This window comes from Terrabacter aerolatus (genome assembly GCF_007991735.1).
In the GTDB taxonomy this organism is placed as follows: Bacteria; Actinomycetota; Actinomycetes; order Actinomycetales; family Dermatophilaceae; genus Terrabacter; species Terrabacter aerolatus.
Window position 1 is genome coordinate 1 of the sequence record NZ_BJYX01000006.1, and the last position, 115343, is coordinate 115343.

General features: G+C 70.1%; 101 protein-coding genes, 2 pseudogenes and 1 riboswitch (1 of these 104 running past the window's edge). Of the genes and pseudogenes, 51 read left to right on the forward strand and 52 right to left on the reverse strand.

All coding sequences use genetic code 11. From position 1 onward, the window contains the following. Positions 1 to 234: 234 nt before the first annotated feature. From TAE01_RS07240 to TAE01_RS07270, 7 genes are all read right to left on the reverse strand, one after another. A complete protein-coding gene (locus TAE01_RS07240; protein WP_147064928.1) occupies positions 235 to 1524 on the reverse strand; it encodes a thymidine phosphorylase in 1290 nt (429 codons plus the stop codon). 56 nt (positions 1525 to 1580) lie between these two features. Further along, on the reverse strand, positions 1581 to 2006 hold the full coding sequence (locus TAE01_RS07245) for a cytidine deaminase (protein WP_147064930.1): 426 nt from the start codon (positions 2004 to 2006) through the stop codon (positions 1581 to 1583). Continuing rightward, complete coding sequence (locus TAE01_RS07250; RefSeq protein WP_222594088.1) at positions 2007 to 3608, reverse strand: ABC transporter ATP-binding protein; 1602 nt, start codon at positions 3606 to 3608, stop codon at positions 2007 to 2009. Further along, a complete protein-coding gene (locus TAE01_RS07255) occupies positions 3605 to 4594 on the reverse strand; it encodes an ABC transporter permease (RefSeq protein WP_147064932.1) in 990 nt (329 codons plus the stop codon). Before TAE01_RS07255 ends, TAE01_RS07250 begins: the two co-directional genes overlap by 4 nt. 1 nt (position 4595) lies before the next feature. Then, positions 4596 to 5777, reverse strand: a complete 1182-nt coding sequence (locus TAE01_RS07260; protein ID WP_147064934.1) for an ABC transporter permease — start codon at positions 5775 to 5777, stop codon at positions 4596 to 4598. Between the two features lie 159 nt (positions 5778 to 5936). Beyond that, a complete protein-coding gene (locus TAE01_RS07265) occupies positions 5937 to 6995 on the reverse strand; it encodes a BMP family lipoprotein (RefSeq protein WP_246111200.1) in 1059 nt (352 codons plus the stop codon). Between the two features lie 123 nt (positions 6996 to 7118). After that, entirely contained in the window at positions 7119 to 8372 is a 1254-nt protein-coding gene (locus TAE01_RS07270; RefSeq protein WP_147064938.1) for an amidohydrolase, read from the reverse strand. A 73-nt stretch (positions 8373 to 8445) separates the two neighbouring features. Here TAE01_RS07270 and TAE01_RS07275 point away from each other — a divergent pair, with 73 nt between their 5' ends. From TAE01_RS07275 to TAE01_RS07290, 4 genes are all read left to right on the forward strand, one after another. Further along, positions 8446 to 9168 carry a (2Fe-2S)-binding protein gene (locus tag TAE01_RS07275; protein ID WP_147064939.1) on the forward strand — a complete coding sequence of 241 codons (723 nt, stop codon included), beginning with the start codon at positions 8446 to 8448 and terminating at the stop codon, positions 9166 to 9168. A 57-nt stretch (positions 9169 to 9225) separates the two neighbouring features. Beyond that, the gene (locus TAE01_RS07280) at positions 9226 to 10185 is read left to right on the forward strand and encodes a pseudouridine-5'-phosphate glycosidase (protein WP_147064941.1); all 960 of its coding nucleotides are present in this window, start codon (positions 9226 to 9228) and stop codon (positions 10183 to 10185) included. After that, positions 10182 to 11060 (forward strand): carbohydrate kinase family protein, encoded by an 879-nt coding sequence (locus tag TAE01_RS07285; RefSeq protein WP_147064943.1) that lies wholly within the window; start codon positions 10182 to 10184, stop codon positions 11058 to 11060. The genes TAE01_RS07280 and TAE01_RS07285 overlap by 4 nt, the downstream gene beginning before the upstream one ends. Before the next feature lie 174 nt (positions 11061 to 11234). After that, positions 11235 to 12122, forward strand: coding sequence for a DUF559 domain-containing protein (locus TAE01_RS07290; protein ID WP_147064945.1), 888 nt, complete (start codon positions 11235 to 11237; stop codon positions 12120 to 12122). A gap of 73 nt (positions 12123 to 12195) precedes the next feature. On the opposite strand, the gene TAE01_RS07295 is transcribed toward TAE01_RS07290, so the two are convergent. Both TAE01_RS07295 and TAE01_RS07300 read right to left on the reverse strand, forming a co-directional pair. Next, positions 12196 to 13788 carry an acyl-CoA mutase large subunit family protein gene (locus tag TAE01_RS07295; RefSeq protein WP_147064947.1) on the reverse strand — a complete coding sequence of 531 codons (1593 nt, stop codon included), beginning with the start codon at positions 13786 to 13788 and terminating at the stop codon, positions 12196 to 12198. Positions 13789 to 13963: 175 nt separating this feature from the next. After that, positions 13964 to 14479, reverse strand: coding sequence for a GbsR/MarR family transcriptional regulator (locus TAE01_RS07300; protein ID WP_147064949.1), 516 nt, complete (start codon positions 14477 to 14479; stop codon positions 13964 to 13966). A 93-nt stretch (positions 14480 to 14572) separates the two neighbouring features. Here TAE01_RS07300 and TAE01_RS07305 point away from each other — a divergent pair, with 93 nt between their 5' ends. The 4 genes from TAE01_RS07305 (at position 14573) to TAE01_RS07320 (ending at position 19859) form a co-directional block, all read left to right on the forward strand. Beyond that, the gene (locus tag TAE01_RS07305) at positions 14573 to 15475 is read left to right on the forward strand and encodes an ABC transporter ATP-binding protein (RefSeq protein ID WP_147064951.1); all 903 of its coding nucleotides are present in this window, start codon (positions 14573 to 14575) and stop codon (positions 15473 to 15475) included. Next, the gene (locus TAE01_RS07310; RefSeq protein ID WP_147064954.1) at positions 15472 to 17127 is read left to right on the forward strand and encodes an ABC transporter permease; all 1656 of its coding nucleotides are present in this window, start codon (positions 15472 to 15474) and stop codon (positions 17125 to 17127) included. The genes TAE01_RS07305 and TAE01_RS07310 overlap by 4 nt, the downstream gene beginning before the upstream one ends. A gap of 81 nt (positions 17128 to 17208) precedes the next feature. After that, the gene (locus TAE01_RS07315; RefSeq protein WP_147064956.1) at positions 17209 to 18297 is read left to right on the forward strand and encodes a mannose-1-phosphate guanylyltransferase; all 1089 of its coding nucleotides are present in this window, start codon (positions 17209 to 17211) and stop codon (positions 18295 to 18297) included. A 20-nt stretch (positions 18298 to 18317) separates the two neighbouring features. Continuing rightward, entirely contained in the window at positions 18318 to 19859 is a 1542-nt protein-coding gene (locus TAE01_RS07320) for a hypothetical protein (RefSeq protein WP_147064958.1), read from the forward strand. Positions 19860 to 19909: 50 nt separating this feature from the next. Here the strand turns inward: TAE01_RS07320 and TAE01_RS07325 are convergent, their stop codons facing one another. Further along, on the reverse strand, positions 19910 to 20878 hold the full coding sequence (locus TAE01_RS07325; protein ID WP_147064960.1) for an SDR family NAD(P)-dependent oxidoreductase: 969 nt from the start codon (positions 20876 to 20878) through the stop codon (positions 19910 to 19912). A 101-nt stretch (positions 20879 to 20979) separates the two neighbouring features. Here TAE01_RS07325 and TAE01_RS07330 point away from each other — a divergent pair, with 101 nt between their 5' ends. Beyond that, complete coding sequence (locus TAE01_RS07330; RefSeq protein WP_147064962.1) at positions 20980 to 22158, forward strand: glycosyltransferase family 4 protein; 1179 nt, start codon at positions 20980 to 20982, stop codon at positions 22156 to 22158. A gap of 24 nt (positions 22159 to 22182) precedes the next feature. Here TAE01_RS07330 and TAE01_RS07335 read toward each other — a convergent pair whose 3' ends face one another. Then, a complete protein-coding gene (locus tag TAE01_RS07335) occupies positions 22183 to 22677 on the reverse strand; it encodes a DUF4234 domain-containing protein (protein WP_222594089.1) in 495 nt (164 codons plus the stop codon). A gap of 247 nt (positions 22678 to 22924) precedes the next feature. Here TAE01_RS07335 and TAE01_RS07340 point away from each other — a divergent pair, with 247 nt between their 5' ends. The 4 genes from TAE01_RS07340 (at position 22925) to TAE01_RS07355 (ending at position 28089) form a co-directional block, all read left to right on the forward strand. Next, entirely contained in the window at positions 22925 to 23647 is a 723-nt protein-coding gene (locus tag TAE01_RS07340) for a succinate dehydrogenase cytochrome b subunit (RefSeq protein ID WP_246111201.1), read from the forward strand. 3 nt (positions 23648 to 23650) lie between these two features. Further along, complete coding sequence (locus TAE01_RS07345; RefSeq protein ID WP_246111202.1) at positions 23651 to 25681, forward strand: fumarate reductase/succinate dehydrogenase flavoprotein subunit; 2031 nt, start codon at positions 23651 to 23653, stop codon at positions 25679 to 25681. Positions 25682 to 25754: 73 nt separating this feature from the next. Then, positions 25755 to 26498, forward strand: coding sequence for a succinate dehydrogenase/fumarate reductase iron-sulfur subunit (locus TAE01_RS07350; RefSeq protein WP_147064966.1), 744 nt, complete (start codon positions 25755 to 25757; stop codon positions 26496 to 26498). A 79-nt stretch (positions 26499 to 26577) separates the two neighbouring features. Continuing rightward, positions 26578 to 28089, forward strand: coding sequence for a D-alanyl-D-alanine carboxypeptidase family protein (locus TAE01_RS07355; protein WP_147064968.1), 1512 nt, complete (start codon positions 26578 to 26580; stop codon positions 28087 to 28089). Here the strand turns inward: TAE01_RS07355 and TAE01_RS07360 are convergent. From TAE01_RS07360 to TAE01_RS07380, 5 genes are all read right to left on the reverse strand, one after another. Then, the gene (locus TAE01_RS07360; RefSeq protein ID WP_186815088.1) at positions 28086 to 29168 is read right to left on the reverse strand and encodes a YihY/virulence factor BrkB family protein; all 1083 of its coding nucleotides are present in this window, start codon (positions 29166 to 29168) and stop codon (positions 28086 to 28088) included. The two genes, TAE01_RS07355 and TAE01_RS07360, sit on opposite strands and share 4 nt — an antisense overlap. Before the next feature lie 2 nt (positions 29169 to 29170). Further along, positions 29171 to 29731 (reverse strand): 2'-5' RNA ligase family protein, encoded by a 561-nt coding sequence (locus TAE01_RS07365; protein ID WP_147064971.1) that lies wholly within the window; start codon positions 29729 to 29731, stop codon positions 29171 to 29173. Positions 29732 to 29781: 50 nt separating this feature from the next. Beyond that, entirely contained in the window at positions 29782 to 30819 is a 1038-nt protein-coding gene (gene trpS, locus TAE01_RS07370; RefSeq protein ID WP_246111204.1) for a tryptophan--tRNA ligase, read from the reverse strand. Positions 30820 to 30937: 118 nt separating this feature from the next. Further along, a complete protein-coding gene (locus tag TAE01_RS07375) occupies positions 30938 to 31735 on the reverse strand; it encodes an exodeoxyribonuclease III (protein ID WP_147064975.1) in 798 nt (265 codons plus the stop codon). Positions 31736 to 31777: 42 nt separating this feature from the next. Beyond that, positions 31778 to 32365: a hypothetical protein gene (locus TAE01_RS07380; protein ID WP_147064977.1), complete on the reverse strand. Its 588-nt coding sequence runs from the start codon at positions 32363 to 32365 to the stop codon at positions 31778 to 31780. A 53-nt stretch (positions 32366 to 32418) separates the two neighbouring features. On the opposite strand from TAE01_RS07380, the gene TAE01_RS07385 reads away from it, so the two are divergent. Next, positions 32419 to 33546, forward strand: coding sequence for an LCP family protein (locus tag TAE01_RS07385; RefSeq protein WP_147064979.1), 1128 nt, complete (start codon positions 32419 to 32421; stop codon positions 33544 to 33546). Here TAE01_RS07385 and TAE01_RS20485 read toward each other — a convergent pair. The 4 genes from TAE01_RS20485 to TAE01_RS20490 all read right to left on the reverse strand — a co-directional run bounded on the left by TAE01_RS20485 (position 33543) and on the right by TAE01_RS20490 (position 36634). Beyond that, the gene (locus TAE01_RS20485) at positions 33543 to 34142 is read right to left on the reverse strand and encodes an arsenate reductase/protein-tyrosine-phosphatase family protein (RefSeq protein ID WP_186815089.1); all 600 of its coding nucleotides are present in this window, start codon (positions 34140 to 34142) and stop codon (positions 33543 to 33545) included. The two genes, TAE01_RS07385 and TAE01_RS20485, sit on opposite strands and share 4 nt — an antisense overlap. Then, positions 34139 to 34747, reverse strand: a complete 609-nt coding sequence (locus tag TAE01_RS07395; protein ID WP_186815090.1) for a dTDP-4-dehydrorhamnose 3,5-epimerase family protein — start codon at positions 34745 to 34747, stop codon at positions 34139 to 34141. Before TAE01_RS07395 ends, TAE01_RS20485 begins: the two co-directional genes overlap by 4 nt. Continuing rightward, complete coding sequence (gene rfbA / locus TAE01_RS07400) at positions 34747 to 35625, reverse strand: glucose-1-phosphate thymidylyltransferase RfbA (protein WP_147064981.1); 879 nt, start codon at positions 35623 to 35625, stop codon at positions 34747 to 34749. The genes TAE01_RS07395 and rfbA overlap by 1 nt, the downstream gene beginning before the upstream one ends. 61 nt (positions 35626 to 35686) lie before the next feature. Beyond that, positions 35687 to 36634 (reverse strand): beta propeller repeat protein, encoded by a 948-nt coding sequence (locus TAE01_RS20490; RefSeq protein ID WP_186815091.1) that lies wholly within the window; start codon positions 36632 to 36634, stop codon positions 35687 to 35689. Positions 36635 to 36775: 141 nt separating this feature from the next. On the opposite strand from TAE01_RS20490, the gene TAE01_RS07410 reads away from it, so the two are divergent. After that, on the forward strand, positions 36776 to 38359 hold the full coding sequence (locus TAE01_RS07410; protein ID WP_147064983.1) for a tyrosine-protein kinase domain-containing protein: 1584 nt from the start codon (positions 36776 to 36778) through the stop codon (positions 38357 to 38359). A gap of 100 nt (positions 38360 to 38459) precedes the next feature. Here the strand turns inward: TAE01_RS07410 and TAE01_RS07415 are convergent, their stop codons facing one another. Together TAE01_RS07415 and TAE01_RS07420 are read right to left on the reverse strand one after the other, a co-directional pair. Beyond that, positions 38460 to 39065, reverse strand: a complete 606-nt coding sequence (locus TAE01_RS07415) for an arsenate reductase/protein-tyrosine-phosphatase family protein (protein ID WP_147064985.1) — start codon at positions 39063 to 39065, stop codon at positions 38460 to 38462. Between the two features lie 143 nt (positions 39066 to 39208). After that, on the reverse strand, positions 39209 to 40552 hold the full coding sequence (locus tag TAE01_RS07420; protein WP_147064987.1) for a UDP-glucose dehydrogenase family protein: 1344 nt from the start codon (positions 40550 to 40552) through the stop codon (positions 39209 to 39211). Positions 40553 to 40625: 73 nt separating this feature from the next. On the opposite strand from TAE01_RS07420, the gene rfbB reads away from it, so the two are divergent. From rfbB to TAE01_RS07450, 6 genes are all read left to right on the forward strand, one after another. Beyond that, positions 40626 to 41639 carry a dTDP-glucose 4,6-dehydratase gene (gene rfbB / locus TAE01_RS07425; protein WP_147064989.1) on the forward strand — a complete coding sequence of 338 codons (1014 nt, stop codon included), beginning with the start codon at positions 40626 to 40628 and terminating at the stop codon, positions 41637 to 41639. Next, positions 41636 to 42487, forward strand: a complete 852-nt coding sequence (gene rfbD, locus TAE01_RS07430; protein WP_281289271.1) for a dTDP-4-dehydrorhamnose reductase — start codon at positions 41636 to 41638, stop codon at positions 42485 to 42487. The genes rfbB and rfbD overlap by 4 nt, the downstream gene beginning before the upstream one ends. A 66-nt stretch (positions 42488 to 42553) precedes the next feature. Next, positions 42554 to 43144: an acyltransferase gene (locus TAE01_RS07435; protein WP_147064991.1), complete on the forward strand. Its 591-nt coding sequence runs from the start codon at positions 42554 to 42556 to the stop codon at positions 43142 to 43144. A gap of 30 nt (positions 43145 to 43174) precedes the next feature. Continuing rightward, a complete protein-coding gene (locus TAE01_RS07440) occupies positions 43175 to 44464 on the forward strand; it encodes a nucleotide sugar dehydrogenase (protein ID WP_147064993.1) in 1290 nt (429 codons plus the stop codon). Positions 44465 to 44493: 29 nt separating this feature from the next. Further along, complete coding sequence (locus TAE01_RS07445; RefSeq protein ID WP_147064995.1) at positions 44494 to 45579, forward strand: DegT/DnrJ/EryC1/StrS family aminotransferase; 1086 nt, start codon at positions 44494 to 44496, stop codon at positions 45577 to 45579. Further along, positions 45579 to 46598, forward strand: coding sequence for a Gfo/Idh/MocA family protein (locus tag TAE01_RS07450; protein WP_147064997.1), 1020 nt, complete (start codon positions 45579 to 45581; stop codon positions 46596 to 46598). The genes TAE01_RS07445 and TAE01_RS07450 overlap by 1 nt, the downstream gene beginning before the upstream one ends. Here TAE01_RS07450 and wecB (TAE01_RS07455) read toward each other — a convergent pair. Then, on the reverse strand, positions 46579 to 47643 hold the full coding sequence (gene wecB, locus TAE01_RS07455; RefSeq protein ID WP_147064999.1) for a non-hydrolyzing UDP-N-acetylglucosamine 2-epimerase: 1065 nt from the start codon (positions 47641 to 47643) through the stop codon (positions 46579 to 46581). The two genes, TAE01_RS07450 and wecB (TAE01_RS07455), sit on opposite strands and share 20 nt — an antisense overlap. Before the next feature lie 661 nt (positions 47644 to 48304). On the opposite strand from wecB (TAE01_RS07455), the gene TAE01_RS21170 reads away from it, so the two are divergent. From TAE01_RS21170 to TAE01_RS07480, 5 genes are all read left to right on the forward strand, one after another. Then, positions 48305 to 48493 carry a DapH/DapD/GlmU-related protein gene (locus TAE01_RS21170; protein ID WP_371860829.1) on the forward strand — a complete coding sequence of 63 codons (189 nt, stop codon included), beginning with the start codon at positions 48305 to 48307 and terminating at the stop codon, positions 48491 to 48493. Then, entirely contained in the window at positions 48490 to 49782 is a 1293-nt protein-coding gene (locus tag TAE01_RS21175; protein ID WP_147065002.1) for a lipopolysaccharide biosynthesis protein, read from the forward strand. The genes TAE01_RS21170 and TAE01_RS21175 overlap by 4 nt, the downstream gene beginning before the upstream one ends. After that, entirely contained in the window at positions 49779 to 51107 is a 1329-nt protein-coding gene (locus TAE01_RS07470) for a glycosyltransferase (RefSeq protein WP_147065004.1), read from the forward strand. The genes TAE01_RS21175 and TAE01_RS07470 overlap by 4 nt, the downstream gene beginning before the upstream one ends. Positions 51108 to 51390: 283 nt before the next feature. Continuing rightward, a complete protein-coding gene (locus TAE01_RS07475) occupies positions 51391 to 52251 on the forward strand; it encodes an O-antigen ligase family protein (protein WP_147065006.1) in 861 nt (286 codons plus the stop codon). After that, positions 52248 to 53360 (forward strand): glycosyltransferase family 4 protein, encoded by a 1113-nt coding sequence (locus TAE01_RS07480; RefSeq protein ID WP_147065008.1) that lies wholly within the window; start codon positions 52248 to 52250, stop codon positions 53358 to 53360. Before TAE01_RS07475 ends, TAE01_RS07480 begins: the two co-directional genes overlap by 4 nt. Here TAE01_RS07480 and TAE01_RS21180 read toward each other — a convergent pair. The 5 genes from TAE01_RS21180 to TAE01_RS07505 are packed head-to-tail and all read right to left on the reverse strand — an operon-like array spanning position 53352 to position 58635. Continuing rightward, the gene (locus tag TAE01_RS21180; protein ID WP_371860830.1) at positions 53352 to 54461 is read right to left on the reverse strand and encodes a glycosyltransferase family 4 protein; all 1110 of its coding nucleotides are present in this window, start codon (positions 54459 to 54461) and stop codon (positions 53352 to 53354) included. The genes TAE01_RS07480 and TAE01_RS21180 overlap by 9 nt on opposite strands. Before the next feature lie 20 nt (positions 54462 to 54481). Beyond that, positions 54482 to 55621 carry a non-hydrolyzing UDP-N-acetylglucosamine 2-epimerase gene (gene wecB / locus TAE01_RS07490; protein WP_147065012.1) on the reverse strand — a complete coding sequence of 380 codons (1140 nt, stop codon included), beginning with the start codon at positions 55619 to 55621 and terminating at the stop codon, positions 54482 to 54484. Next, positions 55621 to 56280 carry a GNAT family N-acetyltransferase gene (locus TAE01_RS21185; RefSeq protein WP_147065014.1) on the reverse strand — a complete coding sequence of 220 codons (660 nt, stop codon included), beginning with the start codon at positions 56278 to 56280 and terminating at the stop codon, positions 55621 to 55623. The genes wecB (TAE01_RS07490) and TAE01_RS21185 overlap by 1 nt, the downstream gene beginning before the upstream one ends. Beyond that, positions 56232 to 57338, reverse strand: coding sequence for a polysaccharide biosynthesis C-terminal domain-containing protein (locus TAE01_RS07500; RefSeq protein ID WP_147065016.1), 1107 nt, complete (start codon positions 57336 to 57338; stop codon positions 56232 to 56234). Before TAE01_RS07500 ends, TAE01_RS21185 begins: the two co-directional genes overlap by 49 nt. Positions 57339 to 57360: 22 nt before the next feature. Beyond that, positions 57361 to 58635, reverse strand: coding sequence for a glycosyltransferase family 4 protein (locus TAE01_RS07505; protein ID WP_147065018.1), 1275 nt, complete (start codon positions 58633 to 58635; stop codon positions 57361 to 57363). Between the two features lie 114 nt (positions 58636 to 58749). Between TAE01_RS07505 and TAE01_RS07510 the strand changes: the two genes are divergently transcribed. Further along, positions 58750 to 59910, forward strand: coding sequence for a DegT/DnrJ/EryC1/StrS family aminotransferase (locus TAE01_RS07510; protein WP_281289273.1), 1161 nt, complete (start codon positions 58750 to 58752; stop codon positions 59908 to 59910). Continuing rightward, positions 59910 to 60527, forward strand: coding sequence for a sugar transferase (locus tag TAE01_RS07515; RefSeq protein WP_147065290.1), 618 nt, complete (start codon positions 59910 to 59912; stop codon positions 60525 to 60527). The genes TAE01_RS07510 and TAE01_RS07515 overlap by 1 nt, the downstream gene beginning before the upstream one ends. Before the next feature lie 21 nt (positions 60528 to 60548). Here the strand turns inward: TAE01_RS07515 and TAE01_RS07520 are convergent, their stop codons facing one another. Next, positions 60549 to 62414 carry a nucleoside-diphosphate sugar epimerase/dehydratase gene (locus TAE01_RS07520; protein ID WP_246111206.1) on the reverse strand — a complete coding sequence of 622 codons (1866 nt, stop codon included), beginning with the start codon at positions 62412 to 62414 and terminating at the stop codon, positions 60549 to 60551. A gap of 254 nt (positions 62415 to 62668) precedes the next feature. Between TAE01_RS07520 and aqpZ the strand changes: the two genes are divergently transcribed. After that, complete coding sequence (aqpZ, locus tag TAE01_RS07525) at positions 62669 to 63493, forward strand: aquaporin Z (RefSeq protein ID WP_147065020.1); 825 nt, start codon at positions 62669 to 62671, stop codon at positions 63491 to 63493. A gap of 6 nt (positions 63494 to 63499) precedes the next feature. On the opposite strand, the gene TAE01_RS07530 is transcribed toward aqpZ, so the two are convergent. After that, positions 63500 to 63694 (reverse strand): hypothetical protein, encoded by a 195-nt coding sequence (locus tag TAE01_RS07530; RefSeq protein WP_186815094.1) that lies wholly within the window; start codon positions 63692 to 63694, stop codon positions 63500 to 63502. A 71-nt stretch (positions 63695 to 63765) separates the two neighbouring features. Beyond that, positions 63766 to 64269, reverse strand: a pseudogene (locus tag TAE01_RS21190) (DUF1800 family protein); the annotation flags it as partial. Between TAE01_RS21190 and TAE01_RS07540 the strand changes: the two are divergent. The 3 genes from TAE01_RS07540 to TAE01_RS07550 all read left to right on the forward strand — a co-directional run bounded on the left by TAE01_RS07540 (position 64270) and on the right by TAE01_RS07550 (position 66921). Then, positions 64270 to 64920 (forward strand): SatD family protein, encoded by a 651-nt coding sequence (locus tag TAE01_RS07540; RefSeq protein ID WP_246111207.1) that lies wholly within the window; start codon positions 64270 to 64272, stop codon positions 64918 to 64920. After that, positions 64917 to 65768: a hypothetical protein gene (locus TAE01_RS07545; RefSeq protein WP_147065022.1), complete on the forward strand. Its 852-nt coding sequence runs from the start codon at positions 64917 to 64919 to the stop codon at positions 65766 to 65768. The genes TAE01_RS07540 and TAE01_RS07545 overlap by 4 nt, the downstream gene beginning before the upstream one ends. Before the next feature lie 163 nt (positions 65769 to 65931). Next, positions 65932 to 66921, forward strand: coding sequence for a malate dehydrogenase (locus TAE01_RS07550; protein ID WP_147065024.1), 990 nt, complete (start codon positions 65932 to 65934; stop codon positions 66919 to 66921). A gap of 93 nt (positions 66922 to 67014) precedes the next feature. On the opposite strand, the gene TAE01_RS07555 is transcribed toward TAE01_RS07550, so the two are convergent. From TAE01_RS07555 to TAE01_RS07590, 8 genes are all read right to left on the reverse strand, one after another. After that, the gene (locus TAE01_RS07555) at positions 67015 to 67335 is read right to left on the reverse strand and encodes a DUF3017 domain-containing protein (RefSeq protein ID WP_147065026.1); all 321 of its coding nucleotides are present in this window, start codon (positions 67333 to 67335) and stop codon (positions 67015 to 67017) included. Between the two features lie 10 nt (positions 67336 to 67345). After that, entirely contained in the window at positions 67346 to 68212 is an 867-nt protein-coding gene (locus tag TAE01_RS07560; protein ID WP_147065028.1) for a bifunctional methylenetetrahydrofolate dehydrogenase/methenyltetrahydrofolate cyclohydrolase, read from the reverse strand. 34 nt (positions 68213 to 68246) lie between these two features. Next, positions 68247 to 69506, reverse strand: a complete 1260-nt coding sequence (locus TAE01_RS07565) for an NAD(P)/FAD-dependent oxidoreductase (RefSeq protein WP_147065030.1) — start codon at positions 69504 to 69506, stop codon at positions 68247 to 68249. Positions 69507 to 69657: 151 nt separating this feature from the next. Continuing rightward, positions 69658 to 71691 carry an ABC transporter ATP-binding protein gene (locus TAE01_RS07570; RefSeq protein WP_147065031.1) on the reverse strand — a complete coding sequence of 678 codons (2034 nt, stop codon included), beginning with the start codon at positions 71689 to 71691 and terminating at the stop codon, positions 69658 to 69660. Then, complete coding sequence (locus TAE01_RS07575; RefSeq protein ID WP_147065033.1) at positions 71688 to 73586, reverse strand: ABC transporter transmembrane domain-containing protein; 1899 nt, start codon at positions 73584 to 73586, stop codon at positions 71688 to 71690. Before TAE01_RS07575 ends, TAE01_RS07570 begins: the two co-directional genes overlap by 4 nt. A 169-nt stretch (positions 73587 to 73755) precedes the next feature. Beyond that, the gene (locus TAE01_RS07580; protein ID WP_147065035.1) at positions 73756 to 75366 is read right to left on the reverse strand and encodes a N,N-dimethylformamidase beta subunit family domain-containing protein; all 1611 of its coding nucleotides are present in this window, start codon (positions 75364 to 75366) and stop codon (positions 73756 to 73758) included. A gap of 48 nt (positions 75367 to 75414) precedes the next feature. Then, positions 75415 to 78486: a bifunctional FdrA/YlbE family protein gene (locus tag TAE01_RS07585; RefSeq protein ID WP_147065037.1), complete on the reverse strand. Its 3072-nt coding sequence runs from the start codon at positions 78484 to 78486 to the stop codon at positions 75415 to 75417. Continuing rightward, a complete protein-coding gene (locus tag TAE01_RS07590) occupies positions 78479 to 79393 on the reverse strand; it encodes an oxamate carbamoyltransferase subunit AllH family protein (RefSeq protein WP_147065039.1) in 915 nt (304 codons plus the stop codon). The genes TAE01_RS07585 and TAE01_RS07590 overlap by 8 nt, the downstream gene beginning before the upstream one ends. Before the next feature lie 169 nt (positions 79394 to 79562). On the opposite strand from TAE01_RS07590, the gene TAE01_RS07595 reads away from it, so the two are divergent. The 7 genes from TAE01_RS07595 (at position 79563) to TAE01_RS07625 (ending at position 88709) form a co-directional block, all read left to right on the forward strand. Then, positions 79563 to 81290, forward strand: a complete 1728-nt coding sequence (locus TAE01_RS07595; RefSeq protein WP_246111208.1) for a helix-turn-helix domain-containing protein — start codon at positions 79563 to 79565, stop codon at positions 81288 to 81290. A 323-nt stretch (positions 81291 to 81613) separates the two neighbouring features. Beyond that, a complete protein-coding gene (locus tag TAE01_RS07600; protein WP_147065041.1) occupies positions 81614 to 83110 on the forward strand; it encodes a uracil-xanthine permease family protein in 1497 nt (498 codons plus the stop codon). Positions 83111 to 83266: 156 nt separating this feature from the next. Further along, positions 83267 to 84151 carry an FAD binding domain-containing protein gene (locus TAE01_RS07605; RefSeq protein WP_147065043.1) on the forward strand — a complete coding sequence of 295 codons (885 nt, stop codon included), beginning with the start codon at positions 83267 to 83269 and terminating at the stop codon, positions 84149 to 84151. Then, positions 84144 to 84698: a (2Fe-2S)-binding protein gene (locus TAE01_RS07610; protein ID WP_147065045.1), complete on the forward strand. Its 555-nt coding sequence runs from the start codon at positions 84144 to 84146 to the stop codon at positions 84696 to 84698. Before TAE01_RS07605 ends, TAE01_RS07610 begins: the two co-directional genes overlap by 8 nt. After that, on the forward strand, positions 84695 to 87127 hold the full coding sequence (gene cutA / locus TAE01_RS07615) for an aerobic carbon-monoxide dehydrogenase large subunit (protein ID WP_147065047.1): 2433 nt from the start codon (positions 84695 to 84697) through the stop codon (positions 87125 to 87127). The genes TAE01_RS07610 and cutA overlap by 4 nt, the downstream gene beginning before the upstream one ends. Beyond that, entirely contained in the window at positions 87124 to 87783 is a 660-nt protein-coding gene (locus tag TAE01_RS07620) for an SRPBCC family protein (protein WP_147065049.1), read from the forward strand. The genes cutA and TAE01_RS07620 overlap by 4 nt, the downstream gene beginning before the upstream one ends. 2 nt (positions 87784 to 87785) lie before the next feature. Beyond that, positions 87786 to 88709, forward strand: a complete 924-nt coding sequence (locus TAE01_RS07625) for a carbon-nitrogen hydrolase family protein (protein ID WP_147065051.1) — start codon at positions 87786 to 87788, stop codon at positions 88707 to 88709. 151 nt (positions 88710 to 88860) lie between these two features. On the opposite strand, the gene TAE01_RS07630 is transcribed toward TAE01_RS07625, so the two are convergent. The 4 genes from TAE01_RS07630 to TAE01_RS07645 form a co-directional block, all read right to left on the reverse strand. Further along, positions 88861 to 89211 carry a winged helix-turn-helix domain-containing protein gene (locus TAE01_RS07630; protein ID WP_246111209.1) on the reverse strand — a complete coding sequence of 117 codons (351 nt, stop codon included), beginning with the start codon at positions 89209 to 89211 and terminating at the stop codon, positions 88861 to 88863. After that, positions 89208 to 89987: a hypothetical protein gene (locus TAE01_RS07635; RefSeq protein ID WP_147065056.1), complete on the reverse strand. Its 780-nt coding sequence runs from the start codon at positions 89985 to 89987 to the stop codon at positions 89208 to 89210. The genes TAE01_RS07630 and TAE01_RS07635 overlap by 4 nt, the downstream gene beginning before the upstream one ends. Positions 89988 to 90086: 99 nt before the next feature. Further along, entirely contained in the window at positions 90087 to 90644 is a 558-nt protein-coding gene (locus TAE01_RS07640) for an RDD family protein (protein ID WP_222594090.1), read from the reverse strand. Positions 90645 to 90655: 11 nt separating this feature from the next. After that, on the reverse strand, positions 90656 to 91582 hold the full coding sequence (locus TAE01_RS07645; protein ID WP_147065058.1) for a hypothetical protein: 927 nt from the start codon (positions 91580 to 91582) through the stop codon (positions 90656 to 90658). A 249-nt stretch (positions 91583 to 91831) separates the two neighbouring features. Between TAE01_RS07645 and TAE01_RS07650 the strand changes: the two genes are divergently transcribed. Genes TAE01_RS07650 through TAE01_RS07660 form a run of 3 tightly spaced genes read left to right on the forward strand, consistent with a single transcriptional unit; the run spans position 91832 to position 96847 of the window. Continuing rightward, positions 91832 to 93976 (forward strand): hydantoinase/oxoprolinase family protein, encoded by a 2145-nt coding sequence (locus TAE01_RS07650; protein WP_147065060.1) that lies wholly within the window; start codon positions 91832 to 91834, stop codon positions 93974 to 93976. Between the two features lies 1 nt (position 93977). Then, positions 93978 to 96008, forward strand: coding sequence for a hydantoinase B/oxoprolinase family protein (locus TAE01_RS07655; protein WP_222594091.1), 2031 nt, complete (start codon positions 93978 to 93980; stop codon positions 96006 to 96008). A 2-nt stretch (positions 96009 to 96010) separates the two neighbouring features. After that, the gene (locus TAE01_RS07660; RefSeq protein WP_147065062.1) at positions 96011 to 96847 is read left to right on the forward strand and encodes an NmrA family NAD(P)-binding protein; all 837 of its coding nucleotides are present in this window, start codon (positions 96011 to 96013) and stop codon (positions 96845 to 96847) included. 36 nt (positions 96848 to 96883) lie between these two features. Here the strand turns inward: TAE01_RS07660 and TAE01_RS07665 are convergent, their stop codons facing one another. Then, complete coding sequence (locus tag TAE01_RS07665) at positions 96884 to 97129, reverse strand: hypothetical protein (protein ID WP_147065064.1); 246 nt, start codon at positions 97127 to 97129, stop codon at positions 96884 to 96886. Between the two features lie 202 nt (positions 97130 to 97331). Between TAE01_RS07665 and arcC the strand changes: the two genes are divergently transcribed. Both arcC and bar read left to right on the forward strand, forming a co-directional pair. Then, complete coding sequence (gene arcC / locus TAE01_RS07670) at positions 97332 to 98279, forward strand: carbamate kinase (RefSeq protein WP_147065065.1); 948 nt, start codon at positions 97332 to 97334, stop codon at positions 98277 to 98279. 5 nt (positions 98280 to 98284) lie between these two features. Further along, complete coding sequence (bar, locus tag TAE01_RS07675) at positions 98285 to 99421, forward strand: barbiturase (RefSeq protein ID WP_147065068.1); 1137 nt, start codon at positions 98285 to 98287, stop codon at positions 99419 to 99421. A gap of 141 nt (positions 99422 to 99562) precedes the next feature. Here the strand turns inward: bar and purH are convergent, their stop codons facing one another. Both purH and purN read right to left on the reverse strand, forming a co-directional pair. Next, entirely contained in the window at positions 99563 to 101197 is a 1635-nt protein-coding gene (gene purH / locus TAE01_RS07680) for a bifunctional phosphoribosylaminoimidazolecarboxamide formyltransferase/IMP cyclohydrolase (protein ID WP_147065070.1), read from the reverse strand. Positions 101198 to 101271: 74 nt separating this feature from the next. Continuing rightward, positions 101272 to 101348, reverse strand: a riboswitch (ZMP/ZTP riboswitch). An 8-nt stretch (positions 101349 to 101356) separates the two neighbouring features. Then, positions 101357 to 101953, reverse strand: coding sequence for a phosphoribosylglycinamide formyltransferase (gene purN / locus TAE01_RS07685; protein WP_147065300.1), 597 nt, complete (start codon positions 101951 to 101953; stop codon positions 101357 to 101359). A gap of 142 nt (positions 101954 to 102095) precedes the next feature. Here purN and TAE01_RS07690 point away from each other — a divergent pair, with 142 nt between their 5' ends. After that, positions 102096 to 102488 (forward strand): hypothetical protein, encoded by a 393-nt coding sequence (locus TAE01_RS07690; RefSeq protein WP_147065072.1) that lies wholly within the window; start codon positions 102096 to 102098, stop codon positions 102486 to 102488. A 30-nt stretch (positions 102489 to 102518) separates the two neighbouring features. Here the strand turns inward: TAE01_RS07690 and TAE01_RS07695 are convergent, their stop codons facing one another. Next, positions 102519 to 103721, reverse strand: coding sequence for a cell division protein PerM (locus TAE01_RS07695; RefSeq protein ID WP_246111210.1), 1203 nt, complete (start codon positions 103719 to 103721; stop codon positions 102519 to 102521). A gap of 293 nt (positions 103722 to 104014) precedes the next feature. On the opposite strand from TAE01_RS07695, the gene TAE01_RS07700 reads away from it, so the two are divergent. Further along, the gene (locus TAE01_RS07700; RefSeq protein WP_147065076.1) at positions 104015 to 104719 is read left to right on the forward strand and encodes a polysaccharide deacetylase family protein; all 705 of its coding nucleotides are present in this window, start codon (positions 104015 to 104017) and stop codon (positions 104717 to 104719) included. A 150-nt stretch (positions 104720 to 104869) separates the two neighbouring features. Here the strand turns inward: TAE01_RS07700 and sucD are convergent, their stop codons facing one another. From sucD to TAE01_RS07720, 4 genes are all read right to left on the reverse strand, one after another. Continuing rightward, complete coding sequence (gene sucD / locus TAE01_RS07705) at positions 104870 to 105763, reverse strand: succinate--CoA ligase subunit alpha (protein WP_147065077.1); 894 nt, start codon at positions 105761 to 105763, stop codon at positions 104870 to 104872. Between the two features lie 32 nt (positions 105764 to 105795). Then, positions 105796 to 106980 (reverse strand): ADP-forming succinate--CoA ligase subunit beta, encoded by a 1185-nt coding sequence (gene sucC, locus TAE01_RS07710; protein ID WP_147065079.1) that lies wholly within the window; start codon positions 106978 to 106980, stop codon positions 105796 to 105798. 272 nt (positions 106981 to 107252) lie between these two features. Beyond that, the gene (locus tag TAE01_RS07715) at positions 107253 to 108188 is read right to left on the reverse strand and encodes a type IV toxin-antitoxin system AbiEi family antitoxin domain-containing protein (protein WP_147065081.1); all 936 of its coding nucleotides are present in this window, start codon (positions 108186 to 108188) and stop codon (positions 107253 to 107255) included. Between the two features lie 179 nt (positions 108189 to 108367). Beyond that, entirely contained in the window at positions 108368 to 108838 is a 471-nt protein-coding gene (locus tag TAE01_RS07720) for a cobalamin B12-binding domain-containing protein (protein WP_371860828.1), read from the reverse strand. A 79-nt stretch (positions 108839 to 108917) separates the two neighbouring features. On the opposite strand from TAE01_RS07720, the gene TAE01_RS07725 reads away from it, so the two are divergent. Both TAE01_RS07725 and TAE01_RS07730 read left to right on the forward strand, forming a co-directional pair. Further along, a complete protein-coding gene (locus tag TAE01_RS07725; RefSeq protein ID WP_246111211.1) occupies positions 108918 to 109913 on the forward strand; it encodes a lipase family alpha/beta hydrolase in 996 nt (331 codons plus the stop codon). A gap of 309 nt (positions 109914 to 110222) precedes the next feature. Further along, the gene (locus TAE01_RS07730; RefSeq protein WP_147065083.1) at positions 110223 to 111059 is read left to right on the forward strand and encodes a M23 family metallopeptidase; all 837 of its coding nucleotides are present in this window, start codon (positions 110223 to 110225) and stop codon (positions 111057 to 111059) included. Between the two features lie 215 nt (positions 111060 to 111274). Here the strand turns inward: TAE01_RS07730 and pcrA are convergent, their stop codons facing one another. After that, positions 111275 to 113764, reverse strand: coding sequence for a DNA helicase PcrA (pcrA, locus tag TAE01_RS07735; RefSeq protein ID WP_147065085.1), 2490 nt, complete (start codon positions 113762 to 113764; stop codon positions 111275 to 111277). A gap of 80 nt (positions 113765 to 113844) precedes the next feature. On the opposite strand from pcrA, the gene TAE01_RS07740 reads away from it, so the two are divergent. The 3 genes and pseudogenes from TAE01_RS07740 to TAE01_RS20850 all read left to right on the forward strand — a co-directional run. Next, complete coding sequence (locus TAE01_RS07740) at positions 113845 to 114333, forward strand: GNAT family N-acetyltransferase (RefSeq protein ID WP_246111212.1); 489 nt, start codon at positions 113845 to 113847, stop codon at positions 114331 to 114333. A gap of 72 nt (positions 114334 to 114405) precedes the next feature. Continuing rightward, positions 114406 to 115112: pseudogene (locus TAE01_RS20845) on the forward strand (wax ester/triacylglycerol synthase domain-containing protein); the annotation flags it as partial. A gap of 135 nt (positions 115113 to 115247) precedes the next feature. Beyond that, positions 115248 to 115343 carry the start of a WSD1 family O-acyltransferase gene (locus TAE01_RS20850; RefSeq protein ID WP_147065306.1) on the forward strand. It continues 438 nt past the right edge of the window, so 96 of the gene's 534 nt are visible here — the first part of the coding sequence; its start codon is at positions 115248 to 115250; the stop codon falls past the right edge of the window.

The following is a 115343-nucleotide window of genomic DNA, read 5'->3' on the forward strand; positions in this document are numbered from 1 at the left end:
CTCATCAACCCCGGGACCGGCCAACTTCGCTCGCGATCACTCGCTCCGCGGTGGCGTCCGTTCCTCCCTGTCGGGCTGACGAAGAGAACATTAACCCGGCCTCGCGGCGGAGCACAAATCCGTGGCCCTACCCGATGCGCCCGCCCTCCGAACGCCCTCCGAACGCACTCAGAACGGGCGTCCACCCCCTGCGTTCGCTCCCGCCCACAGCCGAGGGCCCAGTCGGGAGATCCGTCAGGAGATGCGGTCGATGACGATCGGGGGCAGGTCCGGACGCGATCCCTCGGGAGCGATGGTGAAGCCGCCCTCGAGCGCCTCGAGGGCCCGGGCGAAGCGCTCCGGCTCGTCGGTGTGCAGGGTCATGAGCGGCTCGCCCCCACGCACCGTGGCTCCCGGCTTGTGGTGCAGCTCGACGCCGGCCCCCGCCTGCACGGGGTCCTCCTTGCGGGCGCGGCCGGCACCGAGGCGCCAGGCGGCGACGCCCACCGCGAGTGCGTCCAGCTGCACGAGCACCCCGTCGGCCGGCGCGAGGACGTGGTGGGTCTCCTTGGCCACGGGCAGCTCGGCGTCGGGGTCTCCCCCCTGCGCGCGGATCATCCGCCGCCACACGTCCATGGCGCGACCGTCGGCGAGCACGTCGGCGGGGTCGATGTCGGAGCGACCCGCACCGGCGACCATCTCGCGCGCGAGGGCGAGGGTGAGCTCGACGACGTCGGCAGGTCCCCCTCCGGCGAGCACCTCGACGCTCTCGCGGACCTCGAGCGCGTTGCCGGCGGTCAGGCCCAGGGGCGTCTCCATGTTGGTCAGCAGCGCGACCGTGTGCACGCCCGCGTCGGTGCCGAGGCGGACCATCGTCTCGGCGAGCTCGCGGGCCTGCCCGAGCTCCTTCATGAAGGCTCCCGAGCCGACCTTGACGTCGAGCACGAGCGAACCCGTCCCCTCCGCGATCTTCTTGCTCATGATCGACGTCGCGATGAGGGGCACGCAGGAGACGGTCCCCGTGACGTCACGCAACGCATACAGCTTCTTGTCGGCTGGTGCGAGGCCCGAGCCGGCGGCGCAGATGACCGCCCCGACGTCCTCGAGCTGGTGCATCATCTGCTCGTTGGTGAGGTCGGCCCGCCACCCGGGGATCGACTCGAGCTTGTCGAGCGTGCCACCGGTGTGCCCGAGCCCGCGGCCCGACAGCTGCGGCACCGCGACGCCGCAGGCCGCGACGATCGGTGCCAGGGGGAGGGTGATCTTGTCGCCCACTCCCCCGGTCGAGTGCTTGTCGCTCGTCGGGCGCGACAGGCCCGAGAAGTCGAGGCGCTCGCCGGAGCGGATCATCGCGTCTGCCCACCGGGCGATCTCGCGGGGCTTCATCCCGTTGAGGTAGATCGCCATTGCGAGGGCCGACATCTGCTCCTCGGCGACGGCGCCGCGCGTGTAGGCGTCGATGACCCAGTCGATCTGGGCGTCGGACAGCTCGGCCCGGTCGCGCTTGGCGGAAATGACGTCTACGGCATCGAAGGCTTCACTCACGGGACCATCATGTCCCAGCGCCGAGGTCGCCTGACGCCGACCATCGCGACACGCGTTCAGCCCTCGGCGTGACGCAGGTTGTCGGGCCCGAATGCCTGGGGCAGGACGACCGACATGGGCAGCACGCCCTCGGGCGTCATGAGCTGGCAGTCGGGGCCACCGTTCTCCCACAGCAGCTGGCGACAGCGACCGCACGGCATGAGCGCCTGCCCGTCCCCGCCGACGCAGAAGACCGCGGTGAGGCGGCCTCCTCCCGTGGCGTGCAGCTCGGAGACCATGCCGCACTCGGCGCACAGCGTCACGCCGTAGGCGGCGTTCTCGACGTTGCACCCCGCGACGACCCGGCCGTCGTCGACGAGACCGGCCACCCCGACCCGGAACCGCGAGTACGGCGCGTAGGCGCGCTCCATGAGCTCGACCGCGCGCAGCCGGAGGGACTCCCAGTCGACGTCGGTCCGGGGTGTCTCGTCGGACGGAGACACCTAGTGGTCTCCCGCCATGAGCCGCCCGATCTCCGTGCGCTCGGCGTCCTTGCCCGGCATCTCGGCCACGACCTTGCCGCCGTGGATGACGGCGATCCGGTCGGCGAGCGACAGGACCTCGTCGAGCTCGGCCGAGACGAGCAGGACGGCTGCGCCCGTGTCGCGAGCGGCGACGATGCGCCGGTGGATGAACTCGATGGAGCCGACGTCGACACCACGGGTGGGCTGGGCCGCCATGAGCAGCTTGGGCCCGAAGCTCATCTCGCGCGCGACGACGACCTTCTGCTTGTTGCCGCCGGACAGCGAGCCGGCCGGCGCCGAGACGCCCGCCGCACGGATGTCGAACTCGGTGAAGAGCGCCTCGGCGTTCTGGCGCACCGCGTCGAAGTCGCGGACGAACCCGTTGGCGAACGGCTTCTCGGAGAACCGGTTGAGCACGAGGTTGTCGGCCAGCGAGTACGACGCCACGAGACCATGTCGCTCCCGGTCCTCCGGGATGTGGCCGATGCCGGCGACGTGGGTCTCGTGCGGGTTGGCCTTGGTGATGTCCTTGCCGAGCAGGTCGATGCGTCCGGACTGAGGAGGACGCATACCGGCGATGGCCTCGACGAGCTCGCGCTGGCCGTTGCCCTCGACGCCGGCGACCCCGACGATCTCGCCGGCCCGGACGTCGAGCGAGAAGCCGTCCACCGCACGGAGCTGGCGGTCGTCGAGCACGACGAGGTCGCGGATCGACAGGACGTCCTCGCCCGGCGTCGCCTCGTCCTTGTCGACGCGGAGGACGACGTCGCGACCCACCATCATCGTGGCGAGCCCCCGCGCGTCGGTGTCGGCCGTGGCGACCTCGCCGACGACCGCACCCTGGCGCAGCACGTAGACACGGTCGGCCGCGGCGAGGACCTCTCGGAGCTTGTGGGTGATGAAGACGATGGAGGTGCCGCCCGCGGCGAGCTCCTTCATGACCTTCAGCAGCTCGTCGGTCTCCTGCGGCGTCAGCACCGCGGTCGGCTCGTCGAGGATCAGCAGGTCGACGCTGCGCGAGAGCGCCTTGAGGATCTCGACCCGCTGCTGGGTGCCGACGGGAAGGTCCTCGACCTCGGCGTCGGGGTCGACCCGCAGGCCGTGCTTCTCGGACAGCTCCCGCACGAGCCGGCGTGCGCCGTCGATGTCGAGGACACCGCGACTCGTCGTCTCGTTGCCGAGGATCATGTTCTCGGCGACCGTCATGACGGGGACGAGCTGGAAGTGCTGGTGCACCATGCCGATGCCGCGACGGATCGCGTCCCTCGGGTCCTTGATCGGGCTGGCGTCGCCCTTGATCGTGATCGTGCCGCGGTCGGGCTTGATGAGGCCGAAGATCTGCTTGACGAGCGTCGACTTGCCCGCGCCGTTCTCCCCCAGGAGGGCGACGATCTCGCCGCGCTCGACGTGGAGGCTGATGTCGCGGTTGGCGTGGACGGTGCCGTACGACTTGGACAGGCCGTCGAGCTCGAGCAGCCGCTCCCTCTGGGCCTGCGGCACGGAACGGGACGTGGCCGACCCCGTCTCGGGCGCGGCGGCCGTCGAGCCGCCCGTTGCTGTCTCCGGTGCTGGCTGGCTCACGAGCCCTCTCCCTTCACGAACGGCTGACCGACGGCTCCCGGCGCGCGGACGCGGCCGGCGGCGACCGCCAGCACGACGAGCGTCAGCAGGTAGGGCAGCAGGGTGATGAACTGCTGCGGGATGTTGACGACGCCCTGCAGCTGCGAGGCGAGCGCGTTGGTGAACCCGAAGAACAGGGCCGCGGCGAAGACGCGCAGCGGGCGCCAGCCGCCGAAGATGAGGATGGCGAGGGCGAGGAAGCCTCGGCCCGCGGTCATCCCGCGCTCGAAGCCGCCCGTGGCCTCCATCGAGAGGTAGGCGCCCGCCGCGCCGGCGAAGATGCCGCCGATGGTGACGTTGACGAGTCGCATCCGGATGACGTCGATGCCCGCGGTGTCGGCCGCCGAGGGGTACTCGCCGATCGATCGGGTGCGCAGGCCCCAGCGGGTGCGGAACAGCGCGAAGTGCACGACGGGCACCGACACCAGGGCGAAGAGCGCGATCGGGCCGGACTGGAAGAAGACGTCGCCGATGAGCGGGATGTTCGACAGGATCGGGACGTTCCACTGCGGCATGTTCGCCGAGAGGACCTTGCCCGGACGGTAGAAGAAGGACGTGAGGCCGGTCGCGACGATGTTGATGACGACACCGGCGATGATCTGGTCCATCAGCCCCTTGACCGTCGTCAGCGCGAGGAACGCGCCCATGACGATGCCGGCGAGCATGCCGACGAGGACACCGACGACGAGCGAGCCACTGGCCGAGGCCGAGAAGAACGCGGCGAACGCCGCGACGAGCATCTGGCCCTCGATGCCGATGTTGACGACGCCGGACCGTTCACCGACGACACCCGTCAGGGCGCCGAGCACCAGTGGAACGGCGAAGAACCACGCGCCGCTGAACATCGAGGTCGCGACGTTGGAGTTGATGCCGTAGAAGACGTAGGCGGCGACGAGGACGACGACCGTGGCGCCGACGGTGATCTGGTTGCGCTTGACCCACTCCATGTCAGGACCCCCAGCTGCTCGCCAGCGCGGACGACTTGGCGGTGTGGCGACGGAAGATGAGCTTCGCGATGATCGGGAGCGACACGAGCAGCAGCGTGATCGCCAGCAGCATGTCGACGATCTCGGGCTGGATGCCGGTGTTGAACATCAGCGTCGACGACCCGGCGCGCAGGGCACCGACGAGCAGGGCCGCCGGGATCGTGCCGAGCGGGCTCGACCGGGCCAGGAGCGCGATCGTGATGCCGTCGAACCCGAGCGAGCCGGCGATGCCGTCCTGGTAGCGGTAGGGGTCGATCTCGAGGTACTCGATCGAGCCCGACAGACCGGCGAGGGCACCGGCGACCGCCATGGCCAGCACGATCATGCCGCCGAGCTTGATGCCGGCGTACGAGGCGGCGTGGCGGTTGCGGCCGATCGTCTCGAACTGGAAGCCGAGCGTCGTGCGGCGCAGCATCCACGCGACGAGGATCGCGAGCACGAGCGCGATCGGCAGGCCGATCGGGACGAAGCCCAGCGCCTGGAACTTGGCGCCGTCGGGAGCCGGGTAGGAGGAGGGGTAGGACTGCGAGGGGTCCTTGAGCGGGCCGTTGACGAGGTAGTCGATCAGGCCCGCTGCGATCGAGTTGAGCATGATCGTCGAGATGACCTCGTGCACGCCGCGCGTGGCCTTGAGGGCACCCGCGATCGAGGCCCACATGGCGCCGCCGAGGATGCCGGCGACCATCGCGATGACGGCGATGAGGAAGCCGGGGGCCTCACGGACCGCGTGGGCGGCCGCCGCCGCGCAGATCGCGCCGGACATGAGCTGGCCCTGGGCGCCGATGTTGAACAGGCCGACCCGCAGCGGGATGACGACGGCGAGGCCGCAGAGGATGAGCGGCACCATCTTCTCGAAGGTGGCCTGCAGCCCGTCGGCCGTCCCGAAGGAGTACGTGAACAGGCTCTGGTAGGCGTACGTCGGGTTGACACCCTGGGCCCGGATCAGGACCGCGCCGATGGCGAGGGCCGCGATGACGGCCACGATCGGCACGATGATGGACTGCTCGCGCACGAGCAGGCCGAGGACGCCGGTCGGGGGCGGGGGCGCCCCTCGCTCGGCCAGCACGGGCGGCGGTGCGGTCTCCGTGGCGACGGCGCCCTCCACGGGCGTGCCGTCCGACGGCTCATCTCTGGGATCGGCCATCTCGGACCTCTCGACTCCTTGTCTGGACCGGGTTCACGCTCGTCGCCCGGTGGTTCTGCGCACAACGGCGTCGAGCGGGCGCCCCGGTGGAGCACCCGCTCGACGTCATCATGAAGGGACTCTAGTGCGGATCGGATCCGCCCCAGAAACGAAACTCGGTCAGGCCTTGTAGCCCGTGGCGAGCGAGCCGTCCTCGAGCTTCTTGACGACATCCGCGACCTTCGTCTTCACGTCGGCCGGGACCTTGCTGTCGAAGTCGTGGAACGGCGCGATGCCCGCGGTGCCGAAGAAGTTGCCCGGCTTGATCGTGTTGCCCTTGATCTGCTTGAGCAGCTCGCCGATGCCGTCCTTCTCGTGCTTCTCGGCAGAGGTGACGAGGCAGGGGTGCGCGGCCGGCAGGGTGTCCCACTGGTCGAGGTCGACACCGATGCAGAAGATCTTGTCGCCGGCACCGTTGGTCTTCGCGGTCTCCTGGAGAGCGCCGTTGCCGGTGCCGCCACCGGCGCCGAAGATGAAGTCGGAGCCCTGGGCGAGCATCTTCTTGGCCTCGCCGGCGCCCCACACCGGGTCGTTGAAGGCGTTCTGGCCGGCCGGGTGGTAGACCTTAGAGACCGAGACGCCCGGGTTGGCGGCCTTGGCGCCGTTCTCGTAGCCGGCGGCGTAGGCCTGGGTCGGCGGGATCTCCTGGCCGAGGACGACACCGATCTTGTTCGTCTTCGTCATGAGACCGGCGAGGTAGCCCGCGGCGTAGCCGGCCTGGTCCTCGTGGAAGATCAGACCGGTGACGTTCGGGACGACCGGGTCGGCCTGGAACTGGTCGAAGCCGATGAACTTCGTCGTGGGGAACTGCTTGCCGGCCGCACGCGTGGCGTCGGCCATGAGGAAGCCGACCGTGACGATGACGTCGTACTTCGCGTCGGTGAACTGCTTGATGTTCTTGGCGTAGTCCTTGGGGTCCGTCGTCTCGACGTACTTCGTCTGGGCACCGAGCTCGCCCTTGACCTGCTCGACGCCCTCCCAGGCCGCCTGGTTGAACCCCTTGTCGTCGACCTTGCCCACGTCGGTCACGAGGCCGACGCAGAACACCTGGGCGCTCGAGCAGTCGCCAGAGGCCGCCGAGTTGGTGCCACCGCCAGAGCCGGTGGCGGGACCCGACGTCCCACCGCAGCCCGCGAGTGCGGCGACCAGACCGGCCGCGACGACCGCACTCAACTTCACATGTGAACGCAAGGCGCTCTCCTTCAGTCCGTCGGGCCGACGACGACATCGGCCCAGATAGCACGGAACTGTAGACCCCGGCACGACAAGATCTGAGCGCCTCGGGGCAACTGACGGGAAGTGTTACCGATCCGCGACCGCCCCCAGAGCGGTCACCCCCGTGAGCGTCGGAGTGCCCGCCAGCTGGGCCGCCGAGGCGAAGACGACGCCGGCCAGGGTGCGGGCCCCGACGGCGATCGCGGCCTCCTCGACGACGAGGTCCCCGCGGTGCAGGTCGTACGTCGTGCCGCCCGGTGCACGGGTGCCCAGACGGGCCATCGCGCCGGGCACGTGGGTGAGGTACCACGCGAAGTCCTCACCACCGAGGGACTGCGGCGTGGGCGCGACGAACGCTCCGGTGCCGGTCACCGCCGCCGTGAAGGCGTCGATGCAGCCGGCATCGTTGACGACGGGCGGCACGCCCTTGGTGATGGTCACGTCGGCCTGGACGGCATACGGCTTGACGACCTCGTGGACGACGGACTCGAGCAGCCGCTCGACGCCCTCCCAGATGCCGGCGTCGAGCATGCGCAGCGTGCCGCCCACCTTGCCCGACGACGGGATGACGTTGTGCGCGCCGCCCGAGTGGATGGAGCCCCAGACGAGGGCAGCGCCCGCGCGGGGGTCGAGACGACGTGACAGCACGGCCGGGACGTCGGTCACGACCTTGGCCAGCGCGTACGTGAGGTCCTGGGTCAGGTGCGGGCGCGAGGTGTGCCCACCCCGGCCCGAGAGGGTGACCTCGACCTGGTTGGCCGCAGCGGTGATGGCGCCGACCCGCAGCCCCACCTGGCCGGCGTCGAGGCTGGGGTCGCAGTGCAGCGCGAAGATGCGGTCGACCCCGACGAGTCCGTCCTGGGCCACGACGTCCTCGGCACCGCCCGGCATGAGCTCCTCGGCGGGCTGGAAGACGAGGCGCGCACCGACTCCCGCGGCCACGAGCCGCTGCTCCGACTCCTTGAGCGCGAGCGCCGCACCCAGCAGCGCCGTCGTGTGCACGTCGTGACCGCACGAGTGGCTGACCCCGTCGGTCCGGGAGGCGAAGTCGAGGCCCGTCTGCTCGCGGATCGGCAGTGCGTCGAGGTCGGCACGGAGCGCGATCCGGTGGGCGGGCTCGGCCGCGCCGAGGTCGGCGACGAGCCCGGTGCCGCGCAGCCGCCGCACCCGGATGCCGGCGCGCTCGAGGCGCTCGGCGACGAGCGCCGTGGTACGCACCTCGCCTCGCCCGAGCTCGGGATGCGTGTGCAGGTCGCGGCGGATCGAGACGAGCTCCGCGGCGTGCTGCTCGACGGTTCGAGTGATGGCGTCGAAGGGCAGCGGTGCGGAGCGGTCGGTCACGAGAACGGGAGTCTAGCGAGAGGATGGCCGGGCCCCTCCGCCACGGGGCGCGAACGAGCGGAAGGAGTGGGACGTGGAACCGGATACGCGAGCGACCGAGCCGACCAGGCCGACCGGGCCGACCGGGCCCACGGGGCCGACCGGGTCCGCGGACGTCGCGACGATCGTCGGTCTCGTCGACCGGGCGCTGCCGTTCACGACGCTGACCTGCCGGGCCTCCCCCGCCACGGTGTGGTGGCGAGACGTGCTGGCTCACGTGCGGGCCGGCGCGGACCCCCTCGAGCCGTGGCGCTCTGCCCTGCGCAGCCAGATGGGACACCGCCACGACGCGCCCGTGCCGCCGCACGTGCCCGCGGCCTTCGTGCTCCAGTGGGCGTGCGAGGTCGCCGCGACACCGATCGCGTATGCCGCGACGCTCGGTCCCTGGCTCCTCGTGCCCTCTCCCGCGGGGCTGGGACTCGAGCTGGCCCCGGGGCTCAACCCGGTGCGGGTCGTGCTCGACCCCGACGCGACCTCCTTGGCCGTGGACGAGGACCCCGCGGGACGGGTGCGACGCGGCCACGCGGCCTACCTCGCGCTCGTCTCGGAGGTGGTGACGGCATACGCGCCCGACGTGCGCATGGGATCGCGGCAGCGGTGGGGCGTCGTGGACGACATGTGGCGCACGGCGCTGCGGCTCGCCCGCGGGGCGGCCGGCGAGAGCGTCGGGCCCGAGCCGACCCGCGTGTCGTGCTGCTTCATCTACGCGCTGCCGGGGATGCGGGAGTGCGCCGCCTGCCCGCGCGGTCGCCGGTGATGCCGGCCGTGATGTCGGCCGTGATGTCGGCGGCGGTGCAGAACTAGGGTGTCGGCCATGCTGCAGCACCTGCCCGGGCCTGACCTGCTCGTCGTCCACGAGGAGGTGCGTGAGGCCCTCGACGCCGGCGTGGGTGTCGTCGCCCTCGAGAGCACGATCCTCGCCCACGGGCTCCCCCACCCCGACAACATCGAGATCGGCGCGCGGATCGAGGACGCGGTCCGCGCGGGCGGCTCGGTGCCCGCGACGATCGCCGTGCTCGACGGTGTCGTGCACATCGGCCTCGGGCGTGCCGAGGTCGAGCGCATCTGCACCGATCCCGACATCGCCAAGCTGTCGGTGCGCGACGTGGGCGTCGCTGCCGCACTGGGGTTCTCGGGCGCGACCACGGTGGCGTCGACGTCGGCCCTCGCCCACCTGGCCGGGATCCGCGTCTTCGCGACCGGAGGGCTCGGCGGCGTGCACCGCGGCGCGTCCGAGACCTTCGACGTGTCCGCCGACCTCGGGGTCATCGCGTCCACGCCGGTGCTCGTCGTGTGCGCCGGGGTGAAGTCGATCCTCGACGTGGCCGGAACGCTCGAGACGCTCGAGACCCTGTCGGTGCCGGTGCTCGGCTACCGCACGGACGCGTTCCCCGGCTTCTACCTCTCGGACTCCGGCCAGCGCGTGCCCTGGCGGGTCGAGTCGGCGGCGGACGCGGCGCGCGTCGTCCTGGCGCGACACCGCCTCGGCACCGACGCCGCCGGAGTGGTCCTCGCCAACCCGCTGCCCGCCGACCGGCAGGTCGAGCGCGGCCTGCACGACCGGCTCGTCGCCGAGGGGCTCGCCCTGCTCGAGCGCGAGGGCGTGCACGGCAAGGACGTCACGCCGCGGCTGCTCGAGTACTTCCACGACCACTCCGGCGGCGAGTCCCTGCGCGCCAACGTCGAGCTCGTCCTGTCCAACGCGCGCCTCGCCGGCGAGGTGGCAGCCGAGGTCGCGGCCCAGTCGGTCGGCGCGGGCGCGGCCCTCGCATGACGGCGCGACCGGTCGTCGTCGTGGGGGACGTCGGGCTCGACGTCATCACCCGCCCCTCCGGCGACATCCGCTGGCACTCCGACACCCCGTCCGCCGTCGCCCTCGTGCCCGGCGGCGCGGGCGGCAACTCCGCCTCGTGGCTCGCCGGCCTCGGCGCCGAGGTGACGCTCGTCGCCCGGGTCGGCGACGACGCGGCCGGGGCCACGTGCCGCGGCGAGCTCGAGGCCGCCGGGGTCACGTGCGCCTTCGCCGTCGACCCCTCCCTGCCGACCTGCATGGTGGTCATCCTGCTCGACGCCCACGGTGACCGGACGATGTTCCCCGACCGCGGCGCCAACAAGGCGTTCTCCGTCGCCGACGTCGACCTCGCCTCGCTCGGCCTGCCCGACGAGCCCCGGCCCCACTTGCACCTGTCGGGCTACGTGCTCTTCGACGCCGGGTCGCGAGCCGCCGGGCTCGAGTCGCTGCGACAGGCCCGCTCGCTCGGGTGGACGACGTCGGTCGACCCGCAGTCACCGGCCCTCATCGAGCGCGAGGGGGTGGCGGCGTTCCTCGGCTGGGTGGACGGTGTCGACCTGCTGCTGCCGAACGAGAACGAGGTCGCGGCCTTCGGGGGCCTGGATGCCGTGCTCGGTCACGCCCACGAGATCGTCGCGACCTACGGCGCCGCCGGGGCGAGGTGGGTCGGCACCGGCATCGACGAGACCGCCGAGGCGCCGGTCGTCGAGAACGTCGACGCCACCGGGTGCGGCGACGCCTTCAACGCCGGGATGCTCTCGGCCTGGCTCCGTGGCGCGGACCGGTCAGAGGCCCTGCGTGCCGGGGTCGCGGCCGGCAGTGCGGCGGCGGCACGCGTGGGCGCCCGACCCGGCTGAACGGCATACGCCCCCGGCGGGCGGTGGCTCCCGACCGGGCCGACGGACCGCCACGAACGGGCGTATGCCGCGTGCTCCGTGCGTGACGTCGGGCCGGGTTGGCGGGTCGTGGCGGTCCGTCGGTCCTGTGGATGACCGCGGCGAGCGGCTGCGGCGTCCGGGCAGCCTGTGGCCATGGATGTCACGACGGTGCTGGCCCAGTGCGGCGGCAGCGCCAGATGGTCACAGCTGCGCCCGATGGTGCGCCGCCGACAGCTTCGGCGCGCTCTCGCGGATGGGAGCATCGTCCGTCTGGGCCGGGGGCGCTACGGCTTGTCGAGCCTCCTCGCCGCACGCGCCACTGCGGAGTCCCTCAGTGCCGCGGCGTCACACCTGACGGCTGCGTTGCACTGGGGATGGGCGGTCAAGCACGAGCCGGACCTCGCCCACGTGACGCTGCCGCGAGGGCGCAAGCTGCGAGACTCGGCGCGCACCGGAGTGCAGCGCCACTGGCGAGACCTGTCGGCTGACGAAGTTGTCGACGGCTGGGTGACCAGTCCCGAACGGACCGTCATCGACTGCTGCCTCGACCTGCCGTTCGACGAAGCCATCGCGGTGGCCGACTCCTCGTGGCTCAACGGTCTGTCACCGCTCGTCGTCCGAGATCTGGCGCTGCGCCTGCCGCCACGGTCTCGGCGCAAGGTCGGCCGGGTGCTCCAGCACGTGGATCGCGGGGCCGCCAACCCGTTCGAGTCGGTGCTGCGCGCCCTGTGCCTTCGGGTGGGAGGACTCAGCGTCGTCACCCAGCACGTCGTGAAGGGCCGCGGCTTCTTCGCCCAGGTGGACCTCGCCGACAAGGCGTTACGCATCGTGATCGAGGCCGAGGGTTTCGAGAACCACGGCACCCGACCGGCCCTGAAGCGCGACTGCCGGCGCTACACGGGGCTGGGGGCGCGCGGTTGGGTGGTGCTCCGATTCACTTGGGATGAGGTGATGTTCGAGCCCGACTATGTGCTGGCCGCACTGCGTGAGACCGTCGACGTGCGCCGACCGACCGCCACGAGTCTGTCGACCGCGTCGTAACCGTGCTCGGCGCCCAGCCGCGGCAAGACTCGTGGCGGTCCGTCGGGCCGGGCACACGGCATACGGGCTCGGGTCAGAAGGTCTCGCGGGGCTGGTAGGTGCCCCAGACCTCGCGGAGGGCGTGCGCGACCTCGCCGCCCGTGGCGCGGGCCGCGAGCGCCTCCTTCATCGGGTAGAGCACGTTGTCGGTCCCGCGGGCGGCGTCCTGGAGCTTCGTGAGCGCCGCCTTCACGGCGTCGTTGTCACGGTCGGCGCGCAGCGCCTCGAGCCGCGCCCGCTGGTCGGCCTCGATCGTCGGGTCGACGCGGAGCGGCTCGTAGTGGTCCTCCTGGTCGAGCACGAAGCGGTTGACCCCGACGACGGTGCGCTCGCCGTTGTCGATCTCGAGCTGGACGCGGTAGGCGGAGCGCTCGATCTCGCCCTTCTGGAAGCCCTGCTCGATCGCCGCGACCGCACCGCCCTTGTCCTCGACGGCCTGGATGAGCGCGAGCGCCGCCTCCTCGATCTCGTCGGTCATCGACTCGACGACGTACGAACCGGCAAAGGGGTCAACGGTCTTCGTCACGTCGGTCTCGTAGGCGATGACCTGCTGCGTGCGCAGTGCGAGGCGCGCGGCCTTCTCGGTCGGCAGGGCGATGGCCTCGTCGAAGGAGTTGGTGTGGAGCGACTGCGTGCCACCGAGCACCGCGCCGAGACCCTGGAGCGCGACGCGGACGAGGTTGACCTCGGGCTGCTGGGCGGTCAGCTGCACGCCGGCCGTCTGCGTGTGGAAACGGAGCATCATCGACTTCGGGTTCTGGGCGCCGAACTCCTCCTTCATGATCCGCGCCCAGATGCGGCGAGCGGCGCGGAACTTCGCGACCTCCTCGATGAGCGTCGTCCGCGCGACGAAGAAGAAGGAGAGGCGCGGGGCGAAGTCGTCGACGTGCAGGCCGGCGGCCTGCGCGGCGCGGACGTACTCGACGGCGTTGGCGATGGTGAAGGCGATCTCCTGCACGGGCGTCGCCCCGGCCTCGGCCATGTGGTAGCCGGAGATGGAGATGGTGTTCCAGCGCGGCATCTCCTGGTGGCAGTAGGCGAAGATGTCGGCGATGAGACGCAGGGACTCGCGTGGCGGGTAGATGTAGGTGCCGCGGGCGATGTACTCCTTGAGCACGTCGTTCTGGATCGTGCCCGTCAGCTGGTCGCCGGCCACGCCCTGCTCCTCGGCGACGAGCTGGTAGAGCAGCAGCAGCGTCGAGCCGGGGGCGTTGATCGTCATCGACGTCGAGATCTTGTCGAGGGGCAGCCCGTCGAAGAGCGTGCGCATGTCGTCGAGGCTGTCGATGGCGACGCCGACCTTGCCGACCTCGCCGTGCGCGATCGACTCGTCGGAGTCGTAGCCCATCTGCGTCGGCAGGTCGAAGGCGACGGAGAGGCCGCCCGTGCCGGCCTTGACGAGCTGATGGTAGCGCTGGTTGCTCTCCTTGGCCGTGCCGAACCCGGCATACTGCCGCATCGTCCACGGGCGACCGGTGTACATCGACGGGTAGACGCCGCGCGTGAAGGGGTAGCTGCCGGGGGCTCCGAGCTTGGCGTCGGCGTCGAAGCCGGCCAGGGCCGACGCGTCGTAGACGGGCTCGATGGGCAGGTCGGACTCGGAGCGCGCACCAGTGCTGTCAGCCATGCCGCCGAGCGTATCGGCGCGGGGCTCCCCTGCTGCCGCCCGGCCACCGATCGTTGCCGATGTCACGTCACCGAGGGCGTATGCCGTCAGCCCGGGCCCCGACCACACGTGGCCTTTCGAGCGTGGCGAGGCGGCCGCACGGGTCCGTTCGACGGTTGACGGGCGGGAGGAGGGATCAGGCGTCGGCGGGCCAGGCTCGGGTCAGCTCGGCCTTGCGCTCGCCCCACTCCCCCTCGAGCGCCCCGAGCCGCTCGCCGAGGAACTCGAGGAACGCCACGGACAGCTGGAGTCGCCGCCCCGCCGCGGTCTCGAGGCCGCCGACGGCGGGCACCCCGGCGCGCAGACTCGTCTCGATCTGGGCGAGCACCCGGTCGCGCGAGAGCATGGCACCGTGCCAGGCGTCGGCCTGGACGACGTAGACGTCGCGGCGCGACCCCCGCTCGCGCTCCTTGCCGATGAGGTACGTCTGAGTCAGGTAGCGCACCGCCCCGGAGACCGCTGCCGGGCTGACGTCGAGGGCCTCGGTGAGCTCCGCCGCTGTCATGCGCCCGTCGTCGTCCGCGAGCAGCTGCGCGAAGACGCGGGAGGCCAGTCGCGGCATACCGGCGTCGGTGAGGGTGTCGCCGAAGCGCTCGACGTAGGCGGACACCGCCCGGTCGTCCCGCGTCGCCCTCGGTCGCGCTGCCGTCACCACGTCTCCTCCGTCGCCTGCGTCGTTCGTGTCGACCCTGTCGCTACCGTCATATCATTCAGTAAACCGTGAATCTTGTGTACCGTCGAATACATGACATCCGCGATCCAGGTGCAGTCGCTGCACAAGAGCTTCGGACGCACGGTCGCTCTCGACGGGCTCGACCTCGACGTCGAGACCGGGGAGATCCACGGCATCCTCGGCCCCAACGGCGCGGGCAAGTCGACGACGCTGCGGATCCTGCTCGGCCTGCTGCGCGCCGACGGGGGCAGCGCCTCACTCCTCGGCGGCGACCCGTGGCGCGAGGTCGAGTCGCTCCACCGGCGCCTCGCCTACGTGCCCGGCGACGTCGCGCTCTGGCCCAACCTGACCGGCGGCGAGGTCATCGACGTCCTGGCCCGGCTGCGGGGAGGCGTCGACGAGAAGCGACGGGCCTCGATGGTCGAACGGTTCGACCTCGACCCGACGAAGAAGGGCCGGTCCTACTCCAAGGGCAACCGCCAGAAGGTCGCCCTCGTCGCGGCCCTGTCGTCCGACGTGGAGCTGCTCCTGCTCGACGAACCGACGTCGGGCCTGGACCCGCTCATGGAGGCGGTCTTCCGCGACGTCGTCCGGGAGTTCCGGGATGCCGGCGGCACCGTCCTGCTCTCGAGCCACATCCTCTCCGAGGTCGAGCAGCTCTGCGACCGGGTCAGCATCATCCGCGAGGGCCGCAACGTCGAGTCGGGCACCCTGACCCAGCTGCGCCACCTCTCCCGGACGACTGTCAGCGCGACCCTCGCCCACCCCGTCGACGCGGCCCGGGTCGCCGGGCTGCCCGGCGTCGCCGACGTCGCGGTGTCCGGCGGCCACGTCACGTGCACCGTCGGCAGCGACGACCTCGGACGGCTCCTCGAGGTGCTCGGCTCGCACGGCATCACCGCCCTGACCAGCGCTCCCCCGACGCTCGAGGAGCTCTTCATGGAGCAGTACCGCTCGACCCCGGTGACGACATGACCACCCTGACCGCGCCGGCGCACCCGCCCGCCGGCTCGACCTCCCGCCTCGCCGGCTCGGGCCTGACCGGCACGACGTCGCTGCTGCGCCTCGCGGCGCGCCGCGACCGGGTGCTCGTGCCGGTCAGCGCCGCGGGCCTCGCGGCCTTCGTCGCCCTGTCGGCGCAGGCGACGTTCGAGCTCTTCCCGGACCTCAGGACGCCACAGGCCTCGATGGCCCCGACGTTGTCCAACCCGGCGCTCGTCGCCATGTACGGCCCCATCTCGAGCCTCGGTATCGACTCGATCGCGACGTTCAAGTCCGTCCTGCTCGGAGGGGTCTTCCTTGCCCTGCTCGCCTACGTCGTCGTCCGCCGCCACACGCGCACCGAGGAGGAGGCCGGTCGGCTGGAGCTGCTCGGCGCCGGCGTCGTCGGCCGCCGCGCCGCGCTGACCGCCGCCGTCCTGCTCGGGACCGTCGCCGTGGTGCTCACCGTCGTCCTCACGGTCGGGTGGTCGATCGCCGTCGGGCTCGACCCCGCGGGTTCGGTCGCCCTCGGCGTCACCTGGCTCGTCATCGGCCTCGCCTGGGTCGGCGTCACCGCCGTGGCCGCCCAGCTGACCTCCAGCACCCGCGGCACGGCCGGCTGGTCCCTCGGAGCCCTCGCCGTCGCGTTCCTCGTCCGCGCCGTCGGCGACACCGCGTCGACCGACAGCCCCGCGCGGTTCCTGTCCTGGATCACGCCGCTCGGCTGGGGCGTCAAGGTCTCTCCGTTCGGCGAGAACCGTTACTGGGTGGTGGTGCTGGGCCTCGTGCTCTACGCCGTGCTCGTCGTCGCCGCCTACGCCCTGCTCGACCGACGAGACCTCGGCGCCGGAGTGCTGCCCAGCCGGGCCGGCGCCGAACGCAGCACCATCGCCTCGCCGGGCGCCCTGACGCTACGGCTCGCCCGCGGCACCCTCGTCGGCTGGCTCGTCGCCTACGTCGTGCTCGGCGTCGTCCTCGGGTCCATCGCCGGCAGCGTCGAGACGTTCGTCGACTCACCTCAGGTCGCCGACATGCTCAGGGCGATGGGTGGCGCTGCCGGGTCCGTCACCGACCTCTTCTTCTCCACCGAACTGCACTTCGCCGCGATCGGAGCCTCGGCCCTCGCCATCGCGCTCGTGACCCGGATGCACACCGAGGAGGTGTCCGGACGGCTCGAGGCCGTTCTGGCGACACCCGTGCGACGCACCACGTGGGCGCTCGGGCACCTCGGTGTCGCCGTCCTCGGCTCCGCCGTGGTCATGGTCGTCAGTGCCGTGGTGGCGGGCCTCGTGCACGGCAGCGACGCGGGCGACGTCAGCGGGACGGTCACGCGCCTCACCGGCGCCGGCCTCTCGACCCTGCCGGCCGTGTGGGTCGCCCTGGCCGTCGCGATGCTCCTCTACGGAGCCCTGCCGCGCTTCACCGGCCTGGCCTGGGCCGTCCTCATCGTCTTCCTCCTGCTCGGTGAGTTCGGCCAGCTGCTCGACCTGCCCGGCTGGCTCGTCGACCTCTCCCCCTTCACCCACCTCCCCGCCCTGCCCGGCGGGGCGCTCGAGTGGGCCCCGCTGGCCACGCTCACCTGCCTCGCGACCGCCGTCGGGGGCGTCGGTCTCGCGGCGCTGCGGCGGCGCGACGTCGCGGCCTGACGGCATCCGTTCCGTCACGGGGCTGCCCGAGTCCTCGCACTTGCGCCGGGGCGAGCCCCTCGCCTCGGTACGGTGTGGCCCATGACAGGCATACCGGGCTTCTGGGCCGTGATCCCCGCCGGCGGTTCAGGCACCCGGCTCTGGCCCATCTCCCGGCGCCACTCCCCCAAGTTCCTGCACGACCTCACGGGCTCCGGCCAGTCACTGCTGCGCGCGACGTGGGACCGGCTCGAGCCCCTCGTCGGCGACCGGATCCTCGTCGTGACGGGCGTCGCCCACGAGGACGCGGTGCGCCGGCAGCTGCCGATGCTCGGCTACGACGCCGTGATCGGCGAGCCCTCCCCGCGGGACTCGATGCCGGCCATCGGCCTCGCCGCCGCGGTCCTCGAGCGCCGGGACCCCGAGGCCGTGCTCGGCTCGTTCGCCGCCGACCATGTCATCACCGAGCCCGACAACTTCCGCAGGGCGGTCGCCGAGGCCGTCGTGCTCGCCCGGCGTGGCGAGCTCGTGACGATCGGCATCGACCCGACGGCTCCCGCCACGGGCTACGGCTACATCCGGTTGGGCGAGCCGCTCGTCGTCGCGGGCGCCCCGAACGCCCACCGCGTCGACGAGTTCGTCGAGAAGCCCGACCTGGAGACGGCCACCCGCTACGTCGACAGCGGTCGGTACCGGTGGAACGCGGGCATGTTCGTGGTCGGCGCCACGACCCTGCTCGAGCTGCTGGCCGAGAACCATGCCGAGATGGTCGACGCGCTGCGCACCATCGCCGCCGACCCACGACGCATGTCGGACCTCTGGCCCTCCCTGCACAAGATCGCGATCGACCACGCCGTCGCCGAGCCCGCGGCTGCCGCCGGCCGCGTCGCCGTGGTGCCCGCGTCCCTCGGCTGGGACGACGTCGGCGACTTCGCCTCGTTGACCCGTCTGGTCACGGAGTCGAGCTCGCTGCCCGGCATCACGGCGATCGGGCCGGAGGACGACATCATCAGCATCGACTCGCACGCCACCGTTGCCGCGGGCGGGCGGCTGGTCGCCCTCATCGGCGTCGAGGACCTCGTCGTCATCGACACCCAGGACGCCCTGCTCATCACCCGGCCCGACCGTGCGCAAGAGGTCAAGCAGGTCGTCGAGACACTCACGGCCCAGGGCCGCATCGAGCTGACCTGATGGTGCGCGCCGGGACGGACGTGGTGGCTCGAACCGCCCGGACGGCCACCGTGCCGGCTGTCGTCACCGTCGTCCTCGCCTGGGCTCTCGCGCTCCCGCGGCTCGTGCCGAACACCTTCGGTGACCACGGGACGTTCGTGTCGGTCGCCGAGCGGCTGTTCGCGGGCGACCGCCTCTACGTCGACGTCTGGGACAACAAGGACCCGCTCTTCTACTACGTCCTCGCGCTGGGACGGCTCGTCTCCCCGCTCGCCGACGTGGCCGTGGAAGTGCTCTGGGTCCTCGTGGCCGGCCTGTCGGTCGCCGTGATCGCCACCGCCGCCGGGGCGAGTCGCACGCTCGCGCTCGTCGCCGGGTTCGCCGGGACCCCGCTCCTGCTCACCGGTCCGGCCTACGAGACGGGCATGACCCACCTGCCCGGACTGGCGCTGCTGCTGGCCGCCACCTCCTGCGCCGTGCGCTCCAGATGGCTCGCCGCTGGAGTCCTCGTCGGGCTGCTCCTGCTCACCAAGCTCATCCTCACGCCGGTCGCCGCGGCGGGGCTGCTCGTCGTCGCCCTGCATCGACGGCGCGAGGGCGGGCTCGCCGGTCTCCTGCGCGCGTTCGCCGGCTCGCTCGCCCTGCTCGCCCTGGGAGTCGGGGCGATGTGGCTCCGCGGGGAGCTGCCGGGCTGGCTCGACAACTTCCGCCTCAATGCCGACTATGCCGACGGCGACCTCGCGGCCTCCCAGTACGGGTCCGTCGTCGGACACCTGCTCCGCGCCTTCCCGGACGACGGGCGCGGGGCCGGGGCCGTCACCATCGCCGCCCTCGTCGTCGTCCTCGTCGCCGTCCCCCGCTCCTGGACGCGGCCGGGGTCAACGGATACCCAGGAGGCGGCCGGGATCTCGGCGACGTCCGAGTCCGGCTCCGAGCCGGAGGCGGCCGCCCGCCCTCGCACCGTGGCTCCCGCGGTCCTCTGGGACCTCGTGGTGGTCGCACTCCTCGTCGGCGTCGTCGTCATCGCGGTCACGGCGACCTTCCCCCACCACGCTCAGACCCTCTCTGCCGCAGGGGGCTTCGCTCTCGCGCTCGTGGCGACGCGCTTGTCCGGCACCGTCGTGAGGTGGCGGGCGCCGCTCCTGCTGCTGCTCGCCGGCTACCTCACTGCCGGCGCCCTCCACCCGTACGTCACCTTCACCGCGGCCCGCGGCATGAGCACCAGTCTCCAGTCGCTGCAGCGGAACTCTCCGGAGAGCGCCGTCCTCGACTCACGCCCCGGGGTGAGGACCTATGCCCGCGCCGGGACGAACGACGTCAACGCCCACGCCGTGGGACTCCACGGCGTCGAGCTCGTGTGCCCGCGCTTCCACCAGTACTCGCTCGACAGTGCCGCCATCCTCGACCAGACCGCGGCCTGCCTCCCCCGCGCGGACGCCCTCATCGTCGACGACAGCGTGCGGATCCAGGCGCAGGAACCCGAGTGGAACGCCTACGTGGCCCGCGTCCGCGCGCTCGTGGCCTCCGGCTACGACTGCGTGCGCGCGACCGGCTCGCAGGTGTGCTTCCGCCGCGCACCCTGACCGGACCGGAGCCCGTGATCACCTCGCGCCACGTATGCCGTGTCGTCGGCTCAGGCGCCCGCCGGGGGCTGCCCGGTCGCGTCCCGGACGAACTCCCAGAGCTGCTCGACCTGTGCGGGGGTCTCGACGCCGACGGGCGCGTAGTGCGTCGACCGCCGGCGACGGTCGTGCCAGAAGCCACCGGTGCCGATCGCGTCGCCGGTGGCCGTGAGCCACACGGCGGTGTCGGCTCCCGAGTCGGCGTCCCGCAGCAGGGGCCCGGTCAGCGCGGCGAAGCGGGGCAGCGAGTCGGTGACACCCGGGGTGTCGGCCCAGCCCGGGTGCATCGAGTGGACGCGGATGCCGTCGGCCGCGAGATCGCGTGCCCACAGCTCGGTCAGGACGAGCTGCATGCGCTTCGTCCGGGCGTACGCCGTGACGCCCGAGTAGTCGCCCCGGGCGTATTCGGGGTCGTCGACGTCGAGGCGCTGACCGTAGGCGCCCCCGGACGTCACGAGCACGACGCGCCCCGAGGCGAGGCTCTCGCGCAGGCCGTAGGTCAGCACGTGCGGCCCGAGCACGTGGGTGGCGAGGGTCAGCTCGTGCCCCTCCGGTGTCGTCCTCCGCTTCTGCGGCATGACGCCCGCGTTGTGCACGACGGCGTGCAGCCGCGGCACGTCCCGTGAGAGCTCGCGGGCGAACTCGGCCGTTCCGGCGAGGTCGCTGACGTCCGCGACGTGGGTCGTCACCTCGGCCCGCGGCCGCTCGTCGAGCAGCCGGGTCCGGGCGTCGTCGAGGCGTCCGGCGTCGCGGCCCGTGATGTGCACGGCCGCCCCCAGGCGGGCCAACCCGCGGGCCGTCGCGAGTCCGAGCCCCCCGCTCGCGCCGGTCACGAGCACGTGCTGTCCCGTCAGGGCGCCGGGCGCGGGGTCGTGCGGCCACCAGGCCCGTCGCACGGCCGGCCCGATCTTCGTGTAGCCCAGGACCAGGGACTTGTCCATGACCCAGTCGAGGGCCGCGGCCGCTTCGTGGAGCACCATGTGCCCACCCTAGGTGGGCCGCACGAGGACGTCACCAAGCCGTCACCCGCCGCACCCCGGGACGTCGCCCGGGGCGGCGCGGCTCTCGGGACCGTGGGGCTGTGCGCGTCGCCATCGTCACCGAGTCCTTCCTCCCGGCCGTCAACGGCGTCACGACGAGCGTGTGTCGCGTCGTCGAGGAGCTGCACCGTCGCGGCGACGAGGTCGTCGTCGTCGCACCCCGCACGAGGGTCGAGGGCCCGGCCTCCTTCGACGGTGCCCCCGTGCACCGCGTGGCCTCGGTCCCCGTGCGCCAGTTCGACGTCGGACTGCCGACACCGGAGATCGAGCGCGTCCTCGTCGGCTTCGCGCCCGACGTGGTGCACGTCGCCAGCCCGTTCGTCCTCGGGGCGCGGGGCCTGGCCACGGCCCGCCGGCTGGAGCTGCCGACGGTCGCCGTCTTCCAGACCGACGTGGCCGCCTACGTGCGCCAGCACACGCCCGGCCCCGCCGGGGCCGCCACGGCAGCGGCGACGTGGCGCTGGATCCGTCGCCTGCACACGTGGGCCGACCTGACCCTCGCCCCGTCGTCGAGCGCCCGGGCCGACCTCGAGGCCCAGGGGGTGCCCCGGGTGGAGCAGTGGGGCCGCGGCGTCGACGCCACCCTCTTCAACCCGGCCTGGCGGCTCGACGCCCTGACCCGGTCGCTGCGTCGCGAGCTCGCACCCGATGGCGAACGCCTCGTCGGCTACGTCGGCCGGCTCGCCCCGGAGAAGGAGGTCGAGCGTCTCGCCGAGCTCGCCGACCTTCCCCGGACACGGCTCGTGGTCGTCGGGGACGGCCCGTCACGCGCCGCGGTCGGTGCTGCGCTCGCCGAGGCCGTGGCCGCCTCACCGGGACGACCCACCCGACCCCCTGTCTTCCTCGGGTCGCGCGCCGGGGACGACCTCGCCCGGGCCTACGCCTGCCTCGACCTCTTCGTCCACACCGGCACCGCCGAGACCTTCGGGCAGACCCTCCAGGAGGCCGGCGCGACCGGACTGCCGGTCGTCGCGCCCCGCCGCGGCGGCCCGGTCGACCTCGTGACCGACGCCGACAACGGCTACCTCTTCGACCCCGACCTGCCGGGTGACCTCCGGGCGCAGGTATGCCGCGTGCTCGGCTCCCCCGACCACGCGGCAGACCTCGGGCGGCGAGGTCACGAGCGCGTCCGCTCCCGGTCGTGGTCGGTCCTGACCGAGGACCTCGCCCGGCACTACGGCCGCGTCGTCCGGGAACGGCAGCCGGCTCGCGCGGCCTGAGCCGGCGCCGCTCCGAACCGGGCTCTAGCCGACCGCCCCGACCGAACGCCAGTAGGCGTTGAGGGCGCCGTTGGTCTTGACGAACCACACGATCGGACCGATGACGATGAAGGTCCCGAGCAGCGTCCACAGCCCGGTCACCGCCGAGACCGGCGCCTGCTGGCCGCGACGCTCGTAGAGGCGGGCCACCTCGGCCGGGGTGAGGAACGACAGCACGATCCCGAAGAAGAGGGCGATGACGAGCGCGAGCCCGCCGCCCAGCCCCTCGCCGGTGTGGCGCTTCATCTCCTCGTGCGTCTGGAAGTACCAGACGAGCGGGTAGATGCCGAGGGTGACGACGGTCAGCAGGATGCAGGTGCCGGTCGACCGGACCTTGCCGACCGGACCGCTCGCGAGCGGGGCGAGGGGGCCGGGCTGCTGCCACGCCGCCACGGGACCGGCCGTTCCGGGGGTGGAGAGGGCCGGCGGGGGCGGCGGCCACGCCTCGGCGGTCCGGGGTTCGGTGGGGTGCTCGGTCACGGTCGTCTCCCTGTGTCTGCGCCCCGGGTCCCTGTCCCGGGGTCGCGCAGAATCTAGGGGTCGCCGTCCGGACGTGGCCGGCGTTTCGTCATTTCCGCCCCGGCCACGGCAGGTCGGCGGCGCCGCTCCCGGCCGGCGGGACGGCATACGCCCCGCGTGTCGAGGGTTGTTGTTGAGATTGTCACAACGGGCGCCATACCAGTGGGTAGGAAGTCAGGTGCGGAAACCGCGGCGATAGGGTGCGGACGTGGCCACCAACACTCTCCCAGCGACGGGAACTCCTCGACCTGCGTCGGCACGCCGCACCACCGTGTTCATGAAGCTGCTCATGGCCCTCTCGGGTGCGCTCTTCGTGTTCTACGTGCTGCTGCACATGTACGGCAACCTCAAGATCTTCGGCGGCGTCGCGGCGTTCGACGAGTACGCCCTGCACCTGCGCACCATCCTGATGCCGATCCTGCCCTTCGGCGGGTTCCTCTGGCTCTTCCGCGTGCTGCTCGTCGTGGCGCTCGTCGCCCACGCCTACTCCGCCTTCTACCTGTGGAGCCGGGCCCGGGGCGCGCGCACCACGCGCTACGTGGCCAAGCAGGCCGCCCAGGCGACCATCCGGAGCCGGATGATGCGCTGGGGCGGCGTCGCGCTGCTGCTCTTCCTCGTGTGGCACCTGCTGCAGTTCACGATCCTCAAGATCAACGTCGGCCCCGACGCCGTCGGCGACAGCGCCGGCAAGCTCGTCATCTCGAGCTTCCAGGTCTGGTGGGTCGTCCTCATCTACGTGCTGGCGCTCGTCGCCCTCGGCATGCACCTGTGGCACGGCGTGTGGAGCGCCTCGCAGACGCTCGGCTGGACCAACAGCGCGAAGTCGCGCCGGACCGCCAAGGTCACCGCCACCGTCATCGCGCTGGTGACGTCCGTGGGCTTCGTGCTGCCGCCGCTCGCCATCCTGTTCGGAATCGTCAAGGGGAACTGATCCATGACCGACACCCAGACGGCCAGCACCGTCGCGCCCGAGGCGCCCGCACCCGCTCGTGAGGCGGCGCCCGGCGTCGTCCACGGTCTCTACACCGAGGGCGAGCCGATCGCCGACACGAAGGCCCCGAAGGGTCCCATCGAGGCCCGCTGGAACAAGCGCAAGTTCGACGCCGCGCTCGTCAACCCGGCCAACCGCCGCAAGCTCACCGTCATCATCGTCGGCACCGGCCTGGCCGGTGGCGCCGCGGCGGCCACGCTCGGCGAGGCCGGCTACAACGTGAAGTCCTTCTGCTACCAGGACTCCCCGCGTCGCGCGCACTCGATCGCCGCGCAGGGTGGCATCAACGCCGCGAAGAACTACAAGGAGGACGGCGACTCGACGTTCCGCCTCTTCTACGACACCGTCAAGGGCGGCGACTACCGCTCGCGCGAGTCGAACGTCTACCGCCTCGCCGAGGTCAGCGCCAACATCATCGACCAGTGCGTCGCGCAGGGCGTGCCCTTCGCCCGCGAGTACGGCGGCCTGCTCGACAACCGCTCCTTCGGTGGCGTGCAGGTCTCGCGCACCTTCTACGCGCGCGGCCAGACGGGCCAGCAGCTGCTCATCGGGGCCTACCAGGCGCTCGAGCGCCAGGTCGCGGCGGGCACCGTCGAGATGTTCAGCCGCCACGAGATGCTCGAGGTCGTCGTCGCCGACGGCAAGGCACGCGGCATCATCGCCCGTGACCTCGTCACCGGAGAGATCGAGACGCACCTGGCCGACGCCGTCGTGCTCGCCAGCGGTGGCTACGGCAACGTCTTCTTCCTGTCGACCAACGCGATGGGCAGCAACGTCACCGCCACGTGGCGCGCGCACCGCAAGGGCGCGCACTTCGCGAACCCCTGCTACACGCAGATCCACCCGACGTGCATCCCCGTCGCCGGCGAGCACCAGAGCAAGCTGACGCTCATGTCCGAGTCGCTGCGCAACGACGGCCGCATCTGGGTGCCGAAGAACGCCGCGGACTGCGAGAAGGACCCGCGCGAGATCCCCGAGGAGGACCGCGACTACTACCTCGAGCGGATCTACCCCTCGTTCGGCAACCTCGTCCCGCGCGACATCGCCAGCCGCCAGGCCAAGAACGTCTGCGACGAGGGTCGCGGCGTCGGCCCCAAGGTCGGCGACTTCCGCCGCGGCGTCTACCTCGACTTCACCGACGCCCTCAAGCGCATGAGCGCCGAGGCCGTCGCGGAGAAGTACGGCAACCTGCTCGACATGTACCAGCGGATCACGGGTGAGAACCCCTACGAGGTGCCGATGCGCATCTACCCCGCGGTGCACTACACGATGGGCGGCCTCTGGGTCGACTACGACCTCCAGTCGAGCATCCCTGGACTCTTCGTGTCCGGCGAGGCGAACTTCTCCGACCACGGGGCCAACCGCCTCGGTGCGTCCGCCCTCATGCAGGGCCTGGCCGACGGCTACTTCGTCCTGCCGAACACGATCCGCGACTACCTCGCCAAGGGGCCCTTCCCCAAGCTCGAGGAGTCCAACGAGGCCGTCGTCGAGGCCCGCGCCTCGGTCGACGCGCGCGTCCAGAAGCTGCTCTCCATCAACGGAGACCGCTCGGTCGACTCCTTCCACAAGGAGCTCGGCAACATCATGTGGGAGTACTGCGGCATGGAGCGCTCCGAGGAGGGGCTGCTCAAGGCCATCGACCTCATCCGCGGCCTGCGCGACGAGTTCTGGCGCAACGTCAAGGTGCTCGGCAGCGCCGACACGCTCAACCAGAGCCTCGAGAAGGCCGGCCGCGTCGCCGACTTCCTCGAGCTCGGTGAGCTCATGTGCATCGACGCGCTGCACCGCCGCGAGTCCTGCGGCGGTCACTTCCGCGCCGAGTCCCAGACCGAGGACGGCGAGGCGCTGCGTCACGACGACGAGTACGCCTACGTCGCCGCGTGGGAGTGGGGCGGACAGGACGGCGCGCCGATCCTGCACAAGGAAGACCTGGTCTACGAATTCGTCGAGATGAAGCAGCGGAGCTACAAGTGAGTGGGACCGGAATGAAGACCACCCCACAAAGTTCTACGTTCGTACCTCACTCCGATACTTTGCGAGGACCCCGATGAACCTGACCCTCAAGATCTGGCGCCAGGCCGGCCCCCAGGCCAAGGGCGAGATGGTGACCTACCCGGTCTCCGACATCTCCGAGGACATGAGCTTCCTCGAGATGCTCGACGTCCTCAACGAGCAGCTCAACGCGCGTGGCGAGGAGCCGATCGCCTTCGACTCCGACTGTCGCGAGGGCATCTGCGGCATGTGCGGCCTCATGATCTCGGGCAAGGCCCACGGCCCCGAGGTCACGACGACGTGCCAGCTGCACATGCGCAGCTTCTCCGACGGCGACGAGATCACCATCGAGCCGTGGCGCGCCGACGCGTTCCCGGTCATCAAGGACCTCGTCGTCGACCGCAGCAGCTTCGACCGCATCATCCAGGCCGGCGGCTTCATCAGCGCCAACACGGGCTCGGCCCCCGAGGCGCACTCGGTGCCGGTGCCCAAGCCCAAGGCCGACCGCGCCTTCATGGCGGCGGCCTGCATCGGTTGCGGCGCGTGCGTGGCGGCCTGTCCCAACGCGTCGGGCATGCTCTTCATGGGCGCCAAGATCACGCACCTCGGCGAGCTCCCCCAGGGTCAGCCGGAGCGCGACGCCCGCGTCGTCAGCATGGTGAGCCAGCACGACCACGAGGGCTTCGGCGGCTGCACCAACGTCGGCGCCTGCTCCTCGGCCTGTCCCAAGGAGATCCCGCTCGACGTCATCAACCAGCTCAACAAGGACCTGCGCGGCGCGCTGATGCGCGGGGAGTGACCCTCCCCCCGCGACGCGCCGAGCGTTCGAGCACCGACTGACCGCCCCGGGCCTCCGGGGCGGTTAGTCTTTGCCCGCGATGACGCCTCCTACGCCCCTGCGACCTCGCCCGTGGACGACTCCGGCCGCAGGCGCGTCGCTCGGTGCCGTCGCGCTGGGGATCGTCCTCACGACGGCGTATGCCGTCCCGGCGGCGAGCGCTGTCACCCTCCCCCGCGCCGAGGTGGCCGCACCAGCGGTGGCGCCGGCCTGCGCGCCCTGGCAGACGCAACAGGCCGTCCCCGCCGGGGCGGCGCTGACCCCACGCGTCTTCCCGAGCGACGAGCCCGGCGCCCCTGCTCCGGCCGCCGGTCAGCCCGCTCGGGGGTCGAGCACGCACCGGACCGCCAAGCCCTCCCTCGTGTGCCGCAACGCACCGCCGGCGCCGTTCCCCCATGCCGCCTGGCAGCCCGACACGGTCGTCGGTGGCGCACGCCTCGCCGAGACCGGGGTCATCGTCGACCGGCCGCTCTCGGTGCCGGCGCCCCCGGCGGTCTACGACGTCTCCTACGTCGTCGCCGACCTCGACAGCGGGGAGATCCTCGCCGCCAAGTCGCCCCACGCGTGGCTGCGACCGGCGAGCACGCTCAAGACCCTGACCGCCCTGACCCTCATGCCCCGGCTCGACCCGAAGCAGGTCGTCGTGGCGGGCACGGACGCCCAGGAGGCGGCGGGATCGCGCGTCGGTCTCCTCGCCGGCAACCGCTACCCCGTGTCGAGCCTCTTCGAGGCCATGCTGATGTTCTCGGCCAACGACGCGGTCTACGCGCTCGCCGACGCCGCCGGTGGCTACGACGCGACGGTCGCCCTGATGAACGAGAAGGCCGACGAGGTCGGGGCGCACGACACCCTCACCGTCGATCCCAGCGGACTCGACGACGGGGCGCAGCGCTCGAGCGCCTACGACCTCGCCATCATCGGGCGCGACGCCATGCGGCTGCCCGACTTCCGCGCCACGATCATCAAGCGCGACGCCGTCTTCCCCGGTGGCAAGGACGCGCGGGGCAAGGTGTGGCCCGCCTTCCACATCTACAACATCAACGAGCTGCTCGCGCACTACCCGGGCGCCATCGGCGTCAAGCCCGGCCGCACCGACCGTGCCCAGCACACCTTCATCGGTGCGGCCACCCGGGGCGGCCGCACGCTCATCGTCAGCCAGATGGGCAGCATCACGGGCTCGTGGAAGCCCACCGCGGCCCTGCTCGACTGGGGCTTCGCCAACGCCGACCGCGTGACCCCGGTCGGTCGGCTCGTCGACCCCGGCGAGGCCGTGGCGCCGTCTGCGGCCCCCACGGTGCCCGCGCTGCCGACCGACGGCTCGACCGGCACTGGCTCGGGCGACGACCCTGGGTCGTCGGCCGGCACCGGCACGCCCGTCCCGATCGCTGCGTCATCGAGCGACCTGACGTCGCTGGACCGGCCGATGTCGCTCGTCGTGCCCGCCGCCGCGGGAGTCGCCGTGACGACCGCGGTCGTCCTCCTCGTGCTCACCCTGCGCCGACGCCGCGCAAGCCGGGGCTCAGGGCGGCGGGGGATGCGCCGTCCTGCCTAGTGGCGTCTGACCTTCCCGACGCCCCGGACCGCCGAGACGGCGAACGCACCGAGAACCGCACCCGCCGCCAGGCTCGCCCGGTCCATGGCGCGAGACGCGTCCCGGCCGGCCCCGGTCGAAGCCTCTGGAACGACGTGGGTTACCTGACTCCCCGCGTGCGCCGGAGTGCCGGTCTCCGTCCGAACGGGCTCCGCGGCATACCGCACCAGGTCGGCGTCCGGTCTGCCGAGGCTGGACTCGTTGGCCGTCCATGCCGCCGAGAGCAGGATGACCTTGGACATGAGATTGAGCCAGAAGAGCAGGCCGACCGCGACGGCAACCGCCCCGAGCAACGGGTTGGAGGTCGCGTGGCTCACGAGGAAGCCACCGAAGAGCTTGAGCACGGTGAGGATCACGGCCCCGAGCACGGCGCCCTGCCGCACGTCCTGCAGGGGAAGGGGGACACCGGACAGCATCCTCAGGAGCACGACGAGGATGAGGGTGTCGAAGACCACGCCCGCGAGCAGTCCGAGCAGGCCGACGAGGAAGCCGTTGCCCCCGAGGCCGATCCAGCCGGCGACGCGCTCGGCGAGCCCGCCGATGGCGCTTGTGAGGATCGCCGAGACCGCGATCGCGAGCCCGAGCGTCAGGAGGACGAAGACATCACGTGCCTTGGTGCGCACCATGTTGTCGGTGGACGCCTCGAGCCCGAACACGCCGCGGATGCCGGTCCGGAGGGCACCCACCCAGCCGAGGCCTGCCAGCAGGAGAGTGACGAAGGAGACGATGCCGGTGATCGTGAGGGTCAGACTGGCCGGCGCCCGGACGCTGATGATGCCCTCCGGGTGGCTGGCCGTCTTGACCATGCCGGGGAGGGTGGCGTTGAGCGACTCGGCGATGGTCTCGACGAGGTCGGGGCGCCCACGGAGCACGAAGCCGAAGACCGCGAACGCGAGGGCGAGGGCCGGGAAGATCGAGAAGAACGCGAAGTACCCGACACCGGCGGCGAGCAGGTCGCCGTTGGCCTCGCCGTAGCGCGTCCAGGCGCGGTACCCACGCGTCGACCTGAGCCGATCCAGAACGGTCTGGATGACGGACACCGTCAGCCGCCGCCGAGGTGGAACTCGCGCTCGGGACGCCAGACACCGTCGTCGCCCAGCTCGTAGACGTGGTAGGCGTCGACCGCGAAGGCCACCGAGTAGTCGGCAAGCTCACCGAACGCGCGGTCGAGAGACTCGGACGGGACGTTGTGCGCCACCGTCACGTGCGGGTGGTAGTAGAAGTCGAGGTCGCGCTGCACCGGACCGGAGCGGAGCGCCCGCTCGAGGGATTCGCAGTTCGAGACCCCGCGAGCCACCTGGATGAAGACGACGTCCGAGAGCGGGCGGAAGGTGCCCGTCCCTCGCAGGACGACGTCGAAGGCGGAGTGTTTGTCGGCGACCTCCCCGCAGTGGCTGAGGAAGGCGGCATACGCCTCCGCGTCGACCTCGGTCGGCGGCAGCAAGGTGATGTGGGCCGGGATCTGCCATGCCTGGGGGTCGCCGAAGTCGGCACGACGGCGCTGGAGGTAGGCACCGTGTGGGGCCGGGATCGGGATCGAGACGCCGATCGTCGTCGGGCGCGCAACACTCACGCCCCGACCGTATCGAATCCGGTGCTTCATCGAGTCCCTGGGGGCGGCCGCAGCTGGGGCGCCCACCTCCGGGTCGGTGCTCAGCGGCCCGGACGTCGCAGCAGACCGACCTTGTCGTAGACCCGGCGAATGGTGGCCTCGGCCACCTCGCGGGCGCGGTCGGCTCCGTCGGCCAGGACGCGGTCGAGCTCGGCCTCGTCGGACATGAGCTCGAGAGTGCGGTCCCGGAACGGCGTCACGCGCTCGACGACGACGTCGGCGACATCCTTCTTCAGGTCGCCGTAGCCCCGGCCGGCGTACTGACGCTCGAGGTCGCCGACCGTGGTACCGCTCAGCGCGGCGTGGATCGAGAGGAGGTTTGAGATGCCCGGCTTCGAGTCCTCGTCGAAGCGGATCTCGCGCTCGGTGTCGGTCACGGCCGAACGGATCTTCTTGGCGATGCGCGACGGCTCGTCGAGCAGGCTCACGAGGCCGGTGTCGGTGGCCGCGGACTTGCTCATCTTCGCCGTGGGCTCCTGGAGGTCCTGGATCTTCGCCGTGGCCTTCATGATGTGGGGCGAGGGCACGACGAGCGTGTCTCCGAAGCGCTGGTTGAAGCGGCCGGCGAGGTCGCGCGAGAGCTCGAGGTGCTGGCGCTGGTCCTCACCGACCGGCACGACGTCGGCGTCGTAGACGAGGATGTCGGCGGCCTGGAGCACCGGGTAGGTGAAGAGACCGACGTTGGTGTTGGTCCCCTTGGCCGACTTGTCCTTGAACTGCGTCATGCGGTTCGCCTCTCCGAAGGCGGTGAGGCAGCTGAGGACCCAGCTGAGCTCGGTGTGCTGGGAGATGTGGCTCTGGACGAAGAGGACCGACCGTTCGGGGTCGACGCCGCCGGCGATGAACTGCGCGGCGGTCAGGCGCGTTCGGCGTCGCAGCAGCTCGGGGTCGGTCGCCACGGTGAGGGCGTGCAGGTCGGCGACGAAGTAGAACGCGTCGTGCGTCTCCTGCAGGCGCACCCACTCCACGAGGGCCCCGATGTAGTTGCCGAGGTGCAGCGAGTCGCTCGTCGGCTGCATGCCCGAGAGGCTTCGGGGCGTGCGCGTCGGGGTCGTGGGGGTCTCGGGCGTCGTGGGCATGCGTGCATTCTGGCCCATCACCTGCTTCGTGCCCCAACCGGGCGAGTTCCCGCCGACCCGCCGGAGCGGCCGCTCGGGGCCGGCCGGCCGGAGCGGCAGCTCGGATGGCGCGCCCGGGTCAGAGGTCGTAGTCGACGACGACCGGCGCGTGGTCGCTCCACCGCTCGGCGTACGTCGCGGCACGACCGACGTGGGCCGCGAGGGCGTGGGCCGCCAGGGGGGCCGTGGCGAGCTGATAGTCGATGCGCCACCCGGCGTCGTTGTCGAACGCCTTGCCGCGCCAGGACCACCACGTGTAGGGCCCGGGCCCCTCACCGGCGAGCATCCGGTGCACGTCGACCCACGTGCCGCCGGCGAGCCATCCGTCGAGGTGGGCACGCTCCGACGGCAGGAAGCCGGCCTTGGTCAGGTTGCCCTTCCAGTTCTTGAGATCGGCCTCGCGGTGGGCGACGTTGAGGTCCCCGGTGACCACCATGAGCCGGCCGTCACGGGTCGCCCGTGACATCCGGGTGGTCATGGCCTCGAGGAAGGAGTGCTTCTCGTCCTGCCGCGGAGTGTCGGCCTCGCCCGTGGGGACGTATGCCGACACGACCGTGAGGACGCCGCGTGCAGTGACGATGTCGGCCTCGACCCATCTGCCGGCCTCCGAGAAGGATCCGTCCAGGCCGACTCGGCGGGCGAGCTGTGGGTCCCGGGTCGCCACGGCCACCCCGGCCCTGCCCTTGGACGCCCCCTCCGTGTGCGCCACCGACCAGTGCCCGTATCCGGCTTCGGCGAGCACCTTGGCGAGCTGGGCCTCTTCGGCGCGCACCTCCTGGAGGCAGATCACGTCGGGCCGGGCCTCGACCAGCCAGTTGGCCATCCCACGTCGGGCCGCCGCCCGGATGCCGTTGACGTTGACGGTCACGATGCGCATGGTGTGATTCTGGCGTGACGGAACAGGCGCCGGACGGACAGGTCAGGCGATGGCACGGACGACGACGAACCAGGCCAGGACCGGCGCGCCGACGGCGAGGGTGATGGCGATCACCCTCAGACCCGCCGCGTGGGCGTAGACCTTGGCCAGGGTCGCGGCACCGATGCCGAGGACGAAGACGGGGACCGACCAGCCGGCGAGCAGGGCATTCAGGTCGATGATCTCCGGGCTCTTCGTGACGTTGGCGATGGTCGCGGCCTTGCCTGCCGGACTCCACGGCGCGGGTAGAGGCACCTGAGCGAGCAGCAGCATCGCCACGCCGAGCAGATCGGTCCGGAGGTGGGTGCGGCGGCGTTCGGCGAGCTGCCGGCGGCTGCGCGCCTGCGCCCGGATCGTGGCGGGCGCCGGTGCCAGGGCACGAGGGAGCACGAAGAGCAGGCCGGGAAGCCCGATGAGCCCGGCGAGCAGTGCCGCGTAGAGCTGGGGCTGCCCGTCCGACGCGAAGTCGAGGACGGTCACGATCGGCTCGGCGGACCGGGTCAGCGCCCACACGTACGCGAGGAAACCGATGGTGGCGGCCACGGCGAGGGGTGCATCCCCGATGCGACGGCGCACCCCTTCCTGCGGCATGGCCGACAGTGTAGGCGCCCGAAAGCGACGATCCGGACATCTACACTGGCGCCGTGGACAACTCCGGGCGACGCGCGACCGACCTCTTCGACGACGACGCCGGTGCCGAGGCGCCGACGTACCGTGACCACGTATCGCCCACCCGTGACGAGCTCGACGGCCTCGGACTCGGCGCCGGTCGCACCGAGGGAGACCTCGGACGGCAGGACCCTTCGGGGCGCCGCCGGGAGAAGAAGCGCAACCGCACGGTGCTCGTGGCCGCGCTCGTCCTCCTGCTCGTGCCCGTGCTGGCCGTGGGCGGGTACCTCGCCTATCTCAATCATCTCGTCTCCGACAACGTCAAACAGGAGCTCCTGCTCCCCGACACCAACAACGGGCCGACTGACAAGAACGGTGCCGCCGTCGCCCAGCCGACCGGAACCGGCACGAACTACCTCATCATCGGCAACGACGCCGGGCCCGACCGCGTGGGCGCCCGCTCCGACGTCATGGTGCTCGTCCACGTGCCCGAGGACCACTCCCGGGTCACACTGGTCCATTTCCCGCGAGACCTCTACGTCTCGATCCCGGGCAGGGGCAAGAACAAGCTGAACGCGGCGTACGCGTTCGGCGGGGCGCCACTGCTCGTCACCACGATGCAGAACATGCTCGGCATCCGCGTCGACCACGTGGCCGTGCTCGGTTTCGAGGGCTTCAAGGCGATGACCGACGCCGTCGGAGGCGTCGACGTCAGGGTGGAGGAGCCGAGCAAGAGCAACGGCTACGACTTCAAGGTCGGCACGATGCACATGACGGGCGACATGGGCCTTGCCTTCGTCCGCGAGCGTCACCAGCTGAGCCAGGGCGACATCTCCCGCGGTCTGCGGCAGCTCGCCTTCATCAAGGCGCTCATGCTCAAGACCCTCAACAAGGACGTCCTGCTCAACCCGGTCCGCCTCAGTCAGTTCGTCGACGCGGCGACGTCCAACCTCACCGTCGACCAGAAGCTCGATGTCGGCACGATGCGCTCGGAGGCGCTGGCGATGCGCGGGCTGCGCAGCAAGGACATCCGCTTCATCACGGCGCCGTTCACCGGTTTCGGCACGAGTCCGGACGGCGCCTCCATCGACATCGTCGACGATGCCAAGATGGCCGACCTCGGCCAGGCCATCCGCACGGACTCGCTGGACTCCTACAGCTAGGGTCCGGGGTGCGGGTCGGAGCCCGTCGTCAGGGCTCCGACGACGGACGGCAGCTGCGACTCGATCTCGGTCGACATGAGGTGGTAGGCCTCGGAGCTGCGCCCATATGGGTCGGATATGTCCGATTCAGCAGCCGCTCGTGCCGGGTGCAGCCCGCGGCGGCCGCGGGCGACGTCGACGACGACCGAGGCCCACGGCGTGTCGGGACCTGCCTGGGCCGCCTCCGGCGAACCGGCGAGGTCGGCGTCGTGGACGAGGTCCGCGAGCTCCCCGAGGGTGAAGGTCTTGCGCAGCGCCCTCGGGTGCAGGGCCACGGCGTCGGCGCGGTGCTTCTGCGTCGCGGTGATGACGAGGTCGGCGCGGTCGAGCATCGCGGGCACGAGCTGGCGGGAGGCGAAACCGGTCGTGTCGGCTCCCACGGCGTCGAGGAGGGCCACCGAGCCGGGCTCGATGTCGGCGCCGACGAGGGCCCGCGTGCCGGCGCTCTCGACGACGACGTCCTGGCCGGAAAGGAGCTGGCGGAGACGTCGCTCGAGGTAGGGCGACCGGCAGACGTTGCCGGTGCAGATGACGAGGAGGTTCCCGATCGGCCTCAAGGGCGCTCCCCCGACAGGGATCGCCGGTAGGCCTGGCAGGCCTCGTAGGTCGGCAGGAGACCGCTGGCGGCGGCGTCGGCCAGCGACGGGGCCTCGGTGTCCTTCGGCGAGAGCAGCGGCTCGATCCCGTCCGGCAGGGTCAGGGCCAGCTCGGGATCGAGCGGGTTGATGCCGTGCTCGGCCGTCGGGTTGTAGGCGGCGGAGCAGAGGTAGTGGGCGGCGGTGTCGTCCTCGAGGGCGCAGAAGGCGTGCCCCAGCCCCTCCGAGAGGTAGACGGCCTGGCGCTCGCGGGAGTCGAGCAGCACCGACTCCCACTGGCCGAAGGTCGGCGAGCCGACGCGGATGTCGACGACGAAGTCGAGCAGCGAGCCGCTGATGGCGGTGACGTACTTGGCCTGCCCCACCGGCACGTCGGCGAAGTGGACGCCGCGCAACGTGCCCCGCGACGACACCGACACGTTGGTCTGGACCACGTCGAGACGGTGGCCCACGACCTCGGCCAGACGGTCACCCCGGAAGGACTCGAGGAAGACACCCCGGTCGTCGGGGAAGATCCGCGGCGTCACCACCCAGGCACCCTCGATCGAGAGCGGACGGATGTCCATCAGATCCCCTCCCGGGCCTCGGCGAGCAGGGCGTGCAGGTAGAGGCCGTAGCCGCTCTTGGCCTGGGCGTCGGCGTGCACGCGCAGGCCGTCGTCGTCGATCCAGCCGTTGCGCCAGGCGACCTCCTCGACGCAGCCGATCTTCTGGCCCTGCCGGGCCTCGACGACGTGGACGTACTGGCTGGCCTCCATGAGACCGGTGAAGGTGCCGGTGTCGAACCACGCGGTGCCACGCGGCAGCGGGGTCACGGTCAGGGTGCCGCGGCGGAGGTACTCGTCGTTGACGGCGGTGATCTCGAGCTCGCCGCGCTCGCTCGGGGTGAGGTTGCGGGCGATCTCGACGACGTCGTTGTCGTAGAAGTAGAGCCCGGGCACGGCGTAGCTGGACTTGGGCTGCTTCGGCTTCTCCTCGATCGACAGGACGGTGCCGTCCTGGTCGAACTCGACGACGCCGTATGCCGTGGGGTCGGCGACGCGGTAGGCGAAGACGTGGCCACCACGCACGTGCGTGTTGTCGCGCAGGCGCGTGCCGAGACCGGGGCCGAAGAAGATGTTGTCGCCGAGGACGAGGGCCACCTCGTCGTCGCCGATGAAGTCGGCACCCAGCACGAAGGCCTGGGCGAGCCCGTCGGGACTCGGCTGGACGGCATACGTGATCGACATGCCCCACTGCGAGCCGTCGGCGAGGAGGCGCTGGAACTGCTCGGAGTCGGCCGGCGTCGTGATCACGAGGACCTCACGGATGCCCGCCATCATCAGCGTCGACAAGGGGTAGTAGACCATCGGCTTGTCGTAGACGGGCATGAGCTGCTTGCTGATGCCGCGCGTGATGGGGTGGAGGCGCGTGCCCGAGCCGCCGGCGAGGATGATTCCCTTCATGGTCGCCCAGCCTAGGGGGACTTCACGGGGCGGGCGTCATGCGGGCCGCTGACGGGACGGCTCACGCGGTCTCGCTCCAGCTCTTGAGGTCGCTCCCGGACCGCCACGTCGCGTCGGCGACCGCGAGCCACCCGGCGTCGGCGACGACGCTGAGCGACACCCGGCCCTCGGCGCCCTCGAGCAGGGTCGTGACGCAGGCGACCCGACTCGCCCCGCTGTCGGCCACCTTGGCGACCTCGACGCCGGCGCAGCCCTCGACGACCCGGGCGACGTAGACGGTCGAGCTGCCCTGCTCGTCGCGGGCCGCGACCGCCACGGTGCCCTGGACGTCAGCCAGGGCGGTCCAGCTCGAGCCGCCGTCGGCGGAGCGCACGAGGCGTCCGTCGGCGCAGGCCGCGACGGCCCGCGTCGCGCTGACGCGGGCGAGGTCGATGACGGGGGTCGCGCCGCACGGTCGGGCGTCGGGGCGCTTCGGGGTGATGACGAGGGCGGGCTGGTCACCGCCGGGCACGCGCGACCACCCGCCGTCGATGGTGCGCGGCCCACGCCAGGTCCGGCCGTCGTCGTCGGTGGCGTACTCCCCCGCCGAGCAGCTCTTGGGGGCGCCGATGACGAAGCCGCGGGTGGCGGCCACGGGCTGGACGCGGCCGAGCGCCGCAGCGCCTGCCGACCGCTTGGTCCACGTCTTGCCGCCGTCGTCGGTGACGGTGAGGGCGGAGCCGCCCTGGGCGCACGTGCCGAGCAGGGCGCGCCAGGCGCGCTGGCCGTCGACGGCGGCGATCGCCTCGGTGAGGGGACGGGCCTGCGTCGCGGTGTCCGTGGGGGCCGCCGTCGCGGACGGCTTGGCGGTCGAGGTGGCGGCAGGGACCGGGGTCGAGGCCGGGGCGGAGGCCTCGGCGGACCCGGGACGGAAGGCGAGGGCTACCAGGAGGGCGTCCACGACGAGCAGGGCCAGCAGCCCCACGAGCGCCAATCGACCCAACGACTTGTCCGACATCCACCGAATCACGATCGTCACTCTACGGACCCGCCGGACCGAAACAGCGCATCCCGGACGCTCGGCACTAGGATGCGCAAGAGTGTTGTGTCGGAATTGTCCGACCACAGAGCCACGTGACCAGGGCGCGGCCGGCGAGAAGAGACGAAGACAGTGGAACTGCAGGACTACCTGAACGTCATCCGGAAGCGATGGATGATCATCGCAGCGGTGACGCTCGTGACCCTCGGACTGGCCGCCGCCTACACGGCCCTCTCGCCCCGCACGTACTCATCGTCGACGCGGTTCTTCGTGCAGACGACGAGCGACGACACGACGTCTTCCCTGGCACAGGGCAACACGTTCACCCAAGCTCGCGTCAAGACCTATGCCCAGATCCTCACGGACCCGACCGTGCTGCAGCCCGTCATCGATTCAGTCCGACTGAGCAGCACCACCGACCAGCTGGCCGGTCGAGTCACGTCATCCATCCCTCTCGACACCGGTCTGATCGACGTGACAGTCACGGACTCGAGCCCGCAGCGCGCGCAACAGATCGCCAAAGCCATTGGGGAGGTCTTTCCTCCTTACGTCGCCAAGATCGAGACGCGATCCGGCAAGACGTCCCCCGTTCAACTTTCGGTGACGCGGCCTGCCACCTTCGAGCCGGCACCCGTCAGCCCCAAGCCCACGCGCAACCTCGCGCTCGGCCTCGTGCTCGGCCTGCTCCTCGGCTTCGGCATGGCCCTGCTGCGCGACGTGCTCGACAAGTCGGTCAAGTCCCAGCGCGACCTCGAGACGGTCACCGATCGCACCATCCTCGGCGGCATCGCCTACGACACGGACGCCTCGGTCCACCCGCTCATCGTGCAGGTCGACCCGCGGTCGCAGCGCGCCGAGGCCTTCCGCTCGCTGCGCACCAACCTGCAGTTCATCGACGTCTCCAACCCACCGAAGTCGATCGTCGTCACCTCCTCCCTGCCGGGCGAGGGCAAGTCGACGACGACGGCCAACCTGGCGATCAGCCTCGCCGAGACGGGCCTCAAGGTCGTCGTCATCGAGGGCGACCTGCGCCGGCCGCGACTGCTCGACTACCTCGGCTTCGAGGGCTCGGTCGGCCTGACGGACGTGCTCGTGGGCCGCGTCGAGGTCGACGACGTGCTCCAGCCCTTCGGTCGCACCGGCCTGCGCCTGCTCGGCGCCGGGCCGATCCCGCCCAACCCGAGCGAGCTGCTCGGCTCGGCCAATATGGAGCAGCTGATCGAGGACCTGACGGAGCGTTTCGACTACGTCCTCATCGACGCTCCGCCGTTGCTGCCGGTCACCGACGCCGCGGTGCTCAGCACCATCGTCGACGGCGCTCTCGTCGTCGTCGGGGCCGGAGTGGTCCAGCGCGAGCACGTGCGCCGCGCCATCGACTCCCTCGACGCGGTCAACGGGTCGGTGCTCGGTCTCATCCTCAACCGCGTCAAGGCCAAGGAGGGCGGGGCCGGCTACGGCACCTACGAGTACGACTACCGCCCCGAGAGCGAGCGGCAGCGTGCCAAGGGCCGGTCGATGCCCCCGCAGCGGCGCCCCATCGCGAACGAGGACGACATGGGCCCGGTCAACCCGCGGATGTCCGCTCCCGGGAGCAGGCCGGGCGCAGTGGGCCCGGAGACGCCGGAGCAGCAGTCCAACGGTCATGCCACAGCGCACTACGCGGGCGATCCGGCCCAGCGCGCCGACTTCCCCGCAGGAGACTCGATCTTCCGCTGATCCGACGCTCAAGCTGTCGGCTCGGAGTTCGACCACCCGTGCACGCACCAGGCCCACTCACGAGATCGTGAGGGGGCCTGGTGCTTCTCCTCGAGGTCGCTCAGCCGATCCGGTCGGCGCGTGAGGAGCCGGCGACGGAGCCCAGCGCGGCCACGATGACGGAGAGGAAGTCCTCGATGCGGTCGTAGGCCTCGTCGTGGGTGCGCTCCGAGCCACGGTAGGGGTCGACGACGTCGACCTCGTCCGGGTCGCCAGGGGCGATGGTGCCTCGTGTGGCGGCGGCCTCGGCGACGACCTGGGGCAGCCATGGCCGCGAGGGCACGATGGGCCGCCACGTCTGGGATGCGCGACAGAGGTCGGCGAAGTCACCGAGGGCGAAGATACGACGCATGGCCGCGGGGTGCAGGCGCGCGACGTCGCCGCGCTGGGCGCGCGTCAGGGTGAGCACCATCTCCGCCTCGTCGACCAGGCGCGGCGTCACCGCTCGTGCGGCGAAGCCGGTGACGTCGGCTCCGAGACGACGCAACCTCTGGCACGTGTCGGCCTCGATGTCGGAGCCGACCAGGGCCCCCGTTCCGGCGCTGCCTATCGGTATCCCAGGGTCGGGCAGGAGCTGCCGCATCCGCCGCTCCGCGTAGGGCGACCGGCAGATGTTGCCGGTGCAGACGAACAGGATGCCGCGGTCGGGAGGGGTGTCGCCGAGCATTGGAACCCCCAAGTTCTCTCGGCGTGAACAGGTGAACCCTGATCCTACGTGTGGCCCCTGGGGCGTATGTACAGGATTGGTAAAGTTGGCGGCTTTGTCTCAGGGAATATGCAGTTCGCCCGGAGCTGCAGGCTCCAGGGCGCCTACCAGACGGCGCCGGATCGGCGTCCCATGCCGCGGTAGTCCCAGCCGGCGTCGGCCCACGCACGCGGGTCGAGCACGTTGCGGCCGTCGATGATCCGCGGCGTCGCGACGAGCGACCTCGCGGCGGTCGGGTCGAGCTTCACGTAGTCCTTCCACGCCGTGAGCAGCATGACGAGGTCTGCGCCTGCGAGGGCCTCTTCGGCGGAGTCGACGATGTGCAGGTCGGGCCGCAGGCCGCGCACGGCGTCGGCGCCGGCAGGGTCGGTGGCCACCACGTTGGCGCCGCGGCCCCAGAGCCGACCGGCGATGTCGAGGGCGGGCGAGTCGCGCACGTCGTCGCTGTCCGGCTTGAAGGTCAGTCCGAGCACGGCCACCTTGACCCCGACCAGGCGCCCGCCCGCCATCTGGGCGGCGAGCTCGACGGCGTGGTCGCGCCGGCGCATGTTGATCGAGTCGACCTCACGGAGGAACGTCAGGGACTGGTCGACCCCGAGCTCCCCGGCGCGGGCCATGAAGGCGCGGATGTCCTTGGGCAGGCACCCTCCCCCGAAGCCGATGCCGGCCTGGAGGAACTTCGAGCCGATGCGGTCGTCGTGACCGATGGCCTCGGCCAGGCGCGAGACGTCGGCGCCGGACGCGTCGCAAAGCTCGGCCATCGAGTTGATGAACGAGATCTTCGTGGCGAGGAACGAGTTCGCGGCCACCTTGACGAGCTCGGCGGTCGGGTAGTTGACGAGCAGACGCGGGATCCCGGCCTCGATGATCGGGGCATAGACCTCGTCGACGACGGTCCGCCCGACCTCACCCTGCTCGCGGTCGTCGGGCAGCCCGTAGACGACGCGGTCGGGGCGCTGGGTGTCCTGGACGGCATACCCCTCCCGGAGGAACTCCGGGTTCCACACGACGACGGCGTCCACGCCGGCCTCGGCGAGGCGCTCGGCGATGGCGCCGGCCGTGCCGACGGGCACCGTCGACTTGCCGACGACGACGATCGGGCCGTCCGGGTGCGGGGTCGCGTTCGCGATGATGTCGTCGACGGCCGACCAGACGTAGGACATGTCGGCCGCGTAGCTGCCGCCCCGCTGGGGCGTGCCGACGGCGATGAAGTGGACACGGGCGCCGGCCAGGGCGGTCTTGTCGGTCGTGAAGCGCAGCGACCCGCTGTCGACTCCCTGGCGCAGCAGGGGCTCGAGGCCTGGCTCGTGGAAGGACGGGATGCCCGCGGCGAGCTTGTCGACCTTGACCGGGTCGACGTCCAGGCCGACGACGTCGTGGCCGAAGTCGGCCATGCACGCGGCGTGCACCGCTCCGAGGTATCCGCATCCGATGACCGAGATCTTCACGCGGGGAGCATAGCGACCGCAGGCGAACGGTCAGTGGCCTGCGACGGCGGCCCGGTTCGTTATCCTCGGGGCCATGCGAGTACTGGTCACCGGCGGCGCCGGCTTCATCGGGTCGAACTTCGTCCTCCGTGCGCGGGAGACGCGCCCCGACTGGACGCTGACGGTCATCGACTCGATGACGTATGCCGCCAACCGACACTCGCTGGCGCCCGTCCTGTCCGAGCTGGGCGGCGACGGCTCGGTCCGTCTCGTCGAAGGCTCGGTCGCCGACGCGTCGCTCGTCGACGGCCTCGTCGCCGACCACGACGTCGTCGTGCACTTCGCCGCCGAGTCGCACAACGACAACAGCCTCGACAGCCCGTGGCCGTTCGTCGAGAGCAACGTCGTCGGCACGTTCACGCTCCTCGAGGCGATCCGCAAGCACGGCAAGCGCCTGCACCACATCTCGACCGACGAGGTCTACGGCGACCTCGAGCTCGATGACCCGGAGCGGTTCACCGAGCGCACGCCGGTCAACCCGTCGTCGCCGTACTCGGCCACCAAGGCGGGCGCCGACCTGCTCGTGCGGGCCTGGATCCGCTCGTTCGGCATCGACGCCACGGTCTCGAACTGCTCGAACAACTACGGCCCCCGCCAGCACGTCGAGAAGTTCATCCCGCGCCAGGTCACCAACATCCTCGACGGCATCAAGCCCAAGCTCTACGGCTCGGGCCTCAACGTGCGCGACTGGATCCACGTCGATGACCACAACGACGCCGTCATCGCGATTGTCGAGCAGGGCCGCCTCGGCGAGACCTACCTCATCGGCGCCGACGGCGAGCGCAACAACCTCGAGATCGTGCGCATGCTGCTCGAGATCATGGGCAAGCCCGCCGACTGGTTCGACCACGTCGACGACCGACCCGGCCACGACCTGCGCTACGCCATCGACTCCTCCAAGCTGCGCGCCGAGACCGACTGGCGCCCCCGCTACGGCGACGTCCGCGCCGGCCTCGAGGCGACGGTGGAGTGGTACACCGCCAACCGGGCCTGGTGGGAGGCCGCCAAGGTCGAGTCCGAGCGCACCTACGCCCGACTCGGCCGGTGAGCACCTCCTCCCCCGGTCGCGCCCTCGTCACCGGGGCGGGCGGCATGCTCGCCCACGACCTCGTGCCAGCCCTGCGTGACGCCGGCTGGGTCGTGACGGCCCTGGGACGCCTCGACCTCGACGTGACCGACCCCGCCCAGTGCATCGCTGCGGTCGACGGTCACGACCTCGTCCTCAACACCGCCGCCTACACGGCCGTCGACGACGCTGAGACCGACGAGGCCGCAGCCTTCGCCGTCAACGCGGTCGGCGCCGCCAACCTCGCTCGGGCCTGCTCCCGCGCCGGCGCCCGGATGGTGCACGTCTCGACCGACTACGTCTTCGACGGCACCGCCACCGAGCCGTATGCCGTCGACCACCCCGTCGCGCCCCGCTCGGCGTACGGCCGCACCAAGGCGGCCGGCGAGTGGGCCGTCCGCGCCCTGTGCCCGGAGTCCTGGGTCGTGCGCACGGCATGGCTCTACGGCGCCGGCGGCCCCAACTTCGTGTCCACGATGCTGCGCCTCGCCGGAGAGCGCGAGACGCTCTCCGTCGTCGACGACCAGATCGGTCAGCCGACCTGGACCGTCGACCTGGCCGACCTGCTGGTGCGTCTCGTCGCGAGCGACACGGCATACGGCATCCACCACGGCACGTCGAGCGGGCAGACGACGTGGTTCGGCTTCGCCCGAGCCATCTTCGGGCTCAACGGCCTCGACCCCGAGCGCGTCCTCCCGACGACGACCGAGGCGTTCCCCCGGCCGGCCCCGCGCCCGGCGTGGAGCGTGCTCTCGCACCACAGTCTGGAGCAGGCGGAGGTCGCCACGATCCGCGACTGGTCCGAAGGGATTGCGGCCTTCAGCGCCTAATGTCTGGTTCGTGACGGTGTGCCCGTAGACTCGCGGTGCCACTCTCCGAAAAGATGAGGTTTCTGGATGTTTGTCCACGACAGCGCTGAGGTCGCTGCCGACGCAAGAATCGGTCAGGGTTCGAAGATCTGGCACCTCGCGCAGGTGCGTGAGCAGGCGTCGTTGGGCGCCAACTGCATCATCGGTCGGGGCGCCTACGTCGGCGCCGGCGTCACGATGGGTGACAACTGCAAGGTGCAGAACTACGCCCTGGTCTACGAGCCCGCCGTGATCGGTGACGGCGTGTTCATCGGTCCGGCCGTGGTCTTCACCAACGACCACTTCCCCCGCGCAGTCGATCCCGACGGAGATCTGAAGTCCGGCGACGACTGGGAGGCCGTGGGCGTCACCGTCCGCCGTGGCGCATCCGTCGGTGCTCGCGCCGTGTGCGTGGCCCCCGTGACCATCGGCCAGTGGGCCATGGTCGCAGCCGGCGCCGTCGTCACCAAGGACGTGCCTGACTTCGCCCTCGTCGCCGGCGTCCCTGCACGGCGCATCCGCTGGGTCGGACGGGCCGGAGTCCCGCTCGAGCTGCAGGCAGAGGGCGTGTGGCGATGCCCCCAGACCGGTGAGACCTACGTCGAGCGCGACGACCGGCTCACCCTCAACAGCAACTGACCCGAACCTGAGATCCAGAGGACACCACACGTGAAGATCACCACCGTCGGACTCGGCAAGATCGGACTGCCGCTCGCGGTCCAGTTCGCGGCCATGGGTCACGAGGTGCAGGGCGCCGACGTGAACCCATCCACCGTCCAGCTCGTCAACGCCGGCACCGAGCCCTTCCCCGGTGAGGACCACCTGGCCGAGAAGCTGGCACAGGTGGTGTCCGAGGGTCGACTCGTCGCGACCACGGACACGACCCAGGCGGTCAGCCAGAGTGAAGCCGTCGTCGTGGTCGTGCCGCTCTTCGTCGACGGGGACGGCGTCCCGGACTTCGGCTGGATGGACTCCGCCACGCGTGACATCGCGAAGGGCCTTCGCCCAGGCACCCTCGTCGCTTTCGAGACCACCCTCCCGGTCGGCACCACGCGCAGTCGATGGAAGCCGATGCTCGAGGAGGGATCCGGTCTCACTGAGGGCGTCGACTTCCACCTGGTCTTCTCCCCCGAGCGCGTCCTGACCGGACGCGTCTTCGCTGATCTCCGCAAGTACCCGAAGCTGGTCGGCGGCCTCTCCCCCGCCGGCGCCAAGGCGGCCGTCGCCTTCTACGAGGCCGTCCTGGACTTCGACGACCGACCCGACCTCGAGCGCGGCAACGGCGTCTGGGACCTCGGTTCGGCTGAGGCCGCCGAGATGGCCAAGCTCGCCGAGACCACCTACCGCGACGTCAACATCGGACTGGCCAACCAGTTCGCGGTCTATGCGCAGAAGGCCGGCATCGACGTCTACCAGGTGATCGAGGCCTCCAACTCGCAGCCCTACAGCCACATCCACCGTCCTGGCATCGCTGTGGGCGGGCACTGCATCCCGGTCTATCCACGCCTCTACCTCTGGAACGACAACGACGCGACTGTCGTGCGCGCCGCCCGGGAGGCCAACGCGGCGATGCCGGCGTACGCCGTCGGCCTCGCGCGGGGATCCTTCGGTGACCTGACCGGTGCCCGCGTCGCCGTGCTCGGCGCGAGCTATCGCGGTGGCGTGAAGGAGACCGCCTTCTCCGGTGTCTTCGGGACCGTTCAAGCCCTCCTCGACGAGGGAGCGACCGTCACGGTGCATGACCCGATGTACAGCGACGAGGAGCTCGCCGCGCTGGGCTTCGTGCCTCACGAGCTGGGGTCGGCGGTCGACGCCGCCGTCCTGCACACGGACCACTTTGAGTACCGCACGCTGACGGCCGACGCCCTGCCGGGCGCCCGGGTCATCGTCGACGGCCGCAACATCCTCGACTCCGCAGCATTTCCCGACGCCGATGTGCTCACCATCGGCCGGGCCTGACTCAGCAATCACACGACAGGGAACACAACATGGACTTCATTCCGCCGGCCAAGCCGCTCATCGGTGACGAGGAGCGTGCAGCCGTCGATCGCGTGATGCGCTCGGGCATGATCGCCCAGGGCCCTGAGGTGGCCGCCTTCGAGCAGGAGTTCGCCGAGCACTTCGGGCTGGGCCGCTCCTGCGTCGCCGTGAACTCGGGCACCTCGGGTCAGCACCTGGGGCTGCTGTCGTGCGGCGTCGGCCCCGGCGACGAGGTCATCGTCCCGTCATTCACCTTCGCGGCGACCGCGAACTCGGTCGCGCTCACCGGGGCAACCCCGGTCTTCGCCGACATCGATGCCGACGACTTCTGCCTCTCGCCCGAGGCGGTCGAGGCTGCGATCACCGACCGCACCGTAGGCGTCATGCCGGTCCACCTCTACGGACATCCGGCCAAGATGGACCGGATCGTGGACATCGCTCAGCGCCACGGCATCCAGGTCTTCGAGGACGCGGCACAGGCCCACGGCGCTTCGTTGCACGGCACGCCCGTCGGGGCCTTCGGCTCCTTCGCGATGTTCTCGCTGTACCCCACCAAGAACATGACCTCCGGCGAGGGTGGGATGGTCTCAGCTGCCAACCCTGATGTGGAGCGTCTGATGCGCCTCTACCGCAACCAGGGCATGGAGAAGCAGTACCACAACGAGGTCGTCGGCCTGAACAACCGGATGACCGACATCCACGCAGCGATCGGCCGCGTCCAGCTGACAAAGGTCGACGCCTGGAACGAGGCACGGCGCCGGAACGCAGCCTTCCTCACCGAGCACCTCGAGGGAGTCATCACCCCCACCGTCGCAGACGGAGCGGTCCACGTCTTCCACCAGTACACGGTGCGTGTCCAGGACGACCGTGATGGCATGTCGCAGGCTCTGCGCGATGAGCACAACGTCGGCTCTGGCATGTTCTACCCGGTGCCGAACCACCGCCTCGCGCCGTTCAGTGTTGACGTGGACCTCCCGGAGACCGAGAAGGCTGCCGCCGAGTGCCTCTCGCTGCCCGTGCACCCGTCCCTCTCATCCGAGGACCTGGAGCGGATCGTGACCGGCGTCAACGCACTGGCGAAGGCGGGCGTCTGATGGCGAACCTCAGGGCAGGGCTCATCGGCCTCGGGATGATGGGACGCCACCACGCTCGGGTGCTCTCGTCACTCGAGGGGGTTGATCTCGTCGCGGTCGCAGACCCCGGTGGCGACCCTCACGGTGCGGCCGCCGGCCGGACCGTGCTCAACGGCGTCGAGGACCTCGTTCGAGCCGGCATCGACTACTGCGTCGTGGCCGTGCCGACCGTCTATCACCAGGAAGTCGGTCTGGCGCTCGCTGCGGCCGGCGTCCACGCCCTCATCGAGAAGCCTCTGGCGCCCGACGTCGCCTCCGCCCAGCTCCTCGCAGACGCTTTCGAGGCCGCTGGCCTGGTGGGCGCCGTCGGCCACATTGAGCGCTACAACCCTGCCCTCCAGAGTGCCCGTGCGCGCATCGAAGGGGGCGAGCTCGGACGCGTCTACCAGGTGACGACGAGGCGTCAGGGCCCGTTCCCAGCGCGCATTGCGGACGTCGGCGTAGTTAAGGACCTTGCCACCCACGATATTGATTTGACGGCTTGGGTTACGCAGCAAAAATATATCCGGATCGGAGCACAAACGACGTTTAGAAGCGGGCGCGAGCACGAAGATCTTGTTGCGGCAACAGGCCTTCTTGTCGACGGAACTGTCACGAATCACCTCGTGAACTGGCTGTCGCCACTCAAGGAGCGGGTGACTACTATCACCGGGGAACGGGGAACCTTTGTGGCCGACACACTAACCGCCGACCTCACGTTCTATGCAAATGGCTCGGTGAGGGTGCTGCGAGACGAAATAGCGCAGTTCCGTGGCGTTTCAGAGGGTGACGTGACTCGATATGCCATCAGCAAACCTGAACCTTTACGCACTGAACACGAAAACTATCGGGACGCCCTGAATGACAAGAAATCCGACATCGTAACCATGCGAGATGGAGTCGACATCGTTCGCGTAGCGGATGCCTGCCTTGCGTCCGCCACTATGGGCAGACTCCTTCACCTGTCAGGGAACGACGAAGTCAACTGGTCGCACGCCTAAACTCCTCGAGAGCCTCAATAACCCGAGTCGCGGCATGACCATCTCCGTATGGGGTGGCATAGGTGGGCTGTGGCTTCGGGCCACTAAGAGCAACTGCAATATCGTCTGGGTCAGGACATAGGGTGTTCCACCCCAGATCAACGGTCTCAGTCCACTCAGTCTCTGTCCGAATTGTAACGCACGGCGTTCCGAGCAGAAAAGCCTCCTTCTGCAACCCCCCCGAATCCGTAAGAACCGCAGAGGCCCCAGCAACGGCGTCCACCATCTGAGGGTATTCAAGCGGAGGGATTAGGTGGACCGCCCCCGACTCCAAAACCAGGCCGAAATCTTTCGCTTTTGAGATCAACCGGGGGTGAGCCGTAAGGATCACGGGCAACGGCAGCCTACTGAGACTTCCGAGAATCTCAGACAGTCGCGAAGGATCGTTCGTATTTTCGGCGCGATGGATTGTTGAAACAATATACTCCCCATGCGCTCGCTTCAGCTCCTCGCTCAGGACCGGTTCCTTCTCGGCGAACGACAAACAGACGTCTGTCATGACATCACCAGTTACGACGGACCGGTCGCCCAGGCCCTCTGCAACCAAATTATTTAAGGCTACCTGCGTCGGAGCCAAGCACAAGTCGGCAGCATGATCAGTCAGGACGCGATTATGCTCCTCAGGCATACGGCGATTGAAGGATCTTAAGCCCGCCTCCAAGTGCGCCAAAGGTAGTTCGATCTTAACTGATGCCAAAGCTGCAGCAAGGGTCGAGTTGGTGTCTCCATAGACGAGGACCCAATCAGGCCGACGAGCCTCCAAAACCGGCTCGATCGCTGCAAGCATTGCTCCCGTTTGCCAACCATGCGTACCCGAACCCACGCCGAGATTCGCATCCGGTGGCGCTATATCCAAGTCGCGAAAAAACACATCCGACATACGCTCGTCATAATGCTGGCCCGTATGAACAATAATATGATCGTGCCCCCTGGCCGCCAGCACCCGTGAAACTGGAGCCAGTTTGACAAACTGGGGCCTCGCACCGACTACGCTCAATACTTTCACCACACGAGTCTAGTGCACGCCGGAACCCAACGGAACGAGGGTACACAAGCCTGCTTACCGGCACCGTGGGGAGGCATCGAAGCAACTCCATCCCACCAAAGGCCACCGCGCACGAGGGTCATCAGCAGAGTGTGGTGGCCGACTGACCCCTGTTCACGCCGTGAGCCGCAACGATCCTCCGTGACGTGGCGGACGACCGTTGGATGCCTGAGACGCTATAATCCAACTCGTCAAAGGGAACCGCAGAGGGTCCACACCGACCATGTCAACCGGCAGTGGGGAAATGAATAGACATCTGAAGTCCGCGGCCAAGTTCGGCGTTAGGCCGTTGAAAATGTTTTTATCATGCTTCTTCGACCCTCGCTCAATGACGGGGGTTTATTTCGACGGTGCCTTTATTGGCTACCGGCGGATGATCACCGCGCTATGGCAGCAAAAGATCTTGGGATTCAACCGGCGCACTCCTTGGCCAGTCTCGCCATCCACAACAGTGAGCAATATTGACAATCTTCACATGCACCCGGAAGATATGACCAGAAATCTCAGTTCCCCAGGATGCTATTTTCAGAACTTTGACGCTGACATATCGGTTGGCCGTCGCACCTTCATTGCGCCTAATGTAGGGCTTATCACCGCGAACCACATACCAGGGTCTCCCGAAATGCATGCAGCAGGGGAACCGATAATCATTGGTGATGACTGCTGGATAGGGATGAACTCCGTTATTCTTCCTGGTGTGATCCTGGGTTCACGTACGACAGTAGGGGCTGGGTCAGTTGTCACTAAGTCGTTCCCCGAGGGCAACTGCATAGTCGCGGGAAACCCGGCGAAGATTATAAAGCAGTTATGAACGGAGAACAGAACGCCAGGCGACTCAGACAGCTTCTTCTTAGACCGAACGCCAAGCGCGCCGGGGTCCTTTTGTCGGGCGCAGTTGTCGCACAAATCGTACCAATTGTCGCCTCTCCTCTACTTACCCGATTATATACCCCCTCCACATATGGTGCGCTGGCGACATTTGGAGCAATCTCAGCTATAGTCACGGCGGTCGCCACAGGCAGGTATCACATGGCCACCACACTACCGGTGGCAGACTCTGACGCTCGCGCAATTACGTCCCTCTCACTACGACTCTCAATTACTTTCTGCGGCCTTCTAACCATTACCGCCCTCGCATGGTTTCTTTTTCTGCCGATCCCACAAGCGCTACGACCACTTGGCATTTGGATGGTAGCGATACCTCTTGCAGGTCTCCTCGGGAGTATATACGAGACCTTAACGATATTCTCTTTAAGGCATGATGCCACCAAGGTTATAGCCAAGACATCCGCGGCACGGAGCGTCACCGGGGCAGGCGCCCAAGCAATTCTAGGCGTCGCCGGAGCGGGTATTCACGGTCTCATCGGCGGCACTCTAATCTCTCTTCTCACCGGAAATTACCCACTGTGGAGGAAGTTTAGAGATCAAGGTGCGCCGACCTCCGCTGGAGCCTTGATTACGGTAGCGCGCCGCTACTCTGCGTTTCCACGATTCGAACTCTGGTCAAATTTGTCCAACATTTTGGGCCTGAATATAACCATACTTGGCATCGGAGCACTATATTCACATAGTTCGCTTGGTCAATACTCGTTATCATACCGGATGCTCACTTTGCCTGCCGCCCTTATAGGAATGACAGCTTCTCAGGTCTATCTTCGCGAACTTTCCTTACGCCGCTCGGCGGGAGGGAGTGGCGATCGAATCTTCCGTAGCACGCTCCTTTACTTGTCGACGCTATCGGTAGCGCCGTTTATAATCTTATGGGTCTTTGCGCCAGACATTTTTCAATTCGTATTCGGTCCCGAGTGGCGCGAAGCGGGCGATTTTACTAGAGCGATGATGCCGGTCATTTGGATGCGATTTATTATGAGCCCACTCTCTACGACGTTTCTCGTTTATGAGCGTCAGCGGGCTCTCTTGATTTGGCAACTAGTCATTCTAGTTACGACGCTTGCGAGCTTTGTCGCCGCGAACGTCTTTACATGGCCAGCTCTTAGGTTCGCGGCGTTCAATGCTTGGGCTTTGGCCGCAGTCTACGCCGGCCTTCTTGCCCACGTGTACCGCCTCACTCAAGACTCTGAAAGAAGCCGGACCCCATGACGGTATCGACTCCTGAAAAGCCCCATCCCTCCGTACTCCTCATCACCGATCACTTTCCACCGAGTAACTCCATTGCGGCCGCAAGGCTGGGAGCCTTTGCCCGTGATCTCCAAGCCTTAGGCTGGGCAGTGAGCGTCGTGACGCCCAAGGCGTGGGGACCCGAACCGGAAATCGAACACTGCAGCGTTCATGTTCTCCGGAGGGAAGGGTCGGTCAGCTCCTTTGTACGCAACCCTGGATCCACTGGACCGCATGCCCCTGTCCCAACCCGCCAGTCCGGGTCAGGACAGGGTCATTCGAGCCTTCTTCGCCGAGTCCGGCAGCTAGCTGGCAGAGCCCATCGGTCATTCATTGCGATTCCGGACCCCGAGGTATTCCGCTGGACGACAAGCACCCGTCGCATCATGCATGAAATTCACACCAAACCTGATGTCATCCTTGCCAGCGGGCCCCCATTTTCAACTTTCCTCTTCGCAAAGAGGCTCTCAAGAAGGTGGGAGGTTCCATGGGTCGCGGACTACCGAGACCTCTGGACTCTGAGCGGGTACTACGCCCTTCCGGAATGGCGTAAGAGACTCGATCGGCAAATCGAGCGCCGAGTGTGGCGGTCCGCGTCAGCTCTACTTACCGTCTCTGAGCCGCTCGCGCGGGACCTCGAACATGAGACAGCAATACCTGTGTACGTGGTCATGAACGGGTATGATTCTCAAGATGAGGTATCCGTTGTAAGTCCAACACACCTACCGCTGCGCATCCTTTACACGGGGGAGATCTATGAAGGGAAACGCGACCCACGTCCACTTTTTGAGGCTCTATCGGCTCTAAATTTAGGGCCCAAAGATGTTGAAATTGTGTTCATAGGGAGCACGGTGGCGGCCGTGGCCGATTCTGCACAAAGCTGTGGCGTGAGGCATCTGGTATCCACCATGCCGCGTGTCAGCCGCGCGGAGGCAGCTAGGTTGCAGCAGGAAAGTGACGTGCTACTACTGTTGATGTGGAACGATCCACGGGAAAAGGGCGTCTACTCCGGCAAGATATTTGAGTACGTTCAGGCTAGGCGGCCAGTTTTGATGCTCGGCTACGAGTTTGGGGTGGCAGCAGAGCTCATTCGTGAGCGAGAGTTGGGCTTTGTATCTAACAATCCGAAGGAGTTGCAAGAAATAGTTAAGTCGTGGATGTCAGTCAAGCTTCGAAATGGGAGGATTCCGCCAAATCCATTGCAGTCGCTAACGGGCCTGTCACGTCGTGAACAAAACGAAAAGTTGTCAAACATTCTTAAGGAGGTCGCAGTTGCTAAGGGAGAACCGCCTCAGGCACATAGCTGAAAACGCTCAAATAGTGCCACGGCGGCCCCTTAGCTTTCCACAGTTTGCGGCCCTGGTCTACGTTTCGAGCGTTCCTTTCGACGGACTGGACGTGGGCGGACGCTCATTACCCTTCTTGTTGGGTCTAGTCTACTTGTCGCTATCTTTCATTGAACGGCTCTCAAGCCGACAACCTGCTCAAGGGCCGGGGCTACGTCAGACGCTTCCATCTTTCATCTTCTTGTTCTTATGTTCTGTTTCATACTTTTGGAGCGTCGACCCAGAGCTGACACTTGCGCGAGTTGTGACGCTCGCAACTGTTCTCGTCACCTCCTGGTTTCTTTCGGGCGACATCATTCATCTCGAGGATAAAGTTCCAATGGCCTTTCTGGCCGGAACAGTGTTAGCGAGCGCTTTCGTGCTGCTTGCGCCGGCAGCAAGTGACTCGCGTCGTACGGCTAACGGCAATGCTAACGACGTGGCAATGGCAATCGTCATGGGCTTGGGGTGCGCCCTTTACCTACTTCTAAAAGGCCGTCGCCGAAACAAAATCGTTGCCGTGGCATCTCTCCCCCTCTTACTAACAGCTGGCATCGCGACCGGTTCAAGAACGGCCGTATTCGGCGCGGCAGGTATCGTGCTCGTCGTGACATTCGTAGCGATTGGCCAGAGACGATGGGGCCAGCTCGCGGGCGTTATTTCAGCCATTCTGGTGCTAATTCTAGTTGTTGATTCCTTACCCAAGGCCCTAATCCCCGAGCGTCTATCATCGATCGGGGAAGCACTGCAATCGGGAAATCTAAGCAATCGTACGATAATTTGGGACGCCATCCTTGAACGCGGTTGGGATATGGTTGGCGTTGGTGCGGGTGCAAGTCCATCCTACTTAGGTGGCCAACTAGGCTTTTCCACCGTTGCGCATAACGTGTTCTTAGGTGTGCTCCTAGAGACTGGCGCGCTTGGCCTGATGGTATTTGGCTGGCTCCTCGCGCGCCTAGCTTTGGATGCGCGCAATTCGAGGTTCAGCTCACTGATTCTGTTCTTGGCCCCGGCCGTCGCGGCGGGCTCGCTGGCTCTCACTCTGGAAGCGCGCCGTATGTTGTGGCTTGTTATTGCCTTGTCTTGGAGTCAAATCTATGCGGATCGACGTGAAGCCCGACTATGAAGCTGAAACCAGTTGTTGCGCTATATGCTCCGGTCAATGTAATTGGAGGAATTGCCACTTGGGCCAGGTTGGTGATCGAAGTCCTCGGCGAAGACTTCACTTTTGTCGTGGTTGACACCGCCCAGCATTACATGGACCTTGGTCAAACCAGTTTCTCGCGTAGGCTCATTTTTGGCACCAGGGATGCTGCCACTCGCATCTTTGAGACACTTAACCTCGTTTCGCGTAAAACCCGCCCGAACGTTGCCTACATTGCGGCGGCCCCGAGCTTAGGCTTTTGGGTTCGCGATATGCTCTTGATCCACGTCTTGGCATCTTTTCGCGTCCCCATAATCGTCCACCTTCACGGCGGCGACACCGTAGGGTTTTTCGGGAGGGGACGAGTGTCGCGGTGGTATGCACGATTGTCTTTATCCCGGGCTTCCAAGGTCGTGTCCATTACGCCTGACATCTATGCGGAACTAGTGGATGTACTTGGCGATGAGCGGTCTGCCTATATACCCAATATGCTTGCTACTACGGACGTGGCAGTTCGAAGACCGGCGCCTTCACGGAAGGACGGGTGTCGGAGCATGGTCGTGCATGTGGGTTGGCAGTCGATCGCAAAGGGCAGCCTTGACGTCGTCGAAGTTGCGAGATTAATGCCTCATTTCGATTTCGTGCTTGTTGGCGGGGTGCCCGTAGACTTTGCAGGCCGCTTGGATCGTGCTGTAGGCGATGTGGATAACGTCCTGATCGCAGGACCAATGACTCCGACAGATCTCGACAGACTTTACGAACTGGCAGACGTGCTCTTGTTTCCGTCAATCTCCGAGGGCTTCCCGATGGTTGTTCTAGAGGCCATGTCTCACGGCTTACCCGTAGTGGCTACGGATGTGGGCGCGATCAGGGAAATGATCGGTGCCAACTCTGCGGACGCTGCCGGTTTGGTGGTCTCGAGAGATGATTCGACATTTATTCAGTCTTTGGTTAAGGCAGTGGAACGAGCCGTACTAGACGAGTCCTTCGCTTCCGCGGCGCGAGCTTCAGGACCTCAACGGGTTGCACGCCTTTATTCAGTCGAATCTGTCATGCCTCGGCTCCGACGTGTAATCAAGGATCTATGCTGAAGATTTTCCAGTCGCGTAACTACGATATACCTCAATTGTTTCAAGGGCCACGCGGGAAGGCTCGTATCGGATCGCCTTGCTTCTGCGCCCTGCTGCCTGCGAATCATCATAAAGCGCCAACCCTTGTGTAAGGGGGCCGGCTAGATCGGAAGCTAGAGGAGTTACGACGCAACCTGGCGCTTGGTGAAGCATATTGGGGATATCGCCCACACCTCGAGCCACAACTGCCGTCCCTGAGGCTAATGCTTCGGCAACCGCCATAGGGGCGTTTTCTTGGATGGACGGGTGAACGAGAACGGCTGCGCTCCTGAGCAAAGATGCCATTTCAAGGGTGGACATCTTTCCTGCAAAGTGCACTGCCGACAGCACGCCCAGCTCTCTTGCAAGCTCAACGCAATATTTACCGTATTCCGAGTCTACGCCCGAACCGGCGAATACTATCTGGGCCCCCGAATAGTCTGCCTTGATTTGGCGAAGTGCTTTGATTGAGTCGTGCACTCGTTTTAGCGGGTTGATAATGCCGGATTGAACCAGCAGTGATGGGTCGCGAGTAACTACAGGGTCGCCTGCGCAAAAGAAGTCTTCATGCAATGCGTTGGGGATATGGTGCGAGTTCGCTCCGAGTCGCAGCGCAAGCTGGTGCTGCCGCTGAGATATCGAAATCACTCGGCGCGCCGCTAGGCGGGGAAGCCCCTCTAGGAGTCCCGTAGCGACTGTCCTGGGGAGACGAGATGTCCCGGAGGAGTTTGCCCATGTGTCTCGCTCTGCCATGCCATGAACGGTCAGGACCGACTTGCGAAGTCGAATGGCTACTGAGGCGAGGCCTTGGACATGGACAATGTCCGCCGACTCCCTGGACGCCAGGTCGTAGAGCTCGCCATGCAGATCCGTTCGCCACCCCTTAAACCCACTTCTTTGTGGGACATATATCGCTTCACCGAAGGAATGCGAGACAACAGTTCTGGAATCCGAAGTGCTGTATGCCACGACTGATATCTCGATTTGTGGAGAAACCTTTGCGATGCCGTGAATAAGATTCACGGTCGCAGCCTCCACTCCACCACTTGGCGTGCCGATGTCTTGGGGAAACGGGCCAACCATTGTGATTCGCACTTTGTGCCTCAATCCCCGGCGTAGGGGCGGATTCCCGCCCACACGTGGTGGCGGCGCGCAGTCGATACTAGAAATCGAACGACTCGATGCGACGTATCCTGAATGAAGTAGTCGTTCGGTATGCGTCGTGTGGGCTCGGTTTTGCTTAGATCTCCTGTCGCAAGTTCGATAGCCTCAATGAGGTTGTCCGGAGATAGGCCGGCCATCATGATCCCCCCGGTGTCCAGGGCTTCGGGTCGTTCAATCGATTCGCGAAGTGTGACTGCAGGGAAATCAAGCAATGTCGACTCCTCGGCTATGGTTCCCGAATCCGAGAGGACGCATGCGGCGTGGAGTTGAAGGTGGTTGTAGTCGTGAAAGCCGAACGGCTCGTGGAAATCAACTCCATCTGGCTCATCCCAGTTGGGCAAGGCTTCCAGGCGTTTTCGCGTTCGAGGATGGGTGGACACCAGGATCGGAAGATCGAACTTGTCCCTGACAGCGATCAAACACTGCAAAAGCATGCCCAGCCGCTCCGGAGAGTCCACGTTCTCCTCGCGGTGGGCGCTGACGAGGAAGTAGCCTCCAGAGGCTAGTTGTAGGCGTTCTAGGGCGTCGGACGATCGGATCTCCGCTTCGTACGCAGCGAGCACCTCGCGCATCGGTGAACCCGTGAGAAGGATTCGTCGAGGGTGCAGGCCCTCTGACAACAGGTTGCGGCGAGCGTGCTCGGTGTAGACCAAATTGAAGTCCGCCACGTGGTCAACGAGCCGGCGGTTGGTCTCCTCAGGGACGTTCTCGTCGAAGCATCGGTTGCCGGCCTCCATGTGGTAGACGGGGATTCGCATCCTCTTGGCCATGACCGCAGCGATACAGCTGTTCGTGTCGCCAAGGACCAGCAGCGCGTCGGGTCGCTCGTCGAGGAGCACTTGCTCGGTCTTGATCAGCGTGTCCCCCAACACGCGTCCCAACGAGCTGGTGTCGACGCCGAGCATGTGATCGGGTTGACGAAGCCCGAGGTCTCTGAAGAAGACCTCGTTGAGTGTGAAGTCGTAATTCTGTCCCGTGTGAACGAGGATGTGCTCCACAGACTCGTCTAGGCGCTTGATCACCTGTGACAGCCGGATCAGTTCCGGCCTCGTCCCTACGATGGTCATGACCTTCAGCATCAGGCTCGTACCAGCTCTTTCACATAACGGTTCATTTGGCGCCCCTGCGTGGTCGTGTAAGACCCCCGCAACTCCCACCCCTGATGTGAGTAGAAGGCGTTGACGCGCTCGTTGCCGAGTGCGTCGGTGTCCAGGAAGGCATGCTTCGCTCCGCGCTCGTGCGCCGAGAGTTCCCATCCTTGCAGGAGGCGCACGCCCTGCCCGGATCCCTGAAGGTCGGGAGAGAGGCAGATCGAGCTGAGTAGCGCTCCTTGCCCCGTTGAGTCCGCTCCCCCGCGATAGGCCACGGCTCTCAAGAGGCGAGGTGCCGCAGAAGGTCGGGTGACCACGGTCCTCGCAGCCGCAGCGGCGAACCCGTGCCACCGCCGTCGAAGAAGACGACTGTAGAACCCACGCGGCTCGGTCGTGCCAACCACACAACCTAGCGGGCGCCCCGTGGCGTCGCGGAGGACGACAGCAACCGCAGTCGGGTCCTCCACGTGACCGCGGTAGAACTGCCGGAGGAAAGGTTCGCCCAATTGTGTGAGGAAGAATCCGGGAAACGCTTCACGGTGCAGGCGGGCCACCTCCGCCACGTCATCCGACGTGAGAACGTCCAGACGTGTCTCGGTCACGCATCCACCTGCAGGTGCACTTTCTCCCAGTAGGTGTCCGGCCACTCAGGATTGAAGAGCTCGTTTGACCAGAACTGCGTCAGTACTTCGGTGTCTCCGATGTTCGTGATGTTGTGGAGCCACATCGTGGGCATGTCGACGATCACAGGCTTGGAACCGTCGACTTCGAACGTGATCACCTCGTCGGTGAAGAGGCGACGGAGAGAGATGGCGGCACGGCCGGAGAGGACGACAAAGCGCTCGACCTTGCGCAAATGGAAGTGGTCTCCCCGGGTGGCGCCAGGGATCGTCGTCGACACGAAGGTTTGTCCTTGGCTGCTGTGGGTTCGCACGGTCTCAACCAACTTGCCGCGAGCATCCTCATTCGACGTGAGCCCGATCGGGTAGTGCGTCGGGAACAGAGCGGCCCGAAGGGTGTTGAAGAGGTCGAGCTCAAGGTCGTCGGCGATCGGAGGAACATCTCCGGTGGCGTAGGTTGCGCGCTGCGACGAAAGGGTGTCGAAGACTCCCTTGACCGTGGTCATGGTGCCTTGGGGTCGCAGAACCGAACTCGTGGAGGTCAGCGCCTCGATGAGGGAGGCAGCGGCTCCCTGCACGTGCAGCAGCTCGACTTCGCGATCTGAGATCTCGGGAATCTCACCTTCGACCACCGCTTGCACGAAGGTCGCGACGAAGGAGTTGTACTTCGGTCGGCCGTGTTCGCCGAAGAGATTGGGGAGCAAGACGTCCACGAAACGGACGCGGGTCTCCTTGGCGAAGTCGGAGAGAATCTTCGCAGCTCGTTCCTTGCCGTCGCCGTACGGCGTTCCGTTGCCGGCTTGGATCGAGTTGGCGAAGATGATGCGTGGAGTGGCGCCCGACTCGCGCAGCCCGTCAGCCAGCTCGTGCGCCAGGTTGATGTTGCCATTTCGAACTTCGTCATCACTGCCGGCCCTGTTTACTCCAGCCATGTGGATGACGGCGTCGGCGTCAGACAGCACTTCGGCGAGTCGGTCCCAGTTCGAGCGGTCGACGACATCCACCTGGTGCTGTGTCAGCGCCTGCAGGCGGACTCTGGTATGCCAGCCGAGGAAACCGCCCGCTCCAGTCAGAATGATCTTCATGTGCCAACTCCCTGGTTTGTGTTCATCTCTGAGTGGTGCTGTGGATCAGATTCCCGGCCGACACTCGCGGACCCGACTCGGCCGCGTCCGTGAGGAGCGCCTCGACACGAGCCACTCCCTCTCGGACTGAGAACGTGCTGTCGTAAAACGCGCGTGCGCGGTCCCCCAAGGGCGCCAGCCCAGGCCTGCCCAAACCCAGGGCGGCCAGAATCGCCGCCGCGATTGACCCGACGTCCCCTGGTCGCGCGAGGAAGCCAGCCCCCGACGCCGAGACCACCCCCGCCACGTCGCCCTCCGCAGCGACGATCAGGGGCTTACCTGCCGCGAGGGTTGCCTGGGTCTTGCTCGGCATGGTCAGGTGCGACAACGCGTGCGATCGAAGGCCCACGAAGTTCACGTCCGCGGTCGCCATCAAGTCAGTCATCTCGTCTTGCGTCACTCGACCGATGAAACGCACGTTGGACAGGCCTTCGGCCTGAGCCCGCAAAGCTGCCTCGGTCACCCCTGAGCCCGCCATCAGGCACACGAAACGAGGGTCGGAGATCTGCCGGCATGCCTCGATCAAGGACTCCAAGCCCTGCGCTTCACCCATGGCTCCGGCGTAGAGAAGCACGATGGCGTCGTCATCGATGCCGAAGGTCTTCCGCATGCTGGTGCCACCTGGTCTGAAGATGCCCTCATCCGCCCACATCGGCACGTAGTGGAGTTTGTGCCGCGGCACACCCCGCCCTTCGAGCGTCTCCCCGACGCTCGGAGAGATGTACGCCACCGAAGAGGCTGAGCCATACATCGAACGACACCAACGTTCGAGGCCGGCGGCGAGAACTCGACCAGCGCGACCCTCTGATGCGAAGCCGCCTGCAAAGAGGGTGTCTGGCCAGAGGTCGAGCACGTGCACGACCGACGGAACGCCGAAGGCATGGCGTGCCACGAGCTGCGCTCCGGCGACCGTGATGGGCGAGTAGTTGACCCACAGGGCATCCAGCCCCCGAAGGGCTGCCCCACCGCTGACCATCGCTGAGACGCCGAAGGAGCCGTAGTTCATCATGCGCTTCAACGTCGACGCATCGTGGCTCGCGTACAAGGCGACTCGATGAACGTCGACCCCATCTACACGTTCGGTGGTGTGGCGTCGGACGCGGTAGCCCTCGGAGACCTGGCCAGTGGGGTAGTTGGGGAAGCCGGTGAGCACCTGGACGTCGTGTCCGCGAGCCGCAAGTCCTCGCGCCAGGACGCCGGGCAGAGCCGCGGGACCCGGCTCGGGGTCGAACCACTGGGTGAGGAGCCCAATGCGCAAGGCCTCACTCCGTCCCCGATGGTGCTCGCGTGCTGACTCGGAGCAGAAACCCGCCCCGACTCGGCATATCCTACAGAAGTTCGCATAAGCCGTAGTAACCGTGAAGAGGACGTCGTGGTAGCAATCGAAGAGTTCCTGCCGTTCGCGCTACCGGACATCGGCGACGAGGAGATTGCTGCTGTCGTCTCCTCCATGCGCTCCGGGTGGCTGACCACCGGTCCCAGTGCGGCGGCCTTCGAGCGCGAGTTCGCGGACTTCGTCGGTGGCGATGTGGAGGCCGTGTGCGTCAACTCGGCAACCGCTGGGCTGCACCTTGCGCTCGAGGCGTTGGGCATCGGACCTGGCGACGAGGTCATCGTCCCGACCTGGACCTTCACTGCCACGGCGGAGGTCGTCCGATACCTGGGCGCTCACCCAGTCATCGTCGATGTGGAAGAGGACACCTTCAACGTCGACTTCGACGCCGCCAAGCGCGCGGTCACGGACCGCACCAAGGCCATCATCCCCGTCCACTTCGCGGGTCTGGCTGTCGACCCATACGCCATCCGCCGGTTCGCCGACGAACACGACCTGCTCGTCGTTGAGGACGCCGCTCATGCTCTCCCCTGTGTGGGCGCCGGCACGATGGTGGGCGCCGGCGAATCGGATGCCGTCGTCTTCAGCTTCTATGCGACCAAGACGATCACCACGGGCGAAGGCGGCATGGTGGTGACCCGGAACAAGGACGTCGCCGCGCGTCTGCGCACGATGCGCCTCCACGGCATCAACCGCAACGTGTTTGATCGTTATCGAAGCACCAAGCCCTCCTGGCACTACGAGGTCGTCGCGCCTGGCTACAAGTACAACCTGACTGATCCCGCAGCAGCGATGGGGCGCGTACAGCTGGGCCGAGCGCGGTCCATGCGGGACCGACGTGCCGAGCTCGCGGCGCGATACGACGCCGCTCTTGCGGACCTCCCGGTCAAGCTGCCCACTCACGCCGGAGCGGAGGACCTACATGCATGGCACCTCTACGTCATCCGTCTGCAGGAGAGCTCCCGGGTCGACCGCAACCAGTTCATCGAGGAGATGGCCCGGCTCGGAGTGGGAACCAGCGTTCATTTCATCCCGCTGCATCAGCATCCCTACTGGCGAGACGCCTACGAGCTTCGCGACCGGGACTTCCCGGTGGCGTCGCAGAACTTCACGACGTCGCTCAGCCTGCCGCTCTTCTCCTCGATGACTGATGCCCAGAGTGACCGCGTCATTGCCGCCGTACGCACCGTGCTCGCGTGATGCTCACCAAACAAGGCTCGTCCGCGCTCAGCAAACGTGCTCTTGACGTCACTGCCTCGGTCTTGGGCCTGGTCTTGACCTCACCCGCTCTGGGTGTGATCTGCGCGGCCATCAAACTGGACTCCCCTGGGCCGGTGCTCTTTCGGCAGGACAGGGTGGGAAGGGGCGGACGCACCTTTCGGATCCACAAGTTCCGCACCATGCGAGCGAGCCATGATGGACGCTTGGTCAGCGGCACGGGTGATGTCCGCGTCACGCGCGTAGGACGGGTGCTACGCAAGAGCAAGCTGGACGAACTTCCCCAGCTGCTCGACGTACTTCGTGGGGACATGAGCTTGGTCGGGCCAAGGCCCGAGGTGCCGGTCTATGTAGCGCAGTGGCCTCCGGAGATGCGCGACCTGATCCTCTCGGTTCGGCCTGGGATCACCGACCCTGCGAGCATCGAGTTTCGCAACGAGGCGGACGAGCTGGCCGCAGCTCCGGACCCCGAGACCTACTACGTGCAGGAGTTGCTGCCTCGAAAGACGGCCGCCTACGCGCAGTACGTCAGGACGCGCTCGTTCACCAAGGATCTTGTCGTTCTCGGTCAGACTCTGCGTGCGGTCATCTCCGGATGACCACCCGCATGGCCGGGCGAATCACGTGGTCATCGCTCCACTCCGCAAACCACTCTGGGTGGAGAAGGCTTCCCTCTGCATGACCTCCAGCGCCTCATCTGCTCTTTGCATCGGATGGTCCAGAACGAGAGACGGGGCCATCTGTGGAACGCCGACGCTGTCCACGAGAGGGTGGTCTGTCTTGCGACGTTCCTCCGTCGGCGAGAACAACTCCTCGCCCAACTTCTCGCCGGGGCGTAGGCCTGTGAAGACGACATCGATGTCGCGGCGGCCACTCATCCGGATGAGGGTCTCGGCTACCTCGAGAATCTTGACCTGTTCCCCCATCTCGAGCACCATCACCTCGCCGTCGACGCCGATGGATGCCGCCTCGAGCACGAGCTGGCAGGCTTCCGGGATGAGCATGAAGTAGCGGCGTACGTCCGGGTGGGTCACCGTGATCGGACCGCCCATCTCGATCTGCGCGGTGAACGCGTGCACAACTGAACCGCGAGAACCCAGGACGTTGCCGAAGCGTACCGACACGTAGCGCCCGCTGGCCCTTCCCGCGAAGTCGGCAGTGAGACGCTCGGCGAGGCGCTTGCTGTAGCCGAGGACGCACGTCGGGTTGGCGGCCTTGTCGGTGGAGATGTTGACGAAGGTGGAGACGCCCACGGCCTCGGCAGCGGTGAGGACGTTGAGGGTGCCGATGACGTTGCTCTTCCACGCCTCGAGTGGATGCGCCTCGAGCAGGGGAAGGTGCTTGAGCGCGGCGGCGTGGAAGACGACCTCGGGGCAAGCGCGCTCGAAAGCCTCGGCGAGCGCCTCCGGGTCACGGATGTCGGCCAGAATGAGGTCGTCCGAGTCGAGCAGGCCGTGACCGGACAGGCTCATCTCCGTGCCCTGAAGTCCTGACTCATCGCGGTCGAGCATGAAGAGGCGCGAGGGACCGAAGCGTGCGATCTGCCGGCACAGCTCAGAGCCGATGGACCCACCGGCCCCGGTGACCAGGACGCGGCGTCCGGAGATCTGCTCGGCGATCGCGGTCGTGTCGAGCTCGATAGGACGGCGGCCCAGCAGGTCGGCGACGTCGAGGTCACGCAGGTCGTTGGGCGTCGGGCGCCCGCCCATGATGTCCTTCAGGGGCGGCAGGCTCACGACGTCGAGGCCGGCATCGGCCGCTCGAGCAGCGAGGTCACGCAGGGTCGGCGCCTCCGCGTTGGGCAGGGCCAGGACGAGCGTGTCAGCCTTGAAGCGCTCCGCGATCGCCGCGATGTCATCACGCGTGCCACGGACGCGCAGGCCCTCGAGCCGCAGGCGGTGCTTCGAGGGGTCGTCGTCGAGGAGAGCCACCGCCACGAAGGAGCCCGCGCCGTCATACTTCATGCTGCGCAGGAGGCGACGACCGGCCTCGCCCGCGCCGAAGACGATGGCACGTCGCTCGGCGGCCGTCTGCATCGCCTTGTGGGACCGCACAGTGCGGACGACGAAGCGGAGGGCGAACATCGTGGCAATCGCGAGGGCCCCTGCAGTGAGCGGGACGCCGCGCGGGATCACGGGGGGCGACACGACGAGCGACCAAAGGAAGAGCAGGGCCGTCACGATTGCCGTGGAGGTGGTCAGCTCGACGATCTCCTCGAAGGAGCCAAGGACGTGGCTGATCGAGTAGGGACCGACGAGGTAACCAGCGAGCATCTGGCCGACCATCGCCGCGAAGGCGAACATCGCAGTGCCTCGCAGGAAGTTCTCGTCGAGCGCGAAGTCGAGGCGGATCCACAATGCGGCGAACAGCATCACAAACCACATGAGGGCGTCGACCGCAGCCCAGCCAAGTCTGATCCAACGAGCCCTGCGTAACTGCGCTGTCACCCTGTACCCACCACGATTCCCTGACGTCCCTGAGCGCACGTGTCCTGCGCGATTTCGCGGCGGCGAAGACGACGCCCTAGGCCCACCAACGGCACCCCGGTGTCATACCGGTCAAATCACGCGCACCTGAAGGATAGCCGTGAATTGGTAAAGAGCCTGACATGTCTGGCACGTGGACGAGTCGCAGGAGTCGGAGCCTCGCTCAACTCGGGCGGCACTCCAACTCCACTACGCTGCGAGCACCGGGGGACTCCCGGGTGGTTCGGCCTCGACGACCCCACTGGAGGAGCCCGATGTACACCCCCAAGATGAGTTCGCGCCTCGCGGTCGAGGCCCTCGGGACCTTCTGGCTGGTCTTCATCGGCTGCGGGTCGGCCATCTTCAACGCGAAGTTCGCCGTGCAGGCCCTCGACGGCCAGTCGGTCCAGCTGGGCATCGGCCACCTCGGCGTCGCCATCGCCTTTGGCCTCGCCGTCACAACCATGGCGTATGCCGTGGGACACGTCTCGGGAGCCCACTTCAACCCGGCCGTCACCATCGGCATCGCCGTCGCGAAGCGCTTCGAGTGGCGCGACGTCCCGGCCTACGTCGGCGCGCAGCTGGTCGGTGGCCTCCTGGCAGGAGGGGCGCTCGCGGGCCTGCTGTCCTCGACCGGTCGGCCGGTGACGGGCAACCTCGCGGCCAACGGCTTCGGCGACCACTCCCCCGGCGGCTTCGCCCTCGGCGGCGTGCTCATCGTCGAGGCCCTCGTGACGGCCTTCTTCGTCTACATCATCCTCGGCGCGACCAAGGACGACGCCCCCAGGGGTTTCGCGCCGCTCGCCATCGGCTTCGGGCTGCTGCTGGCGCACCTCGTCGCCATCCCGATCAGCAACGCCTCGATCAACCCGGCCCGGTCGACCGCCGTCGCCTTCTTCAACGGCAACGGGGCCGTCGGACAGCTCTGGGTCTTCTGGGTCGCGCCGGTCGTCGGCGGCCTCATCGCCGGCTCGACCTTCGCCTGGATCACCGGCGAGCGCCGCGACGACATGGACATCAGCGGCTCGACCGACATGGTCGACAACGCGGCGGTCGACGCCGAGGGACGCCCGATCCTCGACGTCGACTCCACCGACTGAGCCGGTTCAGGCCTTCGCGGCGAACATCCCCAACCGGTCGGCCGCGAGCAGCGGGAACACCGTCGACGACGACAGCTTCGCCCGCTGCTCGAGGGCCTCGGCGAGGATCGTGCGGTAGTCGGTCGTGCCCGCGAGGTCGCCGTTGTCGAGGTTGGCGGCGGCCAGGCCCGGCCAGCGGCCGTAGACCTTGCCTCCGCGCACGCCGCCGCCCATGAGAGGGCCCGCGCCACGTGCGACTCGAGCAGGTCCATCATGACGGTCCACTGGTCGCCGCCCTCGAGCTTCTCGCGGACCTCCCACGTCTTCCACGCCAGTCGCGGCCAGCGCTTGAGCACGGCGTCCATGGTCGCGTCCGGGACCTTCGTCAGCGGCGCCAGCTGAGCGTCGAGCCAGGCCGTCGTCCCGGTGGCGCGGACCTCGGCGACGAGTGCCGGGGTCGGGCCGAACGTGGCGCGGCGGAGCAGGTGCAGCACGGGATCGGTCGTCGTGGCGGCCACCATCGCGCTCGGCGCCGACGTCGTCGCGGCCGAGGCTCGCGTCCCCGAGGCCACGGCGAGCGCGGCCCCGCCGCCGAGCGCGGAGAGCACGCGTCGCCGCGCCGGCGAGGCTCCGGGCAGTGAACCGGGAAGGTGCGCGTCCATGCTCCCGACGGTACGGACCGGTTGGGGCCGAGGGGCCGAATCGGACATTTCAGTCATCGGGGCCGTCGCGACCCCGTCAGCAGCAGATCTGAAGCAAGAGTCTTCAATCGACGCATATGAAGTTATGATCTTCATATGACTCAACGTGAGAGCACGGCTTCACCGGTGGCGCTCATCGGCGACATCGTCGAGTCCCGGACCCACCGGCAACGCCAGGCGTTGCACGACGCCTTCGAAGCCGCCATCGCCCGCGCCAACACGCAGGTGCCGATCGAGGACCCTGCCGTCATCACCGTGGGAGACGAGTTCCAGGGCGTCTACCCCACGCTCGGCGCGGCCCTGCGGGCGAGCTTCGTCGTGCGAGCCGAGCTCTTCCCCCGGGCCGACATGCGCTTCGGCCTCGGGCGCGGGGCGGTCTCGACGCTGGACCCCGTGCGCGGCATCCACGACGGCCCGGCCTACTGGGCTGCTCGCGAGGCCATCACGACCGCGGAGGACCGAGCGCAGCGAGCGCAGACGCGGACGTCGCGGACGGCATACCTCGCCCCTGACGAGCCCGAGGCCACGGTGGCAGCGGTCCGCGCAGCCCTCGATTGTCTGGACTTCATGGTTGGCTCCATGTCGACCACCTCACGCGAGATCCTCGGAGGACTCATGCACGGCCTCGCCCAGCACGACGTCGCAGACCGGGTCGGCATCAGCCCGTCCGCGGTGTCGCAGCGCGTGCGCCGCGACGGCATCGGGGTCGCGCTCGAGGCGATGGCGACGCTCGGGGGCCTGCCGTGACCTGGCTGTCCGTCGTCCTCGTCGGCCTCGGCGTCGGCGACATCGTCCGGTCGACCTCGTGGCGGCCGGGCCGCGTCGTCGGGCACGTCGTCGCGCCCGTCGTCATCCTGGCGCTCGCCCTGCTCGCCGGGCTGAGCTCCTGGGCCGACCTGCTCGCCCTCGTCCTCGCCGCCGCCGCGGGGGCGGCCTGGGCCGAGCTGTCCCGGCGCACCCAGATGACGGGGCGTGCCGCGCTCGCGGCGCTCGCGGTCTTCGCCGGCACGGTCGTCGGCCTCCTCGCCTTCTCCGGGGCCGCGTCCCACCCCGGCGGGGTGCTGGCCACGTGGCTGGCGTGGGCCGACCTGCCCGGTCACGGTCCGCTCCCGGTCGGGCGCGTGCTGCTGTTCACCGGGCTCGCGCTCTTCAACGTCGCGACGGCCAACATCATCGTGCGCCTCGTCCTGCTCACCATCGGCGCCCTTCGCCCCTCCGACGTCACCGACGCGAATGCCGCCGCGGCGGCCGCAGCCGCACTCGCCGGCAGCGCCACTCCCCCGGCCCAGGGCCAGCCCGCCGACCGGCTCAAGGGCGGCCGGCTGCTCGGGCCGATGGAGCGGCTCGTCATCCTCGGGCTCGGCGTCGCCGGGGAGTTCGGGGCCGCCGGTCTCGTCATCGCCGCCAAGGGGCTGCTCCGCTTCCCCGAGATCCAGGCGGCCGCCCGCGGCAACGGCGCAGCAGCCACCGGCTCCGGTCCGCACGGCTCCTATCCCGGCGGTCCGGCGGGCATCGACGACGTCACCGAGTACTTCCTCGTCGGCAGCTTCGTCAGCTGGCTCATCGCCCTGGGCTCCCTCGCCCTCACCGTCTGACACCGTCCGAGGCACCCACCGGGGCCTGCGCGTGATCGTCGTCACGCCGCCCGTCCCCACGTGCGGACGGGCCCCCGCGGAGCACGGATGCGCGTCCGGCCGAGCACACCCGCACTGGTAGCGTCGGAGCGTCCAGCGCCACACCGATGTGAAGGGCCTACCTGTGAGCACTACCCCCGTCAAGGTCGCCGTCACCGGCGCCGCCGGCCAGATCGGCTACAGCCTCCTGTTCCGCATCGCGAGCGGCGCCCTCCTCGGGCCCGACACCCCGGTGGAGCTGCGTCTGCTCGAGATCACCCCCGCGCTCAAGGCGCTCGAGGGTGTCGTCATGGAGCTCGACGACTGCGCCTTCCCGACGCTCGCCGGCGTGCAGATCGGCGACGACGCGACGAAGGTCTTCGACGGCGTCAACCACGCCCTCCTCGTCGGCGCGCGCCCCCGCGGTCCGGGCATGGAGCGCGGTGACCTCCTCGAGGCCAACGGCGGCATCTTCGCCCCCCAGGGCAAGGCCCTCAACGAGGTCGCGGCCGACGACATCCGCATCACCGTCACCGGCAACCCGGCCAACACCAACGCGCTCATCGCCATGAGCAACGCCCCCGACATCCCCACCGAGCGCTTCTCGGCCCTGACGCGCCTGGACCACAACCGCGCGATCAGCCAGCTCGCCGCCAAACTCGGCGTGCCGGTCACCGAGATCAAGAAGATGACGATCTGGGGCAACCACTCCGCCACGCAGTACCCCGACCTCTTCCACGCCGAGGTCGGCGGCCGCAACGCCGCCGAGGCCGTCGGTGACCAGGACTGGCTCGCCGGCACCTTCATCCCGACCGTCGCCAAGCGCGGCGCGGCGATCATCGAGGCGCGCGGTGCGAGCTCGGCCGCGTCGGCCGCCTCGGCCACCATCGACCACGCCCGCACGTGGGTGCAGGGCACGGCCGACGGCGACTGGGTCTCGATGGCCGTGCGCTCCGACGGCTCCTACGGCGTGCAGGAGGGTCTCATCTCCTCCTTCCCCGTCACCGTCAAGGACGGCGCGTGGAGCATCGTCCAGGGCCTCGAGATCGACGACTTCTCGCGCGGCAAGATCAACGCCTCGGTCGCCGAGCTCGCCGAGGAGCGCGACGCCGTCAAGGGTCTCGGCCTCATCTGAGCCGACCGCTCACGTCGAAGGGCGCCGTCCACCGCGAGGTGGGCGGCGCCCTCGTCGTGCAACCGGCCTGAGCCCCGGCCGACCGCAGGCGTGTCAGCGGGAGGAGCGGCTGACCTGGGTCCGGTCCGGCCCGTCGGCTCGGAGGTTGACGGTCGCCGAGGCGACGAGCACTCCGAGACCCAGGGCCAGCAGGATGGCGACGTCAAGACCTCGGGAACGCACGTTGAGCCCGCCAGCCCTCCGTGCCGGACGCGCGACGAGCCGGATCAGCGCCCCCACGAAGAAGGCGGCGGCCATGATGCGGCCACCCCACCGCACGTCGAGGAAGGCGATGACGAACACACCCGCAGCGGCCAGGCCGGCAACGAGATACCACCAGCCGAGGACGACGAAGCCGCTACCTCGCCACTGCATCGGGGCCGACTCAGACGCCCGTGGCGGTCGAGGCCGCCATCTGGGCCTCGGCTGCCTCGACGATGTTGGTGAGCAGCATCGCGCGCGTCATCGGACCCACGCCGCCGGGGTTGGGGCTGACCCAGCCGGCCACCTCGGCGACGTCGAGCGCGACGTCGCCGGCGATCTTGCCGTCCACGCGGCTGACACCGACGTCGAGCACCGCGGCACCCGGCTTGACCATGTCCTTCGTGACGATGCCGGGCACCCCCGCCGCCGCGATGACGATGTCGGCCTGGCGCACCTCGGCAGCCAGGTCCTTGGTGCCGGTGTGGCACAACGTCACGGTCGCGTTCTCGCTCTTGCGCGTCAGGATGAGGCCGAGCGGGCGGCCCACCGTCAGGCCGCGGCCGATGACGACGACCTTGGCGCCCGCGATCGGCACCTCGTGCCGGCGGAGCAGCTCGATGCAGCCCATCGGCGTGCACGGCAGCGGCGCGTGCTTTCCGAGGGCGAGCCAGCCGAGGTTCATCGGGTGCAGGCCGTCGACGTCCTTCGACGGGTCGACGCGCGAGAGCAGCGCCATCTCGTCGAGACCCGTCGGCTGCTGCACGAGGAAGCCGGTGCACGCGGCGTCGGCGTTGAGCTCGTCGATGGCGGCCTCGACCTCGGCCTGGGTAGCCGTCGCCGGCAGGTCGCGCCGCAGGCTCGTGATCCCCAGCTCCGCGCAGTCCTTGTGCTTGGCGTTGACGTACCAGTGGCTGCCCGGGTCGTCGCCGACGAGGACGGTGCCGAGTCCCGGAACGACCCCCCGCTCACGCAAGCGGGCGACCCGCTGGGTCAGCTCCACCTTGATCGCCTTGAGGGTGGCTTTGCCGTCGAGGATCTGTGCCGTCACGAGGGACATCCTGCCACCCCGGGTCGCGACACGTTCAGGTCAGGTCGCCGAGGGGCACCTTCGGGTCGGCGAGGCGGTCGCGGTCCACGACCGCGCGGTCGCGCACGAGGCGCTGCACGTCGTCGATGGTGTCCCACACGTTGACGTGCATGCCCGCGAGCACCCGGACGCCGTCACCTTCGGGCACCACCCAGAACGCCATGAACTCGTTGCTCGACGGCTCGCCGCGCAGCACGACCTCGGCGTCGCTCCCGCGGGGGACGTAGCCGGCGTACTCCAGCCCGATGTCGTACTGGTCGGAGAAGAAGAACGGGATCGGGTCGTAGGTGACGTCCTGGCCGGCCATGGATCGGCCCGCCGCCAGCCCGCCGTCGTTGGCGTTGGCCCAGTGCTCGACGCGGACGTGCGTGTCGAGCGCGGTGCTGCGCCAGCTCGCGACGTCGCCGGCGGCCCACACGCCCTCGGCCGAGGTGCGCAGCGCCTCGTCGGTCGTGATGCCGTTGGCCGTCCCGATGCCGGCGCCCTCGGCGAGGCCCGTGTTGGGGGTGATCCCGACTCCCACGACGACCGCGTCGGCGGGGACGGTGTCGCCGGACTTCGTGACGACGCCCGTCACGGACGTCTCGCCCTCGAGGCGCTCGACACCCTCGCCGAAGCGGAACTCGACGCCGTGACCGCGGTGCAGGTCGGCGAACCACCCGCCGACCTGCTCGCCCATGACCCCGAGGAGCGGGGCCGCCTGCGGCTCGATGACGGTGACGCTGCAGCCCGCCTCGCGGGCGGCCGCGGCGACCTCGAGACCGATCCAGCCGGCACCGACGACGACGATGCGGGCACCGTCCGTGAACCGGGCCTTGAGGGCCTCGGACTCCTGCATCTCGCGGAGGTAGAGCACGCCGTCGAGGTTGGCGCCGGGCACGTCGAGCGCACGGGCCGACGACCCGGTGGCGATGAGCAGCTTGTCGTACGAGAGCGACCCGCCGTCGGCGAGGGTCAGCGCGTGCTTCTCGGCGTCGAGCGAGGTGGCCGGCGTGCCGAGGCGCAGCTCGACCTTCTGCTCGGAGTACCAGTCGCGGTCGTGCGTGTAGGCGGTCTCCATCTCGTCCTCGCCCTTGAGCACCGCCTTGGACAGCGGCGGCCGCTCGTAGGGCAGGCGGTCCTCCTCGGTGACGAGGACGATCTCGCCGTCGCTGTCGGTCTCCCGGATGCCCTCGACGGCCTTGGCCGCCGCCAGACCGCCGCCGACGATGACGTATGCCGTGCGCTCCTGCTGTCCGTCCGTGTCAGTGCTCATGAGCACACCTTCACATGCGAGCAGGTGCCCGTCGAGACCTGCCACCCTCCCCGTCGAGTGGCCCCGTCGTCACACGGTCGGCGCGTGCCGTCGAGCGACGGAGGAGGGTCCGGGGCCACTCGACCCGAAGATGTCGGGTCAGGAGGTCGGGTCAGGAGGTCCAGGCTCGCCAGAGGGCGGCATACTCCCCGTCGCGGACGACGAGCTCGTCGTGGCTGCCGAGCTCGGCCACCTGCCCGTCGATGACGACCGCGATGCGGTCGGCATCGTGCGCGGTGTGCAGGCGGTGCGCGATGGCGACGACCGTGCGGCCCGTGAGCAGGGCGTTCATCGACCCCTCGAGGTGACGAGCGGTGCGCGGGTCGATGAGCGAGGTCGCCTCGTCGAGGACGATCGTGTGCGGGTCGGCGAGGATGAGACGGGCGAGCGCGATCTGCTGCGCGCGCCCCGGCGTCAGCACCTGGTGTCCCGAGCCGAGCTTGGTGTCGAGCCCGTCGGGCAGCCGCTCGACCCAGTCGAGCGCGTCGACGGCACGGAGCGCCTCGCGGACCTGCTCGTCGGACGAGCCCTCCCGCGCGAGCACGACGTTGTCGCGCACCGAGCCGATGAAGACGTGGTGCTCCTGCGTCACGAGCGCGACCTCGGTGCGCAGCGCGTCGAGGGGCAGCGACGTCAGCTCGACGCCCCCCACCGTGACCGAGCCGGTACGCGGACCGTGGATGCCGGAGAGCAGACGCCCCAGCGTCGACTTGCCCGAGCCGCTCGGCCCGACGATGGCCAGCCGCTCCCCGGTCGTGAGGTCGAGGTCGATGCCGTGCAGCACGTCGTGCCCGGGCCGGTAGGCGTAGCGCAGGTCGGTGCCGACGAGCTCGGGCCCGGTCGGCCGGTCGTCGGCCGCCTCGCGGTCGGGCGGCACCGTGGCGATGCCGAGCAGACGCGTCGTCGAGGCGATGCCCACCTGCACGCGGTCGACGGTGTGCACGAGCATGTCGAACGGGCCCCAGAGCGCCTCGGTGTAGAGGATCGCGGTCGTGATCTGTCCGAGCGTGGCCCAGCCCTGCGCATACCCGATGGCCCCGAGCAGGAGCACGAGCACACGCGGGAGGCTGAAGGCGACGTCCATGACGACGAAGAGCAGGTTGCGCAGCGTCATCGTGTAGCGCTCGGCCTGCCCCGAGACCTCGATGTCCTCGTCACCGCGGCGCAGGCGGTGGCCCGAGAGCCCGAGCGCCTCGACGGTGCGGGCGCCCTCGACCGTCTCGGTGAGCGCGGTGTTGATGCGGGAGTAGGTCCCGCCCTCGGTGAGGTAGCCCTTCGGCGCCCGCGTCAGGTAGCGGCGCACCTGGAAGAGCGCGAGTGACATGAGCACGATCGACGGGAGCGACAGCAGTGCCGAGTTGCTCAGCATGGCGACGAGCGTCAGGACGACGGTGATGCTCGCGACGATCGCCTCGGGCAGGGCCCAGCGCACGCTCTCGCTCATCGTGCCGACGTCGCGCGTGACGCGCGTGACGAGGTCGCCGGAGCTCGCGCTCTCGACGCGCGACAGGGGCAGACGCAGGATGGCGCGGACGATGTACTCGCGTGCGGTGGCGAGCACGCTCTGGCCGAGGACGGTCGAGGAGAACTTCGCGGCGAGCGTGAAGCTGCTCTGGACGACGACGAGCCCGGCGACCACGAGCGCGGCCGAGTTGGCCCCGGCCAGCGCGGCGTCGACCCGGCCGGCCCGGACGTCGGCGACGGTCGAGTCGACGAGCTCGCCGAGCAGCCGCGGGACGAGCAGCCCGGCGGTCGCGGCGAGCGCGTTGGCGACGATGACGGCGACCACGAGCAGGCACTCCTGCGAGAGGAGGTCGCGAAGGAATCGGACGACGCGCCGGTTGTCGGCGATGGGCAGACCGGTGCGGGCGTTCATCGTGTCGGCGACGAACTCCTGCGCGCGACGCTCCCGGAGCAGGTGACGGCGGCGCAGCGCGGCGATGCGCTCGACCACCGACGCCGAGTCCGGCGGGTGCAGCTCCTCCGGGACGGCGGGGGTCACGGTCGCGGCGTCCCACGTGCGTGCCGACTCGGCGGCCAGGGCCTCGGGCAGCAGGGAGGACCGGTGCGCGGAGGTGGGCTGGACCGCGCCGAGGGGGGTCGCCGGGGCTCCGGTCGTCTCGACCGAGCTGTCGGCGCGGCTCATGATGACTCCTCCGAGAGGTGCGTGAGGGCGGCCGGGTCGGGGTCTGCGCCGCGCACGACCACGGAGCGGTAGGCCGCCGAGTCCGCCAGCAGGTCGGCGTGCCGCCCGTGGGCGGTGGCCACTCCGGACTCGAGCAGGATGACCTCGTCGGCATGGTGGAGCAGCAGCGGCGACGCGGTCATGACGACCGTCGTGCGCCCGGCGCGGTGCTCGCCGAGGCGGGCGGCGATCCGGGCCTCGGTGTGCGCGTCGACGGCGGAGGTGGGCTCGACGAGGACGAGGATGTCGGCGTCCGCCGCGAGGGCGCGCATGAGGACGAGCCGCTGGCGCTGCCCACCGGACAGGCCCCGACCACGCTCCTCCAGCTCTCCCTGCCAACCGCCGGGCAACGCGTCGAAGACGTCGTCGGCCGCCGCGGTGTGGAGGGCGCGCTCGGCCTGCTCGCGGGTCAGCCGGCCCAGCGGGTCGACGGCCGAGCGCAGCGTCCCGGCGAAGACCTGTGGCGAGGTGTCGCTGACGAGGATGTGCCGGCGGACGTCGTCGAGCTCGACGCGGGACAGGTCGACCCCGCCGACGGTGACGCCCCACGGCTGGCGAGCGCGCTCCTCGTCGCGCCGGGCCTGCTCCTCGCGGGCGCGGGCCCGGGCCGAGCGCTCCCGGCGCGCCGCCCGGCCCTTGAGCTCTTCGGGGATCTCGTCGCTGACGAGCGCTCCCTCCTCGCTGGGCAGGTAGCGCCCGAGTCGGTCGGCGAGGGCGGCCGAGTCGTCGGGCACGGCCGAGACGACCATCGTCAGGACCCCGGGGCGGATGCTCGCCCCGGACTCGGCGTCGACGATGACGGCGGAGGTGTCGAGGGAGGCCGGCTCGTCCGGGTGCACCCACGGCGGACGCTGGGAGAAGACGGCGATCGCCTTGCGCGCCGAGACGACCGAGCGGGTCCACTTCTGGGCGAACTCGACGAACGTGCGCATCGGCTGGATGAGGAAGAGGCCGTAGCCGAGGAAGCTGACGAGCTGCCCGACGGACAGGCGCCCCTGCGCGACCTCACGCGTGCCGAGCCACATCAGGGCCACGACGAACCCGCCTGAGAGCAGGACGCCGACGGACTCGACGGCCGCGAGCCAGCGCCCGGCCGCGACCCCCGACTGGCGCACGCGCTGCGACTGTCCGGCGTAGTTGCCGCCGAACGTCTCCTCGCCGCCGATCCCGCGCAGGATGCGCAGGCCGCCGACGATGTCGGTCGCCATCGACGTCAGCTCCGAGTTGCGCGAGCGCTCGACGCCCTGCCATCGCTGCATCGGACGCAGCAGCGGCGTGCCGAGCAGCACGAGCAGCGGGGCCGACACGAGCACGAGCACGCCCATGCGCACCGACGTGCTCAGCACGATGGCGGCCACGACGAGGTAGGCGGCGAGCTGCGAGATCGCCCGGGTCGTGATCTCCATGAGGGCGCCGAACTGGTCGCCGTCGCTGCCCGAGACGGACAGCACCTCACCAGTGGGGGTGCGCCGCGTGAGCACGTGGCCGAGCTGCAGCGCCTTGCGCGTCACGAGCTTCGTCGTGCCGTACAGGGCGATGAGCCACTCGCGCACGATGACGGTGTGGAAGGCGATGCCGCTCGCCGCGCCGAACACCGTCACGGCCGCCAGGGCCAGCACCCACCGGGTGGTGGACGCGGAGTCGCCCGCGACGATGCCGGTGTCGATGGCCCGCCCCACCATCCAGGGGCCCACCGTCTGCGGCACCATCCAGATGAGCGCCACGAGCAGACCGACCCAGAACAGGCCGCCGTTCTGCCGCACCATCCACCAGAGGAAGGCCCGCGGCGAGCGGGTGTCGGGCGCGTCGGCGCCGCGGTCGGTGTAGGCCCGGGTCTCGGGCGGGAAGTCTCGCATGGCCTGTCCACCCTAGGTGGGTGCACCGACCGGCCCCCACCCATTTTCCCGACGATTCGCCCAGGGCGGACCGGGCTCGTCGTGGCTCGTCGTGGCTCGTCGTGGCTCGGCGTGCTGTTCGCGCTGCTCCTGCTGCTCGCCCTGGCCTGCCGGGCGCGGCGCTGTCGGCTCAGGCCGTGGCCACCGGGCCACCGGTGCCCGTGCCCGTGCTCGCCGAGGCCCCGACCGATGCGAGGTTGCCGCGGGCCGGGTGCGCGTGGCCCATCGGTCCGGCGGCCATGGCGTGGAAGAGGTTGCTCGTGACCGTCCGGGCGAAGGCGGCCGCACGCGCGTCGATGCGCGGCCTGCTCCGTGCGCCCCGCATCCCGGCGGTCCAGGCCAACGTGCCCACGGAGAAGACACCGGCGCCGCCCGCCGTGGAGTAGTACGTCATGTCCGAGTGGGTGTCGGCCTTGCGGAACTGCGGCACCGGCGAGTGCGCGACGATCTGCAGGTTGGTGGGAGTGCCCGCGATCGGGTAGGCGCGGTCGATCTCGGTGGCGACGAGACCGGCATACGTGCCCCCGCGGACCGCGCCCGTGCCGGCGAGGAGGAAGAAGCCGGGGTCGTGCACGACGAGGTCGGCCTCGGCCGGGAACGCCTCGTAGAGCATGCCGGTCAGCGAGTTCTCGGGATCGGGGTGCGGTGCCTGCCGCCACTGCGCCGTCGTCTCGGCGCTGCCCCGCTGCGGGTCGGCCGTCGCGGATTTGTAGCACGTGACGAGCCGGCCGTCGGTCGAGAGGCGGGCGCGCCAGTAGACGGCGTTGGCCCCGAGGAAGGCGAGGTTGACGCCGGCGTCCCGGGCCGCCTCGACGTGCCGGCGCATGGGGACGGTCCAGTACTCGTCGTGGCCGGGCGAGACGAGGCCGTGGGCCCCGGCGAGGAGGTCGGGCTCACGGTGCAGGTCCACCGACGTGACGTAGGCCAGGTCGAGGTCGAGGCCCTCGGCGACGAGGACGACGCCCTGCTCGTAGGCCAGGACGAGGGGCGCACCGTTGCGGTCGTAGGGCCGGTCGAACGTCACCGCGCTCGCCCGCGTCGCGAAGCTCTTGTCGGGGCCCTTGTAGAGGGAGTAGCCGCCCCACTGGTTGTACGCCTGGTGGGTGGTGACCGCCGAGACGAGCACGAGGCGACCGGCGGTCGTGCGGGAGCGGACGACCATCGGCACGTACTTCGCCCGGCCGCCGGCCTCGAGCAGCAGCAGGTAGCTGCCCTCGGGCCACCCGTCCGTCCGGATGCGCAGGGACTCGGGCCAGGTGCACCGCACGGTGTGCAGGCCGTCCGTGGCCGGTCCGGGCTGCCGGTGCGCCGGAACCGCGCCGGAGGCCCAGACCTCGCGGGCTCCCGTGCCGCCGTAGCTGCCGAGGCGGTAGGCCCGGACCGTCACGGGACCCAGGGCCGAGCTGAGGTGCAGGCCGAACGTCTCGCCGGGCAGCACGCTCACGGTGTCGGTGTAGCCGGCCAGCTCGGTCTCCGAGGCGAGGTGCGCCGGGTCGATGCGCCAGGCCGTCGTGCCCGCCCGCGCGTTCTCGGCACGGACCCAGCCGGGACCCCCGGCTGGTGCCGCGGTCGCGCCCGAGGACGCAGAGCCGCCCGAGGCGGAGGGCGTCGTCGTACCGGCCGGCCCCGAGCCCGTCGCCGCCGGCGACCCGCCGCCCGTGCACGCGCCGAGCGCCAGCGCCCCGGCCCCGGTCAGGAGGGCTCGCCTCGACGGTCCCCGGGCTCCGCTCGTCTCCCCCATGACCTGAGCCTAGGAGGAGCGCCTGAGCGAAGCCCGAAGGCCGGGACCTCAGCGCGCCGGCGTCGGCAGGCCCTCGTCACTGCGTGCCGCGAGGTCGCCGAGGGCCTGGGTGAAGCACTGCGCCGGGGGTGTCACGAGCCCCGCGCCGACCTGGCCCGTGCCCGCGACCCGCCCGGCCATGCCGGTGTTGATCTGGGGCAGGATGCCGGTCCGGGCCACCGCCGCGACGTCGATGCCGGTCGGGGTGCCGCGGAACTCGAGGATCGGCACCTGGTATGCCGTGTGCTCCCCCACCGTGATCTCGTACATCGTCTGCGTGGCCCGGAGCGCGAACGGCACGTCACCGCCGACGAACTTCACGATCGCCGGGGCCGCGGCCATCGCGAAGCCACCGATACCGGCCGTCTCGGTGATCGCCGAGTCGCCGATGTCGGGGTTGGCGTCGTCAGGACCGTAGGAGCCGAGGAAGAGTCCCTCGGGGGTGTTGGCCGGCCCGGTGAACCAGGCGTCGCCCGTGCCCGACACGCGGATGCCGAAGTCGGTGCCGTTGCGCGCCATGGTCGTCACGACCGAGGACCCCGGGATGCCATGGGCGGCAAGGGTGCTCAGCTTGCAGGCCGGCATGCCGAGGTTGAGGAAGAAGTGCTCGTTGGCACCCGAGAAGCGCACCGCCTCGGCCACGTCGGTCGAGGACGCGTCGGCCGTGATCATCGTCGGGAGCAGCTCGCGCAGCAGCATGAGCGAGCCGGCACGGTTGCGGTTGTGGCCCTCGTCGCCCATCTGGAGCATCTGGGCGATGATCGCCTTGATGTCGATCGACCCTTGCTGCTCGACGCGGGCCCGCACCGCCTGCTGGAGGATCGGGCCGAGCACGGTGTTCATCCACCGCAGCCGGTCGATGACCTCGGGCCCGTAGGCGCCGTAACGCAGCACCTTGCCGAGACCCTCGTTGAGCGAGCACCACGACGTGTTGTCGTGCACCTCGTCGCGCAGCTCGTAGACCCACATGGACGGGCTGATGACGCCGGCCATCGGTCCGACGGCGTCGCGGTGGTGGCACGGCTCGAGGGTGATGCCGTCACCCCTCTCCAGCTTGGCCTCGGCCTCCTCGGCGGTGTCGGCGAGGCCTTCGAAGAGCATGGCCCCGATGAGCGCGCCCTTGAGCGGCCCGGAGGCGCGGGCGAACTCGATCGGAGGACCCGCGTGCAGGAAGGTGCCGCGCTCCAGGCCGAGCGCCTCGTGTGCCGGTCGGACGTCGACGAGGTCGGCTCCGGCGGCGGTCATCCGGCGCAGCGCCTCGGCGTTGGCGGCTTCGCGCCGCGAGTCGGCGAGGACGCGACCGAGGTCGGCTGCGGTGCCTGCCATCGGCGGCTGCCACGCCGCCTCGGTGACCGGGACCGCCTGGGCACGAAGGGCGTCCGAGAAGAGCGACACGCCCGCCGCCGCGACGGAGACGTCGCGGCTGAGCAGTGCGTGGAGCGGCTCCCCGGCTGCGGCCGCCTGGGACCCGACCCCCGCCCAGTGGGCACTCTCCCCCGTCGAGTGGGCACTTCCACCCGTCGAGTGGGCACTTCCACCCGTCGACGGCGCGCTCACGTCGTGGCCGAGCAGGCGCAGGGCCGTGCGCGTGGCCGCGGCGTTCGACAGCTCGACGACGGCACCGGCCTCGACGAGCCGGGCGGCACTGGTCTGCAGTCCCTGCGGGTCGCCCTCGGTGCCGGTCAGGGACACGACGACGTCGAGGTGGCGACCGTCCGCCGCAGCGGTCGCGCGCGCCGACCGGATGGCGTCGGCGAGCTCGGGAGCCGGGTCGGCGTGCGCGCCGTGGCCGAGCACGAGGTCGAGCAGCAGCACGCCGCACGTCGGGTCGGCGGCCTCGGCGGCGATGCGCTCGAGGCGCAGCGACGGGTCGATCATCGGGTGGGCGCGGCCCTGGGTCATCGCGTCGTCGCCGAAGTCGATGACGACGTGCCCCGCGTCACGCAGGTCGGCGCCGAGGGCGAGCTCGGGCCGCAGCGGGATGTTGGAACGGATGCCACCGACGACCTCGCCGGCCACGAGCATGGCCTCGTCGGCGAGGGTGCCTCCGCAGAACAGACCGCGAAGCGAGCTGCCCTGCGCCGCAGTGGACTCCGTCGTCGAGGCAGGATCTGAGACCTGCTCGTCGAGGACGACGGGCCTCCACGACGGCCAGGGCTCGGGCACCTCGCGACCGGTGGCGGCCAGAACGGCCTCGACCGCGGACGTCAGGTCGGGGCGACCCGCCCCGAGCGTGGCCCAGTGGACCGGCTTGCCGAGGGTCGCGGCATACGCCTCGAGGTCGGCGAGCACCTCGGGAGCGGGCGGCTTGGAGACGACGACGATCGACGTCGTCTCGGGGTCGGCGGCGAGCGCTGCGAGCGCCTGCCGCGTCGAGCGGGCCGCGACGGCGGACGACAGGTCGCGCCCACCGACGCCGAGGCAGTGGCTGATCCCGACACCTGCGGCGTCGAGCAGGCACATGACCTGCTGCGCACCCGTGCCGGAGGCCGCGACGAGTCCGACCGAGCCCGCCTGCACGACGTTGGCGAAGCCGAGGGCCACCCCTGCGACGACGGCGGTGCCGCAGTCCGGACCCATGACGAGCACGTCGGCGGCCGCCGCGGCGTCCTTGAGGCGGACCTCGTCCTCGACGGAGACGTTGTCGGAGAAGACCATGACCGACACCCCGGCCCGGACGGCGTCGAGGGCCTCGGTGACGGCGTGCTCGCCGGGGACCGACACGAGGGCCAGGTCCGCCCCCGAGAGCCGGATCGCCCCGCCGAGGGTCCGCGCGGCAGGTGCCTCGCCTAGATCCCTGGAACCGCTTGCAGCAGAACGGGTCTGGGTGAGAGCAGACTCCAGGGCAGCCTGGCCGGCAGCGATGCCACCCTCGTCACCACGGATGGCGACGACGAGGTCGTTGGGCGCCGATGCCGGCACCTCGAACCCCATGCCACGGATGACCTCGAGGTTCAGCTCGGTCGCCATCGCGACCTGGGCGGCCTCGACGCCGGGGGCGGCGGCGACGGTGCGCGACACCTGCATCAGGGTCACGGAGTCGAGGTAGGCACCGGTTCTCAGCTCGACGTGGTCAGCCACGGTGGGCTCCTTCGTGGGGTTGTGGTCGGGTTCGGGAGGCGGACAGGTGGGCGTCGACCGCGCGCAGAGCGCCGCTGACGCCGGACAGCAGGTCGTGGCCGGAGGAGTGCCCGATGGCGAGCACCCGACCGACGAGGTAAGTGAGGTCGGTGAGGTCGGTGAGGTCGGCACGCTCGGCGCTCGCGGGCGCCCCGGACGCGACGGCGGCATCCCCCGACCCGGCCCCGACGACGAGGGTGACGAGGCGCGCGACCTCCGGCACGGCATACCCCGTCCCGGCGGCGACGAGGAGGGCGGCGGACAGGCTCGTCGTCAGCGGCAGCGCGCCGAGGACGGCCGTGCGCACCGACGAGAGGCCGCAGCGGGACTCGGGCAGGTCGATCGCGCCGAGGGTGAGGAGGACACCGCACAGCGCGTCGTCGCCGCTCGGGGTCAGACCGCGCCCGACGCCGACGAGGCCGCGGACGGCCGGGTCGACCGGTCGGCCCGCGAGCGCGGCCGCGGTGAGGTCCTGGGCGAGGTCGCCGAGGACCCCGGCGTCCGGGAGCACGCCCTCGGCGCCGGTCCTGCGCTGCGCAGGACGCACCCTGCCCGGCCGCAGCACCCGCGCGGCGACCACGTCGGCTCGCGGCAGGCGCACGCGGCCCCCTCCGACGACCACCTCGGCGCCGGGCTCCACGCCCCAGCGGACCTCGGTCGACGGGACGGCGAGCCGGATCCCGATGGGCAGCGCGACCGCGTCGGAGGCGAGCACGGCGAGGACCCGCTCGTGCGCGCCGAGGTCGAGGTAGAGGCACGTCGGGAACGCCGCCAGCACCCGGCAGCGCCGCGGCGCTCCCGCGACCTCGGCGGCGACGAGCGGCGACACGGCGCCCGGCAGCAGCGTCAGGTCGAGACCCTCGCCCATCCACACCTCCGCCGTCAGACCCGTGCGACCCGGGTGAGCCGTCAAGACCCGGGTGACCCGTGCCGCCCTGCCGTGACCCTGACCCTGACCGGAGCCGGGTCGGGCGCCCTCGGGGCCCGCGGACGCGGACCGTTGCGGTGACGCTACCGACGCTGGGTATGGTGCGCTCATGGTGAAAGTTGCCAACGATCCGCCCCTGCCCGAGGGTGACTTGCCAGCCGCGGGGCGCGTCGGCGACCCCGAGCCCGAGGTCTCGGGCATCTCCTTGCGGCTCATCGCGGGGCTCGCCGCCACGGCTCACGGAGTCGTCCGCGCCGACGCCTACCGGCTCGACGTCAGCGTCGACAGCACGACCCAGCTCCGGTCGGCCCTGCGGGACGCGGGCGCGGGCGCCCGCCTGACCCACCGTCTCGTCCTCGCCGACGCCGCGGCCCTGGCAGACCAGGACGGCGACCCGGCCACCCTCGGCGAGGTTGTGGCGCTGCTCGACACCGGCGGCGCCGCCGGTCTCGTCGTCTCGGGGCTCAGCGGCACCCCGCTCGCGGCCCTCGTGGCCGCAGCCGAGTCGACCGGCCTGCCGCTCATCGACGTGCCCCTCGACCACATCGCCACCTTCACCACCGAGGTGCTGAGCGCGATCCTCGAGCACCAGACGGCGATCCTGCGCCGGCTCGAGGACGCCGACCGCGCGCTCGTCCAGATCGTCCTCGCCGGCGGCTCCCTCGACGACCTCTGCGAGCAGGTCGTCGGCTTCCTCGACGGCGCCGCCATGGTGACCACGACCGACGGGCGCGTCATCGCGCGCGCCGGCTCGCAGCGCGAGCTCGACCACGCCTTGTCGCTCGAGTGCTTCGACCGCACCGGCCGCCTGCTCACCGAGGCCGAGCCGATGGGGCCGCGCCCCGACGGGCCGACGGCCAACCGCTCCGCCGTGCGCATCGTCGCCGGCCACCTCGACCACGGCGTGCTCATGGCGTTCTGCAGCCACCGGCACCTCACCGTCGACGACGTGCGCCTGCTCGAGCGCGCAGCCACCGTCGCCGCCCTCGCCATCACCAAGGACCAGGCGGTCTCGGCGGTCGAGAGCAAGTACCGCGCCGAGTTCCTCCGCGACGCCCTGGCCGGCCGGGCCGGCTCCCCCGCCGACGCCGTCGCCCACGCGAGCTCGCTCGGCTGGGACATCGACCGACCGATGGTCGTCGTCGTCGCCGAGACCGACGAGGACGACGACCGCTCGACCCGCGACGCCGACGAGGTGCGCTTCCTCCAGCAGCGCTTCGCCCGGGCCTGGACCCACGCCGTGGCGGTGCGTGACGCCCGTTCTCCCGTCATGGGATTCAGCCGCGAGGTCGTCGCGCTGATCGGCGTCCCGGCCGAGGCGGAGACCGAGCAGGTCATGCGCATCGTCGGCGAGTACGTCCGGGTCGTGCGCGGCGACGGTGGCGGTGGCCGCCGGTCCTTCTCCGCCGGGGTGTCGCGGCCGATCACGTCGCCGGCCGGCCTGCCCCATGCGTACGACGAGGCGCTCTCGGCCGTCACCGTCGGCCGGCAGATGCACGGCGACGGGGCCCTGACCCACGTCGACGGCCTCGGCATCTACCGCCTGCTGGCGCTCATCCCCGACGGCGCCGACCTGCGCCGTTTCGTCCACGAGTCGCTGCGCGAGCTGGCCACCGACGACTCACCCGAGTACGCCGGGCTGCGCCAGACCCTGAGCATCCTCATCGACACCAACATGAACGTCGCCGAGACCGCGCGGCTGCTCTTCTTCCACTACAACACGCTGCGCTACCGCATCGGCAAGCTCGAGAAGATCCTCGGCCCCTTCACGACCGACGCCGACCTGCGCCTGACGCTCGCCCTCGCGCTCAAGATCCACCAGATGCGCGGCATCTGACCGCGGCCCCACTCGTCGCGTATGCCGTGTCGCGCGGTTCCGGGGGAGGCCGGCACCACCGGTTCGGTCCGGCGAGTCGTGCCGGGTCCTCCGGCCGTTCACCCGTCCGAACACGGAACGCCCCCTCCGGTCCCCAGCCCCACGCCCGGCGGGGCGCGACGCCGGAGAGGGACCACACGGCATACGTCATCTCATGCCAGTGCGGCGCGGGCGGCGTGTATCAACGTTTGACGAACGCAATCCCCTGAGTGGGTAGTAGTTTTCGGCCATCCCGGAGTGGGACGTGACCCACATCACCGCATGGGGCAACCATAGGAGTCGGAATGGCTTTGGGCTTGGGCTGGAAACTGCACGGGGACGGCAAGACGATGGGCCCCGACGACGTCGTGGCTCCTTACGAACGGCTGTCGTGGGGCAAGACGGTCGGTCTCGGCGCGCAGCACGTCGTGGCGATGTTCGGGGCGACCTTCGTCTTCCCGCTGGTCATGGGTCTCAACCCCCAGCTCGCGATCATGATGAGCGGCATCGCGACGATCTGCTTCCTGCTGATCGTCAACGGAAAGGTCCCGAGCTACCTCGGCACGTCGGCGAGCTTCGTCGGTGCCGTGGCGGCCATCCGGGCGCAGGGCGGCACCTCCCAGGAGGTCACCGGCGCCATCCTCGTCGCCGGCGTCGTGCTCGCGCTCGTCGGCGTGGCGATCCACTTCGTCGGCTCGTCGGTGCTGCACAAGGTGCTGCCGCCGGTCGTGACGGGCGCCGTCGTCATGCTCATCGGCTTCAACCTCGCGCCGGTCGTCGCCAACATCTACTGGCCCCAGGACCAGTGGGTCGCGCTGCTCGTCATGACGTTCACCATCATCTGCGCGGTCGCCTTCAAGGGCTTCGCCTCGCGCATCGCGGTGTTCCTCGCGCTCATCTTCGGCTACGTCATCTCGTGGCTGTTCGACAAGATGTTCGGCCAGATCACCTCGTTCGACGCCGGTGCCGGCAAGGTCACGACGCACTTCCGCACGAACTTCGACAACCTCGCGGCCCAGCCGTGGTTCGGCCTGCCGCCGTCGACCGGCACGCTCGGCCCCGACGGCAAGGCCATGGTCGGCATCCACGCGCCGTCGTTCTCGGTCGCGGCGATCCTGCTCGTGCTCCCCGCTGTCATCGCGCTCATCGCCGAGAACACCGGTCACGTCAAGGCCGTCGCCGAGATGACCAAGACCAACCTCGACCCCTACATGGGTCGCGCCATCGCCGCCGACGGCATCGGCACGGTCATCGCGAGCTCGGTCGGTGGTTCGCCCACGACGACGTACGCCGAGAACATCGGCGTCATGGCCGCCACCCGCGTCTACTCGACGGCGGCCTACTACGTCGCCGCGATCGTCGCGATCGTCTTCGGCCTCTCCCCGAAGTTCGGGGCGCTCGTGGCCTCGGTGCCGGGTGGCGTCCTCGGCGGCATCACCGTCGTGCTCTACGGCATGATCGGCCTGCTCGGCGCGAAGATCTGGAAGGAGAACGGGGTCGACTTCGGCAACCCGATCAACCTCGTCCCGGTCGCAGCCGGCATCGTCATCGGCATCGGCAACGTGTCGCTCGTCTTCACCTCGGACTTCACGCTCGGCGGCATCGCGCTCGGCACGATCGTCGCCGTCGTCGCCTACCACGTGGCCCGCGCCCTCGCGCCGGCCGACCTGCGTGCCCGCGCCGACGCCGCAGGAGGCACGATGATCTCGCTGGGCGAACGGGAAGGGGACTACGGCGACGCCGACGGCATCGACGACCTCTACCAGGACCAGCCGGGCGGACCGGACCTGCGCCGCCGCTGACTCATCACCCAGCACCACCGCAGCACCGGCCCGTGGGCCTCCGATCTCGCATCGGGGGCCCACGGTCGTTCACGGCAGAAGTTGCCAAAAGCCCACGTGCAGCGATGCACAACGATCACTAGTCCCCACCGGGGGTCGGAAGGCAGGATCGGTTCGGTGAAGCCCGCCCCCTTCGAGCACCAAGCACCGCTCACCGTCGAGCAGGCCGTCTCCGTCCTCACCGAGGTCGGGTACGACGGCAAGGTCCTCGCCGGCGGTCAGAGCCTCATCCCCATCCTCAACATGCGCCTCGCCTCGCCGGGCCATCTCGTGGACATCAACCGCGTCGCCGGGCTCGACACCGTCGAGGTGACGCCGGACTCGGTCCGGGTGGGTGCCCTCGTGCGCCATGCCGGCCTCGAGCGCTCCGAGAGTGCGTATGCCGTGCTCCCCCTCCTGCGCCAGGCGCTCGTCAACGTCGCCCACCCCGCGATCCGCAACCGTGGCACGACCGTCGGCTCCATCGCGCACGCCGACGCGGCCGGCGAGATGCCGGCGATCCTCGCCCTCACCGACGGCGTCGTCGAGGTCGCGGGGCCGGCCGGCTCGCGCGAGATCGCCTGGTCGGACTTCTTCCTCGGAGCCCTCGAGACCTCGCTCGCCGCCGAGGAGCTCGCGGTGGCCGTGCGCTTCGGTCGCTTCCCCGACGGGACGGGCACGGCGTTCACCGAGGCCGCCAGACGGCACGGCGACTACGCCATGGCCGGTGTCGGGGTCGCCGTGACGCTCGCCGACGGGGTGGTCTCGGCCGCCCGCGCGTCGTTCGTGTCGGTAACGGACGTGCCCTCGGTCCTCGACCTCGCCCCGGCCCTCGGTGGCGTCGAGCCGGGCACGTCCGCGTGGGACTCGGCGCTCGACGATGCCGCCGAGGCGGTGCGCGGGCACGTCGAGCCCGAGGGCGACATCCACGCGAGCGCCGACTACCGCCGCATGCTCGTCACGGAGCTGACCCGCCGGGTCCTCCCCCAGGCCGCCGACCGCGCAGGAGCCAGCGATGACTGACACGACCAGCGAGACCCTCCACGACGTGACGGTCTCGGTCAACGGGGTGCGCCACTCGGCCACCGTGCCCGCGCGCCGCCTGCTGTCGGACTTCCTGCGCCACGACCTCGAGCTGACCGGCACCCACGTCGGCTGCGAGCACGGGGTCTGCGGTGCCTGCACCGTCCTCGTCGACGGCGCACCGATGCGCTCGTGCCTGATGTTCGCCGTCACCGCGCAGGACCACGCCATCACGACCGTCGAGGGCCTGTGCTCGGCGCCCGACGCCCGCGTCGCCCCGACCGGCGAGTCGATGAACCCGGTGCAGCAGGCGTTCGCCGAGTGCCACGGCCTCCAGTGCGGCTTCTGCACGCCGGGCTTCCTGACGACCGTCACGGCCTACCTCGACGAGAACCCGTCGCCGACGAGCGAGCAGGCGCGAGAGGCGATCTCGGGCAACCTGTGCCGCTGCACCGGCTACCAGAACATCGTCAAGAGCGTCTTGCGCGCCGCCGAGATCCGGGCCGAGCGGGCCGGTTCCGACGTCACGACCGAGGAGCAGGCATGACGACGCAGATGTTCGGCGCGCCGATCCGACGCAAGGAGGACCCGCGCCTCGTCACCGGCGGCGGGCGCTACCTCGACGACCTCGGGCACGACGCCCTCGCCGCCGCGTTCGTCCGCAGCCCGCACGCGCACGCCCGCATCGTCGACATCGACGCGTCCGAGGCCATCGAGGTCGAGGGCGTCGTCGGCATCTACGTCCACGAGGACCTCCCGGGTCGCGTCGGTGAGCCCCTGCCCCTGCTCATCCCCCACCCGACCCTGACCCACGGGCGCACCGGCTACGCCCTGGCCAAGGACGAGGTCAACCACGTCGGCGAACCGATCGTCATGGTCGTGGCCACCGACCGCTACATCGCCGAGGACGCCTGCCAGCGCATCAGGGTCACCTACGACACGCTGCCCGTCGTGGTCGGCATCGAGGCCGCGCGGTCCGGCGAGCTGCTCGTCCACGACGACGTGCCCGACAACGTCGCGGCCCACATGCTCCAGGAGGTCGGCGACGTCGACGCCGCGATGGCCGCAGCGCCGCACACGCTGACGCTCGACCTCGACATCGAGCGCAGCGCCTGCATGCCGATGGAGGGCAAGGGCGTCTACGCGCGCTGGGACCGCGACCGCGACGAGCTGCGCATGTACTCCTCGACCCAGACCTCGACCGGCGTGCGCGCGGCCGTCGCCGCCAAGCTCGGCCTGCCCCTGGCCAAGGTCGAGTGCATCGCCCCCGACGTGGGGGGAGGTTTCGGCGTCAAGATCGTCCACCCGTGGCCCGAGGAGGTCCTCGTCCCGTGGGCCGCGATCCTGCTCGGCCGTCCGGTCAAGTGGGCCGAGGACCGTCGCGAGCACTTCATCAGCGCCGCCCACGAGCGCGGCCAGCTCCAGCAGGTCACCGTCGGCTTCGACGACGAGGGCCACCTGCTCGCGCTCGACGTCAAGCTCTGGCACGACAACGGCGCCTACACCCCCTACGGCATCATCGTCCCGATCATCACCTCGACCCAGCTGCTCGGCCCCTACAAGCCGGGCACCTACCGGTGCGAGTTCTGGTCGCTCTACACCAACACCGTCCTCGTGACGCCCTATCGCGGCGCCGGCCGCCCGCAGGGCTGCTTCGCGATGGAGCGCACCATGGACGCGATCGCCGACGAGCTCGGCCTCGACCGCGCCGAGGTGCGCTCGCGCAACTTCATCCTCCCGGCCGAGATGCCGTGGGACCACGGGCTGCTCTTCCAGGACGGCCGTCCGCTCAAGTACGACTCGGGCGACTTCCCGGCCAGCCTCGCCAAGCTCAAGCAGCTCGTCGGCTGGGACGACTTCGCCGACTACCGCCGCCAGGCCGAGGCCGAGGGACGCAAGGTCGGGCTCGGGATCGGCTGCTACGTCGAGGGCACCGGCGTCGGGCCCTACGAGGGCGGCCACATCCAGATCGAGACGAGCGGTCGCGTCAACGTCTCGACGGGCCTGACCTCACAGGGCCAGGGGCACGAGACCGTCTTCGCGCAGATCGTCGCGCAGGAGCTCGGCGTGCGGATGGAGGACGTCTTCGTCACCACCGGCGACACCCGCAAGATGGCGTATGCCGTGGGCACGTTCGCGTCGCGCGCCGCGGTCATGAGCGGCAGCGCCATCGCCCTCGCCGCCCGCAACGTCCGGGCCAAGGCGCTGCGCATCGCCGCGGACGCCCTCGAGGTGTCGCCCGAGGACCTCGAGATCGTCGAGGGCACGGTGCGCGTCAAGGGCGCCCCCGCGACGTCGATGAGCCTCGGCACCGTGTCGGTCCTCTCGAACCCGCTGCGCTACGCCTTCGACGAGGCGGCCCAGGCCGCAACGCAGTTCGCCGGCACCTTCGACCCCGACAAGCCGCCGGTGGCCGACGACGAGGAGCCGGGACTCGAGGGCAAGGACTTCTACTCCCCCACCCAGGCGACCTTCGCCAACGGCATGCACGCGGCGATCGTCGAGACCGACCCCGTCACCGCCGAGATCAGGATCCTGCGCTACTGCGTCATCCACGACTGCGGCACCATGATCAACCCGATGATCGTCGAGGGCCAGGTCCACGGCGGCGTCGCCCAGGGCGTCGGTGGCGCGCTCTACGAGCGAATGGCCTACGACGAGTCGGGGCAGCTGCTCAACGCGAGCTTCATGGACTTCCTCATGCCCTACGCGTCCGAGGTGCCGACCATCGAGGCCGACCACCTCGAGACCCCGTCACCGCTGAACCCCTTGGGCATCAAGGGCGCCGGCGAGGCGGGGTGCATCCCGGTGTCGGCCGTCATCGCGTCGGCCATCGAGGACGCCGAGGGCTTCCCGATCACGCGGATGCCGATCTCGCCCTACGACCTCTGGGAGCTGCGCCGCCGCCACGCGGACGGCGAGATCCCCAGCCTGCACCGCCTCTCCCGCACGTCATCGAAGGAGCCGACCGCATGAAGATCACCGGATCCGCCACCCTCGCGGCCGACCCGCAGCAGGTGTGGGACGCCTTCCACGACCCGGCCGTGCTCGCGCGCTGCCTGCCGGGCTGCGAGCGCCTCACCGAGCTCGGCCCCGACCACTACGCCATGACCGTCACGGCGGGTGTCGCCGCCATCAAGGGCACCTACGACGGCGAGGTGTCGCTGCGCGACCCGCAGCACCCCGGCTCGTTCACGATGAAGGCCTCCGGTGCGGGAGCGCCGGGGACCGTCGACGCCGACGTCGTCGTGCGGCTCGCGCCGTCGAGCGCCGGTGGCACCGACCTCACCTACGACGCCGACGCCTCCGTGGGCGGCGTCATCGGCGGCGTCGGCCAGCGGATGCTCGCCGGCGTCACGAAGAAGATGGCGGGCCAGTTCTTCTCGGCCGTCGACGCCGACATCTCCGGTGTCCGCGTCGCAGCCCCGAGCGCTCCGGCCGGCGTCACGCCGACGGCAGCACCCGGCATACCCGGTCAGGTGCCCGCACCCGGCACCCCGGTGTCGTATGCCGGCCGGCCGGCCCCCACCGGCGCGTTCGCCGGGCGTGAGTACGCCCTCGGGGTCGTCACCGGCGGGGTCGTCGCGCTCGTCGGGGTCGTCGTCGGCTGGGCCATCGGACGGAAGGGCTGACGATGCGTGCCTTCACCGCCGCGGCCGTCCAGGTCGCCCCCGTCCCGGCCCCGCTGAGCGCCGAGACGATCCGCACCAACCTCGAGACGTGCGTCGAGATGACGCGCCGCTGCGTCGAGGCCACCGGCGCCGAGCTCGTCGTCCTGCCCGAGACGGCGAGCACCGGCTTCACCCCGGGATGCTCCAAGGAGGAGCTCTGGGACCTCGTCACCGAGCTGCCGGGCGCGATGATCGAGCCGATCCAGGCCGTCGCGCGCGAGCTCGGAGTCCACGTCTGCTTCGGCACCTACGAGCGCGGCCCGGAGCGCGGCGTCGTCTACAACTCGTCGGTGCTCGTCGGACCGTCGGGCGACCTGCTCGGGACCTACCGCAAGACCCACCCGTTCTGCTCCGAGATCGTCACCGGCGGCGGGTGGGTCACGCCCGGCGACACGGTCACGGTGTGCGACACCGAGCTCGGCCGCATCGGCATGATCATCTGCTTCGACGGCGACTACCCCGAGCTGTCGCGCATCCAGGCCGTGCAGGGCGCCGAGGTGATCTGCCGCCCGTCGGCGCTGCTGCGCTCCGCCGACATCTGGGACCTCACGTCGCGGGCGCGGGCCTACGACAACCACGTCTACGTCATCGGCGCCAACGCCGTGGGGACCGACCCGGCCGGCGTGCTCTACTTCGGCAACTCGCACATCGTGACGCCGATCGGGCACATCGTGGCCAAGGCCGCGACGCATCCCGGCTGGGTCACCGCTCGGCTCGACCCGGCCGAGGCGCTGTCGTCGCTGACTCCGGGCTCGAACGTCGGCCAGGCCTTCGACCACCTGCGCGACCGCAATCTCGACCTCATCCGCAACCACCGTGCCGAGCTCGAGGGCGCCGCGGAGACGTCGTTCCCGCACGCGCCGATCCACCGCGGCGACGCCGGCTGACGCTCCGGGCTGCGCCGCCGACCGACGACCGTTGGTCGACCTCCCGTGTCGTCGGCGGCGCGTCGGCCGGCGTGTCCCGGCACGCGTCGCACCAACGGTCGTCCGTCGGCGTCCCGGCTCAGCGCGGCGACCCGGGCACGGCCATGCCGCCTCAGCCGCCACCGGCCTCGAAGCGCCGGAGCAGCTCCCGGATCGCGGCCATCTCCTCGTCGAGGGCCCGACGTCCGGAGCGCGTGATGGTGACCCAGGTGCGCGGCCGCTTGCCCGCATAGCCCTTCTCGACGTGGACGAGCCCGCTGCCGGCGAGGACCTCGATGTGGCGGCCGAGGTTGCCGTCGGTGAGCTGGAGCAGCTTCTTGAGGTAGGTGAAGTCGGCCTTCTCCGTCTCGGCCAGCACGGCGAGGATGCCGAGGCGGGCCTTCTGGTGCACGACGTCGTCGAGCCCGCTCGTCGGGTGCGGCTCGGCGGCGTCAGGCGCCGGTGGAGGCGTCGCGGCCGTCACGGGGACGGCGCCGGCGTGGTCGGCGTGGCCGGAGGAGCGATGGCTCGGGAGCGGTGGGCACGCCATCCGACGACGAACATCGCGACACCGAGGATGACCTGGGCCGCGGTGTCACCCTTGCCGCCGACCGCGCTGACGACGTCGGTGGAGGCGCCGAGCAGGCCGAGCAGGTCGTAGAGGCGGTTGGCGAAGACGAAGAGGCCGGCCATGACCGTCACGACGCCGAAGGCCAGGATCCACAGGGCGAGCCGCAGGTTGTGCCGCCGCCACGCGATGAGCAGCAGCGCCACCGCGATGAAGGCGCTCGGGGCGAGGAAGGTGAGGATCGTGAGCGGCGGCCACATCGGCAGGAGCAGACCGCTGTAGGCGAACAGGACGTAGACGCCGACGGCACCGGCGATCCAGGCCCCGGCACCCGACCCCACGCCGTGCCGGCGGCTGCGCCAACCGAACCAGACCCCGATGACGAGCAGTCCCACGGCGCCGACGGTGCCCCAGTAGCGGTCGACGAAGCTCGTGAAGGCCAGCTCGTCGGGAGTGGCGCTGCGGCTCTCGCCGGGGCCGAGGTCGTGGAACTCCACCCACTGCCCGATCTCGTTGAGCACGGCGGCCCCGACCGTCAACGGACCGAGCACGAGGAGCGGGATCGCGACCCCCTGCTGGTCGGCGCGCGCCGTGCGTCGCACCTGCTCGGTGCGCGAGAGCAGCTCCCGGGCCTCGTCGGGGTCCAGTCGGGGTGTGCTGCTCGTCGGGTCCGGCTGGTTCGTCTCGTTCACGGCTGCCTCCTCGGTGGGAGCCCCCTGGCATCCCGTGCGAGCACTCTGCATTGCAGAGTAGTCACGTGTCAAGAGTTCTCGGCCCTCGCGACTCACACGTCAGTCGTCAGGGGGCAGCACCATCGGCGCAGGAGCCGTCGTGGGCTCGGCGCCACGTCGCGCGCTCGACGTCCAGTCGTAGACCACCGAGGTCCGTAGCAGCACGTCAGGCAGCGAGCGGTTCTCGGCGCTGACCAGGACCCAGAAGAGCAGCACCGGGAACGCCACGCACAGCAGCGCCCGCAGCAGAGCGCGCACGAAACCGACACCGCCCGCCCCTTCCCCCACGACCCGCAGCCCGAGCAGCCGGTTGCCCACCGTGCGCCCCGTCGTCGCCCACGCCACCGTGAGGTATGCCGTGAGCACCCCGAGCGCGCAGACGAGCAGTCTCAGCCCGCCCGGGTCCGGGAAGCGGAACGACGCGGGACCGAGCACGAAGAGGGCACCGGACCACACGGCATACCCCAGCCCCACGGCCGCGAACGCGACGACGAGGTCGACGGCTCCCGCAGTCGCCCGCGTGACGATGCCGGCACGGTGGCCCTGGACCGAACGCGCAGGCCCGGGGAGGACGATGCGGGAGACGGGGCCGCGGCCGGGAGGGGGCGAGGTCGTCACGGTGAGCCGGCTCAGACCGTCGTGCCGGGGATCACCGGGCGCACGGGCGCCTCCGCGCTCGGCAGGGCCGGTCCCGGCGTGCGGGGGCGACGGTGGAGCATCCGGTCGACGACGTGGGCGACCCGCTCGTCGGCACTGACTCCCTGCCACCGCACCTCGCGCAGGCTCTCGGAGGCCATCGCCCCCGAGGAGCTCTGGATGATGCCGGGCAGGTCGATCCCCTCGACGACGTACTCGGCGAGCGCGACGAGGTCGAGCCGCGCGACGACGGCGTCGAGGTCGAGCCTTGCGGCGATCGCGTCGATGTCGACGCGGTCGATGATCGCCCCGACGTCGACCCGCGCCACGACCTCGTCCACGTCGACCCGCTCGAGGATCGCCCCGACGTCGACCCGCGCCACCGCACGGTCCAGGTCCGCCCGCGCCACGACCTCGTCCACGTCGACCCGCTCGAGGATCGCCCCGACGTCGACCCGCCGGACGACGGCGTCGACGTCCACGCGCTCGACCGCTCGGTCGAGGTCGACGGCACGCACGACCGCGTCGAGGTCGACGTGGTCGATGACGACGTCGGTCACGTCCACGAGGTCGAGCGCGACCTCGACCACCGCTGCCGCCACTCTGCGGGCCACCTCGAGCGTGCGACGGTTGAGGTCACGCCGCCGCGAGCGCCCGCTCCGGAGCACGTCCTGCGACCAGTCAGCCTGCAGCGCGCGGTCGGCCAGACGGCTCACGGTCGCTGTCACCGGTCCCGTGACGAGCCCCGCGAGAGCCCTGGTGACGAGGGCAGGCGGCCGGACGCGCTCGGCGGCACGCACCGCGACCTCGGCACCGACCGACGCGAGACCGAGGACCAGGTCGGCCACGTCAGCCGGGGTCAGGGGGTCGTACCGCGTGACGGCCCCACCCCCGTCCTCGTGCGCCGCCGTGCTCTCCATGCGTCGTCCCATCACGCGCTGCGGCGCGGCCCGGGCGGGCGACGCCGATGACTCGTTCCACGCCCAGCATGCGTCCGACCCCTGCCGCCGGGCATCACCCTCGGCGAGTGAAGCCCGCCACGCCGCCGCGCCCTCGACCCAGCCTGAGGACCCGGTACCCGGTTCTGGTGAGGGTTGGCGCGGAACGGGGCAGGTGTTGGCAGCATGTGACAACGCCCGGTGACCGCCCGCGCCGGTTGAATCCTCACCATGACAGCAGGCATCTCCCCCGGCCGCCGGATCCGCATCGGCATCGACACCGGCGGCACGTTCACCGACGTCGTCGCCCTCGACGAGGACTCGGGCGAGCTCGTCACGACCAAGACGCCCTCGACGCCGAGCAACCCCGCCGACGGCTTCCTCACCGGCGTCCGCAAGGTCCTCGACCTCATGGGCGCGAGCGGCGACGACATCAGCGCCGTCTCGCACGGCACGACCGTCGCGACGAACAAGCTCCTCGAGGGCAAGGTGGAGGCGCTCGGCTTCGTCACGACGGAGGGCTACGAGTTCATCCTCGAGATCGCCCGTCAGGCCGTGCCCGACGGCTACGGCAACTCCTACTTCTGGGTCAAGCCCGCGCGCATCGTGCCGGCCGACTACGTCAAGACCGTCGGCGGCCGCCTGGACTTCGAGGGCAACGAGATCCGCCCGTTCGACGAGGAGCGCGCCGTCACCGTCGCCCGCTGGTTCAAGGAGCGGGGCATCACGACGATCGCCGTCTGCTTCCTGCACTCCTACGCCGACGACAGCCACGAGCTCGCCATGCGCGAGGTCCTGCGCCGCGAGCACCCCGGGGCCGTCGTCTCGATCAGCTCGGAGGTGCTGCGCGAGTACCGCGAGTACGAGCGCTCCATGACGACCCTCGTCGACGCCGCGGTCAAGCCCAACGTGTCGCGCTACGTCGCCAACATCCACCAGCGGCTCGACGAGTTCGTCGGCAGCAGCGAGAAGCTGCCCTTCTACATCATGAAGTCCAACGGCGGCGTGCTCTCCGCCGACGAGGTCGTGCACCAGCCGATCACGACGGTCCTCTCCGGACCTGCCGCCGGTGCACTCGGCGCCGGCCTCATCGCCGGCCGCGCCGGCTTCGACAAGGTCCTGACCTGCGACGGCGGCGGCACCTCGACCGACGTCTCCGTCGTCCTCGCCGGAGAGCCGACGCTGACGACCGAGGGCACCGTCGGTGCCTACCCGAGCAAGATCCCCATGATCGACGTCGTCACCGTGGGCGCCGGCGGCGGCTCCATCGCATGGATCTCCCCCGAGGGCTCGCTCAAGGTCGGACCCCAGTCCGCGGGCGCCGACCCCGGACCGCTCTGCTACGCCAAGGGCGGCACCGAGCCGACCATCACCGACGCGCACGTGACCCTCGGCCGCATCCCCCCGCACCTGCTCGGCGGCGAGATCCCCCTCGACGTCGACGCTGCCCGGGCCGGGATCACCGAGCTCGCCGCGAGGCTCGGTCTCGACTTCGAGCGCTGCGCCACGGGCATCCTCGAGATCTCCGCATGGAACCAGGCCAACGCCCTGCGCCAGGTGAGCGTCAAGCGAGGTCTCGACGTGCGTGACTTCATGCTCGCCACCTTCGGCGGGTCCGGGTCGCTGCTCGCCTGCCGCCTCGTCGACATCCTCGGCCTCGCCGGCGTCGTCGTGCCGCAGAACCCCGGCAACGTCTCCGCCTTCGGCCTGCTCACCGTGGACGTCAAGAACGACTACGTCCAGACCGCCGTCTCTCGCCACGCCTCGCTCGACCACGCCGCGGTGCAGAAGACGTTCGACGACCTGACGGCCAAGGCCGCGGGCGCCCTCGACGCCGAAGGCTTCCCGCGCGACAGCCACCGCTACACCCGCACCGTCGACCTGCGCTACTTCGGCCAGGCCTACGAGGTCCGCGTCGCCGCGCCCGAGGGCGACGTCGACGAGGCGTATGCCGCGGGCGTCGCGTCGCGCTTCCACGACGAGCACCGCGCCCTCTACGGCTACGACTTCCGCAGCGACCCGACGCAGCAGGTCGAGTGGGTCAACCTGCGCGTCACCGGCGTCGGGCCCATCACGCGCCCGGAGCTGCGCGAGCTCGCCGAGGCCACCGGCGCCGCCGACGTGCGCGAGCGGGCCCACCGGTCCGTCAGGCCGGTGTGCTTCGACGCCGAGACCGGCTACGTCGAGACCGACGTGTGGTGGCGTCCCGACCTCCTCGCCGGCGACACCATCGAGGGTCCGGCGATCGTCGAGGAGTTCGGCTCGACCGTGCCGGTCCACCCCGGCTTCGTCGTCCGTGTCGACACGCTCGGCAACCTCGTCATCACCAAGAGCGCCGACCAGACCACCGCCCCCACGACCGAGATGGAGGCCTGACATGTGCTTCTCCTGCCAGACCGCGGCGACCCGCCTCGCCCCCGTCGACGCCGCCACCGGCTCACTGCACCCTGACGGCTCGGCCACCCACGACGGCGCCCCGGTGAACCCCGCAGGTCTCCCCACGGCATACGAGCACGGCAACCGCCTGACGCCGGAGGGCAGCTCGGTCGACCCCATCCTCGTCGAGATCGTCGAGGGCACCCTCGCGAGCGTCGAGATGGAGGTCGAGACGGCCATCGCGCGCACGTCCCGCTCCCCCATGATCCGCGACGCGCACGACTTCCGCGCCGGCATCCACGACCGGCAGCTGCGCAAGCTGACCGGCCGCTCCTACAGCGCGCTCGTGCACCCCATCGCCCGTGACTTCCCGCTGGCGGAGATGAGCGAGGGCGACGTCTTCTTCCACAACGACGTCTACGAGTCCGAGGGCGGCATCGGCCACCTGCCCGACCTCTGCGTCACCGTCCCGGTCTTCTCCGGCGGCGAGGTCGTCGCGTTCGTCCAGGCGTTCGGCCACCACGACGACATCGGCGGCGCCGTGCCCGGATCGATGCCGAGCAACGCGCAGACGGTGTTCGAGGAGGGCCTGTCGGTCCCACCGATCAAGCTGTGGGACAAGGGAGTTCCCAACCAGGCGGCGCTGCGCATCATGACGCGCAACAGCCGCATGCCCGACAGCCTCGCGGCCGACCTCGACGCCGAGTGCTCGGCCTGCCTCATGGGCGCGCGTCGCCTCTCCGAGCTCTTCGAGCGCTACGGCCGCGACACCATCGAGGCCGCCTTCGACGCGATCCTCGACAAGACGACCGAGACCTACCGCCGCGAGATCCTCAGCAAGATCCCCGACGGCACCTACGTCTGGGAGGACTACGCCGAGCACGACGGCGTCGACGAGCCGATGCTGCACACGCAGCGGATCACGCTGACGAAGGTTTCGACCGGCGGCCCCGGCCCCGGCGACGGAGGCCCCAAGCTCATCATCGACTTCACCGGCACCGCCAAGCAGGCCAAGGGCCCGATCAACCACTGCGGCGACTACGTCGGCGGCAACTTCCTCAAGAAGTGGCTCGCGCCGATCCTGCGCAACCTCGCCGACACCCCCGAGCGGATGGCCGAGCTCGACGTCAACGAGGGCATCGTGCCCCTCATCGAGATGAAGTTCCCCGAGAAGGGGACGCTGCTCACGCCGATCTACCCCGCGCCGACCAACGCCCGCACGTTCGTCATCCTGCGCCTGCTCGGCGTGCTCGCCGGCGTCGTCGCCAAGGCCGTCGACGGCAAGATGCCCGCCGACCAGGAGACGATCCGCTACACCGGCGTCTACGGCAAGGACCGCGACGGCAACGACTACCTCATGCGCGAGGTGCTCGGCGGCGGCTCGGGTGGTCGCTACTACGCCGACGGCGAGGACACCATCCACGTCGTCCCCGACAGTCGCAACCTGCCGACCGAGTTCACCGAGAGCCGGTTCCCGTTCATCGTCGAGCGCCTCGGCCTCGCGGTCGACTCCGGCGGCGCGGGCCGCCACCGCGGCGGTCTCGGCTACGAGAAGCACATCCGGATGCTCAAGGACGCTCACTTCATGTCGATCGCCGACCGCTCGATCCTCGCCTGCTGGGGCGTCAAGGGCGGCAAGGCCGGCCGTCCCTTCGAGGTCACCGTCGACGTGGGCGGACCCGAGGAGCGCACCGTCGACGCCCTCGCCGACGCCGAGGTCGTCAAGGCCGGACAGGTGATCCGGATCCGGACCACGGGCGGTGGCGGTTGGGGCGACCCGCTCGAGCGTCCGTACGACGAGATCGAGCGCGACCTGCGCTGGGGCAAGGTCTCGTTCGACGGCGCGCGCCGCGACTACGGCGTCGTCGCGACCGGCGACCTCGACGAGCCGGTCATCGACGCGGCCGCGTCGGACGCCCTGCGCGAGCAGCTGCGCGCCGACCGTGCGGACGAGCAGCCGTTCTTCGACCGCGGTCCGGGCTACGCGACGCTCGCCGCGGGACAGACTGCGGCGGATGTCGACTGGGTCTGAGCGTGACGACGTTTCTCGTGATCGGCGCGGCCGGCAAGACCGGCCGCGCCGTCACGCGCTGCCTCACGTCACAGGGAGCCGTCGTGCGCGCTGCCGTGCGATCGCCGGAGCGGGCCGAGACAGCGTATGCCGTTGGGGCCCGGTCGATCTCGGTCGTTGACCTCGCCACGGGCCTGGGCCTCGACGAGGCCGTGGCGGGTGTCGACGGCGTCTACCACCTGGCGCCCAACGTGCACCCCGACGAGGTGGCCATGGCAGACCGGGTCGCCGGCGCCGCCGCCCGGGCAGGCTTGTCCCGCTTCGTCTTCCACTCCGTGCTGCATCCCGACGACGCGTCGATGCCGCACCACCTGCGCAAGGCGGAGGCCGAGAAGGTCGTGCGCACCCACCTGCCCGGAGCAACGGTCCTGCGCCCCGCGGCATACCACCAGAACCTCGTCGGGCCGGCCGTCTCGGGCAGGCTGGCCGTGCCGTACTCGCTCGACGCGCCGTTCACGAACGTCGACCTCGAGGACGTGGCCGAGGTGGCGGCCACGGTGCTGACCCATTCAGGGCACGAGGGTGTCACCTACGACCTCGCGGGGCCCGAGGTGCTCTCGGTGCGCGACCAGGCGGCCGTGGCCACGGACGTTCTCGGGCACCGCGTCGAGGCCGTCCGCGTCGACGTCGCGGAATGGGCCGCCGGGCCGGGTGCCACCCTGTCACCGCAGGCGCGGGCCGACCTCCTGGCCATGTTCGCCGCCTATGACCGCGCCGGTCTCGTCGGCGACCCGTCCACGCTCCGACGCCTGATGGGACGCGAGCCCCGCACGTGGGGGCAGGCCCTCTCCGCGGTCTGACGACCCGCAGGTTCGACTCGCCGGCGAGGCCCGGCCTCAGTCGATGTCGCGTTCCTCGATGGTCTGGCGCACCGTGCTCGTCGGCGTCGACGCGCCGCTGGGCCGCTCCTCGCGGGTGATGATGCGCTGACGCTGCGTGCCCTTGCGGGCGTGCCAGATGATCCCGCCCCCGGCCACCATGAGGATGACCCCGACGATGGGCAGGCTGATGACCGACGTGTTGGCCCGGACCGCGAAGGTCAGGATCGCCCCCACGACGGCGAGCAGGACTCCGACTCCCACGGGTGGTCACCTCTCGGCTCGAGCGAAGCGCCCCTGACAGCGCCTCACGACATTATCGTCCCCGTACCCGGCGGACCACCACGGGCCGTCCGACCCGACGGCATACATCTGCCAATGTCGGGGCCCGCGTTGGGCAGGAGGTGACAACGCGCCCGCTCCGCCGCGCTCCCTAGGCTCACGCCATGACGACCGAGGACGCGCCGTGAGGGTGCTCGTGGCGCTGGGCGGCAACGCCATGATCGGGCCCGACGGCAGCGCGACGCCCCAGGCCCAGCTGCATGCCATCGCCGGCGCCAGCCGCCATCTCGCCGAGCTCGTCGCGGCCGGCCACGAGGTCGTCGTGACGCACGGCAACGGGCCCCAGGTGGGCAACCTCCTCGTCAAGAACGAGCTGGCCGCGCACGTCGTGCCGCCGGTGCCGCTCGACTGGTGCGGCGCGCAGACGCAGGGGACGATCGGCTTCACGCTCCTCGACACCCTCGAGACCGCGCTCGCCGAACGGGGCGTCGAGCGCCCCGTCGCGGCGATCATCACGCGCACCCTCGTCGACGCCGACGACCCCGGCTTCACCCACCCGACGAAGCCGATCGGGCGCTTCCTCCCGCGCGAGCAGGCCCAGACCCTCATCGACCACGGCGAGCGCTGGGAGGACCGCGGCGACAAGGGCTGGCGACGGGTCGTGGCCTCCCCCGAGCCCGTCGAGGTCCTCGAGACCCACACGCTCCACACACTCCTCGCCGCCGGATACGTCGTCGTCACGGCCGGCGGCGGGGGCATCCCCGTGGTCCGCGACGCGGACGGCGCGGTGCGCGGTGTCGAGGCAGTCATCGACAAGGACCTCACGGCAGCCCTGCTCGCCCGCGCTGTCCACGCCGACGTGCTCGTCATCGCCACCGACGTCGCCCATGCCGTCGCGGCCTGGGGCACGCCAGAGGCCCACGACATCGGCCGCGTCACGCTCGCGGAGATGGAGACGTATGCCGCCGACGGGCACTTCGCGTCGGGCTCCATGGGCCCGAAGGTCGAGGCGGCTCTGCGCTTCGTCCGGTCGGGCGGTTCGCGCTCGATCATCACGGCCCTCGACCAGCTCGCTCCGGCCATCGACGGCCACGTCGGGACCGTCATCGAAAACCCTGAAAGAGAAAGGTGATTCACGTGCCCGAAGCCATTGAGGTGCGCAAGGTCCCGATCCACTCGGTCGCCGACGCGTCGGAGCTCGCCAAGCTCATCGACGACGGTGTCATGGAGGCGAGCCGTGTCGTCGCCATCATCGGCAAGACCGAGGGCAACGGCGGCGTCAACGACTACACCCGCATCATCGCCGACCGCGCCTTCCGCGAGGTCCTCGTCGAGAAGGGTGCACCGGCCGACCAGGTCAAGCAGGTCCCGATCGTCTGGTCCGGTGGCACCGACGGCATCATCAGCCCCCACGCGACGATCTTCGCGACCGTGCCGGCCGAACGCGCCGAGCAGTCCGACGAGCCTCGGCTGACCGTGGGGTTCGCCATGAGCGAGCCGATCAAGCCGGAGGAGATCGGCTACGTCGCCATGGTGAGCAAGGTCGCCGACGCCGTGAAGGTCGCGATGGAGCGCGCCGGCATCACCGACCCGGCCGACGTGCACTACGTCCAGACCAAGACGCCGCTGCTGACGATCCACACGATCCGCGACGCGAAGTCCCGCGGCCACGAGGTCTGGACCGAGCACACGCACGAGTCGATGGACCTCTCCAACGGCACGACCGGCCTCGGCATCGCCGTCGCGCTCGGCGAGATCGAGATGCCGACCGACGCCGACATCATGCACAACCGGTCGCTCTTCTCCTCCGTGGCCTCGTGCTCCTCGGGTGTCGAGCTCGACCAGGCGCAGGTCGTCGTGGTCGGCAACGCCAAGGGCGTCGGCGGCCGCTACCGCATCGGTCACTCCGTCATGCAGGACGCCCTCGACGCGGACGGCGTCTGGGGCGCGATCAAGGACGCCGGGCTCGACCTGCCGGAGCGCCCGCACAGCAGCGACATCCAGGGCCGGCTCGTCAACGTGTTCCTCAAGTGCGAGGTGAGCCAGGACGGCACCGTGCACGGCCGCCGCAACGCGATGCTCGACGACTCGGACGTGCACTGGCACCGTCAGATCAAGTCGGCGGTCGGCGGCGTGACGGCGTCCGTGACCGGTGACCCGGCCGTCTTCGTGTCGGTGTCGGCCGCCCACCAGGGCCCCGACGGTGGCGGCCCGGTCGCCGCGATCGTCGACCTCGGCGAGGGCGAGCCCACCGGCTACCGCTGGGCCCGCTGACACCCAGCCACCGTCGAGAGGCCACGAACGGCCTCGCCGCCCCGCGCCCCCGCAACACATCCCGCAACACACCGAGCAGGTGGCAACCATGCCGGCTGCAACCGTCGAGGTTGGCCGCTGCTCGGTGTGTTGTGGGGGGCGTCAGTGGGCGAAGTGGCGGGTGCCCGTGAAGTACATCGTCACGCCGGCCGCCTTGGCCGCCTCGATGATCTCCTCGTCGCGGATCGAGCCGCCGGGGGCCACGACGGCACGCACCCCCGCGTCGAGCAGGATCTGCAGGCCGTCGGCGAACGGGAAGAAGGCGTCGGACGCGGCGACCGAGCCACGGGCACGGTCCTCCCCCGCGCGGCGCACGGCGAGGTAGCAGGAGTCGACGCGGTTGACCTGGCCCATGCCGACACCGACTGCGGCACCGTCCTTGGCCAGCAGGATCGCGTTGGACTTCACGGCGCGGATGGCGCGCCAGGCGAACTGCAGGTCGGCGATCGTCGCGTCGTCCGCGGCCTCGCCGGAGACGAGACGCCAGTTCGCCGCGTCGTCGCCGCCGGTCACGGTGTCGCCCTCGCCGCGGACGACGGCGTCGACCTTGTCGACCGACTGCACGAGCAGACCACCGCTGACGGCGCGCGTCTCGATGGGGTCGGCCGCCTCGGCCATGCCGGCCGGCAGGCGCAGCACCCGCAGGTTCTTCTTCGCCGTGAGGATCTCGAGGGCCTCGGGCTCGTAGTCGGGCGCGATGATGACCTCGGTGAAGACCGGCTTGGCCGCCGCCGCCATGGCCGCCGTCACGGTGCGGTTGGAGGCGATGATGCCGCCGTAGGCGCTCACGGGGTCGGTGGCGTGGGCACGCTCGTAGGCCTCCTCGATCGTGGCGCCCACGGCGATGCCGCACGGGTTGGCGTGCTTGATGATCGCGACGGTCGGCTGGTCGCCGTGGTCGTGTGCGGCACGCACGGCGGCGTCGGTGTCGACGTAGTTGTTGTAGGACATCTCCTTGCCGTGCAGCTGCTCGGCCGAGGCCACGCCGGGACGCCAGTGACGGTAGAGCGCCGCCTGCTGGTGCGGGTTCTCCCCGTAGCGCAGCGCCGCCGCGCGGTCGAAGCTCGCGCCCGTCCACGCCGGGAAGCCGGTGCCGTCGGTCGTGTCGGCGTAGGCGTTGCCCATCCAGCTCGCCACGGCGACGTCGTAGGAGGCCGTGTGCACGAACGCCTCGGCGGCGAGCCGCTGACGCTGGGCCAGCGTGAAGCCGCCCGCCCCCAGGGCCTCGACGACCTGGGCGTATGCCGTGGGGCTCGTCACGATCGCGACGCTCGGGTGGTTCTTGGCCGCGGCACGCACCATCGACGGGCCGCCGATGTCGATCTGCTCGATGCACTCGTCGGGCGTCGCGCCGGAGGCGACGGTCTCGCGGAACGGGTAGAGGTTGACGACGACGAGCTCGAACGGCTCGACCCCGAGGTCGGCGAGCTGCTGGACGTGATCGTCCTTGCGGGTGTCGGCGAGGATGCCGGCGTGCACCTTGGGATGCAGCGTCTTGACGCGTCCCTCGAGGCACTCCGGGAAGCCCGTGAGCTCCTCGACCGGCGTCACGTCGATGCCGAGCGCCGCGATGGTCTTCGCGGTCGAGCCGGTCGACACGATGCCGACGCCCGCCGCGTCGAGGGCGCGGGCGAGGTCCTCGAGGCCGGTCTTGTCGTAGACGGAGACGAGCGCCCGCTTGATCGGGCGGCGGCCGCCCGGGTCGGTGGACGGCGCGGCGGACGGGGCAGCAGTCATGGGGTGCACTCCTGGTTCGGTGACATCGGTCGCGGCGTGCCGCGGGTCGGGTGGACCCGACGGCTTCCGTTCTCGCGAGGCACCCAGGCGGTCGATGCTCCCGACGTCACTCCCCGGTGGTGTCCCACCCGCGCCAGTCGTGTGAGTTCAGCCTAGCGGTCAGCGCGCGCCGATCCGAACCCGTCGACCCTCGACGACGAACCCCTCACGGGCCAGCCGGCTGACGACGTCGACGAGCAGGTCGCGCTCCTGGACCTTGATCCGCTCGTGCAGGCTCTCCTCGGTGTCGTCGTCCTCGACGGCCACGACCCGCTGCTCGATGATCGGCCCGGTGTCGACGCCGGCGTCGACGACGTGACAGGTCGTGCCCGTCACCTTGACGCCGTAGGCGAGGGCATCACGGACGCCGTGCGCGCCGGGGAAGCTCGGCAGCAGCGCGGGGTGGGTGTTGACGACGGGCTGCGCGCCCAGCGTCGCCGGCCCGAGGATCCGCATGAAGCCGGCCGTGACGACGAACCGCGGGCCCGCCGCGGCGACCCGTTCGGCGAGCGCGAGGTCCCAGGCGCCACGGTCCTCGAAGTCGGCCGGGCGCACGACGAAGGTCGGGATGCCGGCCTGCTCTGCCCGCTGCACTCCCTGGCAGGCGCGGTCGGCCCCGACGGCGGCGATGCGCACGCCGTAGGCCGGGTCGACGGCCGCGTCGAGGAGCGCCTGCAGGAGCGTCCCTGACCCCGAGACGAGCACGACGACCGGCACGGGCTGCCCCGGAGAGCTCTCGGATCGTGCGGTGGCTGGGGCGACGGCACGGGGATCAGAGGTCACGCGCCGGAGTGTAGCGACTGCCCCGGAGGCCGCCCCCGGTCATCGGGCGGCCGCCGCATGGGCGAGGATGGGCCGCATGACCGAGCCCCAGCTGGAGCAGGAGATCGCCTACGCGCGCGAGAAGGCCAAGCGCACGCTGCCTGTCGCCCTGCTCGTGCTGCTGGGCCTCGTCGCGATGTACCTCCCGCTGCCCAAGCGGTTCGTGGCCTTCCTGCCGCTCGTGCTCGCCGTCGTGCTGACCGTGCGCCTGCTCCGGTTCCTGTCGGCGCGCCCCGGCAAGGAGAAGATCTGGCCGGCCGTCACGCTCGTCATCGCCGGGACGCTGCTGTCGACGCTGTCGCTGCAGATCGTCTTCTACGACGCCGTCAGCTCGTACGAGCAGTGCCTGGCCGGCGCCCAGACGAGCCTCGCCCAGGCCAGCTGCGTCCAGCTGAGGGATGCCGGGATGTTCGGTCTCGTCGTGCGCTGAGCCCGACCCCGGGCCACCGTGCTGGACGCGTCAGTCCTCGTCGGTGACGGCAGCCTCGGTCGTGGACTCGTCGGCGCGGTCCCGACGCCGCTCGAGCAGCACGGCAGCGCCGGCGAAGAGCAGTGCCCCGGCGACGACCTCTGCCGTCAGGGCCGCGGCGAAGGACCACAGCGGCACGCCGACCGCCGAGAGACGGTCGACCCCGACGGCACCGTTGCCGAGGGCGCTCAGCGCGACCACGACGACGACGGCCAGGAGTGCGGCCGTCGCGGTGGCGGCCAGGCGTGCCCGTACGTTGCCGAAGAACTCCAGCTCGGCGTCGACGCGCCGACCGAGCCACGCGCCGAGGAGCACGGGCACCAGCAGGACGGCATACGCCATCGCGGGGTAGTCGGCCGCCTGCGGGAGGGCGCCGAGCACCGGCACGAGCGGTAGCAGGCCCGGATGGGCGGCAGCGGGGGTGATGGTCGAGCCCAGCGCCACCTGGAAGCCGGGTCCCGCGAGGAACGACAGCGCCCACGTGGCGGTGTTGCCCAGGAGGGCCAGCTGCGCGAGACCGATGACGACGAGCGCGCCGAAGTTGGCGCCGTACTGGTCCTGCACGTCGGCCACCGCGGACCACGACACGACGAGGCGCAGCAGCACGACGACGAACCCGACGGCCAGCAGGGCACCGGCACCGCGCCACCCCGTGCGCCAGACCGTCGGGAGCCACGTCGGTCCCCGACGGAACCACGTGCGGACGAAGGCGGGCGCCGTGTCGTCCTCGGGGCGCAGCAGCACGAAGCCGAGGGCCGACAGGGGTACGAGGAGCGACCCGATGACCGCCGCCACGCCGGGCGTCGCGGGACCACCGAGGGTGAAGAGGGCGAGCACCGCCGAGACCAGGCCGTAGCCGACGAGGAAGCCGGGCACGACACCCCACTGGGCGACCCGGCTCCAGTCGGCCGTCCCCACCCGCAGCCGCTCCGTCGCCGCGAGGCGGCGCACCCAGCGGGTCGCCATGTAGACGAAGACGAGCAGGAGCAGCAGCGGCGTCACGGAGATCGCGACCGTGCCGGTGCCGACCGACTGGCCGTGCCCGAGGAACCAGATCGCGCTCGCCAGCGACACCGCGGAGAACCAGCCGACCGAGCTCTCCGGCGCAGCCACCCAGCCGATGAGGGCGGGCAGCACGACGACCGACCACGTGCCGACCGCAGCGAGGGCTCCCGCCCGCAGCGCGGCGGGCACGGCGGTCGAGGGACTGACCGACGAGGTCGTCGCCGCTGAGGTCGTGGTGGTCGTGCTCGGCGGGGCCAGTGGTCTCACTCCTGCGCTGCGGATCGGTGCCGGGGTCCGGTGCTTCGTCCCATGGTCACAAGATCCCCGCCGCGGAGCGAGCGCCCACGCCGGTGGCGGTCCGCCCAGCCGCACGTGCCGCAGCTGCCGCGGGTGTGCGCCACAGGTGTGAGCCACGGATCTCGGCAATCGCCATCGGCGCCTCCGACGCGCGCGCACACTGGAGGTGAAAGGGATGAACCACCATGAGCAGCAAGATCCTCCACCTCCTGACGCCCCTGCTCGCAGCACTCGCGCTCACCGCCCCGCTGGCAGCCCCGGCCTCGTCGCCGGCGCCGTCCGGGTCGAGATCGCCGGTCGCCACGGCACCGACGGACGTCGCGGTCGCCCCGGTGGCCTACGCCGGCACCGTCTACTTCACCTTCGACGACGGACCGCACCCCACGTGGACTCCCCGGATGCTCGCCGTCCTGCGCAAGTACGGCGTCCACGCCGTCTTCTTCGAGGTCGGCCAGAACGTCTCGTGGTACCCCTCGATCACCCGCAGCCTGCGCTCCTACGGCAACCTCATCGGCAACCACACGTGGAGCCACCCCGACCTCACGACGCTGTCGACCGCATCCGTCACCTGGCAGCTGAACCGGATGGAGTCGTCGCTGGGCTACCGGCCGCGCTGCGTCAGGCCGCCCTACGGGGCCACGAACTCGCGCATCGCCACGATCATCGCCAACCGCGGCCAGCGCCAGATCCTCTGGACCGTCGACCCCCGCGACTGGTCGCGCCCCGGCACGTGGACCATCGTCAACCGGGTGCTGGCCAACGTCCGCCCCGGCTCGCGCATCCTCATGCACGACGGCGGCGGTGACCGCTCCCAGAGCGTCGCGGCCCTCGACCTGCTCATCCCGAGGCTCCGCGCCCGTGGCTACGTCATCGGCCTGATGGCCTGCTGACCACCCCTCGCGTATGCCGTCCGGCCCGGCCCGCGACCGCCCGCGGAGGGCGACGCGCCCCGGCGACACGGCATACGCCGTCGGTCCTGGACGGCCGAGCGGGCGGCCACCGTGAGGTGACCGCCCGCTCGGAAACGCTTGTCGCTCAGGTCAGCTCGCGATGCCCTTCATGATCTCGCGCATGAGGTCAGCCGTCTCGGACGGCGTCTTGCCGACCTTGACGCCGGCGGCCTCCAGGGCCTCCTTCTTGGCCTGCGCCGTGCCCGAGGAGCCCGACACGATGGCGCCGGCGTGGCCCATCGTCTTGCCCTCGGGGGCGGTGAAGCCGGCGACGTAGCCGACGACCGGCTTGGTCACGTGCTCCTTGATGTAGGCCGCGGCGCGCTCCTCGGCATCGCCACCGATCTCGCCGATCATGACGATCGCATCGGTGTCGGGGTCGTTCTGGAACGCCTCGAGGCAGTCGATGTGCGTCGTGCCGATGATCGGGTCGCCGCCGATGCCGACAGCCGAGCTGAAGCCGAAGTCACGCAGCTCGTACATCATCTGGTAGGTCAGCGTGCCCGACTTCGAGACGAGGCCGATGCGGCCCGTGCCCGAGATGTCGGCGGGGATGATGCCGGCGTTGGAGACGCCCGGGGTGATGAGCCCGGGGCAGTTGGGGCCGACGATGCGCGTCGTGCCCTTCTCCTTGGCGTAGTTGTAGAACTCCGCGGTGTCCTTGACGGCGACACCCTCGGTGATGACGACCGCGAGCGGGATGCCGGCGTCGATCGCCTCGACGGCGGCGGCCTTGGTGAACTGCGCGGGCACGAAGATGACGGACACGTTGGCGCCGGTGGCCTCGATGGCCTCCTGGACCGTGCCGTAGACGGGGACGGAGACGCCGCCCTCGAAGTCGACGGTCGTGCCGGCCTTGCGGGGGTTGACGCCACCGACGATGTCGGTGCCGGACTTGAGCATGCGCTGGGTGTGCTTCATGCCCTCGGACCCGGTCATGCCCTGGACGATGACCTTCGAGTCGGCGTTGAGGAAGATAGCCATGGTTGTCGTTCTCGCTTCTCTGGGCGCGGTGGTCAGTTGGCGGGCCGGGCGGCGAGCTCGGCGGCGCGGCGCGCGGCGCCGTCCATCGTCGGCTCGACCGTCACGAGCGGGTGGTTGCGCTCCTGGAGGATGCGGCGACCCTCCTCGACGTTGTTGCCGTCGAGGCGCACGACGAGCGGGCGGTTCTCCTCGTCACCGAGCGCGTCGAGCGCGCCGACGATGCCGTTGGCGACCGCGTCGCAGGAGGTGATGCCACCGAAGACGTTGACGAAGACGCTCTTGACCTGCGGGTCCGACAGGATGATGTGCAGGCCGTTGGCCATGACCTCGGCGCTGGCACCGCCGCCGATGTCGAGGAAGTTGGCCGGCTTCTGGCCGCCGAACTCCTCACCGGCGTAGGCGACGACGTCGAGGGTGCTCATGACGAGGCCCGCGCCGTTGCCGATGATGCCGACGGAGCCGTCGAGCTTGACGTAGTTGAGGTTCTTCTCCTTGGCGGCCGCCTCGAGCGGGTCGGCGTGCGCCGTGTCCTCGAGGGCCTCGTGGTCCGCGTGGCGGAAGCCGGCGTTCTCGTCGAGCGTCACCTTGCCGTCGAGGGCCACGATGTCGCCGTCCTCGGTCTTGACGAGCGGGTTGACCTCGACGAGCGTCGCGTCCTCCTCGCGGTAGACGGTCCACAGCTTCTGGATGACGTCGGCGATCGCGGCCTTGTCGGCGTCGTCGAAGCCGGCGGCGTCGACGATCTCCTGCGCCTTGGCCGCGTCGATGCCCGTGTTGGGGTCGACCGCGATCCGGGCGAGGGCCTCGGGGCGCTCGACGGCGAGCTCCTCGATCTCCATGCCGCCCTCCTTGGAGCACATGGCGAGGTAGGTGCGGTTGGCCCGGTCGAGCAGGACCGAGAAGTAGTACTCCTCGGCGATGCGAGCGCCCTGGGCGACCATCACGGTGCCGACGGTGTGGCCCTTGATGTCCATGCCGAGGATCGCCTCGGCGGCGGCCTGCGCCTCGTCGGGGCTCTTCGTCACCTTGACGCCGCCGGCCTTGCCGCGGCCGCCGGTCTTCACCTGCGCCTTGACGACGGTGACGCCGCCCGACTTCGGCCCGATCTTCTCGGCGGCCGCTCGGGCCTCCTCGGGGGTGGTGGCGATGGCGCCGGCCAGCACGGGCACCCCGTGCTTCTCGAACATGTCGCGGGCTTGGTACTCGAAGAGATCCACGGGTGGGGTCCGTCCTCGTCGTCGATTCGTGTCGTCGTCGATCGCGTCGCTGCAGCGTCCCGGGGCACCCGTGCTCGCGCTCGGACGGGCCCTGCGCCGTGGCGCAACCGAATCAGGCTGTCGCTCGGACTCTAGTGGCTGGCGCGGGTGGCAGCGGCATCGGGTCCGGCCGACCGGACAAAGATCACACCCGTGGTGTGCGTCCGCCCGGGCGTCGTGCGCCGGTGCCCGGGCCCCGGCCTTCCGGAGCGACGCACGCTGACTCGGGCGCCTCAGGCGGCTGCCAGCCGCAGGGCCTCCAGGACGCGACGGCGGACCAGCTCGGGGCGCCCGAGATCGGCCCAGACGAGGCGGACCACGACCCAGCCCGCCCGACGGAGCGCGTCCTCGCGCTGCTTCTCCTCGAAGAGCGCCCGTGCGTCGGCGTACTTGACCGCGCCGTCGAACTCGACGAGCACCCGGGTGCCCCGGATCCGGAAGTCCGCCCGGAACCGTCGCCCCTCCACCGCGATCTCGACCTGCGGGTCGATCTGGTGACCCAGCGCCCGCAGGAGGTAGGCCGTCCGCGTCTCCCCCGGCGACTCGTGCCGCCCGTCGGCGCTGCCGATCGCCGCCCGGACAGGTCCGATGCCGCGACGGTCCGTGAGGGCGACGACGGCGCCCGCGAGCTGCTCCGGCGTGACGAGCCGGCGAGCCAGGGCGGCGTCGGCAGGCACGAGGGCCGCCTCGGGACCGGCGAGGAGCCCGGCCTGGACGATCGCGTGCGCAAGGGGGACCGCCGCCGGTCGGACCGGCTCACCGGGCAGGTCGCGCGACGTGGTGAGGCCCCGCACCGGGCGGTGCACCACGAGCCCCGCCCGGCGTGACGCCACCCCGCAGTCGGTGCTCGTCGGCGGCCGCGTCGACGTGAGGTGCACCGTGGCGAGGTCGGCTGCCCAGGTCGGCAGGTCCCGGACGAGCAGCAGGGAATGGTGGCTGATCGCCGCGCGGCCGATGAGCTGACGCCCGAGCGCGAGGGCGGTCTGGACGTGTCGCCGGGTCGGACTCAGCGGCTCGCTCGGGTCGTCGCACACGGCATACCACCCCCGGGTGAGGCGGCGGCACCGTCCGGCGCGGGCGAGGCGGGCGAGCGCGTGCGAGTCGAGGCCGTGCCGTCGCGCGTCCGCGGCACTGAAGACGCCGTTGGCGCCCAGCAGGTGCAGGTCCATGACCCGACGCTCGCTGTCCCACGCCCGTCAGGACAGGGCGGTGCGGGCGCCTGTGGACGACGCTCGTCGCGGCCACGGGCTGTGGACGAGGTCAGCGTGCGCCCGCGCGGAGCCGCGGCGTCCGCAGCCGGGACGCCGGTGGCCTCCAGCGCGCACGCTGACGGCGCGCCCCCTCGGCGTCAGGCGGGGTGGACGTGCTCGCGCACCCAGCTGACGATCTCCATCGTCGTGGCGCCGGGCGTGAAGACCTTGGCGACGCCGAGCTTCTCGAGCTCGGCGATGTCGTCGTCGGGGATGATGCCGCCGCCGAAGACGACGATGTCGCTCGCGTCGCGCTCCGCGAGCAGCTCGACGACCCGCGCGAAGAGGGTCAGGTGCGCCCCGGACAGGACCGAGAGGCCCACGACGTCGGCGTCCTCTTGGATGGCCGCCTCGACGATCTGCTCGGGCGTCTGGTGCAGCCCGGTGTAGATGACCTCCATGCCGGCGTCGCGCAGCGCCCGCGCCACGACCTTGGCGCCGCGGTCGTGGCCGTCGAGGCCGGGCTTGGCCACGACGACCCGGATGACGTCGGTCGACACGGCGCCCGCGGGGGCCACACCTTCGTCGGCAGTCACGGCAACGGCGTCGGCACCCTGGGACTCGCTCATGCCGGGCACTCTAGCCAGCCCGGTGAGACGCGACGCGCAATAGTGATGCATCGCCCACCCGTCGGGGTACGTTCGGCTCGTGGCACTGGCAGCGCGTGCGGCGACGACGCCGCGACAGGCAGGCACCTCGACGGGTGTCGCGAGGAGGCCCCGCGCGTTCCTCGCGGCCGTCGGGGAGGTCGCCGGCGCCCTCCTGACGCCCACGGGACTCGCCGGGGCGGCGCTCGAGGCCTCGTGGATGGGCCTGCACCTCGGGCTCTACCCGCTCGGCCTGCTGGGACCCCGCGCGAGCGACCGCCGCCACGGCTACCGCCTCGGGCACCTGCCGCCGAGCCAGCGCGGGCTCGCCATCCAGAACGTCGAGGCGGCCGAGACGCCGATCCTGCTCGTTCACGGCATGGTCGACAACCGCTCGATCTTCACGGTCCTGCGCCGCGGCCTCGTCCGGCGCGGCTTCGGACGCATCGAGACGATCAACTACTCCATCTTCACCGGCGACGTCCGGGCGGCCGCCGCCGATCTCGGCGCCGAGGTGGAGCGGATCGTCGAGGAGACCGGCTACGAGCGGATCCACGTCATCGGGCACTCGATGGGCGGCCTCATCGCGCGCTACTACGTGACCCGACTCGGCGGCGACCAGCACGTGCACACCCTCGTCACCCTGGGCACACCGCACCAGGGCAGCTACCTCGCCTACACGTGGAACAACGGCCTGACCCGGCAGCTGCGTCCGGGAAGCGCCCTCATGAAGGAGCTCGCCGCCCCCGTCGCCGAGTGCCAGACCCGCTTCCTCGTCTACTGGTCCGACCTCGACCAGGTCGTCGTGCCGCAGCACAACGCCGCCCTGCACCACCCGGACCTCAACGTCCACAACGTCGCCCTGCACGGCGTCGGCCACATGAGCCTGCCGATCACGAGCAGCGTCGTGCACGGCATCTCCACCGCCCTGGCCCACCTCGACACCTCGGGCGCCACGGTGACGCCGGGCGTCAGCTCGCTGGGCAGCAGGCGCGCGTCGGCGGTGCGCAAGCCACGCACGGGCTCCCCCGCGGGCCGCGTCGACCCCGCCGGCTGACACCCGGCAGCCTGACGGGCGGCCAGCGCCCCGTGGCACCGATGGTTCGGGGTGGCGTGGGCGGCATGGGTGGCACGGTTGGAGGGCGGCACCGAGCCCTGTCAGCGCGCCGCCGGGTCGTCCTCAGGATCCACCCAGAATCGCCTGTGGACATGCTTCTGCGCCGTGCCCGGATGCCCTAGTGTCATCCGGAGTCGCGACCTCCACCGCGATGCAGGACCGTCCAGACCAGTGGCGTGATTTTGGATAACGAAATGGTCACGTTAGGCTGGCGGCCCGCACCATCTGTGACCGATAGGTAACTCTTTCGTGCCCAAAACCAGTTACGCCGGCCGGCACCGCCCGGCAGCCAAGCCTTCACGGGGTCGACAGTTCGTCGTCCCCGTCGCTCTGCTCTCCTCGACCGTCGCCGGTGGCCTCGTCATCCGCGACGCCGGCGCCAGCGAGCTCAGCCCCGAGGCCGCTGCCATGAAGAACGTCTCCAACTCGGTCGCCGGTCTCGGACTGACCGCGGACCCGGAGGCCGTGACCGCCGCAGCCGCCAACCGTGCGGGCGCCCGCTCCTCGCGCGACATGGTCCGCGACGCCAAGACCATCATCGTCGGCGCCTCCCAGACGGCGACGCAGACCGCCGCCGAGGCCCAGGCCGCCGCCGCGAAGGCCGCCGCCGACCAGGCCGCGGCGCAGAAGGCCAAGGCCGCCGCCGCCGCGAAGGCCAAGCAGGACGCCGCCGCACGAGCACTGGCCCAGGCACACCGCTGGGTCTCCCCGGTCTCGGGCTACACCCTCACGTCCGGCTTCGGCTTCCGCTGGGGCAAGATGCATCCGGCGCAGGACCTCGCGTGCCCGGTCGGCAGCTCGGTCCACTCCCTCTCGAGCGGCACGGTGGTCTTCGCCGGCCGGTCCACCGAGGGCTACGGCAACTTCGTCAAGATCCGCTACTGGGACGGCACCGTCTCGTGGATGGCGCACAACAGCCGACTGCTCGTGTCCGTCGGCGAGCAGGTCTCCCCCGGCCAGATCGTGGCCTACAGCGGCAGCACCGGCAACTCCACCGGCCCGCACGTCCACCTCGAGATCCACCCCGGAGACGGCTCCGCGGTGCCCCCGCTCGTCTGGCTCGCCCAGCGCGGCGTCACGCTCTGACCGAGGCCCCCTCGGCACGAGGCCCGTCCCTTCACGGGGCGGGCCTCGTCGCGTACCTCCCTGCCGGCCCGACGGTCAGGCGCCCGTCACGAGTCGGCGCCGGGCGCCGTATGCCGTTGCCGCGCAGGCGAACCCGCGGGACGAGCGAAACGAGCCCACCCGGCACACGCGACGGCTGACAGCCCGGCAGATCCGCGGCGACAGCGGCGACAGTGTCAGAGCTTGACGAGCGGGGCGTAGCGGAGCAGGAGTCGCTTCGTGCCGGTGTCGGCCCCGAAGTCGACGTGCGCCATCGACTTGTCGCCCTCACCTTCGACCCGCACGACGGTCCCGAGACCGAAGGAGTCGTGCGTGACGCGGTCGCCGGACTGCAGCGCGATGACAGGCCGCTTGCCGGCGCTGCGCACCCCCGGGCGCGAGGCCAGGGTCGCCACGGCGGGACGGTCGGAGCCGCGCGCGCCGCTGAACGACGGGCCGAGCCGCTGCCAGTCGAGCAGGTCGCCCGGGATCTCGTCGAGGAAGCGCGACGGAGGGTTGTACTGCGGCGCACCCCACGCCGACCGGACGGCCGCCCGTGAGAGGTAGAGCCGCTCGCGCGCCCGGGTGATGCCGACGTAGGCGAGGCGGCGCTCCTCCTCGAGCTCCTTCGGGTCCCCGAGCGCCCGCATGTGCGGGAAGGTGCCGTCCTCCATGCCGGTGAGGAAGACGACGGGGAACTCCAGCCCCTTGGCCGTGTGCAGGGTCATGAGGGTGACGACGCCCTGGGCCTTGGCCTCGGGCTCGTCGGGGATCTCGTCGGCGTCGGCCACGAGGGAGACCTGCTCGAGGAACTCCTCGAGCGCGCCCGCGGGACCGACGTCCTCGGGCTCGACGCCCGGGGCCAGCTCGCCGCCGGACTCCTCGAGCTCCGTGGCGCGACGGTCGTCGTACTCTTGGGCGACCGCGACGAGCTCGGCGAGGTTCTCGACGCGCGTCTCGTCCTGCGGGTCGTGGCTCGCGCGCAGCTCGGCGAGGTAGCCGCTCTCCTCGAGGGTCATCTCGAGCAGGGCCGCGACGCTGTCGTCGGCCTCGTAGGACGTGCGGAGCTTCTCGAGCAGGGCCGTGAAGCCGTTGATGGCGGCGACGGAGCGCGTGGCGATGCCCGGGGCGTCCTCGGCCCGTCCGAGCGCCGCGACGAACGGGATGCGCTCGCGCTCGGCGAGGGCCGCCACGCACGCCTCGGCCCGGTCGCCGATGCCGCGCTTGGGGGTGTTGAGGATGCGGCGCAGGTTGACCGTGTCGGTGGGGTTGGACACGACCCGGAGATACGCCAGGGCGTCCTTGACCTCGCGCCGCTCGTAGAAGCGCGTGCCGCCGACCACCTTGTAGGGCAGGCCGACCCGCACGAGCACCTCCTCGATGGCGCGGCTCTGGGCGTTGGTGCGGTAGAAGACGGCGACGTCGCCGGGCTTGACGCCCTGGTCGGCGAGGTCGTCGATCTCCTTGGCCACGAAGGCGGCCTCGTCGTGCTCGTTGTCGCCGACGTAGCCGGTGATCATCGCGCCGTCGCCCGAGTCGGTCCAGAGGTTCTTGGCCCGGCGCCCCTCGTTGCGGGCGATGACGGAGTTGGCGGCACGCAGGATGCGCTGCGTCGAGCGGTAGTTCTGCTCGAGCAGGATGGTGCGCGCGTCGGGGTAGTCCTGCTCGAACTCGAGGATGTTGCGGATCGTCGCGCCGCGGAAGGCGTAGATCGACTGGTCGGAGTCGCCGACGACGCACAGCTCGGCCGGCGGCACGGCATACGTGCCCTCGGGTCCCGAAACCTCGCCGACGAGCTCCTTGATGAGCTGGTACTGCGCCTGGTTGGTGTCCTGGTACTCGTCGACGAGCACGTGCCGGAACCGGCGGCGGTAGTACTCCGCGACGTCGGGGAAGGCCTGGAGGATGTTGACGGTCATCATGATGATGTCGTCGAAGTCGAGCGCGTTGGCCTGGCGCAGGCGGCGCTGGTACTGGGTGTAGGCGTCGGAGACGGTGCGCTCGTAGTGGTTGCCCTCGGTGACCTGGGCCGCGTACGTCTCCTCGTCGATGAGGTCGTTCTTGAGGTTGCTGACCTGCGCCGAGAACCCGCGCGGCGGGTAGCGCTTGGGGTCGAGGTCGAGGTCGCGCAGGACGAGGCTCATGAGGCGCTGGCTGTCGGCGGCGTCGTAGATCGAGAACGTCGACCTCATGCCGACCTTGGCCGCCTCGCGGCGCAGGATGCGCACGCAGGCCGAGTGGAAGGTCATGACCCACATAGCACGGGCTCGCGGGCCGACGAGCGCGGCGACCCGCTCACGCATCTCGGCCGCCGCCTTGTTGGTGAAGGTGATGGCGAGGATCTGGCCCGGCTGGGCACCCCGCTCGCCGAGCAGCCACGCGATGCGATGGGTCAGCACGCGGGTCTTGCCCGAGCCCGCACCGGCCACGATGAGCAGCGGGGTGCCCTCGTGCACGACGGCCTCGCGCTGCTGCGGGTTGAGCCCCTCGAGCAGCACGGCCGGGTCGAGGTCGTGGCGGTCCTGGGCAGCCCCCGCGACGCCGCCACGAGCCGCGGCCTCGGCCCACGTCGGGACGCCCTGCTCGGTGACGTCGCCGCCACGCCCGGTGCGGGTGGACCCGCCCGAGGGGCCGCCCTGACCGTGCTCGAAACCGGGGATGGGGAGGTCGTCGAAGAGCGTGCTCATGATCGGTCAAGCCTACGTCGAACCACCCACAGCACCCGACCACGGCGCACAGCGGGTCGGGCCGGGAGAGGATGGGCGACGTGACCCACTTCCAGATCCGTGAGGCCTCCGCCGACGACGTCCCCGAGCTCCTGCGCCTCGTGCGGGAGCTGGCCGCCTACGAGAAGGAGCCCGAGTCCGCCACGGCGACGCCCGAGCAGTTCCGCGAGGCCCTCTTCCCCACCCACGGCGACCCCACGGCATACGCCCACGTCGGGGTCCGCGAGGGCAGGGTCGTCGCGATGGCGATCTGGTTCCGCAGCTTCTCGACGTGGACCGGACAGGCGGGGATCTGGCTCGAGGACCTCTTCGTCGAGCCCGCCCACCGGGGCCACGGCCTCGGCAGGGCCCTGCTGGCCCACCTCGCGCAGCTGTGCGTCGGACGCGGCTGGACCCGGCTCGAGTGGACGGTCCTCGACTGGAACACCCCCTCGATCGACTTCTACCGCGCCCACGGGGCGCAGCCGCTCGACGACTGGACGACGTTCCGCCTCGACGGCGACGCGCTCTCGCGACTGTCGGGCCCGTAGGTGCGCAACCCGTCACGCCGGATGGGCTCGGCCGACGTCCTGTGGCTCAACATGGACCGGCCGACCAACCTCATGGTCATCGTCTCGGTCGTGCTGCTCGAGTCCGTGCCGGACTGGGACCGCGTGCTCGCCGTGCTGCGCACCCGCATCCTCGAGCCGTACCCCGTCTTCAGCCAGCGGCCCCGACGGCCCCGGCACGCCCTCGGCCCGTACCGCTGGGAGGACGACCCCGACTTCGACCTCGAGCACCACGTGCACCGGACCACCCTCTCCGGCCGCGGCACCCCGGCCCAGGCCGACGCCGAGCTGCAGGCCTACATCGAGGACCGGCTGCCGCACGGCTTCGACCGGACGCGCCCGCTCTGGAGGTGCACCTCGTCGACGGGCACGGAGCGGGGGCCGCACTCGTCTTCCGCATCCACCACGCGCTGGCCGACGGGATCGCCCTGACCCGCGTGCTGCTCGGGCTCACCGAGGACGCCGACGGGACGCCCGGTGACCTCGTCGGGCCGCCGGCCACCACCGACCTCGCGACCATGCCTCTGGGTGAGCCGTCGTCCACCGGGCCGGTGGCCTCCGGTCTGCGGCTGGCGCGAGCCACGACTCGATCGGCGTGGGATCGCCTGCGCTCCAAAGGTGCCCGAGCCGCGGTAACGGACGCTGCCGGTCTCACCCTGCGCACCGGACAGGTCGTCTCGGACCTCCTCCTCACGACCAACCCGTCGAGCGCCGTCGGCGGCGTGCCGGGTCGGCGCAAGCGCGTCGTGTGGACCCAGCCGCTGCCGCTGCCCGGCCTCAAGCAGGTCGGCCGGCTCGTCGGCGCCACCCTCAACGACGTGCTCCTGAGCGCGGTCGCGGGCGCCCTGCACGCCTACCAGGACGAGCACGGTCGAGACCCGGTCGACCTCGTGACGATGGTGCCGGTCAACGTCCGTCCGCTCGACGAGCCGCTGCCGCGCGAGCTCGGCAACCGCTTCGCCCTCGTCTTCCTCCGCTTCCCCAGCCGTGAC

Excerpts from the sequence above, each read along its gene's own strand:
- TAE01_RS07255 (WP_147064932.1), bottom strand. The coding sequence starts at position 4,594 with ATGGAGTGGGTCAAGCGCAACCAGATCACCGTCGGCGCCACGGTCGTC.
- TAE01_RS07260 (WP_147064934.1), bottom strand. The coding sequence starts at position 5,777 with ATGGCCGATCCCAGAGATGAGCCGTCGGACGGCACGCCCGTGGAGGGC.
- TAE01_RS07280 (WP_147064941.1), top strand. The coding sequence starts at position 9,226 with ATGCTGCAGCACCTGCCCGGGCCTGACCTGCTCGTCGTCCACGAGGAG.
- TAE01_RS07285 (WP_147064943.1), top strand. The coding sequence starts at position 10,182 with ATGACGGCGCGACCGGTCGTCGTCGTGGGGGACGTCGGGCTCGACGTC.
- TAE01_RS07290 (WP_147064945.1), top strand. The coding sequence starts at position 11,235 with ATGGATGTCACGACGGTGCTGGCCCAGTGCGGCGGCAGCGCCAGATGG.
- TAE01_RS07295 (WP_147064947.1), bottom strand. The coding sequence starts at position 13,788 with ATGGCTGACAGCACTGGTGCGCGCTCCGAGTCCGACCTGCCCATCGAG.
- TAE01_RS07305 (WP_147064951.1), top strand. The coding sequence starts at position 14,573 with ATGACATCCGCGATCCAGGTGCAGTCGCTGCACAAGAGCTTCGGACGC.
- TAE01_RS07310 (WP_147064954.1), top strand. The coding sequence starts at position 15,472 with ATGACCACCCTGACCGCGCCGGCGCACCCGCCCGCCGGCTCGACCTCC.
- TAE01_RS07315 (WP_147064956.1), top strand. The coding sequence starts at position 17,209 with ATGACAGGCATACCGGGCTTCTGGGCCGTGATCCCCGCCGGCGGTTCA.
- TAE01_RS07325 (WP_147064960.1), bottom strand. The coding sequence starts at position 20,878 with ATGGTGCTCCACGAAGCGGCCGCGGCCCTCGACTGGGTCATGGACAAG.
- TAE01_RS07345 (WP_246111202.1), top strand. The coding sequence starts at position 23,651 with ATGACCGACACCCAGACGGCCAGCACCGTCGCGCCCGAGGCGCCCGCA.
- TAE01_RS07350 (WP_147064966.1), top strand. The coding sequence starts at position 25,755 with ATGAACCTGACCCTCAAGATCTGGCGCCAGGCCGGCCCCCAGGCCAAG.
- TAE01_RS07355 (WP_147064968.1), top strand. The coding sequence starts at position 26,578 with ATGACGCCTCCTACGCCCCTGCGACCTCGCCCGTGGACGACTCCGGCC.
- TAE01_RS07365 (WP_147064971.1), bottom strand. The coding sequence starts at position 29,731 with ATGAAGCACCGGATTCGATACGGTCGGGGCGTGAGTGTTGCGCGCCCG.
- trpS (WP_246111204.1), bottom strand. The coding sequence starts at position 30,819 with ATGCCCACGACGCCCGAGACCCCCACGACCCCGACGCGCACGCCCCGA.
- TAE01_RS07375 (WP_147064975.1), bottom strand. The coding sequence starts at position 31,735 with ATGCGCATCGTGACCGTCAACGTCAACGGCATCCGGGCGGCGGCCCGA.
- TAE01_RS07380 (WP_147064977.1), bottom strand. The coding sequence starts at position 32,365 with ATGCCGCAGGAAGGGGTGCGCCGTCGCATCGGGGATGCACCCCTCGCC.
- TAE01_RS07395 (WP_186815090.1), bottom strand. The coding sequence starts at position 34,747 with ATGGACATCCGTCCGCTCTCGATCGAGGGTGCCTGGGTGGTGACGCCG.
- rfbA (WP_147064981.1), bottom strand. The coding sequence starts at position 35,625 with ATGAAGGGAATCATCCTCGCCGGCGGCTCGGGCACGCGCCTCCACCCC.
- TAE01_RS07415 (WP_147064985.1), bottom strand. The coding sequence starts at position 39,065 with ATGCTCGGCGACACCCCTCCCGACCGCGGCATCCTGTTCGTCTGCACC.
- rfbB (WP_147064989.1), top strand. The coding sequence starts at position 40,626 with ATGCGAGTACTGGTCACCGGCGGCGCCGGCTTCATCGGGTCGAACTTC.
- TAE01_RS07435 (WP_147064991.1), top strand. The coding sequence starts at position 42,554 with ATGTTTGTCCACGACAGCGCTGAGGTCGCTGCCGACGCAAGAATCGGT.
- TAE01_RS07445 (WP_147064995.1), top strand. The coding sequence starts at position 44,494 with ATGGACTTCATTCCGCCGGCCAAGCCGCTCATCGGTGACGAGGAGCGT.
- TAE01_RS07450 (WP_147064997.1), top strand. The coding sequence starts at position 45,579 with ATGGCGAACCTCAGGGCAGGGCTCATCGGCCTCGGGATGATGGGACGC.
- TAE01_RS21170 (WP_371860829.1), top strand. The coding sequence starts at position 48,305 with ATGCATGCAGCAGGGGAACCGATAATCATTGGTGATGACTGCTGGATA.
- TAE01_RS21175 (WP_147065002.1), top strand. The coding sequence starts at position 48,490 with ATGAACGGAGAACAGAACGCCAGGCGACTCAGACAGCTTCTTCTTAGA.
- TAE01_RS07470 (WP_147065004.1), top strand. The coding sequence starts at position 49,779 with ATGACGGTATCGACTCCTGAAAAGCCCCATCCCTCCGTACTCCTCATC.
- TAE01_RS07480 (WP_147065008.1), top strand. The coding sequence starts at position 52,248 with ATGAAGCTGAAACCAGTTGTTGCGCTATATGCTCCGGTCAATGTAATT.
- TAE01_RS21180 (WP_371860830.1), bottom strand. The coding sequence starts at position 54,461 with ATGGTTGGCCCGTTTCCCCAAGACATCGGCACGCCAAGTGGTGGAGTG.
- wecB (WP_147065012.1), bottom strand. The coding sequence starts at position 55,621 with ATGCTGAAGGTCATGACCATCGTAGGGACGAGGCCGGAACTGATCCGG.
- TAE01_RS07500 (WP_147065016.1), bottom strand. The coding sequence starts at position 57,338 with ATGAAGATCATTCTGACTGGAGCGGGCGGTTTCCTCGGCTGGCATACC.
- TAE01_RS07515 (WP_147065290.1), top strand. The coding sequence starts at position 59,910 with ATGCTCACCAAACAAGGCTCGTCCGCGCTCAGCAAACGTGCTCTTGAC.
- aqpZ (WP_147065020.1), top strand. The coding sequence starts at position 62,669 with ATGTACACCCCCAAGATGAGTTCGCGCCTCGCGGTCGAGGCCCTCGGG.
- TAE01_RS07540 (WP_246111207.1), top strand. The coding sequence starts at position 64,270 with ATGACTCAACGTGAGAGCACGGCTTCACCGGTGGCGCTCATCGGCGAC.
- TAE01_RS07555 (WP_147065026.1), bottom strand. The coding sequence starts at position 67,335 with ATGCAGTGGCGAGGTAGCGGCTTCGTCGTCCTCGGCTGGTGGTATCTC.
- TAE01_RS07565 (WP_147065030.1), bottom strand. The coding sequence starts at position 69,506 with ATGAGCACTGACACGGACGGACAGCAGGAGCGCACGGCATACGTCATC.
- TAE01_RS07570 (WP_147065031.1), bottom strand. The coding sequence starts at position 71,691 with ATGAGCCGCGCCGACAGCTCGGTCGAGACGACCGGAGCCCCGGCGACC.
- TAE01_RS07575 (WP_147065033.1), bottom strand. The coding sequence starts at position 73,586 with ATGCGAGACTTCCCGCCCGAGACCCGGGCCTACACCGACCGCGGCGCC.
- TAE01_RS07580 (WP_147065035.1), bottom strand. The coding sequence starts at position 75,366 with ATGGGGGAGACGAGCGGAGCCCGGGGACCGTCGAGGCGAGCCCTCCTG.
- TAE01_RS07590 (WP_147065039.1), bottom strand. The coding sequence starts at position 79,393 with ATGGGCGAGGGTCTCGACCTGACGCTGCTGCCGGGCGCCGTGTCGCCG.
- TAE01_RS07595 (WP_246111208.1), top strand. The coding sequence starts at position 79,563 with ATGGTGAAAGTTGCCAACGATCCGCCCCTGCCCGAGGGTGACTTGCCA.
- TAE01_RS07600 (WP_147065041.1), top strand. The coding sequence starts at position 81,614 with ATGGCTTTGGGCTTGGGCTGGAAACTGCACGGGGACGGCAAGACGATG.
- TAE01_RS07610 (WP_147065045.1), top strand. The coding sequence starts at position 84,144 with ATGACTGACACGACCAGCGAGACCCTCCACGACGTGACGGTCTCGGTC.
- cutA (WP_147065047.1), top strand. The coding sequence starts at position 84,695 with ATGACGACGCAGATGTTCGGCGCGCCGATCCGACGCAAGGAGGACCCG.
- TAE01_RS07620 (WP_147065049.1), top strand. The coding sequence starts at position 87,124 with ATGAAGATCACCGGATCCGCCACCCTCGCGGCCGACCCGCAGCAGGTG.
- TAE01_RS07625 (WP_147065051.1), top strand. The coding sequence starts at position 87,786 with ATGCGTGCCTTCACCGCCGCGGCCGTCCAGGTCGCCCCCGTCCCGGCC.
- TAE01_RS07645 (WP_147065058.1), bottom strand. The coding sequence starts at position 91,582 with ATGGAGAGCACGGCGGCGCACGAGGACGGGGGTGGGGCCGTCACGCGG.
- TAE01_RS07650 (WP_147065060.1), top strand. The coding sequence starts at position 91,832 with ATGACAGCAGGCATCTCCCCCGGCCGCCGGATCCGCATCGGCATCGAC.
- TAE01_RS07655 (WP_222594091.1), top strand. The coding sequence starts at position 93,978 with ATGTGCTTCTCCTGCCAGACCGCGGCGACCCGCCTCGCCCCCGTCGAC.
- purH (WP_147065070.1), bottom strand. The coding sequence starts at position 101,197 with ATGACTGCTGCCCCGTCCGCCGCGCCGTCCACCGACCCGGGCGGCCGC.
- TAE01_RS07690 (WP_147065072.1), top strand. The coding sequence starts at position 102,096 with ATGACCGAGCCCCAGCTGGAGCAGGAGATCGCCTACGCGCGCGAGAAG.
- TAE01_RS07700 (WP_147065076.1), top strand. The coding sequence starts at position 104,015 with ATGAGCAGCAAGATCCTCCACCTCCTGACGCCCCTGCTCGCAGCACTC.
- sucD (WP_147065077.1), bottom strand. The coding sequence starts at position 105,763 with ATGGCTATCTTCCTCAACGCCGACTCGAAGGTCATCGTCCAGGGCATG.
- TAE01_RS07715 (WP_147065081.1), bottom strand. The coding sequence starts at position 108,188 with ATGGACCTGCACCTGCTGGGCGCCAACGGCGTCTTCAGTGCCGCGGAC.
- TAE01_RS07720 (WP_371860828.1), bottom strand. The coding sequence starts at position 108,838 with ATGAGCGAGTCCCAGGGTGCCGACGCCGTTGCCGTGACTGCCGACGAA.
- pcrA (WP_147065085.1), bottom strand. The coding sequence starts at position 113,764 with ATGAGCACGCTCTTCGACGACCTCCCCATCCCCGGTTTCGAGCACGGT.